Below are 115,343 nucleotides of genomic sequence, written 5' to 3'. Positions count from 1 at the left end.
AGTCGGTCCCCAAGGCCTGAGCGACACCGAGCAGCGAACCGGAGTCGTCCCGTTTTCCACCCGGAGACCATGAAGTTCTTCACCCGCTTCCTCGAAGGCATCTGGATTGCCCTTGGCATCGCCCTGGGTCTGTGGCTGCTGCGAGCCCTGCTGCCCGATCTCTTTCCCGTGCGTGGGCCGGGTGCCGGAGATCCCGTGGTGGTCGTGGCTGACAGCCTGTCTCTGGGCAGTTCGCGTGTCACGGGCAGCCTGATCACGGCGGCGGTGGCTCGCGTCGAGCCGGCCGTGGTGGGCATCAACGTGACCCAGGTCCAGCGGCGCGTGGAGCGCAGTCCCTATTCCGATCCCTTTCTCAGACTGTTCTTCCCCGACCGGGTGGTGGAACGTCCGGTGGAGAACATGGGCACGGGGTTCATTCTCACCTCCGACGGCATCGTGGTCACCAACGAACACGTGGTGGAACACGCCACCCAGATACTGGTGACACTGCCCGACGGACGGGCCGAGCAGGCCGAGCTCCTGGTCAGCGATCACCTCTCCGACCTGGCCGTGCTGCGCATGAAGGGCAGCGATTATCCCACGGTGGCGCTCGGCAACTCCGACAGCCTGATCATCGGGGAATGGGTCATCGCCCTGGGCAATCCCTACGGGCTGTTCGCCGACAGCCGGCCCAGCGTGACGGTGGGTGTGGTCAGCGCCAAGGGGCGCAACTTCGGTCTGAATGACAACAACCGGATCTACAAGGACATGATCCAGACCGATGCGGCGATCAACCCGGGCAACTCGGGAGGGCCGCTGGTCAATGTGCGCGGCGAAGTGATCGCCGTGAACACGATGATCTACTCCGAGAACGGAGGCAGTGTCGGACTGGGATTCGCGATTCCCGTGAACCGGATCGTCTCGATCGTGAACGACCTGCTCACTCAGGGTTTCGTCAACCGCGATGTCTGGACCGGGATCAACATCATGGACCTCACGCCCGCCGACCTGCGGCGCCTGGGATTCCCGGGAAGTGCCGGAGTGCGGGTCGTTTCGCTGATTCAGGAGAGCCCCGCGGCCCAGGCCGGACTGCGCAAGGACGATGTGATCCTGCGGATCAACGGCAAGCTGGTGGACAACGTCAGCCGCGCCCGCCAGATCCTGGTGGAGGAGGACATCAAGGTGGGCGATCGGATCGTGCTGGAGGTCTTCCGGGGCGGACAGGTGCTCACGATCGCGCTCTCGGCTGAAGCCGGAAGTCAGGGGCGCGACGGCTGAAGCCAGCCATCGGGCCAGCGCTCGGGCGGCCAATCTGCGATCTTGCTCCGCAATGACGACAAGAAATGAAGTTTGATTAATGGGCGTGGGTTCTGGTTTTCCAGCCACGTTGACTTTGCTTCGGTCGATTCATACTTTCTGCGGCCCCGGACCGGGGGCTGCCGTTCCGCACCGCGCGCCGGCCCACGGCCCGGATTCCACTGGAGTTGAAGGAGGGGCCGTGGCCAAGCCACAGATCATCGCCGAGGGAGCCACCAAGAAGCTCTCCACCGTCGCGGACGAGAAATTCTGCTCCATGGAATTCACCGACACGGTGCAGACTCCCACCGGCCGACGCAAGGCCTCCTTCGAGGGCAAGGGCGAGATCTGCGCCTCGATCTGCCTCAAGCTGTTCAGCTATCTCAGTGGCTACAACATTCCCACTCACTTCGAAGAGGCCAAGGGGCCCAACAGCCTGCTGGTGCGCCGGCTGGAGATGGTGCCGCTGGTGGTGCACGTGCGCAATGTGGCGGCCGCCGATCTCTGCGAGCGTTTCGAAGTCGCCGAGGGAACCGTGCTGGACTATCCGGTGATCGAATTCTATCGCAAGCACGCCCAGGGCCAGATGGTGATGGTCAACGACAGCCACTGCCTGGCCTTCAAACTGGCCACCGTCGAAGAAATGCGCACCATGCACCGCATCGCCAGCAAAGCCAATGCGATCCTGCGCAGTTTCTTCGACCGACGTGGTCTGCTGCTGGTCGAGCTGAGGCTCGAATTCGGCAAGAGCGGCAGCAGTCTGATCATCGGCGACGAGATCAGCCCCGACACCTGCCGCATCTGGGATCGCAAGACCCGCAAGAAGCTGGACTTCGACAGCCAGAAACAGGGCACCGCGATCTTCGAGGAGACCTATCGCAGTCTCCAGGAACGCGTGATTGCCTGAGCGCATGGCGCGGGCATGCAACGGTCATGGTCTTCCGGCCCCGGGCGGAATCAGCATGAACCAGACGACAGGACACGGAGTGACCAAGACCACAGCGCCTGCCACCGAACGCCGGGGTTCCGGACCCGTTGCGGGGGTGCCAGCGTGACACTGCATCCCCAAGGCCGGACTCCCGTGGCCACATTCCTGCTGCTGGCGCTCGTCAGTGGTTGGGGAGTGGTCTCGGTGGGCAACTGGTTCTGGCTGCCGACCCTGCTGTTCGCGTTCCTTGGGCTGTTTCTCGCCTGGTTCTTCCGTGATCCCGAACGCCACAGCGATGCGGCTCCGGGGGCGGTTCTCTCGGGAGCGGACGGACGGGTGATCCAGATCCGCCAGCTCGAGAGCTGTGCCTGGTTCGAGGGTCCCGCGGTGCAGGTGAGTGTGTTCATGAGCCCGTTGAACGTGCATGTGAACCGGGCCTCGCTGGCCGGCACGGTGGTGCGGGTGGAGTACCGCCCCGGTGCCTACCTGATGGCATTCAACGAGAAGTCCTCGGAACTGAACGAGGCTTCCACCCTGGTGCTGGATGTCCTGGACTCCCGCGGCATGCCCCGCCGGATCGCCCAGACCCAGATTGCAGGATTTCTGGCCCGCCGCATCGTCGGTTGGGTCCAGCCGGGCCAGAGCCTGGCACGCGGCGAACGCTACGGCATGATCAAGCTGGGTTCGCGCATGGATCACTTCCTGCCCGCCGACGCCCGCATCCAGGTCAACCTGGGTGACCGCGTCCTGGCCGGCAACACCCAGATCGGAGAACTTCCATGAGCGTTCCTCTCAGCCTTCCCAACCTGATCACCTTCTGCAACATCTTCTTCGGCTTCGCCTCCGTGGTGGCCGTCGTGCGCAGCAGTGGCGGCGAGTCCTTCGGGCTGACCCAGGCCGCCTGGTTCATCATCATCGCGGCGATCTTCGATGCCCTCGACGGCAAACTGGCGCGCAAGATGAACCGCCAGAGCCACTTCGGCATGGAACTGGACAGCCTGGCCGACGTGGTCTCGTTCGGGCTCGCACCCAGCATCCTGATCTACCACGCCTACTTCCAGGGCTGGTTCGAGCAGGGGCGCTTCTGGGGGCTGCTGGGCATTCTGGTGGCCAGCCTGCCGCTGATCTTCGGCTCCTTCCGCCTGGCGCGCTTCAACATGGAAAGCACCGAGAGCAGCAGCAAGCCCATGTTCAGTGGCATGCCCATTCCGGTGGGCGCCGGTCTCATCGCCACCTTCATTCTCTTCAACCAGGCCCATTGGGGCGAGCTGGTGCTGCGTCCCTTCGTGCTGCCGCTGGTCCTGCTCTGCAGCCTGCTGATGGTCAGCCGGGTTCCCGTGGATCCCATGCCCCGCCTCACCTTCAGGGAGAGTGGACGCAACAAGGTGCTGCTGCTGATGCTGCTGGGCACTCTGGCCAGTATCCTGCTGTTCCAGGCCAAGGTGCTCTTCCCGATCGTGCTCAGCTACGTGCTCTATTGTGTCGGTCGCCACTTTCTCAACCTGCTGCGTCACAGTGCGCCCGACGAGGAAGACATGCCCGACAATTCCTCCTTCTGACCCTCAAAGGAATACTCTCATGCTGCAGGCCCGTATCCGTGTCACACTGAAGAGCGGCATCCTTGATCCCCAGGGCGTCACGGTGGCCCATGCCATGGACAGTCTGGGGTTCCGCCATCCCGACAATTGCCGGATGGGCAAGTACATCGAACTGAGCTACCCCGAAGACTCCGAACCGGCCAGTCTCCATGAGGAACTGCGCAAGGTCTGCGAGCGCCTGCTGGTGAATCCCAATACCGAAACATACTCGCTGAGCCTGGTCCGCGTCGCGGCCGACGGCACAGAAACCGTGCTCGAGGGCAATGGCCGATGAAAGTGGGCATTGTCGTCTTTCCGGGCTCCAACTGCGACGCCGATACCCAGTGGGTCTTCCGCGAGGTGCTGGGCCAGCCCTGCCGATTGCTGTGGCACAAGGAAACCAGCATCGGCGACTGTGAGCTGGTGGTGGTGCCCGGTGGGTTCTCCTACGGTGACTATCTGCGTACCGGGGCCATCGCGCGTTTCAGCCCGATCATGCAGGACGTGATCCGACACGCCCATGCGGGTGGACTGGTGCTGGGCATCTGCAATGGTTTCCAGATTCTGACCGAGGCAGGTCTGCTGCCCGGCGCATTGCTCACCAACGACGGACTGCGTTTCCTCTGCCGCGACGTGCACCTGCGCGTGGAACGCACCGACAGTCCCTTCACGCGCGCCTGTCATCCGGCCCAGCGCCTGCGCATGCCCATCGCGCATCACGGTGGCCGCTATCATGCCGATGACGCCACTCTGGCCGAGCTCGAACGCAACGGCCAGGTCCTGTTCCGCTACTGCGACGAGCAGGGGCAGGTGAGTCCGGAAGCCAATCCCAACGGCAGCCGCAACAACATTGCCGGAGTCTGCAACCGCGAAGGCAACGTGGCGGGCCTGATGCCCCATCCCGAGCGCAACGCGGAAACCGTGCTGGGCAACGGAGACGGTCGCCTGCTGCTCGAAAGCCTCGTTGGAACATCGGTCACGGCATGAGCGCCGACCCGGAGGGCCCGGCCCTGACCTTCTGGGATCACCTGGACGAGCTGCGCACCACCCTGTTCCACATTTCCATCACCACCGTCGTGGCCATGGTGGCCTGTTACGCACTGTCCGACAGCCTGCGTGATCTCCTGCTCTCGCCCTTCGTCAAGGCGGCCGCCACCATCGGCAGCGGGGCAGGATCGCTGGTGCTGCTGCGCCCCACCGAAGGCTTCGTGGTGCAGCTCAAGCTGGCCCTCTTCGCGGGCTTGATCGTCAGCAGCCCGCTCAACTTCTGGCATCTCTGGCGCTTCATCTCCCCGGGCCTTCACGAGAATGAGCGCCGAGCCGCCCTGCCCTTCATCAGCGTGGCAACCCTGCTGTTCCTCACGGGCGTGCTCTTCGGCTTCCAGATTCTGGCCTACACCACGGGCTTCTTTCTGCAGTTCGCGACCGCCGAGGTCAGCAACCAGTGGTCGCTCTCGGCCTACATCGGCTTTGTCACCCAGATGCTGCTGGCCTTTGGAATCATCTTCGAACTGCCGCTGGTGATCTGGATTCTGGCGCGCATGGGGCTGGTCACCCAGCATACCCTGCGCCAGTATCGTCGCCATGCCATCGTGGTGATTCTGGTCATCTCCGCGATTCTCACTCCGCCCGATCCGGTCAGCCAGCTGGTGATGGCCGTTCCGCTCTGGCTGCTGTACGAGTTGTCCGTGCTGGTCTGCGTGCTGGTGCTGCGCGAGCCTCGTCCGCAGGAGCCGGTCAGCGACGGAGCGCAGGACGACTCCCTGGGCAAGGCCACCGGGGGGGACGAGGAAGACGGCCGGGAGTCCACGAACGACGCCGCGGCCAGCGAAGATCCTTCCGAGCGCACCGACACCCGCGGCGGAACGCGCGGCTGAGGGAACAGTCACCCGCACGCTGATCGAGGCCCGGATTGAGGGCACCCACAGCTCCGGCGCAGGTTCCCAGCCCTCCAAACACTACTTTTGCCCGGTCCTTCCGCCCAACCCAAGCCCCGGTATCTCCGGGGTTTTCAAACCGGGGTGACGCACTCCTCTGGAAGCCGCGTCCCTGAGGGTGCGATCCGGCCCCGGCCGCCATTGGCGGCACCGGGCAGTCTGGCCTTCGGGCCAGCCGACCTGACGACATTCACGTAGAGGTTCTCATATGTATCTGTCCCGCCTGGAACTGCTGGGATTCAAGAGTTTCGCCCAGAAGACCATCGTCGATTTCAACAACGGCGTCACCTGCGTGGTGGGGCCCAACGGCTGCGGCAAGACCAACATCCTCGATTCGATCCGCTGGGTGCTGGGGGAGCAGAAGAGCAGCACGCTGCGCTCCGACAAGATGGAGAACGTGATCTTCAATGGATCACGCAACCGCAAGGCCATGGGCATGGCCGAGGTCAGCCTGACCATCGAGAACAGCCGCAACATCCTGCCGATGGAGTACAACGAGATCACGCTCACCCGACGGCTCTACCGCTCGGGCGAATCCGAATACCTGATCAACCGTGTGCCCTGCCGGCTCAAGGACATCACCGACCTGTTCATGGACACGGGCATGGGCCCCAACTCCTACAGCGTGATCGAGCTCAAGATGGTGGAGGAGCTGCTCTCGGAAAAACCCGATGAGCGCCGCTACCTCTTCGAGGAAGCCGCGGGCATCACCAAGTACAAGCACCGTCGTCGTGCCGCCCTGCGCAAGCTCGAGGAAACCCGCACCGACATGCTGCGCCTGGAAGACATCGTCAGCGAGGGCGAACGCCAGGTGAGCACGCTCAAGCGTCAGGTGAGGCGCACCGAGCGCTACCGCGAATGGGACACACGGCTGACCGAGCTGGAACTGCGTCAGGCGCTGGCCGAGTTCAACCAGCTGATGCTGCGCCGTGATCCACTGGAGCAGGCGGTGGGCGAATTGCGTCTGGAGCTCCAGCGGATCGAGCTGGGGCTGGCCGAAGCCGGCAGCCGCGACACGGAACTGGACAATCAGGTGCTGGGCGCCGAGACCGAGCGCGACCAGGCCGAAGAGCGGCTCAAGGATACCATGAGCCGTCTGCGCACGGGCGAACGCGAACAACTGGTGTCCAGCGAACGCACACGCGCCCTGGACCAGGCCTGCCTGCGGCTGAGCACCGAGAGCACACGCCTGGAAGAGCGTCTGGGCGAGAGCAGCGCCACTCTGGAGAGCACGCGTGCGCGTCTTCAGGAGACCGAGGCCGCCGGCGGGGACCTGACCGGCATGCAGCGCGAGGCGGAAGACGCGGCACGCGCCAGCAGCACCCGCCTGGGCGAGATCCGTCGCCAGGCCGACACCGCCCGCTCCTCGATCGTGCAGCGCATCGAACGTCTCTCGCGTCACCAGTCGGACCTGGCGCGTGTCTCGGCCAACGTGGACAGCCTGCACCAGCGCATTGCCGACCTGGACGAGGAAGAGCGCCTGGCGCGCCTCGATTCCAGCCTGCGCCGCGAGAAGAGCGCCAGCCTGGGCGAGGAACTGGGGGAGACACAGGCCGCTCGCATCGCCCAGGAAGCCACTCTGGAAGAGTGTCGCGTGGAACTGGCCTCCGCGGAGCGTGTGCTGCGTGACAAGGAAAAGGAATTCGAGAGCCGCCGCAACGAGCTGCGCGGGGCCACCAGCCGCCGCCAGTTCCTCGAGGGCATTCTGCAGCGCTTCGAAGGCGTGCCCGGCGGTGCGCGCGCCGTGTTGCAGCAGAAACTGGAGGGCGTGCTGGACACCCTGGGCAATCTGGTGCACAGCGAGAAGGACCGGATCCGCGCCCTGGAAGCCGGAATGGGCGACGCCGCCTCGTGGATCGTGGTCCGGGACCGCGCGGCCCTCGAACGGGCGGCCGCTTGGCTCGAGGCCAGCGGCAAGGGCGACTGCACCTTCGTGATCCTCGAGGGACTTCCTTCCGTCACGCGCAAGGCGGCCCCGGCCCCGGGTCTTGAGCCACTGGCCGAGGGAGTGCGCTGCACGGATGCGGTGCGTCCCCTGCTGGAGCTGGTATTGGCCAACTGCTGGCTGACGGAGTCGCTCGAGGGGCTGCAGGAGATCAACCTGCCCGCCGGCAGTTTCTGTGTGACGCCCGCGGGCACCTGGTTCAGGCCTCCGGCCACCTGGCATCGCGGCCTGCGCCCCGAGCAGGATCAGAGCCATCTGGGCCTGCGCTATCAGCTGGATTCCCTGGCCAGTGAGATCACGGACCAGGAGGGCGAGCTGCAGATCAGCGCCAACGCCATCGAGCAGCAGCGCACCGTACTCGAGGGCGTGCGTGCCCAGGTGCGGGAGCAGGAGCAGGGGCTGGATGAGTTGCGCAAGACCCTGCGTGACCTGGAAACCCGCAACGCGCAGCTGGACTTTGCCGAGCAGAATTTCAGCAAGGATGTGGAAAGCGCCCGCCGCAACCGAGAAGAACTGGTACGCCGTTGCGGCTCCGAGGAAGAGCGTGAACGCAGCCTGAAGGCCCAGATCGAGGACCTGCAGATCGAGAAGTCCTCGAACGAGGACGAAGCCGCCGGACTGTTCCGTCTGCTGGAGAAACTGGAAGCCGAGAACCGCGAGCTGGTCGAACGGGCGGGGTCGGCACGCCTGCAGGCCACCGAGCACCGGATGCGCATCGAGAACCTGCAGCGCGAAGAGGAAAACCTGGTCCAGTTCCTGCGCGAAGGGCGTGAGACACTGGAGCGCATGGCGGCCGAACGCAGCCAGCACCAGCAGGAACTGGCCCGCCTGAAAGCCGAGAGCGAGACCCGGGAATCGACCCTCGTGATGCTGGAGGAGGCGCGCACTCGCGAGCAGCAGGAGCTGGACCGCCTGCGCGGAGGTCTGCTGGAGCTGAAGGAGCGCCAGAAGGAAAAGCACCGCGAGCAGGACCAGTTGCACCGCAGCAAGGACGAGCTGACCACGCGCCTGCACTCGGCCCAGCTGGAACTGTCGGAAATCCAGATCCGGCTGGAATCACTGGTCGAGCGGGCGAAAAGCGATCACCAGACCGAGCTGGCCGTGGTGACCGACCCCCAGGAACTGGCGGCCCTGCTGGACCTGGACACGGCGGCGATCAAGCGCGAGGTCGAAGAGCTGCGTGAGCAGATCCGTCGGCTGGGGCCGGTGAATCTGCTGGCCATTGAAGAATACGACACGGAAAAGCGACGGCTCGATTTCCTGCAGAAGCAGCTCACCGACCTGCTCGAGGCGGAAGCCATGCTCAAGGAGACCATCACACGCATCAACCGCGTGGCCACAGAGCTGTTCATGGCAGCCTTCAGCAAGATCCAGACGAACTTCGACTACCTGTTCAAGAAGCTGTTCAAGACGGGCATGGCCACCATCGAGATGGACGGCAGCGACCCGCTGGAGGCGAAGATCAACATCAGCGCCACCCCGTCGGGCAAGCGGATCCAGGCCCTGACCCTGATGAGCGGCGGCGAGAAGACGCTGACCGCCATCGCGCTGCTCTTCGCGATCTACATGGTCAAGCCCAGCCCCTTCTGCATCCTCGACGAAGTGGACGCGCCCCTGGACGACATGAACATCGGGCGCTTCAACAACATCATCCAGGAATTCAGCGAGATGACCCAGTTCATCATCATCACGCACAACAAGAAGACCATGGGGTACGGCCAGTCGCTCTATGGTGTGACCATGGCCGAGCCGGGCGTGAGTTCGCTGGTGTCGGTGCAGTTCTCAGAAGCCGAGAAGGTGGCCCTGGCGTGAGCCGTATGTCCGCATCGTGTCTGGTCCTGCTGCTCTGGTTCGGCGCAAGGGCCATGGCCATTGGCAACACGCCCGCGCTGAGCGTGGACGCCAGCCTGTTCCGGGCCGATGCCTCAGCCGAATCCGGTTGGGTGCTGGATGTGATGCTGCTGGTCGATCGCGCGTCCCTCGACTGGAACTCCGATGAGCAGGGCCTGTTCGCGCGCAGCATGTTGCGGGTCTACCTCCAGCGTCAGCTGGACACGGTCGCCGACACGACCATCGTGCTCGATGATGCCTGCGATCCCGGCACGCTGCTGGCGGGCCAGAAGCTGCCACTGCTGGTGCGGCTGCCCGTGAGCGGCGGAGCCTTGCGCATCCGGGTGGAACTGGAGAACCAAGGCGGTGGCAAGGCCACGCGCGACCGGCGGATCACCGTGCCGGAACCGGTGGCCGATGGTGCCGGCCAGGATTCCGCGCGCGTTGCCGGAGTGCCACGTCCGCCGATGTTGTCGGGCATGCGGTTGTCGGTGATCCCGCCCGAACCCGCGGACGACGGGCCATTCCTGCATCGTGGCTGGCGCTGCGTGCCCTACGCCGACCTGCTGTATGACGCACGTCTCTCGGTGGTTCACGGTCTGATCGAATTGTATGATCTGCCCGGGGACGGCACCGTCTACAGCCTGCGCCTGCTGGACGAGAACCAGTTCATGGTGCGCGAGCTGGAACACGAGGCCAACCTGCCCACGGGCAGCCAGTTGCGCCCGATCGCGGTGCCAGTGTCCGATCTGCCCTCGGGAGCCTGGCTGCTGGAGGCCCGCCTGGAATCCCCCGGGGGAGCCGTGCTGGCCGCAACGCGCAAGTCCTTCTGGATGCTCAATCCCGACGCCGCACCTCTGCCCGGACGGATCACGGAGAACGAATTCGAGAACATGCCGGTGGGAGAACTGCTGGAATTCTGGGAGCGCAGCAGCCTGCTGGCCGACGCGCGCGAACAGATCGAATGGGAGAATTCGGACCTGGTGGAACGCCGGACCTTCCTCAAGGAATTCTGGGATCGGCGTGATTCGGACCCGCGCACGCGCCAAAACGAGGCCCTGATCCAGTTCCGCGAGCGTCTGGCGCTGGCCGACACACGCTGGACCAGCAGCCGTGCACCCGGCTGGAAGACCGACCGCGGCCGGGTGCTGGTGCGCCAGGGGGTACCCCGCGAAATCGATACCAATCAGGCGGGCATCCGCTTCGAGCGCCTGCTTTCAATGGGCGTGGACGCTTCGGATCTGCTGCGCAATTTCTCCGCCGATCCCTTCAGCGATCCGGCACCCGGAGAATCGGAAGCGGCCCTGGGGCGGCTGGCACCCTTCGAGATCTGGTACTACCCGGACATGCAGGGGGGGGTGGTCTTCATTTTCGTCGACGACGTCGGTTATGGGGAGTACCAGCTGGTCCATTCGACGCTTGCCGGCGAGTACTTCGATCCCAACTGGACCCGCCGGCTGAAGAACAACAGTTTCCTGGAAAGGGGGCGTTGAGCGATGATCGAGCTGGACGGACTTCAGAAAGCCTTCGGCAGCGGACGCCAGCGCGTGGAAGCGGTCAGCTCGGTGAGCCTGCAGGCCCATCCGGGCCGTGTGTTCGGACTGCTGGGCCCCAACGGCGCGGGCAAGACCACCACCTTGCGTGTGATCGCCACCCTGCTGCGGGCCGACGCCGGCATGGTGCGCGTGGACGGTGTGGACGCCAGTCAGCACCCCGAGCAGGTGCGCGCACGTCTGGGCTTTCTCACCGGCGACACCCAGCTCTACGCCCGCCTGACCGCCCGCGAGACCTTGCGCTTCTTCGGCCGCCTGCAGGGCATGAGTGACACCCGCATCGACGAGCGCATCGGCGAACTGAGCACTCTGCTGGACATGGACTCCTTCCTGGACCGCCGCGTGGGCAAGTTCAGCACGGGGCAGAAGCAGAAGTGCTCGATCGCGCGGGCCGTGATCCACGATCCCCAGGTGGTGGTGCTGGACGAGCCCACCAGCGGGCTGGACGTGCTCAGCAGCCGCTCGGTGGTCGAGTTCATCCGCCACAGCGCCCAGAAGGGCTGCACCGTGCTCTTTTCCACCCACATCCTCTCCGAGGCGGCAGCGCTGTGTGCCGACCTGGCCTTCGTGCACCGCGGGCGCACGGTGGAGCAGGGGCCGTTGGACGAGATCATGGACCGCCACGGCTCCCGTGATCTGAACGGCATCTTCCTCTCGGTGGTGGGGGAAGAATGAAACGCATGGCCGACTGGAAAGTGGACGTGGCTGCCGGCGGCGACCTGCTGCTGGACATTTCCCGCCGGCCCTGGGAAGTGGGCCTGGAAACCATCAAGCTCATCGCGGGCAGCCTGACCAACTTCTTCCGCACGGGCGGGCTGGTGCGCGCCAGCGCGCTGGCCTATGCCACCCTGCTCTCGCTGATTCCGCTGCTGGGGCTGGTGGTGGTGCTGTTCAAACTGGTGGGAGGCTTTGACTGGCTCGAGCAGCAGTTGCTGCCGCTGCTGAACCAGTTCCTCTCGCCCGCAGGCTCCGAAAGTGTCACACGCGTACTGGCCGGCATCTTCGACAATCTGGATCTGGGCACCCTGGGTCTCTTCGGCACGCTGTTCCTGGCCATGGGTGTATACTCACTGGTCACGACCATCGAGAAGGATTTCAACGGCATCTGGCGTGTCTCGCGCAATCGCGGCATCCTGCAGCGGGTCAGCCGCTACTGGTTGTTGATGACCCTGCTGCCGATTCTGGCCGGCCTGGCGATCTTCCTCTCGGGGCAGGCCAGCGTGATCGCCCTGGTGGACGTGCTGCCCGACTGGATGCGGCATTCCAGTGGGCGACTGGTGCCGATCATGGTGCAGAGCCTGGGCTTCTGGTTTCTCTACTGGGGGCTGCCCAACACCACGGTCCGGGCACTGCCCGCCGCGGGCGGAGCGATCTTCGCCGCCATTTCCTGGGAGTTCGCCAAGTACGGCTTCGCATTGTACACGCTGCGCGCCGGCAACTACAACCTGGTCTATGGCTCGCTGGCGGCACTGCCGCTGCTGATGATCTGGATCTATGTCTCCTGGGTGATCACCCTGGTGGGCGCCGAGATGACCTACGTGATCCAGAACCGCCACGCCCTGCTGCGCATGCGCGACTACCATGCCAAGGGGCGCATTCCCTACTACCTGATCGGGCTGGCCTGCATGAACGAGGTGGCCTGCGCCTTCAGGGAGAGCAGGCGCATCGGGACCGAAAGGCTGGCCCAGAGTCTGGCGATACCGCTGAATGAACTGCGCCCCGTGCTGCAGTCGCTTGAGACCAGTGGCCTGCTGGTACGCGGAGACGTGGAAGGCCACGAGAGCCTGCTGCCCGGCCGTCCGCTGACCGACATCAGCATGGAACACGTGGTGGAGCTGTTCGTGCAGGACCCGCGCCAACTGGGCGAGCAGAGCCGGTCGCCGCGCCTGGGGCGCACCCTGGCAGCCTTCGAGGGTGCCCACCTGAGCTGGATGGAACACTTCCGACCCCGCACATTCGACAAGGACCTGAGTGATGCACTTTCCGACAATCCGTCTGGTGGCGGCCAAGGAAATCCTGGAACTGCTGCGTGACCGCCGCACTCTGATTTCCACGATTCTGGTACCCGTGCTCGCCATGCCCCTGCTGATCGGCGGGATGGTGCTGGTGGCCCGCAACCAGATCAACAAGCTGCAGACCGAAACCATTCCCCTCGTGGTGCGCCAGCTCGAGTCCGCCCCCGGTGTGGCCAGCCTGCTGGAACAGACTCCCCGGCTCGAGCAAACGCCCGACCCGGACCCGGCCCTGCCCGCCGACAGCCTGATCGCGCGGGGCCTGGCCACCCTTGTGCTGGAATGCGACAGCAGCCTGGCCACTGCCTTCGTGGAGTTGCGCCAGTCCGGGGCGCAGGACGCGCCCGCTGTGCACCTGTACTACAACAGCACCAAGGATGAAGCCCAGCTCGCCGCCCGCGAACTGGTGGCCGGACTGGAACACCTGCGCAGCGGGCAGCTCAGCGGTTGGCTGGCCGAAGAAGGCATCAGCGAACGGGCGCTGGAGCCCTGGGTGATCCGTCAGTACGATGTGGCCACCGAGGAGCGGCGCAAGTCCGAGATGATCGCGCGTTTCCTGCCCTACCTGATCCTGGTGCTGGTGGTGCAGAGCCTGGCCTATCCGGCCATGGAGCTGACCGCCGGCGAGAAGGAGCGTCACACCATCGAGACCCTGCTGGTCAATCCGGTCTCGAGGGTCGATCTGGTCCTGGGCAAGTTCACCGCGATCTCGGCCCTGGGCATGGGCAGTGCGGTGGTGACCCTGGGCAGCCAGCTGGGTTTTCTGATGTATCTCAATTCGCGCATCGATCTGATCGGGCAGGCCTCGTTCAGCCTCAGCCCCTTCGCGGCGCTGGTGGCCCTGCTTTTCCTGCTGCCCTTCACCCTGTTCTTTGCCGCCCTGATGCTGATGGTCAGCCTCTACGCGCGCAGCATGAAGGAAGCCCAGAGCTATGTGGCGCCCATGATGATGCTGGTGATCTTTCCCTCGATGATGTCGATGATCCCCGGACTTGAACTGAACTGGGCCACGGCTCTGGTGCCCGTGTACAATGTGACCCTGATGCTCAAGCAGGTGCTGGTGCAGAACTGGGCCATGCTGCCCACCATGGGTCTGGTCTTCCTGGCCAACGCAGTGTATGCGGTGATCGCGATTGGCGTGGCCGTGCACCTGTTCTCGCGTGAAAGCATCATTTTCCGCAGCTGAATGGGCTGGCAATCCTACATTGCGCGGTCGTCCACCCAAAGCAGGACTTTGGCATGCAAGGTCAGTTGTTCCAGCAGATCCGGCGCACGAGCGACCGGGTGGGGCTGCGCGAAATCCAGTTCTACGCCTACCACGGGCATCGTCGCGAGGAGAACAGTCTTGGGCAGCGTTTTCTGTTGTCCCTGGATGCCTGGCTGGACCTCTCGACCGCCGGTCACAGCGACCAGCTGGGTGACACGCTCAACTACTTCGAGCTGCACCGGCTGGTGATGGAGTGGGTTACCGCCCATCGTTTCAGCCTGCTGGAACGTCTGGTGGAGGGGCTGGCCGACGCGATCTTCGCCGCGCACCCCGAGGTGGACGCTCTGCGGCTGTGCGTGCAGAAGCCCCAGCCGCCGATTCCCGATTTCTTCGGTTTCGTGGAAGTGGAAATCTGCCGGGTCAGCCCGCGCCTGCTGACCGGGAAGACGGCACCGTGATCGCCTGGCTGGGGCTGGGCGGCAATCTGGGTGATCCGGAACGGGCCTTCATCCGCGCCCTGGAAACCCTGGAGCGGGAAGGCGACCGGATCACGGGCCTGGCCTCGCTCTGGCGCACGGCGGCCATTGGTCCGGGCGAGCAGCCCGACCATCTGAACAGCGTGGCCCGCTTGCAGACGTCCCGAGCGCCGGGAGAGCTGCTTGTCCGACTCAAGGAGCTGGAGCGCGAGGCGGGCCGGGTGTCCGGCGAACGCTGGGGGCCACGCCCCCTGGATCTTGACCTGCTGCTGCTGGCCAACGACGAAGGCCACTTGCTGCAGCTCGAGCAGGCCGGTCTGGAAATCCCTCATCCCAGGATGAGCGAACGGGCCTTCGTGCTGCAGCCCCTGCAGGAACTGGACCCCGGGCTGCCGGACCAGCGCACGGGCGGGCAGCTGGCGCAACACCTGCAGGACGAGCCGGTGCGCTCGCAGGTGGCGAACAAACTGACCAGGAAGGAGCCATGGTACCCAGCACCCTTCGTTCCATCGCCATAGAAGGTGTCATCGGCGCCGGCAAGACCAGCCTCTCCACCTTCCTGGCGGAAGAATGGAAAGGCCAGCTGGTGCTGGAGGAGCCCCACAAGAATCCCTTTCTCGAGGACTTCTACCAGGATCCGCGCCACTGGGCCTTTCAGGTGCAGCTGACCTTTCTGTTCGCGCGCTACAACCAGATGATCCGCGCCACCCAGATGACCCTCTTCGAGAGCGTGCTGGTGAGTGACTATCTCTTCGACAAGGACCGCATCTTCGCCAGCCTCAACCTGGACGACAGGGAACTGGCCCTGTACGACAAGGTGGCCAGCTCCCTCGAGCGCGAAGTGCCCACCCCGGATCTGGTGGTGTACCTGCAGGCGGGCGTGGACCGGCTGATGCAGCACATCCGCGTGCGCAACCGCAGTTACGAGCGCAACATGGACCGCCAGTACATCAAGCAGCTCAACGAAGCCTACAACCAGTATTTCCTCAACTACAAACGCTCGCCGCTGCTGATCGTGAACAGCAACGAGATCGATTTCGTCAACAGCCCCGAGCACCGGCGTGGCCTGATCCGCCGGCTCGAGCAGCCCGTGGTGGGCACCATGTACTACAACCCCGGAGTCTAGGTCCCGTGATTGCCGCCCTCGTTCGCCTGCTGGTTCCCGTGATCCTGGTCCTGTTGGTGATTCGCCTGCTGCAGCAGACCGGCCTGCTCAATACATTCTCGCCGCCCCCGCAGGATTCCCGGCCCGAGCCCGGCGAATTCGAGGATCTGGGCAGGAAGGACCCGACGGCTCCAACGCCGTGACACAGCATGATCGAACGGGAAATCGTCATCAACGCCACCTCGCGGGAGACCCGCGTCGCCATTCTTGAAGAGGGGCGACTGGTCGAACTCTTCGTGGAGCGCCCCGAGAAGGACCGCATTCTGGGCGACATCATCATCGGTCGTGTGGCCAAGACCGTGCCTGCGATGCAGGCGGCCTTCGTCCAGATCGGCCAGGACTCCGACGGCTTCCTGCCCTGGTCGGATGTGCGCGAGAACGCGCTGGCCTGGCGGCGTGGCAAGCCCATCGAGGGCGGTCCGCACACCCGGCGCAGCAGCGAGAACCCGGGTCTGGTCGCCGGCATGCCCCTGGCCGTGCAGCTGATCAAGGAACCCATCGCCAACAAGGGTGCGCGTCTCACCACCCAATTGTCCCTGCCGGGGCGTTTCATGGTTCTCATTCCCAACGACCGGGTCGTGGGTGTGAGCCGCCGCATCGCCAACCGCCGCGAGCGCCAGCGGCTGAAGGAAATCACCCATGCGATCCGGCCCGAACACATCGGGCTGATCATCCGCACCGTGGCCGAGGACCGCAGCCGCGAGGATCTGGAACAGGATCTGGCCGATCTGCTCAAGCGCTGGCAGGAGCTCGAAGACAAGCTGCACTCCACCGAGCCCGTGGCGCTGGTGCACAAGGACGTGGGCATGGTCTCGGGCATCATGCGCGACCTCTTCACGCGCGACGTGAAACGCGTGGTGGTGGACAACAAGGATCTCTACCGCGAGACGCACGCCTACATCAAGGATGTGCAACCGGCCCTGCTGCCCGCGCTGCAGCTCTACAAGGAAAAGCGGCCGATCTTTGACGCCTTCGGGGTGGAGGAGGACATCACCCGCAGCCTGGAGCACCGGGTGCCGGTCAAGGGCGGTGGGTACCTCTTCATCGAGCAGACCGAAGCGATGATCTCGATCGACGTCAATTCGGGGCGCGCCACCCGGCGCCGCAACCTGGAAGACAATGCCCTGAAGGTGAACCTGGCCGCGGTGAAGGAGATCTGTCGTCAGCTGAGGCTGCGCGACATCGGCGGGCTGGTGGTGATCGATTTCATTGACCTGCTGAAGGCCGAGAACCGCGAGGCCCTGAACCAGGAAATGGCCAACGAGCTCAAGAAGGACCGGGCCCAGTGGGACATTGCCCCGCTCTCGCGCTTCGGCCTGCTGGAAATGACCCGCGAACGGGTGCGCCCCGCACTGATCCACACCTTTCACCAGACCTGCCCCAATTGCCGGGGCACCGGTCTGGTGCCCAGCCCCGAGACCCTGCTCTCGGAAATGGAACGCTGGATCCGGCGTTTCCGGGTCAGCAGCGGCGAGCGGCGCCTCAAGCTCTTCCTGTCGCCCGAGGTACACGAGCTGGCGACCCGCGGGCTGCGCAGTTTCGTGCGCGAGATGATGTGGCGCAACCTCATGCACATCAGGACCGAGATCGACCCGCAGCTCAAGGAACACCAGTTCCGCTTCCATTCCCCCAAGCAGGACCGCGACGTCACCGAGCTCTATTCCAGTTCGGAAAGCTGAGGCGCCCCATGGCCACGGTGCATCCCCACCTGATCCTCAAGCTGATCGGCCTGCTGCCCGCGGGACTGGACCGCCAGACCCTGGCCCAGCGTCTGGATCAGTCCTTCGGCCCCTGGGGTTTCGCACTGGAAGACGGCAGCCTGCTGGACGGTGCCCAGGCCATCGCCTGGCTGGAAGCCGATGGGTCGCTGGCCGAAGAGAATGGCCTGCTGGGCGTGACACCCGCCTGGCGCTGCCGCAAGGAATCGGGCCACACGCACGAGTGAGCCGACACCGCATGACACACGAAGGGGACGCCCGCGGCTGCGGGCGTCCCCTTTCTCAATCTGAGTACGTGTTGTTTGGGTAACAGGAACTTCTGGCGGATGTGCAGGCAGCGCTGGAGATCCCGCAGGCTCACGACGGACAGGCCGGAACAGACGGCGCTGGAGTCGAATGCCGGTTCGTGTGTCCGCTGGCCGAACCTTTGTGAGCCAAGGTTCACGGTCAGGGCGCCACGTGCGTCGTACAATGCGAGACGCAGCGGATGAAGGCTTTCAGGCCCAGGAAGAGTGTGCTGACTGGATTGAGTGGGATCCGGCGAGCATCCAGCAGCATGACAATCTGCGGCTGTTGCTGTGGGACAGGATTGTTCCGACGTTGTTCGGGCTGCTCGCGGACCGAATCTCCCGCGAACCCGCTGAGCCTGCAGTGTTCTCGATGGGCGATGCGTGCCGATAGCCGAGCTTCAGCAAGCTTCACACGACTGCAACAGCCAATCCACAATCGCGAGAGGATCCTGTCAAGGCCCGTGGGTACCGAGGCGCAGAAGCAGGGTAGCAGTCAACAGCGCAACAGTGACGTGCCGCTCATCGCGGCCAATGCCATCCAGTGGACACGGGCACTTCGAACCTGAGGTGCAGTGCGCGCTTCCATCGTTTTTGTGCGGATCACCCAAAGTCAACCGGAAGACTGCAGAACCTGGGAGGACGATCATGGCTGCATTCAGGAAATCAACAAAGCTCGTCGTGGTGGCATTCGTGATGCTGGCAGCACTTTCTGCGCTGTTCGTGATTTATGGTGACTGCGAGGAATATGATGACAGTGCACTGTTGTCTGAAGTGGCGGTCATTCCGGATGCCGACAACGCCTGTACCTGGTACACGCAGGCCGTTGACAGCATGATGTTCGACATGGCACAGAATGACAGCATCTACAGGATCTCCATTCGCGAGATCTGGGATGAGGCCTTCGTTGTCCACTGCCTTGAGGCCAACCGCAAGGTGTTTCCACTTGTGGATGCAGGAAACGCCTGCTTGCGGTTTCAGGCTCCAGCAGCTCCTGATGCATCGGTGCCGGAACCTGACTGGATTCAGTATTACAGAGTGTACCGGCTGCTGGAGTTGAAGGTCCTGCTGGATGTTGCCCAACACAATTCCGGGGAGGCACTGCAGGATCTGCTGCGGATGAACGCCTATGTGCGCAGATTCGAAGAAGGGTCTTCGAGTGTCACGCACAATGCCATGGGCCTGATCATGCTCAAACGGTGCGAGGAGACACTGAGATACGCCGTCGACGCGGGTGTGCTTGACTCCGGCCAGCAGCGGGAACTCATCGACTGGAAGGAACAGCATCCACTGACCTCCCTTGGTGAAGTGCGGGCCTGGAAATCGCAGTTCGCGATGCTGAAGACTCTTGTGGATTCGGCCCATGCGACCGCCAGGTTTCCTGATGGTTCCGATCTTGGCCCATTCAACGATTTCTCGACGGCGACCTTCCATCGGCTGTTCAGATTGAACAGAACGAAGAAGCTTCTGGCCCAGAAGTACGAACGAATCCTGAACCAGATCAGTACGCCGTATGCCCAGTTGAGCAACTCACTGCCGGGGCTGGATGATGCACCTTCCGGGCGTGAAGGTTTTTCACTGTTCAGTCTCCATCTGGTACCCAATCGCCTGGGAAAGTATTTCGTCGATGCGCATGTCCCCGTGTTCGGCAAGACCCATCATGGGCGATTGTTTATCCAATGGGAAGAACGCGCGAACCTGATTCTGATGGCGATGAGGGTTCATCATGCCCAGCAGGACGTGCCGGTACGAAGTCTCGAGCAACTCACCCCGGGCATCCTTGCGAAGGTTCCCGATGATCCTTTTGGTCGTGGCGCGATACTGTATGACAGTGATCTGGGCAGCATTCGATCCGTTGGGTTGAACAGGCTGGACGATCATGGTTCAGTGGAACTGCTTGAAGAAAGTCTGCGAGTCAACTTGTTCAAGGGTCAACTGGATCATCTTGACCTTGTACTGGACCTTGGCCGATAGCTCAGGCCGATCCATGACCGCATGACACACGAAGGGGACGCCCGCGGCTGCGGGCGTCCCCTTTTTGATGCTGGGTGCGTGTTACTTGAGCAGCAGGATCTTCTGGCTTTGAGTGCGGTCCGTGCTGCCTGCCTTCAGGGTGACGAAGTACAATCCCGAGGCCAGCCCTTCCGCGTACAGGCGGATTTCCGACTGCCCCGAGGGATGCAGGCCTTCGGCAAGGGTGCGGACCAGCGCCCCCCGCGAATCGTGCAGAGTCAGGCGCACCATGTCGGTCTGATCCAGCTCGAAGCGGATCACGGTCGACGGGTTGAAGGGGTTGGGATAGGCATCCAGCAAGCGGAAGTTGGACGGAATGTCCTGGATGTCGCTGGTCTGCGGGAAGAGCGTTCGTACCACGCGCAGCCCGAATCCGCCGGCGAACCAGGGCGAGCCGGCGGTTGCCGTTGGTTCAAGCGAGCGGCGGTAGCCCGTATTCATCTGCTGCCACTCAATGCTGGCAGCCCAGCCGCCACCGCGAATCTGTTTCAGGGTTCCCGTGGGGGCACCCAGAGGGTCCTGGGCTTGGACACTTGTATTCGGACTGAACCAGTCATTCACCCATTCGTAGACGTTTCCGGCCATGTCGTCAAAGCCAATGTCACTTCGGCCATTCGGGTAGCTTCCCACATCCACTCCCCACCCGACGCAGTAATAACCGGGTCGGATGTTGGCCAGATCGCATGTCGGATAGGCATCGCCCCATGGGTATGAGCGATCGTCCGGGAAACTGGCGGCATACTCCCACTCCGCTTCAGTTGCCAATCTGTATCCCAATGCGGTATATGGGTTGTGGAATTCGTCGCTGTTCCAATTGCCGTTGTAGAAGGCGGGCAGGTCGTTCATCATGCTCAGCCAATCACATGCCGCGGCGGCCCCGAACCAGGTCAGGTAGTGAGTGGGACGATTTTCCGGATTGTAGCCTCCGACCGGGCCCCAGCCGCCATATGTTCCGTACCCTGCGGACAGGTAGAATTGTTCGGTCTGGGCATCGAAGTGGATATCCGTGAATGTGTATGGTGCCACACTCAGACGCATGAGATCCCGACCATATCCTCTGACCCAATCCCCCGAGACAGTCGCATATCCATGGTCATAGGCCCACTGCAGAACTGGCAGGAAATCACCCGCTGTGACCTCGGTTCGGCTCATTTCGAAATCATGTGTCAGGCTCACGAGGTGCATGGGTTCGGTCAGCCCTTCTTCGCCCATCATGAAGCTGCCAGCAGGCACTTGCAGCATCTCGATGGCCGTTGAAGTGAGAACAGTTCCGGTCAGGCACGCGAGTATCAGTGGCAAGCGCATGGTGGCTCTCCTTGGTTTGTATTGAAGCTGAATCAGGTATTTTTGAACCTGACTTGCCATGACAGAATCCTGTAGTGGAATTGCAGTCAAAAGTTTGTCTTGGCGAAGTATCCTGCAGCGAATAGTCCAATGCCTCTATTGCATTTGCAATCCCTCTTCGATAGCTTCGTGGTCTTTGAATTTCAGGATGTGGAGGATTCGATGTACGCAGTCGCAGAGATCGCCGGCATGCAGACCCAGGTTTCCGAAGGGTTGCGCCTGCGCGTTCCCCTGCTCAAGGGAGAAGCCGGTGCCAAGGTCCAATTCGACAAGGTTCTGGCGATCGTTGACGGGGCCGACATCCGTTACGGCACCCCCCTGCTCGAAGGTGTCTCCGTCGAAGCCACCATCGTGCTGCACGGCAAGGGCCGCAAGGTGATCTGCTTCAAGAAGAAGCGCCGCAAGGGCTTCGTGCTCAAGAAGGGCCACCGCCAGAACTACACCGTGCTGAGTGTCGACAAGATCAGCGCCTAGACCCACAGGAAGAGGACCCATAGATGGCACACAAGAAAGGCCAGTCGTCCACCCGCAACGGACGCGACTCCAATCCCCAGTTCCTGGGCGTGAAGAAGTATGGTGGCGAGGCCGTGATCTGCGGCAACATCATCGTCCGCCAGCGCGGGACCCACTTCCATCCCGGCAAGAACGTGCGTCGTGGCAATGACGACACGATCTACGCGATCGCCGATGGCAAGGTGCTGTTCCACAAACTTCGTGGTCGCCGCACCATCTCGGTGGAAACCCCCGCCAGCTGAGCCCGCCGGGCAACCCGTTCATTCAAGACAGCCCGCTTTTCCGAAGCGGGCTGTCTTTTCGTTTTTGTGCCTGCGCGCGTTACTTGAGCAGTGTCACTTTCTGCACCCGGCGCTCCTGGTCCGCACTCAGGACCAGCAGGTAGACTCCGCTGGCCAGAGTCTGGCCCTCCAGCTGCACACTGTGCTCGCCACGGGAGAGCAGGCCATCCAGCAGGGTCATCACACGCCGGCCCTGCAGGTCGAAGAGCTCCAGACGCGCGGGGGCGGTCTGCCGCATCACGATCGTGCAGCGGGTGCTGGGGTTGAAGGGGTTCGGTGCGGGAGCCAGCAGATCGAAGTTTCCCGGCAGGTCGGCCACGTCGGCCACAGCGCCGCAACCGGGTCCGAAAGCACCGATCAGACCGCAGTCCGCGCCCGTGGGATGCTGGCCCGGCAGGGCTGGTGAGGTGCTGTAAAGCGTGTACGCATCCGGGCAGAAACGGGGGTCGGCGATGATGTTGCCCCCCAGGTCGTGCATGTACTGGCTGCTGGGCCAGATGTCGCCGGTCTGATTGTTCCACATCTCGTTGCAGGATGTTTCCACCCAGGCGGAATAGGCGAAGTCCAGCGGATTGCTGTTCAGATTGCCCACGATCAGGTTGGCGTTCAGGGTGGGATGGCAGCCGGGTTCCGAGGCGGCGATCGCGCTGCCGATCCAGTGGGCGAAGTTGCCCACCAGGGTGTTGTTCTGGATCAGCGGCGCACCGTACAGGATGCGAATGCCACCACCCTTGCCACTGGGCTGGGTCGTGTTGCCCGTGATCAGATTGCCCACGACGTCGCTGGTGGAGTTCATCAGAAACAGACCACCGCCGTAGTGGCTGCTGTTGGCCTGAATCCGGTTGTCCTGGATGCGGGGCGCGCAGGACCAGACGAAGATGCCTCCTCCCAGGCCCTGGGGTGCGCTGGCGACATTCTCGACAAGGACATTGCCCCGGATCACCGGATCGGCGCCATCGTGACAGAAGATTCCTCCACCCACTCCTCCCCGGGGAATGCCGCTGACACTGAGCGCAGTGCCCGTGCCGCCCGTGAAGGTGAAGCCCTGGATCACGCAGGCCTCGGTGATCAGGGAACCGTGAATCCGCAGCACGCTGCCGGCAGCCATGCCATCCACGATGGTCAGTTCGGGTCCGGAAACGCTTTCCAGCACCAGGTTCTTGTTGGCCAGCACCAGATTCTCGGGCCAGATGCCTGCGGACACCCTGACCGTATCCAGGTCGTTGGCGGCATTCAAGGCCTGCTGGATGGTGGAATGGTCCCCGGGGACCGTCAAGATCGCGGCGTTCAGGGTGCCGCAGAAGGACGCGAGGACCAGCGAGATCTGACACAGGGATCGGGACATGGGGGGACTCCTTTGCTGGATTTGGCGCAGCCTATCATTTCTGCGCCAAATGGCAAAGCAGGATTGTCAACCCCACCAGTATGTCCATCACTGCCGTGTTTCGCTGTTCGATGTCTCTGCCAATCCGGTTTCTGGTGGAGACAACCGCTTTCCAGCAGCGGACAGAAGGTGGAATCGGCATCAAGGACGGTGGCTTCGATGTCCGGGAGTACTACTTCAGGAATGCCCAGAAAGTGCGTCCGTAATTCTGGCCCTTTTCGAATGGTGCATCGGCATCGATGCCCAGCCTGATCGCCTGCGAGAATCCTCCAGCGCGCAGTACCAGTTTCGAGACGTATTCGGGAGACCACCCTTTCAGCTTGTGACGGAACCATGCTTCGTGTTCCTCTCCCGTATCCAGGAAAAGCACGGTTCTGGTCTTGCGGGCCAGGCCGGCGATGATCTGTTCCACTTCGCCCGGTTCCTTGCCGATGGCGTAGTGATGCAGGAGGCTGAGAAAGAGCACGACCTCGGCTGAAGGCGTGGAGTCGTCGGCCAGATAGTCCTCGGCGCGCGAGACCAGCAATTGGGACGGTTCCAGCCCATAACACAGGCGTCCCACATCCAGGGCGTTGGGATCACGATCCACGGCCTTGACATCGGGAATGCCCCAGTTCTTCAATCCAGCAGAGAAGTATCCGTAGCTGCTGCCCAGATCGATGGCTGTGTGGGGGTGCAGCCCGCGTGCGTCAAGGAACTCGGTGATCATCTTCAACCGGTCGTGGCACACGCGAACCACGGGCCAACCTTTCACTTCGGGCAGCTCGATCGGCTGGTACAGTTCGCTGCGACGGGTCATGTTCACCCGGTGCAGTTTCCGCACCCACCAGGAAGGCACGGCGCCCTGAAGCAGCACCTCGCCGCGGGTTTCACCTGCGGCCAGTGCCATGGCGACGCGGTGGTGTCCATCGATGATCTCGTACAGGTCCTTGCAACCAATCAGACGAGCCACGCGCACGGATTCGATGAGAGAAGTTCCGGTGTCCGGCGTGGACTGCGCGAATCGTCTGGCCAGCTCCACGACCTCCTGTTCACTGCGCGCGTCGTGGTAGTGTCCCACACGTTCCAGCACTCGCAGCGCATGTGCCAGATACTCGCTGCCCCGCGGGTCGCTGTGTCCCGTGTCGCGCGCCTGTCGCAACAGGGCCAGATGCGGAGAGTCCTGCATGGAGCGCGACACAAGTGAGTCATCCCCGCTGAGCCGGGCCCAGGCCTCCATGGGCAGGCCAGCCTGCTGGCCGACACGCAAGCTCCCCAGCTCCACGGTGATCCGGCGTGTCGGCATTGCCAGACGGCGCATTTTCCACAGACCGGCTTCAATGCGCATGCGATTCGAAATCATTCCCACTCCTGATTCACCCGATTCCCGCGCCCGGGGCAATACTTGGCCCCGGAATCACTCCAATGGGGCCACTGAAGATAGAAACCAGACGCTGACCTTTCAGGGAATCCGTTGTGAAGATCCTTGCCCGGGCATGCGACCGGCTGACGTGCATCATCGGACCACTCCTGTGCCCATCCGGGTTGCGCTTCATTACCTTTGGGGCCACCAATCAGTCAGCCAGGTGCGGACAGATCGCCATGCCCGGGTTTCCCGGGCCGGCTGCAGCTTGCACTCCCTACTTGAACAAAGGATCAGGAATGACTCCGGAAGACACTTCCAGGACCCGGAACCGGGTACTCATGATTGCGGTGCTGGTGCTGCTGGCCGTGCTGCCCTTCCTGCCCTTCTTCACGGGCGAAACACTGTCCGCCTCGGACACGATCAAGTCCATTCCATTCATGCAGTGGGGCCTGGATCACCTGGCGCAAGGCAGTCTTGGGCAGTGGATACCCGGTCTCTTCGGCGGCATGCCGGCCTTTGCCGCTCTCGTGACCGCCCCGGTCAATCCGGTGGAAGTCTCATTGCTGGTCTTTGGTCAGAAACTGCTGTTCAATGGATACGCCGATCCCGTGCTGCCTCACATCGTGTACCTGATGGTTCTCGGGCTGGGAGTCTGGCTGTTTCTGCGTCACGAAGGACTTTCGGCTGCAGGAGCCCTGCTTCTGGCGGGTTTGGCGATGTCCATGACCACACTGGTGGGACTTGCGGGCGCCGGACATACGGTCAAGCTCTGGACGCTGTGCCAGATGCCGCTGTCCTTGTTCCTGCTGGCCCGTGTCTACCGGAATCCCGGCTGGATCCGGGTGTTGCCGGCCGGATTCTCACTGGGCCTGCTGCTGCTGTCCAAGCATGTCCAGGTGGCGTACTACTTCCTTCTGGGGGCCGGGATCTACTTCCTGGTGCGTGCAATTCTGGACCATGGCCCCGGGGCCTGGAAACTCATTGTGTCACGCCTGGCCTTTCTTCTGGCTGCTGTGGTCAGTGCTGTGCTGCTGGCCTCCATACTGTTCCTGCCGGTTCTCAACTACAGCGACCAGTCCATTCGTTCTTCCGCGTCGGAAACCGTGACGGATGGCGGGTACGCGGCGGCCTACTCCTATCCACCGGAAGACCTGCTGACCTGGGCGATTCCCGCGGCCAAGGGATATGGTGGCGGAGACTACTGGGGAGGTCTGGAGTACACGGCCTTCCCTCTGACCATGGGCCTCGTGCCACTGGTCCTGCTGGCTCTGGGACTGTTTTCGCCCGGACGACGCAGGATCTATCCGCTGCTGCTGGCGGCCGGTTTCCTGTTCCTGATGGGCATCGGACGCAACGGGGGCCCGCTGTTCTCGGTCTTCGTGGACTTGTTTCCCTTCTACGCGAAGTTCAGGGCGCACATGTGGGCCATTGCCGTGAGCCAGATTCTGCTGTTGCTGGCGGCCGCCGAAGGATGGCGCATGCTGGTGCCCGCTCAAGGAACACCAGCGAACCCGGGGCGCACATTCCGCGCGGGTCTCGTGTGTGCTGCGGGGGCCGTGCTGCTGGCCATCTGGGGCATGGTCGTCTCACCGGGTGACGGTGCCGTGGCCGATGGCGATTCCCGCTTCGGCATGCGTGACCGGATGCAGATCGAGGCCTATTTCGCCGGCAGGGGACAGACACTGAGCCCGGCGGAGTTCAATCAGGTCAAGAATTCCATCCGGGCCCAGCGCGGCAAGGTGCTGGCCGGAAGCCTCTGGAAGGAGGCCGTGGTGCTCCTGCTGCTGGGTGGTGTGCTTGTGATGTACAGCCGGGGCAGCGTCAAGGAGGGAGGACTTGCGGTCCTGTTGCTCGTACTTGGAGTGGCCGATGCGAAACCCGAATACGGCAAGGCGCTGCATTTTTCGCCACGTCAATCCATTCTGCAGGAACTGCGGCCTGACCCGATGATCCAGCACCTCCAGGGGCTTGCCAGTCAGGATCTGTTCAGGGTCTGGCCCAAGGGCGTGTATCCATACAATCAGCTGATCGCCTGGAATCTTCAGTCCGTCCTGGGATACCAGGGCGCGCGCCTCAACATCACGGACCAGTTTCTGGATGCCGGTGCCGCACAGGGTTATGGCATGGATCGCGAGATCCATCCGCACGTGCTTGATGTGCTGAATGTGAAGTACACCATCGCACGGGAGATGCTGGAAGGCCAGGTGGTCGTGGGCAAGCAACAGGACCAGCTGCTGCTCTCCCGTGAGTCGGCTGCCGAACGGGTCAGTCTGCCCGGGCGCATCACCACGGTGGCCAGTCCCAAGGATGCTCTGGAGAGGATCCTGGCTCCGGATTTCGATGCACGCTCCGAAGTGGTGCTGCTGGAGAGTCCCGGATTCACCAGCAATGCGACCGGGTCGGCTCGTGTGACGGACTATCAGGATGAGGAAATGACCATTGAGGTCACTTGTGATGGTCCGGGAGTGTTGCAGATCAGCGAAATCTTCTATCCCAACGGGTGGACGGCGTCAGTGAACGGACAGGATGCCGCGATTCTCAACTCGAACTTCGCGACCCGTGCCATCCTGTTGCCCGCAGCAGGGGACCACCGGATCGTGCTGCGCTTTGCTCCCACGGATTTCCGGTTGGGTGCGGGCATCAGCGGTCTGACCCTGCTGGCCATGCTGGGTGCCTGGGGAGTGCTGTGGTTCCGGGGCAGACGCAAGGACTGAAACTCCCAGCCGGTGCTCGTCGGTGCATCAATTGGGGCGCTGCGAGACATAGTCCGCACGGCTGCAGTGGATAAGCGAAAAGCCGGATCTGACGGGAATCGTCAGATGCCCCGCCTCCCCTGACGGTTCCTGCACAGCTTTGGAAGAATCTGGACACTTGCGGCGGAACAGAATTTTGAGACCTGAAGGCAAGTGATGGATAAACAAGAAGATGGCCCGGGCGTGGAAAGTGGCATCCATCTTGCTCTGTCTTGTGCACCGGTGACGAGTCACTGGGACTGCTTCCGATCCGCAAGGGGGAAACTGCGGAAAGAAGAAGCGGAAAATGGGGGTCTCGAATGAGTCAACTGAAGAAGTTCCTGAACATGGCCAAGCGCAGTCGTCTTGATATGGCCGTCGCCTCGCCGCTGTTCCTTGTCGTGATGATCGTCGGCATCATCATCATCTGATTTCGCAGCGATTCTCACAGGAACGCTCAAGGCCCACCGTCAGGTGGGCTTTTTTCGTGCCCATGATTCCAGGGTGGCTCCCGCGGCCCCACCTTGCCCGCCCAGCGGGCACATCCTAACTTGACAGCCCTTGACCGGCCCCTCGGTGGTGCCCCGGAGTGAAACCGATTCCCCCCGATTCCGTCGAAGCCGTCACGTGTCCGGTGGGCAGCCGTTCCACCGCTCTCCGCTTCGTCCGCCTTCATCAACTGGAAAGTGAATGACAATGGTACGATCCGTTCTCCTGATCGCTGTCTTGCCTGTTCTGGCAACAGCACAGGCTTTGCCCACTCTGGACAGCGACCTGGTGGGCAGCCTTTCCGGCGCGGAGGGTGCGTCCGGTGCCTACAGCAATGCGGCGTCCGCGTGGTACGACGAGGAAACCAGCGAATTCGAGTACTTCGGTTCACTCGAGGATACCGACAACAGCCGACACGGCGACTGGTCCTTCTACAGCAAGCTGGGCAGCCTCGGCTTTGGCGTGCGCCACACCGACCAGCCCGGCGATCGCTACATCAATCGCTTCCGCCTGGGCCTGGGCATGGGCGAGCGTGACAACATGATCGGCCTGGCCTACGCCTGGAACAAGGGCAATGCCGTCGGCGGTGATGGCCCCGACGAGTTCCTCTTCAGTTCTCTTGGCCGCTACGCCCCCTTCGGCCTTCAGATGCCGCAATTCTCGCTGGGCACGGTACATCACTTCCTGCTGGGCAACGACCTGGCCAACCAGAACTTCCACCGCAATCGCTACTGGGGCGAGGGCGGCTTCTCCATGCGCCCGGCACCGGCGGTCACGGGCATCCAGACCTTCAGCCTGTTCTGTGACGCGGCGTGGGACCGCAACCTGGAATTCCACGGCGACCGTGTCTGGTACGGTGCCCAGTGGTCGCCCTTCAATGTGGTGGACCTCTCCTTCCGCAAGAATGTCAACCGGGACGACATGGCCCTGGGAGTCGACCTGCACATGGGTGGCCTGGGTCTGGGGTATGTGGGAGCCGAGCAGGAGAATCCGGCTGGCGGCAGCAATCTCAGCGCCAATCGCAGTCACGTGCGCCTGAACAGCAGCATGTTCCACAACATGCGCGTGATGACTCCCCCGCGGCGCAGTTATGCCCATCTCAAGCTGGAAGGCATGGCCAGTGAATACACCTGGCTGATTTCCGGTGTCAAGTTCCGCCTGCCCGATTTCCTGGAGCAGATGGAAGCCATCGGCAAGGATCCCACGGTCAAGGGTGTGCTGGTGGAAATGCGCCCCGGCTTCCAGGCCGATCCCGTGATTCTCTGGGAAGTCCATCGTGCCCTGAAGGAATTCAAGGACCAGGGGCGCGAAGTGGTCTTCTACAGCCACAGCCTGAGCCTGGGGTCGCTGTATCTGGCCTCGCTGGCCGATCGTGTGGCCCTGTTGCCCATCGGCGAGGCCGAAATCAATCCCTTCGGCAGCGAGCGGCTGTACTTCAAGGACGCTCTGGCCAAGGCGGGAGTCGAATTCACCCGCTGGAACGTGGGTGCCTGGAAAGGTGCCGGCGAGGAGTTCAGCAACTCGGCGATGTCCCCCGAAGTGCGCGAGAACGTGGGGCGGGCCCTGACCGAAGTCCACGACCATTTCGTGGCCGAGATCAAGTCCGGATTCGGTCTGGGCGACGAGGAACTGGGCCAGTTGCTGGATCACTATTTCCACGATGCCGACCAGCTGGTGGAGATGGGCATCGTGGACACGCTGCTCTACGACGACAAGGTCGAGGACTGGGTCTGCCATCGTGATTCCGACAAGAAGGACGATGAAGACGGCAAGTCCGGCATCAGTTTCAGTCTGGGCTTTGGCAAGGACAAGGGCGAGAGCGGTGGCAAGGAATCCCTGCGCCCGATCCGCAGTTTCATCACCCCGATGGCTCGCACCCAGTGGATGGACGATCGCCAGGTGGCGGTGATCTACGCCTCGGGCCCCATCCGCGAAGGCACCAGCATCGGCCCCTTCGTGATCGGTTCCGAAACCGTGATCCAGCAGCTCAAGGCCTGCCGCAAGAATGACCGCATCAAGGCCGTGGTGCTCTACGTGGATTCACCGGGTGGCAGTGGCTATGCCTCCGATCTGGTCTGGCACGAGATGCAGCGCCTGCAGGAAGACAAGCCTCTGGTGGTTGTCCAGGGCTTCCTGGCCGCCAGCGGGGGGTACTATTTCTCCATGTCCGGTGACCAGATCATCACCACCCCCGTCACGATCACCGGCAGCATCGGCGTGGCCGCGGGTGCCTTCTTCGACAAGGGCCTGATGGCAGCGTCCGGTTTCAGGCAGGACGGTGTCTGGGCCGGCCAGGCTCCCCTTGGGGGAGCCGTGATGCCCTTCGGGCTGAACCTGGAAGCCGGCAATGTCAGCATGCGTCTGCCCACCCTGCCGGTGGCGGGACGCCCGCTGAGCGACCAGCAGGACCGCGAAATCCGCGGACTGATCCGCAGCTTCTACGACGATTTCGTGGACAAGGTGGCCGAAGGCCGCGAGATGGAGTGGGACGCGGTGCATGCCATCGCCGAAGGCCGTGTCTGGTCCGGACCCACTGCCATCGAGCTGGGCCTGGCCGATTCGGTGGGCGGACTGAAGGAAGGCATCGACGAGGCCATCCGCCGCGCCGAACTCAAAGGTCCGGTGGACGTCGAGGAAATCTACCCCCGCTTCAGCCTGAGCCAGATCTTCGAATTGGCCGGTGGCATGGCCACGCTGTCCCTGGATGAAAAAATGAGCGAGATGAGCGCCGAGGCCCGCCAGACCGCCCAGGATGAGCAACTGCTGCAACTGGGCAGCAGCCGCCCCGAACTGCTCTTCGACTTCTTCATGTTCCAGGACCTGCGCCTGCTGAACTAGACCCAGGTCCACACACCACGCACCAACTCTCCGGGTTGAGGCCCCGTCACCACGACGGCCCTCAACCCGGATTTCCTTTGCAGGAATCCCGGTGTGCCGCGCCAGCGTGGGGGAAGCGATGTGGCGGTGACCCCCGTGCAACATGTCAAGATCCCCGCTTCCGCAAAGATGACCGGCCCGGTGAAGCGTCGCACACGGAAGAATCCCAGTGTGCCCGGGGGCAACGTGGGGTACCAGCCTGCCTGCCGCCCAGAGGTGAGCATGCGACGGCGGGCGCGCGCAGCGCAGGCCCGTCCGGCGGAGTGAGAGAACAAGATTTCTTTTGGCTCCACTCTTTTCTTTCTCGGAAAGAAAAGGTGGAATGCGCGGCGCGACCCGCCCGCCCCGGATTCCGCAGAAAGTGTGCAGCAAGCACGAGACGAAAGCTTCATTGGGCCCGGCTGGAAGCTACGTCGCGAAAGGAAAGCGTTCGGGGAAGCAAAGCGGTGGGAACCCCGTGCAACATGTCGAGATCCCCGCTTCCGCAGGGATGACCGGCCTGGGGAAGTGTCGCACACGGAAGAATCCCAGTGTGCCCGGGGGCAATGTGGGGTACCAGCCTGCCTGACGCCCGGAGGTGAGCATGCGACGGCGGGCGCGCGCAGCGCAGGCCCGTCCGGCGGAGTGAGAGAACAGGATTTCTTTTGGCTCCACTCTTTTCTTTCTCGGAAAGAAAAGGTGGAAAGCGTGGCAGGCCCCGGCCGCCCATTGCATGGCGCCCCGATTCCACGGAAAGTGTACCGACAACACAAAAATTCATCGGCATCATCCAGCCCAGCAGGACGCTACATCAGGGGTCAGCTTGCTTATTGGGGAATGACAGGGTATCTTGGCCCTCCTTCTGGCGCGTTCGTCTAGTGGCCTAGGACGCTGGCCTCTCACGCCGGTAACACGGGTTCGAGTCCCGTACGCGCTATGACCTCAAGCCCCCGCATGCGGGGGCTGTTTCTTTTTTCCCCCCGGCGCTGCACCCGTTCGGAATCTGGCGCGCTTGAACTGCCCATTTCCCCCGTTTCGGTTCATCACGACCAGCAGTCTGTGCGGCGGGTACACAGGTTTTTCCTGCCAACTCCTTGCAAATCAATCGGATCGAACTGGCTGTCAGAAATGGCATCCAATTTGTGAAGTGGGTCACAGGACAGCTGCTCGGCGCCTCCAGGTCCCGGGAGTGTCGAGCGCGGCCAATGCCCCCCGGATTGCCGCCTGTCCCCCGGGAATTCCTGGCTGCGCGCGCGTGGCAAGGATTCCAGCGAACGACTCCTCTGTGCGCTGCCGGCGGTGTCTCCCCATGGGGAGCACCGCCGGTTGGTTTTCAGGCAAGGATCATGCATCGTTCAAGCCGATATTGCAGGCCGGGACGGGGACAGTCCCCCTCTCGCCATGGGCCCGCGACCTGCGGGCGGAAAGGCATCCGATGCGCATCCTGCTGGCTGAAGACAACCCGGTGACACTGACCATGGTGCGGCAGGAACTGGAACGCCTCGGGCATGAGGTCACACCCGTGTCCAATGGAGAACAGGCCTTCCAGCGGGCGTCCAGCCATCCGGTGGACCTGCTGGTCACCGACATCCAGATGCCCGGCTGGAACGGTTTCAAGTGCATCGAGGCACTCGCGGTCACCTCGCCGCTGCTGCCGGTGGTGGTCCTGTCCAGCCTCGAGCCGGAGGACGTCCGCCGTCAGCTTCCCGAGGGCCATCGGGTGATCGCGATCCTTTCCAAGGAAGAGGGCCTGGATGCCCTGGGCAAGGCGGTGGCCAATGCGGAAATCCAGGATCGTCAGGCACGACGGCGCCATGCGCGCATCGTCTGCACCATCGGCCCGGCCTCGCACAACCGCGATGTGATCGGCCGGATGCTGCTGGCCGGGATGGATGTGGCCCGGCTCAATTTCTCCCACGGCACACACGAAGACCACAGCCGCGTACTGGCGGAACTGCGCGCGGCCGAGGAAACCTGGGACAAACCCCTGGCCGTGCTGCAGGATCTGTGTGGACCCAAGATCCGGGTGGGCAGCATGCAGGATGGGATCGTGCTGGAACGCGGGAGTGACCTGGTGATCCAGGCGGAGCCGATCGTGGGAAACGCCCGGCGCTTCAGCACGATCGCCCCCGAAATCCTGCCGGACCTGCGGCTGCACGATCCGGTGATGCTTGACGATGGACTGCTCGAGCTGGAAGTGATCCGCGAAGGCAGCCAGGAAGTGCATTGCCGTGTGATCCATGGCGGGCCGCTGCGCTCGGGCAAGGGCATGAATCTGCCCGCCTCGCGTCTGGGGCTTCCCGGGGTGACCGACAAGGATCTCAAGGATCTGGCCTGGGGCGTGGCCAACCAGGTGGACTTCGTGGCGATTTCCTTCGTGCGCCAGGCCGAGGACGTACTGCGCGTGAAACGCTACCTGGCCGAGCACGGCAGCACGGCCCAGGTGATCGCCAAGATCGAGAAGCCCGAAGCCGTGGAAGCCATCGACAGCATCATCGAGGCGGCCGACGGCATCATGATCGCCCGCGGTGACATGGGCGTGGAACTGAGTGCATCGCGCGTGCCCTGGATCCAGCGCGACATTCTCAAGCGCTGCGAGCGGGCCGACAAGCCGGTGATCACGGCCACCCAGATGCTCGAGAGCATGACCGTGAATTCCCGGCCCACCCGCGCCGAGGTCACCGATGTGACGGTGGCGATCCGCGAAGGCAGCGATGCGGTGATGCTTTCAGGCGAAACCGCCACCGGCATCGATCCGGTGCTGGTGGTGAGCACCATGGCCGGCATCATCCGCGAGAGCGAAAGCCATTCGGGTCTCATCGAAGGCCTGGAAGCCGACGCCCCGGAATCCTGGCAACGGGGCCTGCTGGCCGCCGTGAATCAGGCCGGCACGACGGTGACCATCGCCCTGGATCGTTACGGACGCCACCTGCCCAGCCTGTCCAAGAAGATCCGGACCCATCCACTGGTGCTGGTGACCGACCGGATCGAGGTGGCCCGTCGCAGCACGCTGTATCACGGCGTGATTCCGGTGATTCTCACCGAGGGCGGCGGCTATGTGAGCATCCTTGGACGGACCCTGGATGAGCTGCGCCGACGGTCCGTGGTGGCCACGGGAGATCTGGTGGCCGTGCTGGAACTGCAACCCGAGCATCCCTTCCCCTACCGTCAGGAAGGGTCGGTGGTCTTCATCCGGGCCTGAGCGGAGGAGGGCCGGCGCCCGGAATCCGGCACCGCTGTGCATGAGTCGTTCACGATTCCCGGCGATCTGCGGGGAATCGTGAATTTCTTTTCGTACCCATTGCTTCGGTGAAAGACCTTGAACCGAACTGTTGAGGTACGATTTTTGCCGGTGCTGACTCGCCGATCCGGATCGGCACCCCTGCCGGACCCCAATGCACCCAGATTGATCGCCCGCCTTCTCGAGGGGGCTTCGCATTCCCTGAAGGATCGCGCGACATGGCCTCTCACCGCCTGCCCAGTGCCCTTTGGCTGTCGCTTCCCGGCGGTTCGGGCCTGCTTTGTGCACTGTTGCTGTCCGCCAGCACCCTGGGGGCCTACTCGCTCAAGCTGCCTGACAATCCCCCTTGCCAGCATGACGGACACGAGCACTGGGCCGACCCCCCCGGCAATGACCTCTGCCAGGATGCCGAGTACCTGAGCGATCAGGATCTCGAATTCAGTACCCGGGGCGCGAGCACCGATGGTCCGCCCCACGCGGTCTGCCAGTTCGACGGCCAGGTCTACAATGACATCTGGTACCGCTGGAACGCGCCTCTGACCGGCATGCTCTGGATATCACTGTGCGACAGCGAGTACGATACCGACCTGGCGGTCTACGATGGCTGGCAGTGTCCGGTGGACGATTCCCGTCTGCTGGGGTGCAACGACGACGCCTGCCCCGGCAGTGGGTCCGAACGCTACCGCTCTCGCTTGGCTGTACCGGTGGAGCAGGGGCAGGACCTGCTCCTGCGGTTGGGGGGCTATGGCCAGTGGGACCGCGGCGATGGCAGGCTCGAACTGTCGTGCCAGGCGCTGCCCGATGGCTGCGTGATCGAGGAAGAGCTCCAGGGCCCCGACACGATCGTGGGCAACACCTCCGCCGCCTGGCAACTGGGTCACGCCCAGTGCGGCTGGTCCGACTGGAGCCCCGCGCTGATCTATCGTTTCCAGCCCGCTTGTCCCGGCCCCTGGCAGGCCAGCCTCTGCGGCAGCGGCTTCGATACCGTGCTCTCGGTGCACACGGCCTGTCCTCCCGATGCCAGCAACCAGCTGGCCTGCAACGACGATGCCTGTGGATTGGCGTCACAACTGGAGTTCACAGCTCTGGCCGACAACGTGTACTGGCTGCGTGTGTCCGGTTACAATGGCGCGTCGGGGGCCTTCGTGCTGGATCTGGACTCGCCCGTCTGTGGCGAGCTGCCCCCGTTGAACGATGAGTGTGCCCAGGCACAGTCCGTCGGCGACGGCAACTGGCCGCTCAGCACTCTGTTTGCCAGCCCGGACGGCCCCGATCAACCGGGCGCCTGTGGACTGGAGGCGGACTCGTCCCTGCATGAGGACGTCTGGTTCCTGTATACGGCGTCCTGCACGGGCACCGCACGGTTTGACCTTTGCGACGGAAACTGGGACAGCCTGCTGGCCGTGTATCCGGCGGGGCAGTGCCCACCTGCGGCGGACTCGCTTCTGGCCTGCAACGACGATTCCTGTGGCATGCAGTCGTGCCTGGAACTGCCGGTGTCTGCCGGGCAGCAGCTGCTGGTGAGGGTCGGGGGGCATTCGGGAGAACGTGGCACGGGCACGCTGGGCATCCAGTGTCTGCCGGACTGCCAGGTTCCGTCCCTGCCGGCAGCGGAGCTGACCATTCGGAGGGCGGAGGACCAGATCCTGCTGGAGTGGCCCGCGGTGGTGGAATCGCTGGAGGGCTGCCCGCTGGCCGGGGTGGAGTACCGTGTCTGGGGGCGCACCCCCGAGGCACTGGAGTGGCAGTTGCTCGACTGCGTCACGACTCCGTCATGGACCGAGCCTCTGGATTCCGGGCTGCCTCGCGTGCAATGTTACCGGGTGAGCTGCCATCTGCCCTGAGCGGCGCCCGCGCGCATCACGCGGCGATCAGGTACTGGCGAGAGTCTGCTGGACCCAACCCACCGCTTCCTTGTAGATTCCGGGCAGGCTCTCCGCATCCAGTCCCAGTTCGTCACTCAGGCTGGCGACCCGATCCACATTGCCCGACTCATAACACTGCACCAGCTCCAGACGGGCATGCAACGATCCGGTATGCTCGAGCAAGGCCCGGTTCAGCGTGGGACTCAGGTGCAGTTCGGGCAGGATCTTGTGCATGGCCATGTCCAGCATGGCATCAAGTCCGCTCAACAGACCTGTCAGAAATGCTTCGGCCATTTCGGCAGGATTGCAGTTCAGGTGGCCCGAAATGGACTCGCAGAAGCGGGCCCGGATCAGACACAGCTTCAGCAATTCTATGCTGTGGCCCTTGTTCAGTTCTCCCACGGCCACCACACTGGCCCAGCGCCGGATCTGGGATTCCCCCAGCATCAGCAGGGCCTGGCGAATGCTGCCGATCTCCTGTCGACGCGCCATGGCTGCCGAGTTGATGTAGCGCAGCAGTTTCCATGACAGGGAAATGTCCGCTGAGATGATGCGTTCCAGCTCGCCCACATCCAGCTCGGGACTCGATATCTGGTTCAGCAACTGGGTATAGTGGAGGGCGCTGCCCTTGATGTTGCGAGCCTTGAGCATCTGGGGGCGGCTGAAGAAGAAACCCTGAAACCGTGTGTAGCCCAGCTCGCGGGCCTGCTGGAACTCCTCATGGGTCTCGACCTTTTCGGCCAGCATCTGTTTGCCCCGGCCAAGCAGTGCCTCCACGGCCCGCGGATTCTTCCAGTGCTCCGTTTCGCGCAGGTCCACCTTGATCACATCGGCCAGCTGGACCAGAGCCAGGTAGTCGGAGCGGAAGGTGAAGTCATCCAGGGCCAGGGTATAGCCATCCTTCTTCAGTTGCCGGCTGGCCTGCAGCACTCCGGAACTGGGCTCCACGCTTTCCAGCAACTCCAGCACCACCCGGTCCTGGGGCAGCATGTGGTAGCTGCCCTGGAGCAGCGCATCTTCAATGAGATTGATGAACACCCGGTGGTCGGCCGACAACTCGTCCAGTCCGAACTGGATCAACGCACTCTGGAGCACGCGGCAGGTTGCCACATCCTCTTCCCCCACGGGAAACAGATTCCGTTCGGAGGAACGGTAAAGCAATTCGTAGGCGGCCAGATTCTGGTGTTCATCCAGGATGGGTTGACGGGCTAGGTACGAGTGCATGGGGCTGCCTGGATTCCGGTCGTGGACTGGTGGATCGTCGCTCTTCCTTATCTGCAGCCCACAAAGGTGACTTGACCCTCCAGAAGCCCATTTTCGGGCAGTCTTGCCGGATTGTTGACAGGTGTTCCCCATGCCCGGATTGGGCGTTCATTCCGGGCGACCGGATTCCAGAACTGTGTTATGGAAAAATCCTTGGTGCGACAAAGCTTGTTGCGCCAAGGATTCATACGGAATACTGCCTGCCCCATCCCGGACTCCAGACATGCTCGTCATGACAATTTTCTGGAATGGTCTTTGCCAGAGGTGGATCACCCAATCAACTTCTGGAGACAGCCATGACCTTTCCAACCGCAATCCTGCTGATCCTGCCCGTACTCGCTCAGGCCTATTCCGCCGGTCCGATCGATGGAGTCAGCGGAGCACCGGGCGAACTCAACTGCACCGAGTGTCACATCTCCCATCCGCTGAACTCGGGTGACGGCAGCCTGAGTCTCAGCGGCCCACTCTCGTGGGTCCCCGGCGAAACCTACCTGCTTACCGTCACACTCCAGGATCCAGGCCAGCAGCGCTGGGGCTTCGAAGCCTCCCAGGTGGGCCTGGGCAGTTTCAGCATCGTCGATCCTGTGCGTACCCAGTGGAGTACATTCGAAGGACGAGAATATGTGAAGCACACCATTGACGGCACCTCACCGCGCCTGTTTGACGGGCCATCCGAATGGTCCTTCAACTGGACGGCGCCCGAGGATCCCGAGCTGGGCACGATCACGCTCTACGCCGCGGGCAACGCGTCCGATTACAGCGAGGATCCCTTCGGCGACTACATCTACACCACCTCCCTGGCGATTCCCGTCCAGCTGCCGCCTCCCGCCGCCGTGGCCGATCTCAGCATTCAGTACTCCGCTGGTCTGGTCACACTTGACTGGAGTCTCGCGGCGGGGGCCACCTCCTACCGGGTGCTGCACGGTTCCAGCCCGGACGCCCTGCTGCCCGTGGACGAGGTGGCTGCGCCCCCCGTGTCGTACACGGTGTCCGTGCACACCGGGATCTACAGGATCGTGGCCATCAACTGAGTTCCGATGCCAGCCAGAAACGCCCCGTGGTCCTGTATGGACAACGGGGCGTTTCTGGCTGGGCCGGTGGCCTTGGTCCTCAGTCGGCCAGCGACTCGGGGCCCGTGTATTCGGTGAAGATCGTCGGTGTTTCCTGCAGACGCAGACGCACCAGCCGGCAGCCCTGGAGGCGCGGGGCGATTTCCTGCCAGATCCAGACCAGCAGATTCTCCGTGGACGGTTGACGCTCGGCGAACCAGGGAATGTCCGTATCGATGCGGCTGTGGTCCAGAACCTCCACGACCCGCTCGTTGACCAGGCGCTGCAGGGGGTCCAGGTCGGCCAGGAATCCGGTGCGCGGGTCCACGGTGCCGGTGACGCCCACGGTCAGCTCGTAGTTGTGTCCGTGCAGGCGCACATCCTTGCCGAAGGCTTCCAGATTGCCCTGCTCGCCCAGTTCCGGATTGTAGTACCGGTGGGCGGCGCAGAAGGTGAAGATCTTGTTCAGAGTCAGCATGTCGCTCCCCGTGTCTGTGTGGCGCCTTTGTCGGTGCGGGCGGGCCGAACATAACAAAACGGTCACGGGGGAACGGAAGCCGGGAATCGCCGGTTGGCAGCCATATCTTGAGGCGCGCTGCCTGCCGGAGCGCCCGCCTGCACGCACACCGAGCAAGGCCCTGACAATCCGCCTGAAATCCACTTCCGCGGGGGGAGGGCAAGCGAGAGGATCCCCATGAACAAGCGCAGCCTGTTGCGTGTGCTGGCCGCCATTGCCGTGGGCCTGCTGCTCTGGCGGTTGCCGGTCACGCCCGCGCTGGCGGCGGCCGTGGGCTGGATCCAGAGCCTGGGGGCGCTGGGTTGGCTGCTCTTCATCCTGCTGTACCTGCTGGCCACGGTGCTGTTGGTTCCCGGAGTGGTGCTGACACTTGCGGCCGGTTTCACCTGGGGTCTGCTGGGCGGTACCCTGCTGGTCTCCGCTGGCAGCGTGCTGGGGGCCGGGGCCGCCTTCCTGCTGGGCCGGCATCTGGTGCGCGAGTGGGTATTGACCCAACTGGCCAGTCGTCCGGTCTTCGCGCGAATCGACCGGGCTCTGGGCGAGAAAGGCTTCCGCATCGTGCTGCTGACCCGGCTCTCGCCGCTGTTTCCCTTCTCCCTGCTCAACTATGCCTGCGGACTGAGCGCCGTCAGCTTTCGAGACTACATCAGTGCCTCCTGGATCGGGATGCTGCCGGGCACCGTGCTCTATGTCTATGCCGGTACCCTGCTGGGCGGGCTGGGCGAGCTGGCCGGAGGGCCGGCACCCGACAAGTCCCTGCCCTTCCGGTTGCTGGGCTGGGCCGGGCTGGCGGTGACTCTGCTGATCACCGTCTGGATCACGCGCATCGCCCAGCGGGCCCTGAGCCAGGAAGGAGTGGCCGCCGATGCCCACTGACCCCACCCGCAGTCTGGCGCCGCTGGACCGTCACAATCTGACCCTGCTGGAGAATGTGCGGCCGGCACAGCATGCCACTCGACCCAGCAGGGACGAGTATCACGCAATCGTGCTGGGAGCGGGGGCGGCCGGCCTGGTGAGTGCCTCGATCGTGGCCGGACTGGGCGGCAAGGTGCTGCTGGTCGAACGCGCCCTGCTGGGGGGCGATTGCCTGAATGTGGGCTGTGTGCCGTCCAAGGCTCTGATCCGTTCGGCGCGCGCCGCCGCGGCGGTCCGGGCGGCTCCCGGTTTCGGGATCGGCCCGCAGGAGGCCCTGGTCGATGGTGCTGCCGTGCTCGAAAGACTGCGCGAGCGCCGTGCGCGCATTTCCCCCGCGGATTCCCTTGCGGGCCTTGAAGGCAAGGGCGTGGAAGTGGTCTTTGGCCAGGCCCGCTTCACGGGAGCGGATCGGGTGGAGGTCAATGGGCATACGGCCCGGTTCAGGCGAGCCTTCATCGCCACGGGCGGGCGCCCGGCGATTCCGCCGATCCCCGGGCTGGACTCGGTGCGCTTTTTCACCAACGAGAATCTCTTCAACCGCGAAAGCCTGCCCGGACACCTGCTGGTGGCCGGGGGCGGTCCGATCGGCTGCGAGCTGGCCCAGAGCCTGGCCCTGCTGGGTTGCCGTGTGACACTCGTGGAGCAGGCGGAGCGGCTGCTGATCCGGGATGATCCCGAGGGAGCCCTGGCCGTACAACAAGCCCTGGAGGCGGCGGGTGTGGACGTGCGGCTGGCCACTCGTCTGGTGCGCCTTGAAGGTCGGGGAGAATGCGGACAGGCCTGGCTTGAACACACAGCGGGAGGCGAGGAACTGGGATTCGATGCGCTGCTGCTGGCCACGGGACGCCAGCCCAACACGGAAGAGCTGGATCTGGAACACGCGGGCATTCTGACCGGCAGTCGCGGGCAGGTACTGGTGAACGATTTCCTGCGTACGGCCAATCGCCGCGTGCTGGCCCTGGGCGATGTGATCGGCGGGCCCCAGTTCACCCATGCCGCCGATGCCATGGCGCGCGCGGCCGTGCGCAATGCGTTCTTCTTCGGGCGTGCGCGTCGCAATCAACTGCTGATTCCCTGGTGCACTTACACCACACCCGAGCTGGCCGGTGTGGGCCCCGACCTGACCACGGCTCTTGCCGCGGGTGAGCGGGCCGCCGAGCTGGTCGTACACTTCCGTGATCTGGACCGAGCCGTGCTGGACAGCGAGGAGAACGGTTTTCTCAAGGTGGTGCACGACGCGCGTGGGCGCCTGCTGGGAGCGCGCATCCTCGGACCGCATGCCGGGGAGCTGCTGGCGCCCGTGATCGCCTGCATCTCCGGCGGTGTGAGACTGGGCCAGCTCTCCGGAATGGTCTTTCCCTATCCCACGGTGGGCGAGGCCCTGCGCAAGCTGGGCGACCAGTACCAGCGCACACGCCTGAGCCCGGGCCTGGCGGGTTTGCTGGGTCGAGTACTGCGGAGTCGGCGATGAGCGTGTCGCTGCTGCTGCCCCTACGCAACGAATGTGCCCGGGGCGAGGCGGACCTGCAGGCACGCCTGGAGTGGCTGCGGGCCCTGCCCGGAGTGGAGGAATGGATCGCCGTGGACGGCGCCAGCCAGGATGCCAGCGCCGATGTCGCCCAGCGTGCCGGATTCCAGCTGCTGCGGACCGAAGCCGGCCGCGGGATCCAGCTCGAAGCGGCGCGCCGGGCAGCCAGGGGCGATCTGCTCTGGATGGTGCACGCCGACACGCGCCCGCCACGCAATGGCGCGGAGCTGATCGAAGAGGCCTTCCGTGATCCACGCGTGCAGGTGAGTGCATTTCCACTGTCCTTTCAGCCAGAGGGCTGGGATCTGCGGCTGGTCGCCTGGGGCGGCAACCTGCGCTGTCGTCTGCGGGGCACTCCCTACGGCGACCAGGCCCTGGCCTTTCGCGCCTCCAGTCTGGCCGCCCTCGGTGGACTGCCGGCCTGGCCCTATCTGGAAGATCTCTGGTGTGTCACGCGGCTCAAGGCGCCCGGTTTTCTGCGACTGCTGCCCGGCCACTGCCCCACCAGCGGGCGGCGCTACCGCGAGCGGGGAGTCTGGCGCACCCTCTGGCAGCACCAGCGCATACTGGCTCACTTCAGGCGGCATGGCTGCCCTTTGCCGGAGGATCGCTGAGATGATGCGTCACACCACAGTTCACCGATTGCTGATCCTGCTTGTGATCGGTCTGCTGGCCGGGTCGGCTGTCGCAAAGCAGGCGCTCGAGAGTGCCGCGGGAGCCTGGGGCCGGCAACTGGCACAGGTCGTCAGCGATGGCCGTGTGAGCTACCGGACTCTGGCGCGCGAACCGGGGCCACTGGACGCCTGGCTGGACCAGGTGGCCCTGCTGGATCCGGACTCGCTTGCCGCCTGGCCCCGTCCTCGCCAGCTGGCCCTGTTGCTGAACCTGTACAACGGGACCACCCTGCGGCTTGTGCGTGACAACCTGCCGGTTGGCTCGATCAAGGAGATCGGTGGCTGGTTCCGCAGCCCCTGGAGCCTTCCGGTGGTCCGGCTGGCCGGCGAGACCTTCAGTCTGGACGAGTTGGAACACCGGCGCATTCGCCCGGTGTACAATGATCCTCGCATCCACGTGGCTCTGGTCTGCGCCGCGCGTGGCTGTCCGCCCCTGCGGGAGGAGCTGTACACCGCCTCCGGGCTGGAAGAGCAACTGGACGACCAGGCCCGGCGCTTTCTTCAGCGGAGCCCCACCAAGAACCGGCTGGAGGGCGGCACGCTCTGGCTCTCGCCGATCTTCAAATGGTATGCTGAGGACTTTGGTGCCGACGAGGCCGCCCTCAAGGCCTGGCTGGAGCCCTGGCTGCCGGGGGCGTGCCAGGCACGCATCCGCTGGACCGACTACGACTGGAGCCTGAATGCACGCTGAGCGCGTGCCCGCGCAATGGATGGTGTGTCAGGGAGGATCTGGATGGAGTCATGGGTGACGATCTGCCTGCTCAGCCGTCGCCCGCGCCTGGGTCAGGGAAAGTCCCGGCTGGCGCGCGAACTGGGGCCGGAAGCCGCCTTGGCGATCCAATGGCAGTTGCTGGAACGCTGCTGTCACACACTGGACCAACTGCCGCCACCCTTCCGGGTGAGCGTGCACTGGACGGGCGAGGCGAGCGGGTTCGAGGCGCGGACCCTGCCCCCCTGGGCGCTGCCCGGCGCGGAGCAGCCCGCTGGTGAGCTGGGGGCACGGATGGCCGCGATCGTTGAGGAAAGTCTGGCACACGGTTCCCGCGCGGTGATTCTGCTGGGCAGCGATTGCCCCTGGCTGGAGGCGCAGGACCTGCACGACGCCGCGCGAGCACTGGAGCGGACCGACTGTGTGCTGGGGCCCGCCGAGGACGGAGGCTACTGGCTGATCGGCGCCCGACGCTGGCATCCCGGACTCTTTCCGGACACGGTCTGGGGTGGACCCACCGTGCTCCAGGATACCCGGGATTCACTTGCGGCCACCGGACTGGACTGGAGCGAATTGCGCACCCTGCCGGACGTGGACCGGCCGGACGACTGGACACGCTGGCAAGAGGAAAGGAACACGCACCATGGATAGCTACTACCGCCCCGAGGATCTGCCCCGTTTCGAGGAAGTGGGCCAGAACGCCAGCGAAGCCTGGAAGGCCTTCATGGCCTGGTACGGCCCCCTGATGAAGGCAGGCCATCTCAGCAAGCGCGAGAAGGCCCTGATCGCGCTGGCTGTCTCACACAGCGAGAAGTGTCCCTACTGCATCGACGCCTACACCCAGACCTGCCTTGAGAACGGCATCACCCTGGACGAGATGACCGAGGCCGTGCATGTGGCTGCCGCCATGCGGGCCGGGGTGACTCTGGCCCACGGGGTGCAGATGCGCAATGTGGCGCAGAATCTCAGTTTTTGAGTGGGTGTGTACGAGGATTGCAGTGTGTGTGCCCATTGCATGGCGCCCCGATGTCGCTGCGCTTCAGCGGGCCCGGCTGGACGCTGCGTCGTGGGGCCGGGGGATTGGATGAAATGGTGAAGGATTGAACTGTTGACTCACGAAAAACCACAGGTCAGCCGGGAAGAGCAGTTGCAGCAGGAGCGTCTCGAGGCGATCCAGCCGGGGCTGGCGCGTTTTGACGAGCATCTTGAGCAGGCGGGCCAGTTTCCGCTGCAGGCCACCGGCATCGAGATCCTGCAGCTGAATGTGGGGCGGGTCTGCAACCAGACCTGCCGCCATTGTCATGTGAGCGCCGGGCCGCGCCGTCGGGAAAGCATGGCGGGCGAGATCTTCGAGCTGGCGCTGGATGTGCTGCGCACGCAGCGGATTCCCGTGGTGGACATCACGGGCGGGGCTCCGGAACTGAATCCCCATTTCCGCGGATTCGTGACAGGGGCGCGCGCGCTGGGCTGCACGGTCATCGACCGGTGCAACCTGACCGTGACCCAGGAGGCCGGCCAGCAGGATCTGGTGGACTTTCTGCACCACCACGAGGTCCAGGTGGTGGCCTCGCTGCCCGCTCCCACCCAGGCCGAAACGGACGCCCAGCGCGGAGAAGCGGTCTTCGAGCGCTCGATCCTGGCACTGCGCCAGTTCAATGCGGCCGGCTACGGCACGGGCGACCCGCGCTGGCCCCTGCATCTGGTCACCAACCCGACGGGCGCCTTCCTGCCCGGCGATCAGACGGAGCTGGAGCGGCACTGGAAGCAGCAGCTGCTCGAGCAGCAGGGGGTACGTTTCGACAGCCTCTTCACCATGGCCAACATGCCCATCGGGCGCTTCCTGCACTGGCTGGACGGCAAGGGCCAGCTGGTGCCCTACCTGCGTCGCCTGCAGGCCGCCTGGAATCCCCGGGCCGCCAGCAGCGTGATGTGCCGCAACACCCTGTCCGTGGACTGGCGTGGCTTCCTTTACGACTGCGACTTCAACCAGATGCTGGGGCTTTGCGTGGACCACGGCGCCCCCGTGCATCTGCGCGATTTCCGGCCCGATCTGCACCACCGCCGCCGGATCGTGACCGGGCTGCACTGCTATGGCTGCACAGCCGGTGGTGGCAGCTCCTGCGGCGGGGCTCTGGATTCCCCCGAGGCCTGAGCGGGGCAGGCCGCCCCGGACCGGACGGGCGCAGCGCCAAATCCCGCTTCTTGCTTCTCCCGCCCCTTTCATTTATCCTCTCTGCCTTTGTTCGGACCGAACTCTTCCCCCTGGAAGCCCTTCGGTCCGGGCTGATTTTCTGTGCCCATTGGCCAATCCGTCGGCCCGGTCGCGCGCGGTTCCGCATTGCCGAATGCACGGACCGGATCCGGGCCCCCTGCGCAGCTCGTTCCATCCGTCCGTCGGGCCTTCTGCGTCCCGCGGGCTGGATCGTCAAACGACCGGGCCACTGCCCGTCGTCATTTCTGGAGGACCCGTGTTCGACGCCTTCGATCCCCTCAAGGGCAAGATGCTTCGCATCCTGGACGAGCAGGGCCGCCTGCTCAAGGCAGGGCAGAAGTACCTGCCCGACCTCAGTCCCGCGGAACTGTGCGACGGGTACGCCGCCATGGTGCGGGCCCGGGTGGCCGACGAACGGGCCGTGAGTTACCAGCGCCAGGGCCGGATCTACACCCTGCCCACCAATCTGGGGCAGGAAGCGGCGGCCGTGGGTTCCATTCTGGCCCTGCGCCCCGAAGACTGGATGGTGCAGTCCTACCGCGAGCTGGGCGGAGTGCTGGCCAAGGGCGGCACCGTGAAGAACCATCTGGCCTACTTCTCGGGATCGGAAACGGGCAGCGTGCACCCCGGGCGTCCGCGCCTGCTGCCGCTCTCGGTGCCCATCACCAGCCAGGTGACCCATGCGGCGGGCATTGGCCACAGCATCGTCTATCGCGGCGGCAGCGAAGTGGTCATCACCTTCTTCGGCGATGGCGGCACCAGCCAGGGCGACTTCAACGAGGGCCTCAACTGGGCGGCTGTGTTCAAGTGCCCCGTGATCTTCGTCTGCAACAACAACCAGTACGCGATCTCGCTGGGGCGCAAGAGCCAGACCGGTTCGGAAACCCTGGCCCAGAAAGCCATCGCCTTCGGCATGCCGGGCATGATCGTGGACGGCAACGACTATCTGGCCGTGGTGGCCGCCACCCGGGCCGCCGCCGAACACGCGCGCGCCGGCCGTGGCCCCGTGCTGCTGGAAATGTATACCTACCGCATGGGCGCGCACACCACCTCCGACGATCCGTCGATCTACCGCAGCAAGGAGGAGGAGGAGTCCTGGAAGCACAAGGATCCGCTGCTGCGCATGCGGGCTTACCTAGACTCGCTGAAACTCTGGGATGATGCCAAGGAAGCCGAGCTGCGCGAGCAGGTGGGGCACGAGTGCGATCAGGCCATGGCGGAAGTCGAAGCCATGGAGCGCACGCCCATCGAGGACATCTTCGGCTACCAGTATGAAACCATGCCCCCCGAGCTTGTGCGCCAGATGGCCGAATACAAGCAGTTCCTTGCCTGGAAGGAGGCCCGTTAGATGCCCGCGATGAACCTGGTACAGGCCATCAACAACGCCCTGGACCTGAAACTGGCCCAGGATCCGGACATCCTGCTCTTCGGCGAGGACGCCGGACTGGAAGGCGGCGTGTTCCGCGTGACCCAGGGACTGCAGGCCAAGTACGGCGAACGCCGCGTGTTCGATACGCCGCTCTCCGAATCGGTGCTGCTGGGTGCCGGGCTTGGCATGGCGGTCACGGGGCTGCGCCCGATCGTCGAGATCCAGTTCTCGGGGTTCATGTATCCGGCCATGAATCAGCTGGTGACCCACGTGGCCCGCATGCGCAACCGCAGCCGGGGCGTGTTCACCGTGCCCATGACCATCCGCATGCCCTACGGCGGCGGCATCCGGGCCCTCGAGCTGCACAGCGAGAGCATGGAGGCGATCTACGGACACATCCCCGGCCTGCAGGTGGTGATTCCGTCCTGTCCCTACGACGCCAAGGGCATGCTGATCAGCGCCATCGAATCCAACGATCCCGTGCTCTTCATGGAGCCCAAGAAGGTCTACCGCAGCTTCCGCCAGGACGTGCCCGAGGAGATCTACCGTGTGCCGCTGGGCAAGGCCACCATCGCCCGTCCCGGCAAGGACCTGACTCTGGTGGCCTACGGCGCGATGATGCGGGTGGCCAGCAAGGCCTGCGAACTGGCGGCCGCCGAGGGCTTTGACGTGGAACTGATCGACCTGCGCTCGATCTACCCTCTCGACCGTGAGACGGTCTACGAGTCGGTACGGCGCACGGGGCGTTTCCTTGTGCTGCACGAAGGTGCCCGCACCTTCGGCGTGGCCGCCGAGCTGCTGGCCCAGGTCAGCGAGAATCTGATCGATTGCCTGGAAGCCCCGCCCGCGCGCGTCTGCGGCTTTGACACGATCATGCCGCTGCCCATGGGCGAAGACCATTATCTGCCCAGCCCCGAGCGTGTGCTGTACGCCATCACGCATCTCCGGGACTTCGCCGCCTGAACACGGCGCTCCCCGGGGAGTGCCCAGCAAGGATGAGATCCATGCCCTACATCTTCCACTTTCCCGACATCGGCGAAGGCATTGCCGAAGGCAAGATTCTGGAGTGGTACGTCAAGGTTGGCCAGACCGTCAAGGAGGGCGATCTGGTGGTCAAGGTCGAGACCGACAAGGTGGTGGCCGACATTCCCATTCCGCGCAATGGCACCGTGCTGAAACTGATCGGCGAGGTGGACCAGGTTATCAACGTGGAAGACGAACTGGTCGTGCTTCAGCTCGAGGGCGAGAGTGCGGCTCCCGTGGCTGAACAGCCAGCGGCGGCTCCTGCCCCCGCGGCCAAGGAATCGGCGGGCGAGGAGAGCTTTGGCGTGGTGGGCACCATTGAGGTGGACAACACGGGTGACGTGATGCCCGCGGGCACCGAGGGCCGCGCCGCGACCGGCAGCCCCGAGCCGACTCGCGTGCGCGCCACCCCCGCGGCCCGCGTGCTGGCCCGCGAACTCGGCGTGACCTTGCCCGGTCTGGCGGGCAGTGGCCCCGACGGCCGCATTCTCAAGACCGACATCCAGCGTGCCGCGGACTCGCCTTCGGGCAGGACCGTGCCGGCAGCGGCTCCCGTTGCCGCCGCCAGTCCGGGTGCCTTGCGTGCGGCGGACAGCGGTCCGGCGGTCACCGAACATCCCCTGAGCCAGATCCGCAAGACCATTGCCGCCCGCATGAGCCAGTCCAAGTTCACCGCGCCCCACGCCACCACCTTCGAGGAAGTGGAGATCTCGCGCCTGGTGGCCCTGCGTGCCGAGCAGAAGGAGGGGCTGGCCGCCGAGGGCATCAAGCTCTCGTACATGCCCTTCATCTTTCGCGCCACGGCCCTGGCCCTGATGGCCAATCCCACCCTCAACGCGCGCCTGGACCTGGCGGGCAACCGGGTGATCCATCACCACTTCGTCAATCTGGGACTGGCCGTGGACACGGCCGATGGGCTGGTGGTGCCCGTGATCCGCAACGCGCACCAGCTCTCGATCCGCGAGCTGGCCCTGCAGATCGACAGCTTCGCCCAGCGTTCGCGCGAGCGCAAGCTGACCCTGGACGAACTGCGCGACGGCACCTTCACCGTCACCAACTATGGCGCGATCGCCGGGATCCACGGCTGCCCGATCATCAACTACCCCGAGGTGGCCATTCTGGGCATCGGCCGTATTCTGGACACGCCCGTGGTGCGCGACGGAGCCTGTGTGCCGGGCAAGGTACTGCCGCTCTCGCTGAGCGTGGATCACCGCATCGTCGATGGCGGCGACGCCGCCCGCTTCCTGCGGGACTTGATGGCCCTGCTGGCCAATCCCGTCTCGATGCTGCTCTGAGCGTCGGCCCCTTCGCTGCGTCAACCAAGTCTGGAGCCCGAATGCAGAAGTACCAGTGCCTGATCATCGGAGCCGGCCCCGGCGGGTACGTGGCGGCCATCCGTGCCGGACAGCTTGGCCTGAAGACCGCGATCGTCGAACGCGAACACATGGGCGGGATGTGTCTCAACTGGGGCTGCATTCCCTCCAAGAGCATGATCGAAAGCGCACGGCTCTACGAGCGCCTGCACAAGGCGGCCGCCTGGGGCATCGACGGGGTCGATCCGGCGGCGCTGAGCTTCAACTGGAGCAAGGCGCTGGCCCGCAAGGATGGCATCGTCACCAAGCTGGTCAAGGGCGTCAGCTTCCTGATGAAGAAGAACGGCGTGGATGTGCTCAAGGGCGATGCCGAACTGCTCGACGCCCACCGCGTGCGCGTGGGGGAACTGGAGGTCCAGTGTGATCACCTGCTGCTGGCCACCGGATCACGCCCGGACCCCGCGCCCTTCGGCGAAATCTCGTCCTCGATCGTCCAGGACATGAAGCAGTTCTTCGGCGAAGGCGACCGTCCGGCGTCGGCCCTGGTCTACGGCGGCAACATCGTGGCCCTGGAAATCACCCTCCTGCTGAAATCCCTGGGCAGCCACGTGGAAGTGGCCCTGCCCGGTGACACCCTGCTGCCCGGCCTCGATGGCGCGCTGCGTGCCTGGCTCATGCAAAGGCTTAAACGCCTGAAAGTGCCTGTGCACACGGGTGTCACCCGACTGCTGCCCTGCGCCACCGGAGTCCGGGTGGGCGAGAAGGAGCTGGCCGTCGAACGGGTTCTGAACTGTGCCGACCGACTTCCCGTGATCCCCGCGGGGCTGAATCCGGCCACCACGGGCAAGGCCCTGAAGGTGGACGAGCATTGCCGCACCTCGATACCCTCGGTCTACGCCGCGGGCGACGTGACGGGCCAGGAACTGGCCCAGGCCGCCATGACCATGGGCATTGCCGCCGTGGAACACATGGCCGGCAAGGGCCAGCCGGTTGACTTCTCGCGAATCCCGCTGAACATCTACACCGACCCGGAAATCGCCAGCGTGGGCCTGAGCGAAGAGCAGCTCCAGGAGCGCAACGTGCCCTACCGCAAGGGCGAGTTCCCGCTCTCGGCCAATGGCCGTGCCCTGGCCGGGGGAGCCGCCGAAGGATTCATCAAGGTGCTGGCCGACGAACGGCTGGGTGAAATCGTGGGCGTGCACATCGTGGCCCCCAATGCCACCGACATGATCGCGCAGGCGGTCAGTCTGCTGAATCTGGAAACCACCCTCGAAGAAGTGGCGCGCATGGTGCACGCTCATCCCAGCTTGTCGGAAGTGCTCTGGGAAGCCCACCTTGATGCGCTGGGGCGGCCGCTACACAAATAGCCCTGCAACTTCCTCGGTTCGTGAGCCGGGGTCTGGATTGTCTCTATATGATCGCCGGGGTCTCCGATGTGGGGGCTCCGGCTTTTTTGTGCCACCACTTGGGTGGGCGGGGCAATTCCCACCTTTTCTTTGGACTGGGGCCCAAAGAAAAGGTGGGGCCAAAAGAAAGGCCCTCCGGGGCGGGGTATGTGGCGCGCGATGCGCGCTTGGGCGTGGGTGATCGGGGGCTTGTGTCGCGTTGATCACGGGGGTGGGGGTGCGGCCTGCGGCGCACCACTTTTTGTGGTGTGTTTCGAAACCGTGGCTGGTTGGTGGATTGGGAAAGATTGAATTCTGGCCATGGGGGAGATCAGGGCTGGAGGAAATGGATCCGTCAACATCTTCACACCTGGATTTCGACGCACACTCTCGCCCGACAAGCCCCGGATGGGGCATTGTACATATGTAGCCCGTGGGGAATGCACGGTCAGGGCAATTCCCACCTTTTCTTTGGACTGGGGCCCACTAGTGTCCCACATCATGCCAGCTTTAGCTCAAGTTGGAGATCGGAAGATGCTTGCGGCGGGATAGTGGCATGGATCACAACACCCCACAGGTCACGGTGATCGAAAAGCGTTGCCCGGATGAGACGGAAAATCTGGGTCAATGAATGGTCCAGATGCCGACTCAACTTTACGAATGCAGTAATCAGGTAGGCAATCAGAGCTATCCAGATCTGTGTCATGACCGCATTCATGCTGTTGCCGACAAATCGCTTGATTTTGGCGCGCTGCTTGATCCACTTGAAAAACAACTCGATCTGCCAGCGCTCTTTGTAGATGGCTGCGATTGTGGCAGCAGACCACTTGAGGTTGTTTGTAATGAATACAAGATCCTTTTGCGTTCCCGGATCGAAGTAGTGGATCCTTCGGAGCTGTCGTGTGTGTTTTTTGCCTTGAACACCGGTCAAGTGGATGTTCTGATCGGCCAGCACACCGGACCCAGGAACCAGTGGGCGATCCTTCACAGCTTCGTACCGCATGTTGAACTTTGCACGAGTGACAAACGGGCAGTTGGCTTTCGTCAATCGGTCGAACCAGGCATAGTCACAGTACCCTCTGTCAAAAATGTACACCGTTCCAGGTATGAGTTTGACCTGCGGGAGAACCTGGTGATCATGCCGGCGACCTTCCGTGATGCAGACGATTTCCGGGAGCCAACTGGCATGATCAAGACCGACGTGGACTTTGACCCCTGCTTTGTAGGCACTGCAATCAGCCCACGGAAACAGCTTCAGACAAAGGTGGATGAGGGTGGAGTCCAACGAGATCAGCTTCCGGTTCACTGGCAGTTTTCGTTGTCCGGCGAATTCCTGACAACGGGACAGAAGCCGCTGGAACAGATCACGATACAGGTCTGGCGACTGCCGAGAATTCAGCCTCCCAAGTGTAGACCTGTTCAGAGGCTTGCATCCCAATCGCAGGAGATGCGGCTGCAATGCTTTGCCGCTATGATCGATTTCCCGCAAGCTGGAATGCCCGGCAAGTTGAGCTGTAAGTAAGACCACGAATTGATTCCAGCGCGTCGTCTTGCGAAAAGGCTGGCCAACATGATGTTGTTCTGCAAGAATTTCGAATTCCCGACGTGGAGTCAGCTTGAGGAGTTGTCCGAGTACGCTACTTTGGCGCATGGGTCTTCCTGTGTTGTTAGTCTTTGTTTTTAGGCGACATAAGATAACACAACACACGCGGGAAGACCCTCTTTTTATCAGCAATTATCTATGAGACACTAGTGGACTGGGGCCCAAAGAAAAGGTGGGGCCAAAAGAAAGGCCCTCCGGGGCGGGGTGTGTGGCGCGCGATGCGCGCTTGGGCGTGGGTGATCGGGGGCTTGTGTCGCGTTGATCACGGGGGTGGGGGTGCGGCCTGCGGCGCACCACTTTTTGTGGTGTGTTTCGAAACCGTGGCTGGTTGTGGATTCGGACGGATGGAATTCTGGCCATGGACAAGACCCGGGTTGGAGGATATGGATCCGTGCCCATCCTCATGCTTGGATTCCGACTCACACTCTCGCCCGGCAAGCCCCGAAAGGGGCATCGAACATATGTAGCCCGTGGGGAATCCACGGGCGGGCGTGGATGTCCGACATGATGGAATCCTGACCATGGATACGACCCGGGCTGGAGCTGATCCAACTGTGCCCATCGCCACACTTGGATTCCGACTCACACTCTCGCCCGGCAAGCCCCGAAAGGGGCATCGAACATATGTAGCCCGTGGGGAATCCACGGGCGGGCGTGGATGTCCGACATGATGGAATCCTGACCATGGATACGACCCGGGCTGGAGCTGATCCAACTGTGCCCATCGCCACACTTGGATTCCGACTCACACTCTCGCCCGGCAAGCCCCGAAAGGGGCATCGAACATATGTAGCCCGTGGGGAATCCACGGGCGGGCGTGGATGTCCGACATGATGGAATCCTGACCATGGATACGACCCGAGCTGGAGCTGATCCTACCGTGCCCATCCTCACGCTTGGATTCCTACGCAAACTCTTGCCCGGCAAGCCCCGAAAGGGGCATCGAACATATGTAGCTCGTGGGGAATGCACGGTCAGGGCAAATCCCACCTTTTCTTTGGACTGGGGCCCAAAGAAAAGGTGGGGCCAAAAGAAAGGCCCTCCGGGGCGTGATGTGTGGCGCGCGATGCGCGCTCGGGCGTGGGCGATCGGGGGGCTTGTGTCGCGTTGATCACGGGGGTGGGGGTGCGGCCTGCGGCGCACCACTTTTTGTGGTGTGTTTCGAAACCGTGGCTGGTTGGTGGATTCGGAAGGATGGAATTCTGGCCATGGGGGAGACCCGGGCTGGAGCTGTTCCATCCGTGCCCATCGCCACACCTGGATTCCGACGCACACTCTCGCTTGTCAAGCTCCGAATGGGGCATTGAACATTTGTGGCCCGTGGGGAATTCATGGGCGGGGGTATTGACGCGGCTGCTGGCTCCCTTTCGCTGCCGGGTCGGCCAGTGAATCCGGCCCCGGGTCCTGCCGATTCTGCCTGCGACAGCAGCCGAGCAGCGTCCAGGAAGTCACAAGCGATGAGCATAACCCATCTGAAGCTCAGTCAGTACCGCCTGCTCAGGCGCGCGGATGAGCTCAACCCCGACCATCTCGAGCAGCTGAACGCCGGGGCGATGGCCCACATCGCCAAACGCGCGAAGTCGGGCCTGCTGTTCTATCCGCTGATCTATGCGGCGATCCAGCTCATGGTCCCGCTCTATTCCCCGCCGATCTTCCAGCTGGGCCTGCTGCTGCTGCTGGGCTTGCTTGCCCTGATGCGGATCGTGCAGCTGCGCCGGCTTGGGCGTGGCCAACTTGAACCTCGCAGATGGAACCATTTCGTGATCGCCTCGCAGGTCACGGCGGCCGCCTGGTCGCTGGGCATGTGCACCGAGGCCATCCAGGGCGGTTTCCAGCCCGGCATGATCCTGTTCCTCACCGCCAATGTGGGTGTCGTGCTGGGCATGCTGTTCTCCTACACGCCCAACCTGATGCTGATGTTCAGCCTGATCTCCCTGCTGGTGCTGCCCATCACCTTCTCATCGATCTGGCTGGGAGTGCAAGGGGACGCGGGAGCTTTGCTGGCCGCCGTGCTCAATGGCCTTCTGATGGCCTACCTGGCGCACCAGACCCTGCTGCTCCACCGGGATTACTGGAATGCCCGGATGGACAACCTGCAGTTGCAGCTGCGCGGAGAAGAACTGGAACGCGCGCGCAAGGAGGCCGAGGAAGCCAGCGTGACCAAGTCCCAGTTTCTGGCCACCATGAGCCACGAGATCCGCACCCCGATGAACGGCATCATGGGCATGACCGACCTGGCCCTCGAGACCGAGCTGAAGCCCGACCAGCGCGAATTCCTGATGACCGTGCATCAGTCGGCCGAGTCCCTGTTGCGCATCATCAATGACATCCTCGACTTCTCGAAGATGGAAGCCGGCAAGCTGGAACTGGATGCCTCTCCCTTCTCGCTGCGTGTTCAGTTGAAGGACATCCTCGGGCCACTGGAATTCAGGGCCACCAGCAAGGGGCTTGGCCTGCACAGTCATGTGGGAGCCACGGTGCCTGAAGAGCTCATCGGCGACTCGCTGCGCATCGGTCAGATCCTGATCAACCTCTGTGGCAACGCGATCAAGTTCACCGAGCGGGGCGAGATCCGACTTCAGGTCAACGGAGCTCCCGAGCGGGAACGCCTGCCCCAGCCGATCCGCGACTCACGTCATCCCTTGCCCGACACCCTGCCGGAACACGATTACTGGCTTTATGTGTCCGTGCGTGACAACGGGATCGGGATGACACCGGAACAGACCGATCGGATTTTCCGCAGCTTCACCCAGGCCGATGGCTCCACCACCCGGCGTTTTGGTGGCACGGGTCTGGGGTTGAGCATTTCCAGTCAGCTCGCGGCCCAGATGGGAGGCGAGATCTGGGTGGACAGCGAGCCCGGGCAGGGCAGTGTGTTCCATGTGGCGATTCAGCTGCAGACCACGCGCAAGCTCGAAGCCGAGCGCGCCAATCGGCTGGCGGGCAAGCACACCCTGCTGCTGTATCGCAACCAGACCAGTCGCCTGCATCTGGAAGAGCTGTTGCAGGAATGGAAGATGGAGCTGACCGTCACCTCGCGCCCGGAGGACACGGTCGACCTGCTGGCCAGGGCCAACCCGCCCTTCGACTACCTGCTGGTGGATGGTCTGCTGATCAAGGACCGGGCAGAGGATCTGGAACACGCACTGCGCGATCTGGCCAATCCCCCAGCCATGGTCTGCCTGCATGTGCCCGGTTCCTCCACGGGAATGGGCCTGCGTGGCGGAATCACCCGGGTGACCCAACCCGTGGAACGGCGCTCACTGCTGGCTGCCCTGCTGGACGCACGCCCCCCACTGCCCCTGACACTGCAGGCGCCTCTGGTGGAAGAACGGAACACACAGCGCCAGCGCATCCTGGTGGCCGAAGACAACGAAGTCAACCAGGTCGTGGCGCGTTGGCTGCTGGAAAAGCTGGGCTATGTGGTCCAGATGGCCGGGAATGGCCAGGTGGCGCTGGACATGCTGGAAGAGGGCGAGTTCGACCTGGTGCTGATGGATCTGCTGATGCCCGAAATGGACGGGCTGGAGGCCACCCGCAGGATCCGCAGTGGGCGCTGGGGAGCCGATCTGCCCATCATCGCGCTGACCGCCAATGCCATGAGTGGCGACCGGGAACGCTGTCTTCAGGCCGGCATGGACGGTTATCTGAGCAAACCGATCCGGCGTTCCGAACTGGTGGGCGAACTGGAGCGCATGCTGGGAACCTGAGTCCCCTGGAGCCCGGTCCCGCCTGTGGGCATGCGCTGACCGGTACCTGACCGGCGGCACTCCCATCCTGAATTTCCTACCTTGGGCGCGCGCGTGATCCAGCCAATCGTGACACGCCGCTCCGTGGCTGCGCCCCGCCGGACAGAACCTGCCGGCTCCGGGGTGTCATCCTGCTTCCGGTTCAGTTGCCCCCTCCCGGGGTCCTTGCCCCCGAAGGGTGTCGTTGATGTCCGGTTGCGAGCGCAGGGCACAAGGACTCTGTGCGTGTGCTGGCCACCCCCGCCAGTCCTGTCCCAAGGAGAGACCGTGATCCACTTCGAGGAAGCCCGCCTGCCGGGTTATGAGCTGCTGGACAGCGGGGCCGGTTTCCGGCTGGAACGCTTTGGCGCACGCGTGCTCGAACGTCCCGACCCCAACGCCCTCTGGAGCAGGCGTCTCAAGCCAGGGCGCTGGCAGGCCGCGCACTGCCGCTTCGACCCCACCCAGCGCTTCGGCAGCAGTCACTGGGATCGACGGGGCCAGACTCCCGAGTGGGAGATCCAGTTGCACGACCTGCGCCTGCGACTGCGCCTGACCCCATTCAAGCACACGGGCCTGTTTCCCGAGCAGGAACCCAACTGGCGCTTTCTCGATGCCTGCCTGCGCGCACGCATCGCCCGCGATGGCTCGCCACCCGAGGTGCTGAACCTCTTCGGCTATACCGGTGTGGCCAGCCTGGTGGCGGCCGCGGCCGGTGCCCGGGTGTGCCACGTGGATGCTTCCCCCGATGCGGTGGAATGGGCCCGGCACAACCAGACGCTTTCCGGGCTTGAGCAGGCACCCATCCGCTGGATCACGGACGATTGCATCCGTTTCCTCGAGCGCGAACAGCGGCGGGGACGTCGCTACGATGCGGTGATCCTCGATCCCCCGGCCTTCGGGCGTGACAAGGCCGGCAAGGTCTTCCGCTTCGAGGAGGATGTGCCGCTGCTGCTCCAGCGTGTACGGGCCGTGCTGAGCGACAACCCGCTGGCCCTGGTCTTCAATGCGTACTCCATGGGCTATTCCGCCACGGTCATCCGCAATCTGGTGGAGGAGATCCTGCCCGCCGATGCGCTCAGCTGCCACGAACTGCAGCTGCGCGAGACGGGCGGTCCCGCTGGGCGCGTGCTGCCCTGTGGTGTCTGTGTGCGCTACCGAGGACGCGATGCGCTCTGAGGCGGATCAGCCGGTCCTGTTGTACGAAGACAACCATTGCCTGGTGGTGCTCAAGCCCTTCAATCGGTTGAGCCAGTCCGACGACACGGGAGACAGCAACCTGCTTGACGAGCTGCGGGCCTTCATCGGTGTGCGTCACGCCAAACCCGGGGGAGTCTATCTGGGGCTGGTCCATCGTCTGGACCGACCCGCCGGAGGCGTGATGGTGGTGGCGCGCACCTCCAAGGGCGCCAGCCGGCTCAGCGCCCAGTTCCGCGAGCGCAGCGTGCGCAAGGTCTACCGGGTGGGCGTGCAGGGTGTACTTGAACCGGGCCTGGAGCTCAGACTGGAACACTGGTTGCGCAAGGACACGGCCAGGAATCGCAGCCAGGTTCGTGAGACGGCCGGCGCCGCCGGGGAAGGCTGGCTTCCGGCCCGCCTGAGCCTGCGAGTATTGGCCAACGACCCGGAGCGCAGCGAGCTGGACGTGGAACTGGAAACCGGTCGGCCCCACCAGATCCGGGCCCAGCTGGCCGCGATCGGGCATCCTGTGCTGGGTGATCTGCGCTACGGTGCGCGCGAGGCCCTGCCCGGACGCAACATCGCCCTCTGGTGCCGCCTGCTGGGGTTCAGACAGGTGGTCACGGGGCAGTGGATCGAGTCCCTGGCACTGCCACGTGCCCAGGACATGGGCCTCACCCGGTTGACACCACTCCCATGAGTGGGCAGGCCCGCGCAAACGAGACGCCCCATTGACAATCCGATAACCACAGGTATTCCCGGACTGCCCGGGTTGTGAGTCATTCGCAGACCAATTCGAGGTTCCCGCATGCACGGTTCCGTTCCACCCAGCCTCGATCATGATGACAGCCAGCACCGACAGCCCTGCGACGGCATCACCTGGCGCCTCGATCCGGGTCTCCAGCGCGACCAGAACGAAGACTGGTGCGGCTGGTTTCTGGACCGGGAGTGCTCGGCCTTCGTGGTCTGCGATGGCATGGGTGGTTTCGAGCATGGCGAGCTGGCGTCGCGCGCGGCCGGACGGGAGTTCCTGGCCAGCATCGCCGAAGAGAACGGCGCATGGCCCGATCCTGTGCGCCTGGCCAGCCGGCTGGAGACCTGCCTGGCGGCCCTGCAGACCAGCACGGGCACCACACGGGTGGGCACCACGCTGACCGGGTTGATCCTGCACGGAACGTCGGCCCTGCTGCTGCACGTGGGAGACTCGCGCGCCTATCTGCTGCGCGACGGGCGCATCATCCAGCTCAGCCGGGATCACACCGTCGTCGATGAGCTGGGCCTGCCCGAAAAGGAAGCGGTCTCCCATCCCCACAAGCACATGCTGACCCGTGCGGTGGGCATTCCCGGACTGGAACTGGATCGCCGTCGGTTTCATCTGCAGCCCGGTGACCGCCTGCTGATGTGCAGTGACGGGTTCTGGAACGCAGGAATCCTGCGCCGTGATCTGATGGGCATGGTGCTTTCCACCGCGGGCAGTGATCTGCTGGCCGATGCCCTGCTGGCCGAAGCCCATCGTCGCGATGCCCCCGACAACCTCTCGATCCTGATTCTCGATGTGGATGGCCTCAACTGAACGTGTTTGATGACATGGGCCGGATCGATCCGGAAGGCCGCTTCGAACAGCTCCAGCCGCTGGGTGAAGGCACCACGGCGCGTGTTCTGGCCGCCGTGGACCGTTACAGCGGGCGCCCCGTGGTGCTCAAGCTGGCGCGCGACCCGGAGATGGCCCAGCTCTTCCGCGGGGAAGTGAATCTGCTGCGCCGCCTGAGTGCTCCCGTGTTTCCCGAGCTGCTCGATTTCCACCTGGATTCCAGCGGCGGTGTCGAGCTGATCGTGATGGAGCGTCGTCAGGGGGCGACCCTGGAAACCCTGACCAGCTCGCTGGATCCGCTGGCGTTGGCGCGCCTGCTGGCCCAGCTGGCCCAGGGGCTGGTCGAGCTGGCCAGTCTGGCCCATCTTCACGGCGACATCAGCCCGGGCAACGTGCTGCTGGATCACGACCGTGCCTCGCTGCTGGATCTGGGACTGGCCCGTGCGATCGACGATGGCGGCGCGGACCGCGCCGGTACCATCGCCACCATGGCCCCCGAACGCCTCTCGGAAGGCCGCCTGCATCCCGGGGGCGACGTCTGGTCGCTGGGCGTGCTGGGCTGGAGCCTGATCTGCGGCCACGCTCCCTTCCCCGACGATCCCGATGCCTGCATCCGGGCCATTCTGCAGGGCCAGCGACTGGATCCCGGCGCCGGGCGCGAGCATCCGCTGATGCCCCTCTGCGAGTCCTGTCTGCAGCTTGATCCCGAACGGCGCCCTTCGGCACTCCAGGTGCTGCACGCTCTTCTGGAACAGCAGCCGGACTGTCTGGGTCCCGAACTGGTTCCTCGCCGCCCCGCTCCCAGCCAGGTTCCCGCCTGGTGTCTGGAACTGCAGTCCTGCATCGAGCAGGGGCGCAGCGGTGCCATCCACGGGCCCAGCACGGGCGATCATTCGATCTGGCTGGAGTGGCTCCTGCATGGCCAGGCGCTGGCCGGCCACCGGCAGCTGCACATGAACCTGGGGCAGGAGACGCCGCTGGACTGGGCGCGTCGGCACCTGTTGCGGCACCCCGGGCTGGCCGGACACCCCTGGTTGCACTCACGCCTGCAGTCGGGCCGCAAACTGCCCACAGCCAGTGCCGACCTGCGCTTGCTGCTGAACGCACTGCTCGACTTCCTGCCCGTGTATCTGGGCCACCCACTCAACGGACTGGTGCTGGAAACCGGAGCGCTGGCCCCCGACGCGCTGGTGCCTGCCTGGGATCTGCAGATGCTGCGGCTGTGCCAGGAACGCGGCCTGCCCCTTGTGCGGGTGCGGGTCGGGCTGGCACCCGAACTGCCTGTTGAAGACCATGGATTCCGGCTGCTGATGCCGCTGCCCGCTCCCGGGAGTTTCCGCCAGCAGCTGGCCGTGATCCTGCCCGGACTTGAACTGGACACGCACCTGCTGACCCAGCTGGATGACCGGGCCGCGGGCATCCTGCTGCCCGCACTGGACCTGCTGCGTCTCAATCTGGCGCGCCAGCGGATCCACTGGCAGGACGGACGACTGATCCTGGGCGAGTCGCTGCTCCAGCCAGAAGGGGAGCTGTTCAGGGACCCCGAAAGCCTTGGACCTTCACGTCTGCAGCTGCTGACCGAACTGGGCGTCTGGAGTTCGCTGGCGGGACAGGCGCTCTGGTTCCAGCGGCAGGCCGCACTGGACGCCTCGCCCGACCTGGCCCGGTTGGAAGCGGAGGCTCTGGTGCGCGACCGTGGCGACGGTGTGCTGGCCCCGGTTCCGGCACTCTGGGCCCGGATCGACTCCCCGGACCGGGAAGCCGCCCACCGCCGGATCTTCGGTTGGCTGATTGCCCGCACCGATGCGCCCACGGAACTGCTGCTGGAACATCTTGCGGCCTGCGGCAATCAGGCCGTGGAGCGGGACGTGTTGCTGAAACTGGCCGAAAGCTCCTCGGGCCAGGGATACCCCGAAGCCCGGATCCGGGTCCTCGAGCGTGCGCTTGAGATGGCGCCCGCAGACCGCCAGTTGGCCCTTTACAGTCTGTTGGTGCAGGCCCTTCAGGAGCAGGGCAAAGGCGAACGCGCCCACCAGGTGCTGCGGCTCTGTTTTGGCCTGCCGGATCTGAGCCGCAGCGATCGACTGCAGGCCTTGTCCCAGCTTGGGCACCTGTATCTGAGTCAGGGCCGCAGCCGTCTGGCGCGCCGTGCCTTCGCCCTTGCCCTCGACCTGAGCCGCCCGGATCAACCGGGTGAGCGATTGAAGGCCGTGTCACAACTGGCGCTTGCGCTCTGGCAGCTGGGACGCATCGAGCAGGCTCGCGGGCTGCTGGAGGAGGGGAGCCGACTGCTGACCCATTTCGATCCGCCCTGGGGGCGCCAGCTCAGTTATCAGGCCAATCTGTTGGCGGCGCTGGCTTTCGGTCTGGGCGACGAGGAGCGAGCCGCCGGACTCTGGCAGGAATTGCTGGGCAACGCCAGCCGCGACACCGACCCCGGCGAACGGGTCCGCGTGCGCATGAACCTGGCCCTGTTGCACGCCCGCCGGGAGGGCCTGGACGAAGCGGAGCACGAACTGGCGATCGCGGCCAGCGAGGCCCGCTCCCTGCACCTGGAAACCGTACTGACCCAGGTCCTGGTCAACCAGGCCCACATCGCCTTCCTGGGTGAGCGGCTCGAGGAAGCTCAGGACCACCTCCGGGACGCCGAGTCACTCTGTTTGCTGACCGACGATCGGCCTTCGCTTCTTCCCGTACTCTATGCGGCTGCGGACGTGAATTATCGGCTGGCCCACCTCGACCCGGCCCTGGATCAGCTCGAACGGCTGGAGGAGCAGAGCCGCCTCCAGGATCGTCCGTCCGCGCGCAACGAGGCCCAGCTGCAGCGTCTGCTGATGGATGCGGATCTGGGCCTGTTGCCCGATCCCGGCACCGAGGAGGAGTTTCTGCTGCGCTGCCGCCAGTACGGGCAGCACGATGTCCTGCGCGAATGGGGACTGGTTGCGGCCAGCATGGGGCGTGTGCCCGAGCCCGAGGTCTGCGCGGACTGTCGCGAAGGCGCGGGTGCCGCCGAGTTGCGCCTGCTTGACTGCCTCGAGCAGGGATTGGAAAATGACTCCAGCCGGAACGCATTTCTCGACCGGGCCCGGGAACTTCCGGCCACCAACTGGGCACTGCGCGATCGGCTGCTGCTCAATCTGTGCTTTGGACTGGAGGAGCAGAGCCGCCCTCCCTGGCTGGAAGAAGAATTTGAGCAGGTCCAGGAATCGGGGCGATTCAGCCCTTTCCAACGGGTGATGCTGGGTGTGCTGATCGGGCAGGCGAAATTGCGATCCAGCAGGCTGGCACAGGCCGGAGAAGCACTTGGCAAGGCCGTGAAAGTCCTCAGGAAATTGACCGATAGCAAGTTGATGAAAGGGCAGGAGCGCTACCGTTCCTCGCCCGTCATGGAGTCGCTGGCGCGGTCCGCACAGACATGCCAACATTTGATCCGGGGAAGCCACCGCTGATGGAAGACTTCTTTGACGCCTTTGAAAGCCTTGAAAATCTTGAAGAAGAATCCCGGCGCATGGAAAACCGTGAGCGCCGGGTGGGCGAAGGCAACCTGCAACGCATTCTCGAGCTGACGCACCAGATCAATCAGGCCGATGATCCCGATCTGGTGTTCTCGCGCCTGCTCAGCTCGGCCATCGAACTGGTGGACGCGGAGTTCGGCGCGCTGGTGCTCGAGGACGAGGATGGACACTGGACCTATCCCCACGCTCTCGACCGCGAGGGCAAATCCTGCGAGCATGCGGAAAAGCTGGTGAGTACCTCGATCGTACGCCAGGTGCTGCAGACCGGCATTTCCGCGCGCAACGAAGACATCCAGAACAACGAGGCGCTCTCCACGCGCAGCTCGGTGATCAAGCTCAACCTCAAAAGCAGTCTCTGTGTGCCCCTGCGCCTGCAGGACCGGATCGTGGGTGTGATCTACGTACACAACCAGAGCCGGATTTCCGTGTTCACCGACACGATGCTGGTGCTGCTGGAAGTGTTCTGCGAGCTGGGCTCGATCATTCTGACCCACATTTCCCTGCGCCGTGAAGAGCGCCGTCGCTATCAGGAAGTCCGTGATCTGCAGGCCTATCACCAGAGCATCGTCGATTCGGTGCCCGTGATGCTGCTGGTGGTGGATGACAGTGGCCGTGTGCATTTCAGCAATCGTCTCACCGACGAACTGCTGCAACAGAATCCCTACCTCGAGTGGACAGGCAGTGCCTTCCAGGTGGAACGGCGCGTGATGGACCGGATCGGTTTTCACGAGGAGGCCGGCGGCGGGGGCTTCGATTTCGAACGCCAGGGCCGCACCTTCCGCCTTTTCCCCTTTCCCCTGCCGTCTTCGGAACGTCGCAAGGGCCGCCAGGGTCTGGTGATCTCCGAAGTGACCCTGCAGAAGCGCATGGAACAGCAACTGCTGGAGAAGGAAAAGAGCGACATGCTCTCGCGCATGGCCGGCTCGATCGCCCATGAGATCAAGAACGCGCTGACTCCGGTGAAAGGTCGGCTGGGGCTGCTGGAGGCCCGGATCATCGCCAACGAGGAACTGTACTCGCAGATCACGCCGGACCTGCGCATCATCAACGAGATGGCCGACCGCATCTCGCGCATCGCGAGCAACCTGACCACACTTTCGCGGCCCCTGAGCATGAACCGCCAGCTGCTGGACATGAATCACGAAGTCGAGCAGGTGCTGCAGCTGCTGAAGGAGACCGGCGGGCGCATCAAGAACTTCTACTGCGGCCTCTTTGACGAGCAGGGCGGCAGTCTGCCGCCCGGATCACGTTTCCAGATCGATCTGGATCTGGACGAGAACCTGCCGCAGCAGCTGGGCGACCGCGATTACATCCAGCAACTGCTGATGAACCTGCTGATCAATGCCGCACACGCGGTGGAAGACAAGGGCGAAGGCAGCATCCGGATCCAGACTCGTCACTCGGGCCAGACCGTGGTGCTGACCGTGTCCGATACGGGCTGCGGCATTGCGGCCGACCAGCTCAAGCGTATCTGGGACCCATATTTCACCACCAAGGTCAGCGGCCGTGGCAGCGGTCTGGGGCTGACGCTGGTGCGCATGGTGGTCGAGAAACACGAAGCGGAGATGAAACTGGACAGCATCCAGGGGCAGGGAACCAGTTTCACGATCCGGTTCCCGCTGGGTTTCGGACGTGAGCCGGAATTCAATGATTGATGATGGCGCCCGCCTGCCGGACCGCACACCATGAAATCAAAACGGGGCGCCACTGGCGCCCCGTTCCGTTTGCATTCGGTCATGCATGATCAGTCGTCGGTGCCGCCTCCGGGCGGGGGGCCGATGCCGATCACATACTTGGTGAAGTGGTGAATGGTGGCCTTCAGTTCAGCCTTGCCGTTCTCGATCACCAGTTCGGACGGAATTTCGACGAAACTTCCGTTTTCAAGATCCCAGTAGAGGACCAGGGTTTCGCCCTCGTTCAGCAGGCCACTGGCAAGAATGCCGCCCACCTCGTAGCCCAGCTCCACGCCATTGTCGAACTGCAAGCCATCGGGACCGAAGTCATAGCCGTAGAACCCACCGGAGCCCATCCACTGAGCCTCGATGGCCACGTCATTGCTGACCGCGTCGCCATTGGCGCTGAAGTCCAGGAATCCGTCTTCGAATCCGACGCCCTGGCCATCATCAACGACGAAATTGTGGCTGAATTCGTCGGTATATCCCTGACCATCGTCGGTGCGGGCCGCCTTCACGGTGAGCAGGCTGGTGTCGACCAGACGGATCGCGGAGGCACTGATCGGGTTGGATTCGTCTCCGGGGGCCGAGGTCTTTTCCTGGGAGCATCCGCTCAGCAAGGCAAGGCCCATTCCCAGCGCAAGGAGTTGTGCAAAGTGTTTCATGGTTGCCTTTCCGTTCTGCTTTGATGACTGAATTGGGGGGAGGAAGCCTGGCTTCCGTTTGGACAGCGACCCGAAAGCTCAAAGAATTCGGTGGCACTTGCAAGTCATTTGGTGCCAATTGGCACTTTCAGGACCCGGGCGACAAGGTGTGGTTCCAGGGGTCACATTCAGTTGACGAATGTCAGTTGGTGGGTGACAATGGGGTCAGTTCACAAAGCTGAACGATGTAAAAAATGAAACAGGCCGCCCCCGGGGAGGGGCGGCCTGTCGGCGTGCGCGAAAGACTGCGGGGCGTCTAGTGGTCTCCGGACCCTCCCGGTGGGGGGCCGATGCCGATGCAGTACTTGGAGAAATGCTGCAGAGTCGCGCGCAACATGATTCTGGTGCTCTGGTCCTCGCGGGGATCCTCTTCCGGCTGACTGGCGATGACCGTCCAGGTCCCGTTTTCATTGTCCAGCAGCACGATCAGCCGCTCCAGCGGAAAATGGCACTCGATCAGTGGCGTCACGTCGATCAGCAGATCCACCGGTTGCTCGAAGTTCAGCCCATGGGGCTGCATCTCGAAGCCGTAGTACCCACTGGGCCCCAACCAACGGGAGAGCAGATCTCTGTCCCGTGAGACAGCACCCGCGGGTGCCCGGAAACCGAAGTAATTGTGCCGCACGCTGGTGGGCTGATCCGCAGCCAGCGTGAAGCTGAAATTGTCGGGATGCAGCAGGTCGAAATGGTCGGGATCGTCGACCTGGATGCCGTCGGTTTCCGGGGCATCGTCTTCCTCGCCCGAGTGCCCGCCATGCCCATTGCGGCGTCCACCATCGATCGCATGTCCCTTTGTCGTGAGCCCTTCGAGTTGCACCAGAGTGATCTGGGCGTCATCGAGGGTGACGGCGGATTCTTCGCTGAAATTCGTCTGTTCGCTGCTGCAGCCAATCAGCAGAAGCGCCAGAACGCTGATCGCTGCCAGCTTCGGGGGGAGTTTGAGCATCTTGACCTCCTTGGGATCCGTGGGCCGGAATGCCCGGCACCGAGAAGGATCACGCAGTTATCGTGCCAATCATGGCACAAGTGGTTTTCATTTGTTTTTCAAGCACTTGCCTGATTCCACTCATGTAACCTGTGGGCAAATCCACCACCGGCAGTGGGGCAGATGCCCCGGTGAGCAAAAAAGGCCGCCCGTTGCCAGGCAGCCTTTCTCCCCTTGGTCCGGCCCATGCGTTGGCCGGCACTCATCGGATCAGTTGTCCCCACTTCCCCCCGGAGGAGGGCCAATGCCGATGACATACTTGGAAAAGTGCCAGACCGTGCCTTTCAGCTGGTAGCGCAGTGTTCCAAGTGCTTCCAGGCCCATGGTCTCGACCGTGGCCGGAATTTCCGTGTAGGTGCCATCCTCGTTGTCCAGCAGCATCACCAGGTTGTCAACGTCCGCCAGGCCCAGGATCACCACGGGAGTCACATCGATGCCCAAGTCCACCGCCTGGCCAAAATTCAGGCCGTGGGGCGACATGTCATACCCGTAGAAACCGCGCGGCCCCATCCAGGTACCGGCAATGTTGGTGCGCGACGCCACCGTGCCCGGTTGGGAGTACCAGCTGAAGTAGCCGTGATCGTAGTCCGTGATCCGATCGGGCCTGACGGTGAAGTCGAAGTAATCCGGGCTGAGCAGATTGCTCAGGCTGCTGCCGCCATCGGTCAATGCCGCTTTCTGCACCAGCAGGTCCGGCTGAACCAGCTGCACCTCGCCGGTCTGGAAGACCCGCCCTTCCTCGTGGCCCGCGGGTGCGCCATCGTTGCACCCGGTGAATCCCGCCAGAAGCCCCAACCAGAGCAGGGCTTCACCTATTCTGAACATCTTTTGCATCGAGTTCCCTTTCGTCTGATGCCTGAGGAATGGCCAGAACCGTGCCATTCCCGGGAGGCTTCGCAAGATGTTTCAGAACATGCAATTGGGTGCGATCCGGGAGGATTCGCTCGTACTGGGAGCTGGTGCAAGGCCTGGTTGAATTGCCCTCAATCGGTGGAAATTGGCGTGAGCGGTCAAAGTTCGCGGTTGCCTACTTCCCGTGGTGGCTCACCCAGCCGGTTTCCCACCTTGGGGCTTCAAGCGAAAGGACGCACCGTGCCCTCATCATTGAATGGCTTCCTGCCTGCAGAAGCCCTGGCCCACCTGAAGCGCGTGGACCCGGCGCTGGCTCCCTGGTTCGGGCGCATCGGGCCACTGGAACTCAGGCCCGCTCGCCCCGCATTCCGCAGTCTCTGCCGTGCGATCATCGCCCAGCAGGTTTCCAACCGGGCAGCCGCCACCATGATCGCGCGCTGTTTCGCACTCTGCGCGCGCCCCGGCCATCCCCGGCCCGGTGATTTTCTGCGTCTCGACGACGCCAGCCTCCAGTCCGCCGGAATCAGCCGCCAGAAACGAGGCTACCTGCGCAGCCTGGCCCAGGCCTTCGACAGCGGGCACCTGCGCAACTACCGCTTTGTCCACAGACCCGAGGAAGAGATCATCGAGGCGCTGACACGTGTCACGGGCATCGGGCGCTGGAGTGCCGAGATGTTTCTGCTGTTCTCGCTGGGGCGGCCCGATGTGTTCAGTGGAGGCGACCTGGCGCTGCGGGCCGGAATCTGCCGCGTGGACGGGCTGGAAAGCATCACGCCCGCCCAGGCCATCGAGCGGGCGCTTGTCTGGAGTCCCTGGCGCAGCGTGGCCAGCCTGTACCTGTGGAGGATCAGTCACTGGCAGGGTGAGCTGTAGTCGGGGATGTGGGACAGCGGTCGGATTGTGTGTCAGTCCGCCGTATCTCGCGGGCGGTGCGGGGGAAGGTCAGGACGGGCTGCCCCGAGTGCCGCTCTGGCGCGCCGCCTGGGCCGCCAGTCGCAGTTCTTCGAGTTCGCCCCAGCGCAGAAAAGTCTCGTCGTAGCGATCCTGCTCGTCCTGCAGCGTCTGGCAATGTGCACGCAGCCGCTCCGGGTCCTGCTGCAGTTCGGGCAGATCCAGTTCCTGCGTGAGACCTTCCAGGCTGTGTTCCAGCTCTTCCAGTTTTTCTTCCAGCGCCTTCAGTTCCTGTTCCTGCTTCCAGCTCAGTCTGGGGGCTGCCGGTACCGGGTTGGCGGGAGCCGGCTTGCGGGGCTGGCGCACGGTCCGTGCGGCCTCTTCCTCGGCCAGCAGGCGGCGCTGGGTGCGCTGCCACTGGGCCAGGTCGGCCAGTTGGTGAGCCGCACCACGCCCATCCAGCACCAGCAGTGAGGTACACACGGAGTCCAGCAGGGCGCGGTCGTGGCTGACCAGGATCACCGCACCGGGGAATTCGGCAAGGCTGTCCTCGAGCAGATTGCGCGTATCCAGGTCCAGGTCGTTGGTGGGTTCGTCCAGGATCAGCAGGTCGGCTTCCTCGAGCATCAGCCGGGTCAGCAGCACGCGGGCCTGTTCGCCACCCGAGAGCTGTGAGACGGGCATGGCCAGCTGTTCCTTGCGGAAGAGGAAACGCTCGGCCCAGGCGTTGACATGCACGGGCACTCCCCTGAAGGTGACCTGATCACCCGTGGGACAGAGCGCCTCCTTGAGCGTGGCCGTCTTGTCCAGCCGGCTGCGGTCCTGTTCGAAGAGCACGATTCGCAGTTTGTCGGCCCGACGCAGTGTGCCCGTATCCGGTGTTTCGGTATCACAGATGATGCGCAGCAGGGTGGTCTTGCCCGAGCCGTTGTCGCCCAGCAGGCCCAGCCGGTCTCCGGGCCCAAGACGCAGCGACAGATCCTGGAACAGCAGCCGGCCGCCCAGTGACTTTCCCAATCCTTCCAGTACCAGCAACTGACGGCTCTGGCGGCCGCTGGCCGTGAATGCCAGACCTGCGGCACTGTTGTCCGCCGTGCGCTGCCGTCCGCTGCGCACATCCTCTTCCAGCTTGTTGGCGGCGTCAATCCGGTACTGGGCCTTGGTGGCGCGGGCCTTGGGGCCACGGGCCAACCAGTCCAGCTCGCGGCGCAGGCGGGTTTCCATGCCAGCCTGACGGCTGAGCTGGGCTTCCAGAAAGCGTGCTTTCTGCTGCTGGAAGGCCGCCCAGCCCCCCGCACAGGAGAAGAAGCCATCGGGGTAGCGCACACTCAATTCGCCCACCCGGGTGCAGACCCGTTCCATGAACCAGCGATCGTGGCAGACCAGCACCAGAGTGATGCCCAGGGTGGGCAGCAGTTCCTCGAGCCACTGGATGCCGCCCAGATCGAGATGGTTGGTGGGCTCGTCCAGCAGCAGCAGGCGCGGTTCGCCCAGCAGGGCCCGGGCGATGGCCAGGCGCTTGCGCCAGCCGCCCGAGAGTTGGCCCACCGGCTGCTCCGGGTCGCTGAATCCGGCCCGCCCCAGCATGATCTCCACCCGGACCTGGGCTTCGTGAGGGTCCAGAGCCTCACCCGCAAGCGCCTGCAGCAGCCAGGCCGAGACGCTGGGCTCGGCGGGCAGTTCCTCTTCCTGGGGCAACCAGCCGGTGCGCAGGCCCTTCATCCGCTGGATCTCGCCCGCGTTGGCGGTCTCCTGGCCGGCCAGAATCTTCAGCAAGGTGGACTTTCCGCTGCCATTGGCACCCAGAATGCCCAGCCGCTCCCCGTCCTGCACGGAAAATCCCAGTTCGCTGAACAGAGTCTGGCTGCCGAAGGACTTTTGCAGTCCGCGAACCGTGATCAGAGGAGGCACGGGAAGACCTTTCCTGTTCCGTCGTGCCAGGTGCGGTCACGCGGAGGATACCATGGGACTGAAAGAGAATCCCCTGTCCGCTCGAAGCTTGCGAACAGGGGACGGAAGATCGGACACGCAAGGGAAGGAAGCCACCTGCGCCCCATTCCGGGGGAGTGCCATTGGAATCACCGCCAACCGCTGCCCCGGACTTGGGCGCCCTGGTCAATGATCCAGCAGCTTCTGGACCTTCTTGACTTTGGGTGCGATCACCATGCGGCAGTACCCTGCATCCGGGTTGTTGAGGAAATAGTCCTGATGATCGGCCTCCGCAGGATGGAAAACCGGCGCGCGCAGGATCTCGGTCACGATCGGATCCGCCAGTTCCTGCTGCTTGCGCTCGCGCGAAGCCTTGGCCGCGCTGAGCTGCTCGTCCGTGGAACAGAAGATCACCGAGCGGTACTGGGTGCCCACATCGGCGCCCTGGCGGTTGAGGGTGGTGGGATCGTGCACCGTCCAGAACACGTCGAACAGCTGGTCCAGGTTGGTCCCGGAGGGGTCGTAGTCAACGCGCGCGACCTCGGCATGCCCCGAGCTGCCTGAGCAGACCTGATGGTAGCTGGGGTCCGGAGTGCTGCCGCCCTGGTACCCCACGGTGACCGCGCTCACGCCCGGCACCAGCGCGAAGGCCGCTTCGGTGCACCAGAAACAACCGGCTCCGAAGAAAATGCTTTCCGTTCCTGGCGTGCTCATTGTGTGTTCCTTCTCGCTGCGGCTGCCTGCTGCCTGCCCGGGGGCCGCCCAGAGCATCAGAGCCAGGCAACCCAGCAGGGTCGTGTGTGTGCGCATGTCGGTCTCCTTGCTGGCGATTCGGGCCCCGGCTCGCCCCGACGCTTCCGGTCCGGGAAGCGGCTTGCGGGTGCCGGACCTTTTCTCCAGACTGTCCTGGTCGTCCTGCGGTTCCCGATGAACTGGCCCGGGATGTCACGATTCCATCACATTGCTCAGGAGAGTTCCCATGTCGGTCCGATTCCACCATGCGCGCCCCGTCCAGACCTGTTCCGGACCTGCGGCGTGCACCGCCGGCATTGCCTCGTGGTGTCTGGTCATGGCGGGCCTGCTCTGCGGCCCCTGGCCGGTGCTGGCCCAGGAAGGGGTTCCCCTCGAGCGTGCTCCGCTGCCCGAACTGTCCATGGAGCGCGTATTGCAGGTGCAACCCGCGCAGGTCTGGGCCGTTCCCAGCGTGCGCCTGTTGAAGGGTGACATGCTGGGGGAGAATCTGCTGCCCGCCGATACCCGGTTGTTGTATACGCCCACTGGCTGGGTACGCGACTGCCTGCTGCCCGCCCCGATGGAACTCCAGGGCTTGCCCCTGCGTGGTGGTGGGCACGACTGGATGACCGGGTTCCACCCCGATGGCAGCCTGCGGACGGCCTGGCTTTCCCGGTCCACCGAGATCGATGGGATACCCTGTGCGCGCGCCACCGTCTGGGCCGAGCTGTTCGGAAAGGGCGGAATGACCACCCTGCACCCCGACGGCTCACTGGAATCCTGCCGGCTGGCCAAACGCTGCACCATTGACGGCCAGACCTTCCGCAAGGGTCAGCGGATCCGCCTGGACCCCGAAGGTCACTTGGTTCCCTGAGTCTGCTGGCGCGTCCGGCGCGCAGGCTCCGCCACTCCGGTGCGAGGCTGGCGCAGAGGCGCTGTGTCACGCTCGAGGGAGTGCAGCAGGGCGTCGGGCACCACACTGCGCACCTGGAACCAGCGCGCGGACTGTGCCGCCTGCAGGGCAAGGGTGAAACGGGTTTCTTCCGTTTCGCCCAGCAGAGTCCACGACGGGGCATCCACCGTATCGGCCGCGTAGATCCGGTAGGATGTGGCCACGTATACCGGCACCCAGTCCAGCTGCAACATGTTCCCCGGTATCTGGTGAATCACCAGATCGGTGACCAGTTCGGGGTTCTCGGGAATCACCACGCCCACGCGCAGATCGTCCACGTACCAGCCTTCACGCACGACGCTGCCGTCGCTGACGAATCCCATGCGCAGCCGGAATGTGCGTGTGTCCGCAGGCAACAGCAGCGTGTAACTGCGCCAGTCCTCGTTGCCACTGAACATTCGACGTGGCCAGGCCAGAGGCACCTGGCTGCTTCCCTTGAGAGCCTTGCTGAGCACGGGGCTCAGCAGTGCGGGCTGCCACTCGCCGTCCGCCAGGCTCACATCCACGACGCCACCGTCGTAGCACGAGTCGGGCTGCGAGCCCGAGGTTTCGGCCTCGACCCAGCTGGAAAACTGCACGCGCACCTGGCTGGCCCCGATGGGCACCAGGTACTCGGGGCTGGTGAGCCAGCCCGCGGCGTTGTTGGCATAGTCCGCGGCGCCCGTGCTGCCGAACTTCCAGGCGTGGGTGCCTTCGCTGTGGCGCGTGGTGCTGAGGTGCCACTGGTCCACGTTCCCGCCGAAGGCGGCGTGTGTCCAATCGCTGGTTCCGTTGAATCCGTCCGCATACAGGTCATGCATCACGGACAGAATGCCCGGGCTGCTGGTGGCCGTGTTGTCATGCCCGCTTGCATCCACGGCGATCACCTGAAGCTGTGCCACGGTGCCGGGAGCCAGCGGTGCCAGGCTGCCGACCCAGATGTTGCCGGAGAGATTCTCCATGACCACGTTCTGCCAGCCTGATCCTGTGTCCCATTGCAGGGTGGCCTGCTGGACACCCGTCTCGTCCACGATCTCGGCCGAAACCGGTATCACGCCGCCGGAAAAGCCCGTGGTCTCGGGGGGCAGGGTCACCAGAGGAGCGTCCAGGTCATCGGGCATTCCCTGCACGATGTTCGAGAGTTCCGACACGCGACCCTGGGCGTCCCGGGCCCGAATTCCAATGCTGTAGACGGTCAGCAGATCCAGCCCGTGGATCACCACCTGGCGGGTGCCCGGCCAGCAGAGCTCGTCCTCTTCGGAATTGTTCACCAGGCGCGCCGTGGGTCCGATGGTGGCCGCTGTGTCCACCAGCACTTCGTAGGTATCGAAGCGGTCGGAAAGGGTGGGTCTCCAGCCGATGCGCAGGCTGCTGGCGGTGAACCCACTGACCCGCAGGTTGGTGGGCGTGGTGGGTGCCGTGTCATCCACGAACGCCCGCAGGCTGTCGCGGGCCACCAGCAGATTGTCGAACACGGGCCGCGCGAAGGCCCAGGCGGTGGTGAAGTTGTGCCAGGACGCCACGGCGGGCGGCGTGATGTGGTAGTACTCGGTTTCACCCAGATCGTGAGCCGGGGTGGGCAGTTCGTCGATCTCGATGTGGATCGCCCGCTCGCCCGCGTCGCACTCGGGATAGCCATCGCCGTGATCGGGATAGGTATAGTTCCATTGGCAGCTTTCGCCGTAGCCCCAGAGCTCGGGTGCGATCGACAGGGTCAGCGAGGAATCGGGAATGCCGCCCGACACGATCACCGGGTAGAGTTGATTCGAGGACATGTAATCCTGGATGCGCCACTCGTCATGGCTGAAGCCCAGCTCATCCTCGGCGAACACGGGCTGCAGCAAGTTGGTGAACAGACCCTTGGAGCCACCGCCCGTGTCCACGAGCACGGGATTGTGGATCCGGTTGTAACGCCCGCCCACCACCACACAACTCTTCAGGTCGCGGTGCGCCAGGTCGTCGTAGCTGTGCACCTGCACCACCAGCTCTTCCTGACCCAGCTCCTGCCAGTGGTCCACCAGCTGCTCGTGGATCACGGCAAAGGGGTGCTCGCAGTTGCGGGTCGGGTCCGAGAGACTGGTGTCGTTGGAGAAGGTCTCGTTGCGGTGGGCCACTTCGCGGCCCGCGCCGTTGAGCATCATCAGCCCGGCATCGGCTTCCAGGAAGAACTCCAGCGCGATGTAGGGACTCAGGTAGTCGTCGCAGGGGTGCGGCACCTGTACCACGATTTCCGGTCGGCTGGCCTGTGGGCAGAAGATGAACAGCCCCCAGCCGTGCACGAAGGAACCGACCACATCATCAAGGATGCCCGGGTCCAGACCAGGATCGGTGAAACTCGCGTCCAGTTGCTCGCGCAGCATCCAGTATTCGCGTCCCAGTCCCGTGTCCGTGAATCGCACCAGGTCGTAGTCGATCGCGGGGCCATTCTGCAACAGCAGGTCCGCAGCCGCGGAGTCGCCGTTCAGCAGGGCGTCGGCCAGATCGCGGAACAGCTGGAGAATCGCCGTATCGGGGGCATTGTCCTCCAGAACCTGGAATCCGCCGAAGCCGTTCAGCTGAGTATCCAGCGCGGGTGGTGCGTACATGTTGTAGCCCGGGCGCGAAATCGCTTCGGCCACATGACTGACCCAGTTGTCGTAAGCCGCTCCCGGTTCGCTGCCCGCAAGGAATTCGCGCAGCGAGCCGCTCTCGTTCACGATCTCGGCGCGCAGCGTTCCGGTCAGGGGCAGCATCCAGAGCACGCTCAGGGCGACACGGATCGTACCGGCAGTGGGGGAGAGCCTCATGGTCGGATGTCCTGATTTGGGGTACGGATTCCAGCAGTGGCGACGCCGGGCAAACCTGAACCTGAAGAACGCGATCCCCGGTGGATTTCGGGAGTCCTATCCTGCATCCTGCCACTTTGGACAGAAGCCGGATCGACACCTGGCTCCGGATCCCGAAGAAAGTGTGGCTGGTGCAATTCCCGGTTCCATTCCCGGCCCGCCAGCGCAAGATTGAAACCTCAGGCCAGCGTCCCGGTCCATGGGGGCGGTCGTTTTCAATCCACAGACAGGACTCCATGAAACCCATCCCGGCCTCTTTATGCCTGGCCCTGCTGCTCTCAGTCCCGGCAAATGGCGAAGACTTTGTCCGCCGCCACTACGACACAGCGCGGGTACCCGCTGGCGCCCTGCACATCGACGGTCATCTCAGCGAGCCCGCCTGGGAGACCGTGCCCTGGAGCGGGGGATTCCTTGGGCATTCGCCCACCCGGGGAGCCGCGCCCGCGCGCGAGACCCAGGTGCGGATCCTTTATGATGATGAAGCGATCTACTTCGCCTTCAGGGCCTGGGATGACCCGGAACTGATCGAGAATCGTCTGGGTCGCCAGGACCAGTTTCCCGGGGACTGGGTCGAAGTCAACATCGACTCACGCCAGGATCTGCGCACGGCCTACAGTTTCACCCTGAGCGTCTCGGGCGTGAAGGGCGACGAAGCGATTTCCGAAGACGGCGACAACTGGGACGGCAACTGGAACCCGGTGTGGTTCGCGGGCACCGCCATCGACAGCCTGGGCTGGACCGCCGAGATCAAGATTCCCTTCAGCCAGTTGCGATTCCCCGAGAAGGAGGAGCACGTCTGGGGGCTGCAGATGACCCGGCGGATCCAGCGCGAGGAGGAACGCAGCACCTGGCAGCCCATGCCCCTGAACGCGCCCGGCTGGGTCAGTTACTTCGGCGAGATCCATGGCATCCACGGCATTCGCCCTGGAGGCCAGCTGGAGCTTGCACCCTATGTTCTGGCCCGCAACAACTACACGGGCGTGCAGGGCACACGCTTCGGTCCCGCCGACCCCACCCGGGCCATCGGGCTGGATGGCAAGTGGGCTCCCGGCAACAATCTGGCGCTCAACTTCACCCTCAACCCGGATTTCGGCCAGGTGGAGGCGGATCCCTCCGAGATCAACCTCTCGGGTTTCGAGAGCTTCTTCTCGGAGAAGCGTCCCTTTTTCGTGGCCGGGCGCGAGAACTTCGACTGGCGCCTCTCGCGCGCCACGGCCGGAGGAGGGTTCAATTCCGACAACCTGTTCTATTCGCGCCGCATCGGGCGTGCGCCACACTCGGCCTGGTGGCTGGCCACCGGTGATACCGAAGAGCTGGTGGACGCGCCGGGCGCCAGCACCATCCTGGGTGCGCTCAAACTGACCGCCAAGAGCGCCGAGGGCTGGACCCTGGGCCTGATCGAGAGCGTCACCGACGAGGAGCACGGCACTCTCCGGGATTCCGACACGGGCGCGGAGCGCCAGCTGGTGCTGGAACCCCGCAGCCATTACGGTGTGTTGCGCGTGGAACGCGAGCTGGACCGCGGGCGCACCGTGGTGGGCGGCATCCTCACCGCCACCAATCGCCGCCTGAGCGAGGACCATCTGCGTGCCAGCCTGCACCAGAGCGCCTGGAGCGGCGGTCTGAACCTGCAACACTACCTCGGCGAAGACCGTTTGTATTACGTGGAAACCCGGCTTGCGGGCAGTCTGGTCACCGGGGACCCCAGAGCGATCACCGCGACCCAGACCGCGCCGGCCCATCTATTCCAGCGTCCGGACGCGGATCATCTTGAGCTGGACACCACGCGCACCTCGCTGGCGGGACTTTCCATCTATGGGCACGTGGGCCGCACGCGCAGCCGCGATCCGCTGGCCTGGCAGACCGGCCTGAGCCTGCGGACTCCCGGATTCGAGACCAACGACATCGGCTACCTGCGCGCCGCCGACCAGGCGGTGCAGTTCGGTTGGGTGGGCTGGGCCGAGCGCACTCCCGGCCCCTGGTGGCTCGACTGGCAACTGAATGGCAACGAATGGCTCACCTTCGACAGCCAGGGCGAATTGCTGCGCGAACAGCTGAACCTCAACGGCAACCTGCGCTTCAACAGTCGCCGGCAGATCGGTGGCAGCGTGGATCTGGAGAGCGAGTACAAGGACCCGACTCTGCTGCGCGGAGGACCCCGCTTCACCGTGCCGGGAGCGATCACCGTGGATCTTTGGCACAATTCGCCCGACCAGGGCCGGGTGGGCTACAGTTTTGGCGGCAACTGGGCCCAGGGCAATGACAATTATGCGGTGGTACGCGATCTCTGGGCGGATGTCTGGTGGAAACCCTGGAATCAGCTGGGGCTGAGTCTCAATCCCTCCTGGAACATGGAACGCAACACGCTGCAGTACATCCGCGTGCAGGACGTGGACGACCTCCCCGATCGCCCCTGGTTGCTGGGCTCGCTGGTCAGGCGCACCTTCGTGGTCACCGGGCGGGCCGAGTACTATCCACACCCGGGCCTGACCCTGCAGCTCTACAACGAAGTCTTCATGACGCAGGGCCACTACGGCAGTTTCCGCAAGGTGACGGATTCCGGAGCGTCCGCCCTGGATGACCGCACACGCCCGCTGGGTGCGGGCGAGATCAGCCAGGATCCGGACACGGGAGACTATGACGTGCGGGAAATCCTGGGGCCCAGCTATGGCTTTTCCGATCCGGACTTCGACGCGCTGGGCTTCAATTCCAATCTGGTCTTCCGCTGGGACTGGTCGCCCGGATCCCAGCTCTATCTGGTCTGGACCCGCTCCGCCTGGGACGGACTGGGGCGACACGGATTCGTGCCGTTGCGCAACCTCAGTGATCCGGGCGTGATCGCCTCGGACCAGGTCTTTCTGATCAAGATCAGCCGCTGGCTGGATATTTGATCCTGGTGGACATGCGCGGACACGCCACGCCCCCCTTTGCCCTTCCGGCTGCAGGGGGCGTGGCGTGTGTCCACCTGGGTCAGCCCTGTCAGTGACCCGGACCGGGCTGTCATTCCGTGCCCGCAGTCTCCGCCGACATTGACTGATCACAAAGCCGGATGGACGGCTGGACTCTCTGGCATGCCCCTTGCAATTCCTGCCTCCGGGAGCACGTTCCCCGTTCCGGTTCCCACACCACACACCGGTGCTTTCCGGCTGCGGATTCCTCGGACTCCGCGGCGCCGGAAGCACTTCCATCCCGAATACGAGGCATGCCATGAGATCCCTGATTCGACTCAGCCCCTGGCTGAGCCTGCTGCTGCTGTGCCTGATCGGCTGTGGTCCCGATGGGCCCACGCCCGCGCTGCCACTGACTCCAGGCGAGATGCGCACGGTCATCGAGGTCCCCCCGCTGAATCCCTTCGATTCCAAACTGGCGAACAGCCATCATCGGTGGATGCGCGAGCACTGGGCGGACATCGAACGGGACGCCGGCCGTGATCACGTTGGTGAGTCGGTGCCGCGGGCCCTGGACCGGATCGCCGGCTGGTGTCCCCTGTCGCCGGAGCTGCGCGCGCTGGTGGAGTCCGTGCTCAACGACCATCGGCCCCCGGGTTACGAGTCCGTGTTCCAGGCCGCCGAGGCTCTTCAAGGCTGGATTGCCCGTGGTGTGACACCGGAAGTCGCCCGGCAGCGCCTGTCACGTATGACTGTGGCCAGGGAATGGCCCGAACACTGGGAGATCCTGCTGTCCACATGGCAGGTGAGTCTGGAGCAGGGCAGTTCGCTGACAGGTGCGCTCACCAGCGATGCCTACACGGTGGACTTCATCGGCACCGTGGTCGCCGGACCCGAGGGCGGTGCCGCCGCGTCGGCAGGTTACCTGATCGGTCGTCTGATTCGTGAATTGCTCTGAACAACATCGGCACACAGCAAGGAGATCACAATTGTCCCATCTGACACACAACCCGCGTCTGGCCCTCGTCCTGCTGGGAGCGCTGCTGATGCTGCTGCTGGGCGCACTGCCCAGCGCCCGGGCCCAGCAGGTGGCTTCCCCGGCGGGAGAGGTCACAGTCATTGATATGCCATCCCCGGTCATGCTGGACCTGGCCCGGAAGCTCTTGCGTGTGGCACAGTCCGAGCACCCGCGGCTGACAGAACAGGACCTGCTGGCACATCTGCGCACGGACCTGCGTTCGGGGGGGCCACTGGCCCTGCTGGCCGCCCGCGAACTGGGCAGCCTGGACGGTCTCAGCCGCCGCGAAGTGCTGCTGCTCTGTTTTGCCGCCGGACTGATCGCCGGCCTGATGATCACCTGACACAGGCGCCCCGCCCTTTCGGGGGCGGGGCGAAGGAGGTTTCATGGAACGAATCGTCTGGCGAGTGCTCGCCGTGCTCGCCGCCTGCGGCTGGCTGCTCACCCGCATCCTGCTGCCCACCCCCGTGCCCGTCTGGCTGTCCGAATCGATCAACGGCATCCTCTGCTGCCTGATCCTGGCCCAGAGCTGGCGCAGCTGGCCCCGCACCCCGTGAGACGCCGAGACATCGAGACGTAGAGACGTAGAGACGTGGAAAAGTGGAAACGCACGAGGGGCAAAGGCCACAGGCCGTGCCTATCATCATGGCACACGGCCCGCAAGCTTTCCAAGGTTTCACAGCACCAAACGTTTCACTCCGGGGTCTTGCCCCGGCCCGTCCTGGAGCGCGCCGTTGGCGCTTCTTCTCCTCGCGCCCCAGCGCAAACTGGCAACACCAGGATTGGTCGCACAACGTCGCATCCGGAAGAATCCCGATGTGCCGCGTCAGTGTGGAGGATGATGCTGTGTTGACGCCGTGCGAATTGGCGGGTTCATCGAGCTCGGCTGGAAGCTGCGATCTCCGGCTTCTGATCCATCAAATTCCACAGCGGTGACGCCGGTGGCGGAACCATCGAGACGGAACGGTTGGGCATGGAACGTGGGCCGCCGCGCTTGGCCCGACGGACCGCGCAGCGGGCCAAGTTTGCGCGGCGCGAGGCCTGCGAAGAGGGTCTTTCTTTGGCTCCACCTTGCTTTGGACCCGTCCAAAGAAAGGTGGAAAATCATGCATCACGGGAGACAGTCCCGAGCCGAGGAAGGCATCACAGATCGGGTCAGCGACAGGATGCCAGTGGAATAGGATGGAAGATTGAGGTTTCGAGGACTCCGGTGCGAGCGGCGAGTCATGGCCCCCGGATTTCGCCAGAACGTCAGATGACGAGATCACGTGTGTTGAGCTTCATCCGGGCCCGGCTGGAAGCTACGGCTCTGTCTCTGATCAATTTTCTTCCAAAGCGGTGACGCCGGTGGCGGAACCATCGAGACGGAACGGTTGAGCAGGGAACGTGGGCCACCGCGCTTGGCCCGACGGACCGCATCGCGGGCCAAGTTTGCGCGGCGCGAGGCCTGCGAAGAGGGTCTTTCTTTGGCTCCACCTTTCTTTGGACCCGTCCAAAGAAAGGTGGAAGACCATCCATCACGGGAGACAGTCCCGAGCCGAGGAAGGCATCACAGATCGGGTCAGCGACAGGATGCCAGTGGAATAGGATGGAAGATTGAGGTTTCGAGGACTCCGGTGCGAGCGGCGAGTCATGGCCCCCGGATTTCGCCAGAAGGTCAGATGACGAGATCACGTGTGTTGAGCTTCATCGGGCCCGGCTGGAAGCTACGGCTCTGTCTCTGATCAATTTTCTTCCAAAGCGGTGACGCCGGTGGCGGAACCATCGAGACGGAACGGTTGGGCAGGGAACGTGGGCCGCCGCGCATGATCGCCGGACCGCGCAGCGGGCCAAGTTTGCGCGGCGCGAGGCCTGCGGAGCCTTCTTTTGGTCACCCTTTTCTTCGCGAAGAAAAGGTAGAGAGCGCCGCCCGCGCAGGGCATGGCCCCATCCGGGCAGATCACGTGAAGGACCTCCGTTCCCATTGCATGGCGCCCCGATTGCGCGCATCGCGCATTGTGAAGTCGAGATTGTGTCGGCTTCATCGGGCCCGGCTGGAAGCTACGTCGTGTAGGAAAGCGCGAGGGGAAAGCGCCGCAAGGCCTAGCGCGTAAGCCTCCGATACTTGATGCGATGCGGCTGGTCGGCCGCCGTGCCCAGGCGTTCGTGGCGGTTCTTCTCGTACTCGCTGTAATTGCCGTCGAACCAGATCACCTGACTGTCACCCTCGAAGGCCAGGATGTGGGTCGCGATGCGGTCCAGGAACCAGCGGTCGTGGCTCACGACCACGGCGCAGCCGGCGAAATTGGAAATGCCCTCTTCCAGGGCGCGCAGCGTGTTCACATCCAGGTCGTTGGTGGGCTCGTCAAGGATCAGCAGGTTGGCGCCCTCGCGCAGGGTACGGGCAAGGTGCACACGGCCGCGCTCGCCGCCGGAGAGCACCCCCACGGGCTTCTGCTGGTCGGTGCCGCCGAAGTTGAAGCGCCCGACCCAGGCGCGGCTGTTGACCTGGCGGCCGCCCACGTCAATGGTATCCTGGCCGCCGGAAATCACCTGCCAGACCGTGGCGTCCGGATCCATCGGGCGATTCTGGTCCACGAAACCGATCACGACCGTCTCGCCCACACGGAAACTGCCGGCGTCCGGCGCTTCCTGCGAGGTGATCAGCCGCAAGAGGGTGGACTTGCCCGCACCATTGGGACCGATCACGCCCACGATGCCACCGGGCGGCAGGCTGAAACTCAGGTTCTCGAAGAGCAGGGTGTCCCCATAGCCCTTGGTGAGCCTGTCGGCCTCGATGACCACGCTGCCCAGCCGGGGACCTGGCGGAATGAAGATCTCGATCTCGTCACGGTACTTCTCGCTGTCCTCTTCGAGCAGTTTCTCGTAGGCCGTGATGCGCGCCTTGCCCTTGGCATGGCGGGCCTTGGGCGACATGCGCACCCAGTCCAGCTCGCGGGCCAGCATGCGTTGGCGCTTGCTCTCCTGCTTCTCTTCCACTTTCAGGCGCGAATGTTTCTGCTCAAGCCAACTGCTGTAGTTGCCTTCGAAGGGAATGCCCTCGCCGCGGTCCAGTTCCAGAATCCAGCCGGCCACGTTGTCCAGGAAGTAGCGATCGTGTGTCACGGCCAGCACGGTGCCCGGATAGCGCGCCAGGAACTGCTCGAGCCAGGCCACGCTTTCCGCGTCCAGATGGTTGGTGGGCTCGTCCAGCAGCAGCACGTCCGGGGATGACAGCAGCAAGCGGCAGAGGGCCACCCGGCGTTTCTCACCACCGGAAAGCGTGTCGACCAGAGCGTCACCGGGAGGGCAGCGCAGCGAATCCATCGCCTGTTCCAGCTTGCTGTCGATGTCCCAGGCGTCCAGCAGGTCGATCTTTTCCTGGAGGGCGCCCTGGCGTTCCATCAGGGCGTCGTAGTCGGCATCGGGCTCGGCGAACAGTTCGGAGATCTCGTTGTACTCCTTGAGCAGGGCCACGGGCACGGCCATGCCTTCCTGTACATTGGCGAGCACGGTGGTCCCGGGAGTCAGCTGAGGCTCCTGATGCAGGTAGCCGAAGCGCAGGCCCTTCTGGGCCGTGATCTCACCCTCGTAGTCCTTGTCTTCGCCCGCGATGATCTTGAGCAGGCTGCTCTTGCCGGCCCCGTTCAGTCCGAGCACGCCGATCTTGGCGCCGTAGTAGAACGAGAGCCAGATGTTCTTGAGCACACGCTTGTCGGGCTTGTGGATCTTGCCCACGCCCATCATCGAGAAGATGATCTTGTTCTCTGCCATTCCGGGATCTTTCTGTAAGATGAAGGCCGCCAGAAGGCGGCCCTTCGTCATGATGGGACGCGGATCGCAGGCCACTTGCTGTGGGCTGCGGACTGCGGTCGCCGGAGGGATGAATGCAAGTCCAACGCCCCCAGCGGGCTGCCAATATAGAATTCCGCTCCAGCCACGGGCCGGCCCTCCCTTGCGGGCCTCGCCGTCGGCATGACAGTCAACCCATTCAGGAAGACCCTGCCCATGTCCAGTGATGTCTATGCCTATCGCGGTGCCCGGGCTCTGGTGCTGCTGCACGAGAAGGAACTGCGTGCCTTTCTTGCCTGCTGGCAGCACTTCGTGGCCTCCGGTTGCAGCCTGCCCGAGACCGAGGACCCGGACTATCGCGACCCCCATTTCCTGCTGACCCACGTGCTGGGTGCCGCGGGCAGTTACCTGCGCTGGTGCTGCGAGAAACTGGGCGAGGCACTTCCCGCCATGCCGACTCTGCCCGACACGCACCGGCCGGAGGAAGTGCAGCACTACGTGGACCAGTTGCTGCTGGCCTGGAGGCAGCCGCTGCACACCATTGAAGAACGTCACTTCGACGAGCCCGCCCACATTTCTCGCTGGGGAGTGCCGTACACCATTGACGCGATGCTCGAGCACGCCGTGATGCACCCGATCCGTCATCGTTTCCAGCTTGAGGAACTGCTGGCCGCCCGCCCGGACTGAGCCCTGGACATTGCCTGGAGAATCCCCCCATGCCCGCCCTGCTGATCCTGCTGTTCACCCTGTGTCTGGCACCCGCCCGGGCCTTTGCCGACACCTTGCCCACGGACACGACCTGGGTGCAGACCTTCACCTTCGATTCCATCGCCACCCGACGCGCCGTGTTTCCCTTTCCGCCTGCCGGTCAGGAGTGGCGCCGGATCCTGATGTACTACAAGCTCAAGTGCGACGAGGCCACGCCCGGCGACCCCTACCCCTGCGGCGAATGGGATGTGAACACCTATGTGCGCGTGCACCGGCACACGGGCCTGCAGGATTCCACCGTGCACCGCCAGGCCCGCTGGGAGGTCCGCGGGGAGGCCCCGGACAGTCTGGCGTTGCGCCGCCAGCCGGTGTACGAGCAACGCGTGCGCTGGAGCGCGTCACGCCCGGCGGCCGAGCTGGCCAAGGATCGTTACCTGGCCTTCGATCAGGGCGACTATCTGGTGGTGCCGCCCGAGGCTTTGGCCAACTGCGGGACGGAGTTGACCATCGCGTTCTGGCTGCGCGGCGACAGCCAGCTGCAACCCCGCAACGACAACCTGATCGAAGCCTGCCGTGACACGGGGCGCGCGCTCAACATCCACCTGCCCTGGGGCACGGGCGAGGTCTACTGGGACGCGGGAGGCTATCTCAGCGGTGCCAACAACCGCCTGCAGAAGGAAGCCCGTCCCGAGGACTGGAAAGGGCGCTGGAATCACTGGACCTTCACCAAGAACCTGACCACTGGCCGAATGGCGATCTGGCTCAATGGCCAGCTGTGGCACGAGGCGGGCAACATGAGCAAGCCGCTGGAACCGGTGAACCAGTTCGTGATCGGCGGCAACTGCAACGGAAACGGAGGCTGGTTCGCCGGCGGGATCGACGATTTCTGCATCTACAGCCAGGAACTTGGGCTCACGGACATTCAGGCCCTGATGGCGGGCAGAATGCCCGACAGGGCGGCAAGCACGCTCGAGCTGTATTACGACTTCAACGCACCTGATGTGCAGCGCGTCATCGACGGGGGCCCCCGGGGCCTGGATGCCCGGCGTGTCGGCCAGCCGCGCAGCATGGCCTGGGGCAGCGCCGGCGCCATCGATCTGAAACCGGCCGCGGGAGCCCGCGTGGTGCGTGACAGTCTGGCCGTGGATCCGTTGGCGATTCTGGTGTACGACAACCCCGAGGACCCTAACCAGCCCTCGGACACGCTGCGCCTCTGGAGCGCCGAACAGCGTGTGCTGGATGCCAACGGCAACCTCCTGGAGACCATTGCCCTGCCCGCGGACACGCTGTTGATGCAGGACCATCGCAGCTGGACGGATGAGTATCGCGAACGGGTGAGCCCGCTCGAGCTCGAGCGATTCATCACGCCCTACGGCAAGGGACTGGACCTGGGTGGCGACGGCTTCACCTGGCTGCGCGACGTGAGCGCCTACGCGCCCCTGCTGCAGGGCGAGGTGGACCTGGAGGCGCACAACGGCTACGAACTGCTGGACCTGCGCTTCGCCTTTCTGCCCGGCCCCAGTCCGCGCCCCGTGCTGCAGGTGGAGGACATCTGGGCCGAGGGCGATTATGGGTATGCCGACCTGGCTGCGGACAGGCAGCTGCCACTGGAAGTGATGGCGCTCCGCCCGGACACACGCGGTGCGGCCGTGCGTTCGCGGATCAGCGGACACGGCCACTACGGTCCGCGCAATTGCTGCGAATGGGACGCCAAGCGCCATTTCCTGGCGATCAACGGCATTCCGCGTTTCGACTGGACCATCTGGACCAACTGCGGCAACAATCCCGTCTTTCCGCAGGGCGGCACATGGCAGTTCGACCGTGCCGGCTGGTGCCCGGGCACCTTCGTGATCACGCGGGATCACGAGATCACACCCTGGGTCCTGGGCGACAGCCTCTGCGCCATCGATTACAGCATCGAAGCGCCGGATCCGAGCAACGGCGAAGGCGACGGCCGCTATGTCCAGGTGCACCAATTGCTGCAATACGGCGAGCTGCACGCGCGCACGGACCTTCGCCTGGAGGAGATCATCGCCCCCAGCCAGCGTGACGAGTTCCGTCGGCTCAACCCGATCAGCGTGAGCCCGCGGGTGCGCGTGCGCAATCTGGGCGAAGCCGGAACCCAGACTCTGCGGATCCACTACGGACTGCAGGACCGGCTGCCCTCACAGTTCGAATGGCAGGGCTGGCTGGCCCGGAATGAGGCTGTGGAGCTGGACCTGCCCGCTCCCGACTGGAGCGGCATGCAGGCCGGCAGCCGATTCGAGGCCCGCCTCGAGACTCTGAACGGCACGGACGGCTGGCCCGCGGACAATCTGCTGGCCAGTCTGTGTGCCGAGCCGCTGGTGCTGCCGGAGACCGTCGTGCTGCAGATCCAGTGCCCGCCCTTCGGCCGTGCCGCCGACAACCGCTGGGTGCTGCTGGACGAGCAGGGCACGCAGCAGGCCGGTCGCGCCTTGCTGGCCGAGGAGGAACTGGCGCGTGACACACTGCGCCTGGCCCCGGGCGCCTGGGAACTGCACCTGCTGGACGATCAGGAAGACGGGATGATCCGCCACTGGTGGCTGCGCGGCAGCGACCCCGAGCACATGGGCAGCAACGGCCGCGTGCTGCTGCTGAGTCTGGAAGGCGACACCCTCAAGGACCTGGGCTACGACTTCGCCGAGGGCGTGAGCGCGCGCTTCTTCGTCCGGGACTGAAGGGCAGCGCTTCGGACTGATCGAACTCTGGAGGATTTGCACCATGTCACGACCGGAAGACGGCCTCTTCGAGACCATCTTCAATCAGCACAGCGCCGTGATGCTGCTGGTAGAACCCCATTCGGGGCGGATTCTCAAGGCCAACCGGGCAGCCGCCCTCTTCTATGGCCACTCGCAGGCCGAACTGGGTACTCTTGCGATCCAGGACCTGAACATGCTGTCGCCCGAGGAGGTGATGCATGAACGGAACAGGGCGCTGGACGCACACTGCAACCACTTCATCTTTCCCCACCGGCTGGCCTCCGGAGAGACCCGCACGGTGGAAGTGCATTCCTCACCCATCGAATGGGGCGGAAGCACGGTGCTGTTCTCGATCGTGCACGATGTCTCCGCGCGGGTGGCCGCCGAACAGAATCTGCTGCAGAGCGAGAGCCGCTTCCGGACCTTCTTCGATGACGCGCCGGACGCGATCTTCGTGGCCGGCGTGGAGGACGGTGTGATCCAGGATGCCAATCTCGCGGCCACGCGCCTGCTGGGCAAGGACCTGCGGCGGATCCGGGGCATGCATTTCACCGAGCTGCATCCTCCGGAACAGAGCGCCCAGTCGCGGCAGAACTTTCACGAGCACTCCGCGCTGTCGGCGACCAGCCCCGGACGCTCGATCGAACACGAGGTGCTGCGCGACGACGGCACCCGGGTGCCGGTGGAAGTCTCGGCCCATGCCCTGGAATTCAAGGGACAGTCGCTGCTCTACGGCATCTTCCGGGACATCAGCGAGCGTCGCCAGCTGGAGCAGGCCCTGGTCCAGAGCGAAGAACGCATGCGACTGGCCTTCGACGGCACCAACGACGGGCTGTGGGACTGGGATCTGCGGAGCGATTCGGTGTTCTATTCGGCGGGCTGGAAGCGCATGCTGGGCCACGAAGCGCACGAGATTCCTGACCGCCCCGAGGAATGGGCGAAGCGCGTGCATCCCGAGGATCTCGAGCGGGTGAACGCGGAACTGCAGCGCCACCTGCGTGGCGAGACCGAGGTCTACGGCTGCCAGTACCGGCTGCAGCACAAGGATGGCAGCTGGCGCTGGGTGCACGGCCGGGGCAAGGTCATGGAACGGGATCCGGCTGGCCGGCCCTTGCGCGTGGTGGGCACACACAAGGACATCACCACCCGCAAGCAGGCCGAGTTCGAGGAGCAGCGTCTGGTGGCGGACCTGGAAGCGGCCCTGTCCAGGGTCAAGCAGCTCAGCGGCCTGATTCCGATCTGCGCCAGCTGCAAGAAGATCCGCGATGACCGAGGCTACTGGAACCAGCTGGAGAGTTTCATTCGTGAGCACTCGGAAGCGGAGTTCAGCCATGACATCTGTCCCGACTGCGCGCGGCGCCTGTATCCCGATCTGTACGAGGACTCCGGGTCCTGAGCGCCCGACCGGTCCGGCGCACCAGGACGCCATCCTGGGGATCACAGCGGAAGGGTCCTGATCCATGCCTGCACTGAAGAGTTCCGCCGGGCTTGTCGCCCTCTGCGGCTGCCTGCTCTGGCCACTGGCCGGCGTGATCCAGCATGCGCTGAACTCCACCGGCGCGGCGGAGTCCACTCCGAGCCTGCTGGCGGCAGACGCTGCACAGACTCAGTCGGGCTATCCGACCCTGCCCCCGGAACCCAGCCTGGACGCGCAGATCAGCATGTTCGTGCGCCGGATCTTCCAGGACAGCCGAGGTGACTTCTGGTTCGGCACCAACGGCGACGGTGTCTGCCGTCACGATGGCAAGCAGCTGGAGTATTTCTCGCGCGAGCAGGGCTTTCCCGGGGATGCCGTGCGCGCCATTCTGGAAGACCGAGCGGGAGTTCTCTGGTTCGGCACCTCGATGGGCGTCACCCGTTACGACGGGAGCAGCTTCATGACCTACGGTGAGGCTGAGGGCCTGGACTCGCGCGATGTCTGGAGCCTGATCCTGGACCGCCAGGGCACGCTCTGGGCGGGCACCTTCGGTGGCGTCTACCGCATGGAGCAGGGCAGCCAGCGCTTCGAGCACTTTCCGCTGCCTCCGGCACCGCACCTCGATCCGAATCGGGGCGTGACCAGCCTGAACATCGTCTTCAGCCTGATGGAAGATCATCAGGGTGACATCTGGTTCGCGGTGGGCTGTGGCGGTGTGTACCGCTGGGATGGCCAGACCCTGAGCCATCTGGACAGCGAGGACGGGCTGTGTGACGACTCGGTGAACTGCATGCTGGCAGCGCGCAACGGGGAGATCTGGTTCGCCACACCCTACAACGGCGTCTGCCGCTGGAATGGCCGCAGCTTCACCCATGTCACCGAAGCGGACGGAGTGCAGGGCTGGGAAGTCTGGAACCTCTTCGAGGATTCGGCGGGCCAGATCTGGTTTCCCGTGGAGAATGCCGGTGTCTACCGCTGGGACGGCACCTCCTTCACCAATTACGGCAGGGCCGATGGGCTGGCCAGCAATGGCGTGCAGTGCACCTTCGAGGACCACGCTGGGCGGCTCTGGTTCGGAGGCTATCTGGGGGCCTACCGCTTTGATGGCAGGACCTTCGTCAATGTCACCAGGGAAGGCCCCTGGCGCTGAGTCCCATTGCACGGGCCATCGGGGATCACGCGAGCGAGCGGCCCCGATGAGCGCGTGACACACAGGAGATGCCACCATGCCCTTGTCGATGCGCCCGTTCTGGTCCTTGCTGCTGAGTCTGCCCCTGCTGGCCCGCGCAGCCGGCACCGACCCCGTGCCGCGCCTGCAGGTCGAACTGGAAGGCGGCACGGTCTGGCAGGGCCGGAATGTGGTCCAGATTCCCAACGAGGCCAGCGCCACGCGCTTTTCGCTGAATGATGTGATCGGAGGCGGGCCCTGGCCGGTGGCCCGACTGCAGACCACCTGGAACATCAACGACAGGCACGGGCTGCGTCTGCTGCTGGCTCCCTTGAGTGTCACCGAAACCGCCGAGCTGCAGACTCCGGTGACCTTTGCCGGCAGCAGCTTCGCCGCGGGCGTGCCCACCGACGCCAACTACAAGTTCAATTCCTGGCGTGTCAGCTATCGCTATCGCTTCCATGACAGCGAGCGCTGGACCTGGTGGGTCGGTTTCACCGCCAAGATCCGAGACGCCCGGATCCGGTTGGACCAGGGTGCCGTGGTGGCCGAAAAGACCGATCTCGGTTTCGTGCCGCTGCTGCACATCGCGGGCAACTGGGCTTTCGCTCCCGACTGGACGGCCGAACTGGACGCCGATGCGCTGGCCGGAGGTCCGGGGCGCGCCGAGGACCTTTCGCTCAAGTGCCGCTATCGGCTCGACGAGCGCTGGAGCCTGGCGGGCGGATACCGCATGGTCGAGGGCGGTGCCGACGTGGATGCCGTCTACAACTTCGCCTGGTTGCACTATTCCGTCCTCTCGGTGCGACTGGCGCTCTGAGTCACGGTCGTTTGGCCGGCGAGGGACCTGGCGGTGCCGCCGGTCGGGTCGTCGGATGGAGTTCGAACACACACAGCACCAGGCCGGGTCCCGGATCATGGCGGCCCGTGCCAGAAAGGGAGTTCAGTCATGAGAATCACGGTGGAAACCCGGGTGGCCGCTCCCATCGGGCGGGTCTGGAAGGCGTACACGACTCCCGCGGACATCGTCCAGTGGAATGCCGCGTCCGATGACTGGCACACGACCGCCGCCGAGGTGGATCTGCGAGTGGGCGGAGCCTTTTCCTCGCGCATGGAAGCCAAGGACGGCAGCTTCGGCTTCGACTTTGCCGGCACCTACACGGCCATCGAGCCCGAGCGCCTGATCGAGTACCGCTTCGGCGAGCGCAGTGCACGGGTCGAGTTCATCCAGGGAAGCGGCGAGGTCACGGTGCGTGTCGGCTTTGATGGCGAGGATACCCACACCGAAGAGCAACAGCGCGGAGGCTGGCAGGCCATTCTGGACAACTTCAGGCGCCACGTGCTGTCACTGGGCTGAAGGACTCCGGCTTCGCAACCGTGACACGTCCCTGTGCCATTCCCGAAGAGAGAGCGCAGTCATCCGAGGCGCCCATGCCGGTTCCCCCGCAACACCGCCCATTCTGGGAGGCATTTCTTGCCACGCGACCCGATGCGGAGGAGGCACGTTTCTACGAGTCCTTCGCCTTCGGCGACAGCGAGCGCATGGCAGAGGAACTGGCCCAGCTGGTACTCGCGGGCATCAAACGCGCCACCGCCGGCGCGGTCTGGGCCTGTGAAGCCAACGGCCAGCGCCCGCCCGCTCCGGGCGACCTGAGCATCGTCACCGACTGGGCGGGCCACCCGCTTTGCGTGATCGAAACGCTGCACACGGAGACGGTGCCCTTCCGTGAGGTCAGCGCCGAGTTCGCCGCCGTGGAAGGCGAAGGCGATGGCTCGCTCGAGTATTGGCGTGAGGGACATCGGGCTTTCTTCAGCTGGGAATGCGCACGGGCCGGGCGCACATTCAGTGAGGAGATGCTGGTGGTCTGCGAGCGCTTCCGGGTGGTGTTCGGACCGGAGTCGACAAGCTTCGCCACCCGGGACCCGGGAGACAGATGACCAGCCAGTCCAGCGAGAGTCGGCTGCGAGCCATCAAACTGGCGCACACGGTCGTCTGGGCTTTCTTCGCCTCATGCGTGCTGGGCATTCCTCTGGCCGCGTACCAGCAGAACTTCGCGCTGGCGTTCTCGCTGATCGGAATCGTCGCCCTGGAAAGTCTGGTGCTGCTGCTCAACTCCTGGCGCTGCCCGTTGACCGATCTGGCGGCCCAGCACACGGAGCGCCGCGAGGCCAACTTCGACATCCATCTGCCGTTGTGGCTGGCGAGATACAACAAGCAGATTTTCGGCACCCTGTACCTGGGCGGCAGCATCTACACACTGCTGGCCTGGCTGAGGATCCAGGCCAGCTGAGGACGCAGGCGCCATTCCGGGCCTGGCCGCGCCGAATTGCAGGACGAATGACTGGAGGACCGATGGTGATGCGATGTCTGCAGGCGGCGCTGGTCGGCAGCCTTCTGCTGGGGAATGCCCTCCCGGCTGTCGGTGCGGAGTCTGACGCCCCGGGACTGTTCCTGGGCGCGGGTCTGGCGCGAGTGCCCGATGCCTTTGATCTGCGGATCGGCATCGAAGCGCCCGTGACTCCCGGCCTGAGCGTGAACGGCTGCCTGCTGGCGCTGTTTCACCAGCGCGCGTCATGGGCGCTCAGCGGATTCGGCATGGGAGCACGCTGGGCCGTGCCCGCGCGTGTGTCGCCATTCATCGGACTGGGGGGCCAGTACGGCTTCGCCAAGGTCTTCGAGGATGCTGCCGGGGATGGCATCGACAACGACCACGACGGGCGCGTGGACGAAGCAGGGGAAGTCGACGATGTCAGCGACGACGACATGCTGACTCTCGCCCCTGAACTGGGCCTGCACCTCTGGGTCACTCCCGCTGCGCGTTTCAGCCTGAGCTGGGCGCATCACATCAGCAGTTACGGACGTCGCAGTGATTTTGATCTGATCAGCCTGCGATTCGGGCTGTTCCTCAAGGATGCCGTGCCGCGCTGAGCCCTGCGCTCGTGCGAAGCGCACCCGCCGGTGGAGGGCTCCGACCACGGCAAGCTTGAACCCTGAACCGTCGGGCGCTGGTGGCTCAGCCCGACCGAGCGGACCATGCACAGGAGGCAGAATGTCCCGACCCGAACACGACCGCCGCATTGACTACATCGAACTGCCCGTGAAGGACATCGCCGACAGCAAGCGCTTCTACTCAAGCGTGTTCGGTTGGGAATTCACGGACTACGGGCCCGAGTACACCAGCTTCAGCGATGGCCGACTGGCGGGAGGCTTCTTCAGGGCCGACACGGTCCAGCCCGGCGGAGCCCTGCTCGTGATCTACGCACGGGATCTTGAGAGCCTGCTGGCCACCGTCCGGGGCAACGGAGCTGAGATCACGCGCGAGATCTTCGCCTTTCCCGGTGGGCGGCGCTTCCATTTCCGTGATCCATCGGGTCACGAGCTGGCGGTCTGGTCCCAGTGAAGGCCGCCCGGGAGCGCGATGGCCGGTTGCCTGGCAACGCCCCGCGAATCGTGCGGCTCGATGTGGCCGATCTGGAGCGCGTTGCCCGGATCCCGATGGCCTTCGTGGCTCACACGTTGCTGGACCTGGTCGGCGACGACACGCAAGGCCGACTGGTCGAACGGTCGCTCCCGCAGCCCTTCCGCAAGGACTATGATGCCCACCCCGATGAGGGCCCACTGTCCTGGCCGCGCCAGTGGTCACTGGAGCGCTGGGGATTCCTGGGAGTGCAGCTGGACACGGAGCTGATCGCCGCGTGTGCCATCGCCTTCGACACACCCGGAGTGGAGATGCTCGAGTGCCGCGATGATCTGGCCGTGCTCTGGGACATCAGGGTGGCCCCGGACCGGCAGGGGACGGGCGTGGGGCGTCTGCTCTTTCACGCGGCCAGCGACTGGGCGCGCGAGCACGGATGCCGCGAGCTGAAGGTGGAAACCCAGAACACCAATCCCGCGGCCTGCGCGTTCTACCGGGCCATGGGCTGTCGGCTCAGGGCCGCGCACCGGGGAGTCTACGCGGACCATCCGGAAGAGATCCAGCTGATCTGGAATCTGGAATTGTGAGCACGGCGCAGCGCAGCGGCCAGGGCGCGGACGCCGGCCAGAAAGGAGTTCCCGTGGGAGACGCCAACATGACGGAGCGGTCCGTGATCGCGGCCACTCTCCGTATCCTGGGCCTGGCCATGCTGCTCCTGCCGGGCTGGGCCCGGGCCCAGTGCATGCTGGCCAACCCCAGTTTCGAAATCCCGGGAGCCGACCCGGAGGTCTTTGCCGGCTGGAACCAGTTCGGTGTGGTCCTCGCGTCGGACAGGTCAAGCCACGGGGCCCTGGCGCTGGAAGTTCGCGGCCCGGACAGCGGCAACTGGGATGTGTCCGGAGCCTGGCAGCGTCTGGACAGCCAGCCGGGCGAGCAGTGGCAAACCAGCGGCACCGTGCGCCAGTCGGCGCTGATGCCCCTGACGGGACCGTGCGCGGCGCTGGTCAACATCGAATGGCGGGATGCCGCCGAGGGTCTGATCGCCTACGACACATTTTCGGTGGCCGTGGCGGGGTCGCCCGTGGAGCAGGAGCTGGAGTTCTCGGTGCTCAGCACGGCCGCTCCCGCGGGCACCACCTCGATCCGCCTCCTGCTGGGTGTGTTGCAGGGGCCGAGCGAGCCCAGCCCCGCGGTGACCTTCGACAGGATCAGCTGCAGCAGCACCAGCGCGCCCACCGTTGACGACGTCCAGTGGCTGGACTTTCCCGGCGGTCGCACGCTGTCTTTCGCGGATCACAGCTGGCGGGTCAAGGGACCGGGCTGGTATGGCCCGGGCCCCAACAACTTCAGCGATTCGGCTGAAAGCGTCTGGGTGGATGCCCAGGATCGCCTGCATCTCACGATCCGCCATCGGGACGCGGCCTGGCAGAGCACGGAGGTCGTGCTGGAAGACGCGCTCGGGTATGGCGATTACATCTTCACCACCCAGGGGGCCGTGGATCTGCTGGATCCCACGGCCGTGCTCGGTCTGTTTCTCTGGCAGTATGGCGAGTGTTACGAGGGCTCGAGCCTCTGGTGGAATGCCTACAACGAAATCGATGTGGAACTGAGCCGCTGGGGCAATCCGGCCAATGACCTGATCCAATATGTGGCCCAGCCCTGGGACTGGGCGGGCAATATCCACCGCTTCGACGCAGGTTTTGGAAACGAGGAACTGGCCAGCCATGCCTTCCGCTGGCTGCCCGACCGGGTCGAGTTCCGCAGCTGGCGCGGCGGCCCCGATGACGAATCCGGCGTGACGCTGTATCAGTCCTTTACCTACACGGGCCCTCACATTCCGCGCCCCGAGCAGCCCCGCGTGCATCTCAATCTCTGGCAGGCCAGCGGTCCACCCGCCGCGGAGCAGGAGGTGATCCTCGCGGATTTCCGCTTCGTGTCGCTCACGGCGCCCGGGGCGGCCATCGAGGACCTGGCGATCTCCTTGCTGGGGTCCAGCATTCTCCTGACATGGGGCACGCTGCCCCAGGCCAGCGTATACCACATTCTCGAGAGCGTCAGTCTCGATGGCCCATGGACGCGCATCGGCAGCACGGCGATTCCGGGCCTGACCGTGCCCTTGGCAGGTCCCCGCAAGTTCTATCGGGCAACCTGGGAATGAGCCCATGCCCCGAACGGTGATGTCAAACAAGGATTCCAGGAAATGAAACTGCGTGTTCAGTGCTTTTCGATCTCGCTCGACGGCTTCGGGGCGGGACCGGATCAGAGTCTTGAGAATCCGCTGGGAGTGGGGGGCACACGGTTGCATGAGTGGCTCTTTCCCACTCGCTTCTTCAAGCGGATGATCGGCCAGGAAGGCGGCACCACGGGCCCGGACAATGAACTGGCCGAGCGCGGGTTCCACAACGTGGGGGCCTGGATTCTGGGTCGCAACATGTTCGGACCGGTCCGTGGCCCCTGGCTGGACGACAGCTGGAAAGGCTGGTGGGGCGACAATCCGACGTACCACACGCCGGTCTTCGTGCTGACCCACCATCCACGGGAAAGCCTTGTGATGCAGGGCGGCACCGTGTTCCATTTCGTGACCACGGGCATTCGGGACGCACTGGACATGGCCCGTGAGGCGGCCGGCGGCAAGGATGTGCGGCTGGGGGGAGGTGTGGCCACCATCCGCGAGTACCTGCGCGCAGGTCTGGTGGACGAATTGCATCTGGCCCAGGCCCCCGTGCTGCTGGGCAAGGGTGAATCACTGTTCGACGGGCTGGACCTGCCCGCGCTGGGTTACAGCTGCCGGGCCAGCCAGGCCACGGAAGGGGCCACTCACATCTTTCTTGACCGGACGCAACCGGGAGCGGAATGAGAGCCGACGGTCCAGCGACGGCCCGTGTCACGGATCCTGGCCGCGGGCGAATGTGCCGGGCCGTCAGACGACCCGGAATGGCCTGCACGGAGTGGCGGTCCGGATCCTTAACCAGAGGAGATGCATGCATGACTCACTCATCAGCCTACCGGAGATTTCTGTGGTTCCTGGCGCTCCTGCTGCTTGTGTCCTGTGGTGGACATGGCTCAGGCACTGGCTCCCAGCCCGATGATGCGGTCAGTCTGATCGGCCAGGTTCTGAGTGTCGAGGACATGAGCCCCGTGGATGGAGGAATCACGATCACCGTGCGCAGTGATGCGGGAGCGGAGGAGATCCTGCTCTTTCCTTCGCTCTTCACCTACCCGCCTCCCGATGACGAGACGCTCCGGCTTCATGAAGTGGTACGCCAGCTGGAGCCCGGGGACCGGGTCCGGGCCGGGGGGCATGCCGTGGATGAGGGGATTCAGCTGGAAAGCCTGGTGATCCTGCCTCCTTTCTGAGGTCTGGTCCAGCCAGGCATTGGGTTGGGCGGATGATGCCCAGGCGGAGGTGGAGGAGAGTCCATCCTGAGGGCACCTCCTCGCCTACTGCTATCATGGTGCCCGCAGATCCAGACAATTGCCCATCCATGGGAAGACATGGATCCATGCCCAGTACAATTCGTCCGCACCGCGTATACAAGGCACTCGCGGAACGAGTCTGGCGAGCCTTTCTCGACCCGGACGCAGTGGCCAGGTTCATGCTGCTTCACGGCTTCACCTGTACCGTGCATGAACAGGATGACATGGTCGGAGGAGTGTTCCGGATGTCCTTCACCAAAGGCGAGCATTGCACAAGGCACCTTCGACCGGTCACCAGCGTCAGACAGGATCTGGATCCACCAAGCGCTGCGCGCCACACAATCCATGGAGGAGAACATGTTCGATTCCAGCAGCCACGCCGGGTCATTTCCGGAACAGTTCAGAGTCAAACCCGGCAGTTCATTCAGAATGGACCGGATCGACCCGAGTGCGACACCAGGGATTGACGACAAGGACCGAGCACGGGAAGAACTGGCGGGATTGACCAAGCGCCTGATCCACCGTCAGCAGCTCCTCTATGCGGACAACCGTCAGGCTTTGTTGGTGGTGCTGCAGGCCATGGATACCGGGGGCAAGGATGGCACCATCCGCAAGGTGTTCGGACCGCTCAACCCCCAGGGCGTGCGGGTCTGCAGTTTCAAGTCACCGTCTTCGGAAGAACTGGCACACGATTTTCTCTGGCGGATCCACGCCAATGTGCCTCGCAAGGGCATGATCCGCATCTTCAATCGTTCGCACTACGAAGATGTGCTGGTGGTGCGCGTGCACAATCTTGTGCCCACCGAGGAAGTGGAGCTGCGCTATTCACAGATCAACGAATTCGAGCACTATCTGAGCCAGAACGGAATCACGATTCTCAAATTCTGCCTGCACATCGGCAAGGACGAACAGAAACGTCGGCTGGAATCCCGGCTGGAGCGACCCGAAAAGAACTGGAAGTTCAGTTCCGCCGATCTGGCTGAACGTCAACACTGGGGAGAATACCAGTTGGCCTACCAGAAGGCACTCGGTGCCTGCAGCACGCCCTGGGCTCCCTGGCATGTGATTCCTTCGGATCACAAGTGGCATCGTGATTACTGCGTGGCCCGGATCGTTCTCGAGAAACTGGAGTCCATGGACCTGAAGTTTCCCGATCCCCAGCCGGGGCTGGATCAGATCATCATCGGCGATTGAGTCCTGCGGAGACGCACCGGCACGATTCGTGGATTCACCGTACACGGGGAGGACACACTGACCACACTGGACCTTTTCGGTTACCTGGGCAGCGCCGTGGTGGCGCTGTCGCTGAGCATGACCAACATCCGTCGCCTGCGCTGGATCAACTTCGCGGGCGCCCTCTTGTTCTCGAGCTATGGCCTGCTGCTGGGTGCCTGGCCCGTGGTGGCCCTCAACGGCTACATCGCCTTGATCGACCTGTGGCATCTGGCCCGCATGCGCCGCCCGCGCGAATACTTCTCGCTGCTGGATCTGCCGTCCAGCCCCAGCCCCTTCCTGCTGCAGTTCCTGGCCCACCACCGCGCGGACATCGACGCGCACTTTCCCGGTTTCGATCCCGGTTCCATCCGGGTCTGGAATGGGCTCTGGGTTCTGCGGGATGCTCTGCCGGTGGGCCTGTTCGTGCACGAGGAGGGCGCTCGGGGCGAATGGCGTGTGCTGCTGGATTATGTGGTACCCGCCTACCAGGACCTGCGCAATGCGCGCTGGCTGTTTCACGAAGGTGCCGAGGAACTGTGGGCTCGCGGGGCTCGCAAACTGGTGGCCGAGGGCCGTTCGCCCGCCCACCGGAACTACCTGGAGAAACTGGGTTTCCATCCCTGTGGGGATCCGCCGGACCGCCTGTGTCTGGAGCTGCGCCAGAGCTGACGCACACATCCGACTGATCCACGCCTGCCCGATCGTGATCTCCCATTCCGCAGGATTGCTGTGCGACACGCCCTGCTGGATGCATTGCCCGGATCCGCTTCGGGTGCGGCTTTCTTGACATCCTGTCCGGGGAAAACTAGAGTTCTGTTCGCGTTGCGGTGTATCACGGTACTGTTGGTCATCCGGCACTGTTCCGGGGTATGCCCGCACTGTCACACCCGATCGGGCCGGGAGTGGCGCTCACACGCGTGGATCATACGGTCCTCATTGCCCCGCGCTCCGCCCGCAAACAGGAAGGTCCCATGGAACAACTCATGCTCAAGCTTCAGGAATGGAGCGCACTCTTTGGATTGAAGCTGGTCGCGGCCCTCGCGATCCTGATTCTGGGCCGCCTCGCGGCCCGTGGTCTGCGCAGCGTGGTGCAGCGCATGATGCGCAAGAGCGGTCAGATGGATGAAACCCTGGTCACCTTCACGTCCAGTCTGGTCTATTTCGGCGCGATGGCCTTCGTCATCATCGCCTCTCTGGGGCAGCTTGGAGTGCAGACCGCCTCCTTCGTTGCCCTGCTGGGTGCCGCCGGCCTTGCGGTTGGTCTGGCCCTCCAGGGCTCGCTGTCGAATTTCGCCGCGGGAGTGCTGCTGATTCTGTTCAAGCCCTTCAAGGTGGGGGACTACATCGAAGGCGGGGGCATGGCGGGCAGCGTCGATGAAATCGGCATCTTCACCACCACGCTCAATTCTCCCGACAACAAGCGGATCATCGTGCCCAACGCGGCCATGACCTCCAGCAGCATCGTCAACTACAGCGCGCGTGACACACGCCGCGTGGATCTGGTGGCCGGTGTGAGTTACTCGGACGACCTGGATCTGGTCAAGAAGGTGCTGGCGGAGATTCTGGCCAACGACCCACGCGTGCTGGCGGATCCGCCGCCCACCATCGGCGTGCTCGAACTGGCCGACAGCAGCGTCAATCTGGCAGTGCGTCCCTGGGTGCGAACGGAAGACTACTGGAATGTCTACTTCGCCACTCAGGAAGCCATCAAGAAGACCTTTGATGCCCGGGGCATTTCCATTCCCTTTCCCCAGCAGGATGTGCACCTGCACCGGATGGACGCCTGAGTTCCTGTCCGGGCAGTGACACGGAATCCCGGCCCGGGGGCTGTCGTGCGAGGAGGCATCATGGAGCGCCCTGTTCTGGTCGTGCTGGATGATCACGAAGGCGAAATCGCGGCTGCGCCTGCCATGCAGCGTCTGCGATCCCTGGCGCATGTGATACTTCTGGATCACTCGCCGCGCCCGGAAGACATGTGCTTGCTGGCCCGCGCGCAGGTGATTCTGGCTGTCCGCGAGCGCACGCGCATCGATGCGGCTTTCCTGGCGGCCTGTCCGCGCTTGGAACTGCTGCTGCAGACCGGCGGCCACGCCTATCACATCGATCTGGATGCCGCCGGTGCCCGCGGGATTCCGGTTGCGCTGGGGCGCCGCGTGAGCACACCGGCACGCGTGATCCCGGAATTGGTCTTCACCCTGCTGCTGGCGCTGGTGCGCCGACTGGAACCCACGCTGCAGGCCATGCGTGCCGGGCAGTGGCCGTCCGTCCTCGGCGGATCGTTGCATGGTCGCCGGCTCGGCATCCTCGGGCACGGTCGGCTGGGCCGGCCGGTGGCTCGACTGGCCCAGGCCTTCGGAATGGAGGTCTTCGCCTGGGATCGGCTGGGCAGCCAGCCCGTTCCGGACGAATACGGTGTGCGCTTCCTGCCCCTTGACGAGCTGCTCTCACACTGCGACGTGATCACGATACACCTGCGGCTCTCGCCGGAGTCCCGTGCGCTGATCGGAGCCGAGCAGCTGGCGCTGATGAAGCCCGGTGCCCTGCTGATCAACATCTCGCGCGGGGCGATCGTGGACCAGGATGCCCTGGTCGACGCGCTCAGCTCGGGCCGGCTGGGCGGGGCCGGGCTGGATGTGTTCGACACGGAACCGCTGTCGCCGACCAGTCCCCTGCGCTCCATGGAACAGGTGCTGCTGACACCCCATTGTGGGTGGATGGCCCGTGACCTGTTCCACGAATTCGTCCACATCGCCGCCGATCAGCTGCATGCCTGGCTGGGGGCCGGGTTGCCCGCCGAGGAACTGGCCAATCCTTCGCTGCCGGGTGCAAGCCCTGTGTATCGCCGTGCGACGAATCCAGACCCGCATACGGGGGCGGACTCGTGAGCGACATCAAAATGCGTGAGTCGGTTCCGGCGGACTGGTCCTCCCTGTTGCGTGTCCACGACCGTGCGCGTCCCCTGGAACTGCTCGGTTCCTTTCCCGCTGAAGCCTTTGTCCCCCTTGCCGAGGATCCCGAGCACGAGCAGCTGGCACAGTGCACCATCCTGGTCGCCGAGCAGGATGGGCAGGTGATCGGATTCGCCGCATTCGAAGACTCCAGCCTGGACTGGCTGTACGTGGATCCGGATCACCATCGATGCGGAGTGGCGCGTCTGCTGTTGCGTGCCTGTCTGGAGCGCATGCAGGGAGCCGTGGGGGCCATCGCCTGCGCCAACAATGCCCCCGCTCTGGCCCTGTATGCCCGCGAGGGCTTCCGGATCGTGGACCGATTCTAGGGGGAGAACGCCGGCCATCGTGGCCCCTTGCTTCGATTGCGCAGAGAAAACCCGGCCGGGGAGTGAGCCTTTGGATGGGGCCAGCCAAACCGTGGGCGCCGGTCCAGTCCAGCTTGCGGGCAGTCCGTGGAGGCCCGGAGCTCGCTGAGCTCCCTTGATGCACCAGGAACGGTCACACAGAGGATTCCTGCCATGTGAGCGTCGGGGCCGGGCATTCCACTACGCTACACAGTTGACACACGCATGCACCACCGCCGCAATCTGGAGGACTTTCCGATGGCATCCTTGTTTCCGCTGGGTCCGATCCTGTCGCTTTTCTTCCTCTTGCCAATCGGAGCGGGCAGCAGCGATCTGCCGCTGCCCACGGAGTGGTCCACGCACTACCTCTGCCTGCTCGAGGTGAATCCAGAGTACCAGGCCGGCACGCGGGCAAGCGAATCCGAGCTGACGGCCCGCCACATCCAGTACCAGCTGTTGCTGAACGAGCAGGGGCGGGCGATCGCTGCCGGTGGGCTGGCACCACTGGCCGGTGATCCACTGGTCGGTCTCACGATCCTGCGCGCCGATTCGCTGGCACAGGCCCGCAGCTGGGCCGAGAATGATCCAGCGGTCAAGGCCGGTCGCCTGCTGGCCAGGCTTCGAGAATGGTGGGTGCCAAGCTCCCAGCTGCCCTGAGTGCGCCTCGGCCATGTCCTGAAGCACGCTCTCCGACGTGAGATGCATATCCCGCTTCTGGATTCGCACTCAGCTCATCAGCCTGATGATCCAGTCGAAGACTCGCTCGCCGAAGCGGTGATGACCACATTCATCACTGGACCTCCCGCGTTGGTGATTTCCCCACAGGAATGTGAAGTTCCTCGCACGCCGATCGGGCTCGCCCCTGCACAGTCAACAAAGGGATGTTGCCCAGAGTATTGTCCTGATTCCATGGCCGGTATACTCACTTGCCATATGCAGCACCTTGCCTGGTTCATGCGTGACCCACGAGTCATGCATGGTGCGCCATACACAACACGGAAGCACAAGACACACTTTCAACTGCAGGAGGCGATCATGCGGCAATACGGTGCGGAGTTCCTTGGAACATTCTGGCTGGTACTTGGGGGTTGCGGCAGCGCGGTCCTGGCCGCCGCATTCCCGGAGGTGGGCATCGGCCTGATGGGGGTGTCGCTGGCCTTCGGCCTGACCGTGCTCACCATGGCCTTCGCCATCGGCCACATCAGTGGCTGCCACCTGAATCCGGCCGTGTCCATCGGCCTCTGGGCCGGCGGGCGTTTTCCGGCGAACAAACTGGCGCCTTACATCGTGGCCCAGGTTCTGGGCGGCCTGGTTGCGGGTGGAGTGCTGTACCTGATCGCCAGCGGCAAGGCTGGCTTCGATGTCTCAGCGGGCTTCGCATCCAATGGCTACGGTGACCATTCGCCGGGCGGGTACTCCATGCTGGCTGCGCTGGTCACCGAAGTGGTGATGACCATGTTCTTCCTGATCGTGATTCTGGGGGCCACCGACCGCAGGGCCCCGGCCGGTTTTGCGCCCATCGCCATCGGGCTGTGCCTGACCCTGATCCACCTGATCAGCATTCCCGTGACCAACACCTCCGTGAACCCTGCTCGCAGCACGGGCGTTGCGCTCTACGTGGGCGGGTGGGCCACGGGCCAGCTGTGGCTGTTCTGGCTGGCGCCCATCGTCGGAGCGATTCTGGGCGCGCTGGCGTATCGTTCGATCGCTGGCGAGAAGGACTGAGCTCCCGATCCGGGGGAGCCTGATCCGGTTGGAATGCCAACCGTCCTGCCCGACGGACAGAAACGCATTAGGGGACGTCCTGACTTTCAGGGCGTCCCCTTTCTCACAGGGACGGTATTGAATTCGGTTCTGCGGGAGCTGAAGAAAATGTGTCAGGGATCCGGTATCTGGTTGCATCCTGGACTGAGTCATACCAAAGTTTGATCGCTCGGGAATATTCTGAACGGCTCGCGGAATCCTGCCCCGGAACCGGGCGCGTGATTGCGCTTGCACGAGCTGGAAATCCCGAACCAGATCTCGTCAAGATCACTGGCGTGGCAAACGGATCTGTCTCGCCCCACCCTTCAACGCTGAGAGGAACGGGAAAACATGAACCGATTCGCTGCCACTGTCCTTGCCATGCTGGGCTTCGCGCTTTCCGCGCATGCCGTCTATCTGGTGGGCGACAGGCCTGCCGACTTCAGCGCCACCGATTGGAACGGCAATCCCTGGAGCCTCTACGAGCATCGGGGCAAGGTCGTGCTGCTCAACTTCAGCGCCAGCTGGTGTGGCCCCTGCCACCTGGAGTTCCCCGATCTGCAGTCCGATTTCGAAGCGGTGTACGACCCCAGAGCCTTCGAACTGGTCAGCATTGATACCGAAAACGATTCGTCCGCCTTTCTGCATGCCACCTGGGATGTCTACAACCCGACCTTCCCGATCCTGGTGGATATGGAGCCCCTTTACTGGGCCTATGGCAACGGGGGCATTCCCTACAACGTCGTCATCAATCCCGACGGTGTCATCGTCCATTCACAATCCGGGTATACATCGCACAACCCCATCCTCGCCGAGGCGGTCGCGAACATTGTACCGTACTTCACGCCGGTCATCTCGATTGCGAGCCTTGAGGTCGTCGGCGACGACAATCTGGACGGGCGCCCGGATGGCGGCGAGACCCTGGGTTTCCAGCTGACCCTGAGCAATGCGCCCAACAGTCAGGAAGCGCGCAACATGTCCGTGACACTGGAAAGCGACAATCCCGCACTCACGATCACTCAGCCAACCGTCTCCTTCCCTGACCTGCCCTCCAACTCGAGCGTCGCGGGCAATGCCCTCTTCGAGGCGCAGGTGTCGGAAGGCATCGAGCCCCAGTGGGCGACCCTGACCTTCACGGTGAGCGCCGACTCGGACAGCGGCGCGGTCAGTGTGGTGTTCACACGCAGCCAGCGTCTGGGCCGGGCGAACATGCTCGTCGTGGACAGTGCGCCCGGGAGTGGTGGCGACAATCTTGTGCCCAACGCCCTCACCGCGCTTGGCTACACACACGACTTCTGGTTCCATCAGGACTCGTCTCCCCTCACCTCCACGGAGCTGCTGCGCTACGAGACCATCATCTGGCTGGGAGGGCAGAGTGCCCAGAACGTCACGGGAGACCTGCGCAATGGCCTGACGACCTTCGTCAACCAGGGCGGCTTCCTGCTGTTTTCCGGCATGGGAATGCACTACAATCCTGCCAACGCCCAGTTCCTCGCGGACATCTTCGATATCTCCATCTTGAGTCCCGATACCTGGACCGACGCCTTTCCGGTCCTGCGCTGTACGGAGGACGACCCCTTCTTCGGCGGCACCCAGCTGATCACAGCGTACAGCTTGAGCGTGGATGTGATCGCCGCCGGACCGACGGCGAACGAGCTTGGCATCATGTGGGGATACTATGATCAGGTGGATGTCGGACAGGCGGCCGCCTGGACCTCGCACGCCGGCAAGCGGGCCTTGTTCTTCGGTTTTCCGGTCGAGGGAATTGTGCCCTATCCCAACCTGGTCCCCGGCTCGATCTCGCTGACGGAGTTTCTGGAGCGCGCCTTTGTGTTCGCCGCGACATTCGGGCCACTGGAACCCGTCACGACCCAGATCGAACTGCTTGGCGGCGATCTGCACCTGAGCTGGACAGCCAGTCCGGGCTCGACAGGCTACCGCGTCTACAGCCTTGACGGTTTCGGCGGCGCCGAGACCCTGCTGCTGGAAACAGTGGATACCCAAGCCACTTTCCCGGTGACGGAAGGAATCGGGCTGTTCATGGTGCGCGCCGTGCGCTGAGCAGGACAGCCTGTGCGCTGACGATGCACACGTGGGACGGATGACACAGAAAGCGGAACGCTCCACATCGGAGCGTTCCGCTTTTGCTTGTGTGCCAGGCGCGCCGTTTCCTGCGGGGCATCCGGTTCTCAGGGTGCGACAGCGATCACCCGGTAGAGCCGATCGGAAGGATCGGCAGGCAGGGCTTGCAGGCTCTCGCCAGCTCCTGTGATCTCCAGCAGGCTCCAGGCGATGGGGCCGGAGGAGGGGATCGCCGCCGATTCCACCCGGTAGTGACTCGCGCAGAGCAGTGTGTTCCATTGCAGGTGGACCATCCCGCCAGCGATCGAGATCTCCAGAACCGGTGTGGGCAGGTCGATCTGACCGGGATAGAAGGCGATCACGGCGTCGATATCGGAACCCGGAACCTGGCTCGCCGAATTGCAGGTTTCGGTGCTCTGGTCCACCAGGCGGACGTAGCGTGCGCTGCAGATGCCGGTACCCGCCAGATCGAAGAAGCTGTCGCCATCCCCCAGGCCGATATATGTCCAGGGGCCGGTGGCCTGATTCGACAGGTACACCTCGAAGGGCTCCGCGACTCCGCCGTTGAACTGGCCGATCTCCAGCACTTCAAAATCCATGCCCGGCCCGTCGGTGATCGATTCCGCGTCCGGACCCATGTCCAGCACCACGATGCTGCTGTCGGGATTCGCGGCGCAGGCTCCGCCAAGAGAGGTGAACTCGCCGTCGGGTGCTCCCAGAGTCTGGCCTGGATCCATGTGGGCATTGCCCACGTTGCCGGGCTGTACTCCATTGAAGACCACCGCATCGGCAAAGGGGTCGCCATCCAGAAGCAGATCGTCCGTGATGTACAGATTGTCAAAGGTGATGCCCTGCATCCCCCGGACCCAGTAACCGATCTGCCCCTGTGTATACATAGCGTCCTCGACGTCCGCCAGCAGCGTGCCGGCGAATGTCACACGAATGGTGGGCGAATCGAACTCGATCTCGAGCAGCTGGTCCGTGTCTTCCAGAAAGGAGTTTCCGGGCACGTTGGCAATGGTGGTCCAGGAACCGGCGATGCCACGTTGCAGATGAAATCCGGCCTCCAGCTCATTGGAGAAGGCGATCCGGTAGCCATCGATGGCCTCACCCGGATTGTCGGCGGCAAAGAACAGCCCCCACTGGTCATTGTCCGACGGGGAAACGGTCACACGCAGGCGAAAGGCCTGCCAGCATTCAGCATCCAGCCAGGCCATGCTGCCAGCCCAGTCCGGATAGCTGCCCGTATAGATGTTGGAACTCTGGGACAACCGCCCTCCACTGGTGATCGTCCAGTTCGAGGGGGCGCTGATCGACCCGGGCGCGTCGTGGATCGCGTACTGGCCGAGCTGGCCGGGAATCTGGTAGGAATGGAACAGCAAACCGGAATCGCACTGGGCGCCGGCTGCCACAGGCAGGCCCAGGGCCAGCAGGAGCAAGAATCTTGGGAGCATGTGTAGCCTCATGTTTGACGCAGGAAGAGTACGGCTCATTCAAGACACTTTCGTCAGGAAAAGTGGACTCAGACGATTTGCATCGCTTGCGCCAACGGATCCGACGCAAGCCGCGCGCCCCATCCTTCCCTTGTACCCAGCATGGCCCGCATCCGGCACAGCGCTGAAAAAGCAAAAGGGAACGCCTTGAAAATCAAGACGTTCCCAGCTGGAACGGAGAGGGTGGGATTCGAACCCACGGTACACATAGTGTACAACAGATTTCGAGTCTGTCCCGATCGGCCACTCTGGCACCTCTCCGGCAACAGGGCGCGAAGATAGGAAATCCGGCCAGTTTCCGCTTTGGGCGCTGCAAAATGGCAGGGTCCGGAGTGATTTTCGGCACAGTTCCAGACAACCGGGCGCCGTCGATTCTCGAGACGGAGCAGACGTTCAGTGCTCGAGAGTCTTGGCAGTCCGATCGGTGATCGACACTCCGCCTTTTCCGTGTGGATGCTGAAACAGTGTTCGGGGCATGCGTATGTTGGGGCTGGAAATCGACCGCTGTCACCTGATCGCCTTGCGGAACGACGAGGAGAAGGGCTTGAGGCTCAGTTATCACAACCTGGTGTCCCTGCTGGCCAACCGGCACTGGGCCATCGTCCGTGCGCACCTCACGGCGCGCAAGCTGTTGAATGCCGGCCTTTGCCTGCTCGAGTTCAGGCTGCACCGAGTCGTTCTGCGCTCACGGCCACTCTATCTCAAGGTGGAAACCACCGATTGCTGCAACCTCAGGTGCCAGCATTGTCACGATGGGTCCGTGCCCCGTCACAATGGCTTCCTCGATTTCGATGTCTACACCCGCCTGCTGGACCAATTGTCTCCCACCTTGCTGGAGGTGTCACTCTACGACCAGGGGGAACCTCTGCTGGACCCGCGCATCGTGGAGTACATCCAGTACGCCTCGCAACGCAATGTGGGCACCGTGATCTCCAGCAATTTCTCGATGCCCCTGTCCGACGAGATGCTCGCCCGCCTTGTGTGCTCGGGTCTGGATTACCTGCAGGTGGCCATCGACGGCCTCAGCCAGGAGAGTTATGGCCAGTACCGGCGCGGCGGCCAGCTGGAGCGTGTGCTGGACAACCTGAAGCGCCTGCTCCGGATTCGCCGCGAACTGGGCTCCGCCGCGCCCCGCATCGAATGGCAGATGATCGATTTCCCGTTCAACCGGCACGAGCAGCAGGCCGCACGTGCCCTTGCGGCAGAGCTGGGCGTGGACCGCTTTCTGCTGAAACCCGATTGTTACTCCACCTATCCCGCGCCCGACTATCGCCGGCGTTCGCGTTGCTCGCTGCCCTGGTTTTCCTGTGCGGTGGAGTGTGACAGCAAGCTGAGCGCCTGTTTCATCAAGGACGACGAGACCCTGGACATCGGCCAGTTGGACGACTCTTCATTCGATCGTCTCTGGAATTCCGCAACCTGCCGTGCACTGCGCAGTCGCCGATTTCCGGCTGCGGATGACGACGACGGGTACTGTGCGCGGTGCAACCGCTTCGATGGACGGGCCGGGAGTGCCTATACCAACCGGTGATGGGCGGAACGGCATGAGTGGGGTGGTGCGTCCGGAGGACCGGCGTGCCCCGCATGATGGGGCGCAGTCGTCCAGGAAGTGCGATCCCGCGGGTCAGCCAATGCCAAGTCGACAGGGACCGGCGAGGGAGTACCCCCGTCCGGCAAAGGGAAAGCTGTTGTATCAATTGGCAAATTATCGCACATACAGCCCATGCAGAACACTTCTCGCCACTCAACACCAGGACGGTGTCCGAAATCGGTCCGCGGCTTCCTCCTGATCTGGCTGGGCATTGTCGTGTTGCTCGCCACGGCGGCTCCCTCCCCGGCAGCGACCGAGAAATTCTTCAACTATTACGAAAAGGGTCAGACTCTGGCCAGTTCGGGTGATTGGCCCCGGGCGCTGGAAGAGTTCCGCTCGGCGGCCTCGCTCGAGTTCGAAGACGTCAAGCGCAAGCGGACCTATGGCACGCGGTTCATCAGCTACCATCCGCACCTGCAGCTGGGGATCTGCCTCTATCAGCTGGGTGACCTGGAGGAGGCCCGCAAGGAACTGCTGCTCCACAAGGCCTACCTGCCCAAGAGCGACGAAGCGGACGCACTGCTGCGCAAGATCGACAGAGGTGAAAGCCCGGAAGTCAGGACACAGGCCGCGCCTGCGGTTGAGCCGGAGATCGAGGACGCCGCCGTGCCCCCCGTCGACATCGTCACCACGATTCCCGAAGCCAGCCTGGCCAACAGCGGAATGCTCGACACGGGAAGTGCCAGCGTGCCTTCCACGGGTGTGCTCGAGCCTCCTGCGTCCCTGACCATTCCCGAGCTGCCGGCCAACCCGGACGTCAGTTATTCTCCGAACGCCATTCTGCAGGTTGGCTCACGCCTCTCGATTGCCGTGCTGCCTTTCGAGGTTACCGGGGTGTCCGGATTCTCCGGCGAGCACCTGGCCGAAGCCCTGACCAGCGAACTGGTCAACCTGCGCCGCTTCCGGGTGATCGAGCGCACGGCGCTGGACAAGATCATGCAGGAGCAGGCCCTGGGCATGAGCGGCATGGTCGATCAGGCCGAAGCCGTGGAGCTGGCCAAACTGGTGGGCGCCGATGCCCTGGTCATGGGCAGCGTGGTGCGCGGCGAGGGGGGATCCAGCCTCAACGTGCGTGTCATCGACACCGAGACGGGAGTCGCCCTGGCGGCCCACAAGCTGGGCCTGCGCAAGGAATCGCTGCGGACCATCGACAAGGAACTCAACCGGCTGGCGATCGCGGTCTACAACGATCTGCCCCTGCTGAGCGGCAACGTGGTGAGCGCCGAGGGTGATGAAGTCTATCTGGACATCGGCGGTGTCGCGGGAGTTCGCAAGGGCTTCAAACTGGTGGCCTATCGCCAGGGACAGCCGATTCTGCACCCCACGACGGGCGAGGAACTGGGAGTCCGGGTGACCCAGCTGGGCGAACTGATCGTGATCCAGGTGCAGGACCAGATGGTCATCACCAAACCGATCGGCGATCCTGAGCTGGAAATCCAGACCGGTGACAAGGTGATCACGAAATGAGCGTTCCGGCCAGATCCGGAAACGAGACACACCCCCAACACGCGAGGACCAGATGACTTTCAGCAATCGAGAACTTTTGTGCGCGGCGAGTCTGCTGCTCTGTCAGACCGCCATGGCCGGAATCGACTGGAACATCACCGGCGCGGGCGCTCGTGCCGAAGGCATGGCGGGGGCGTTCACCGGCATCGCCGACGATGCCACCTCGGTGGTCTGGAATCCTGCGGGACTGGCCACCCTGGTGCGCCCGGAAGCCTCGATCGTGATGCGCAGCATCGGCAACACGGTGGCCTACGACTGGAGCAGCGACCTGAATTCGCTTGGACTTGACGACAGCGAAACCAGCGACAGCCATGCGCTGATCAACTTTCTGAGCTACGTCCACCCCTTTGAAATGGGCGGGCGCAAGCTCGTGGCCGGCGTGGCCCTGCAGAGCCAGCTGGACGGCTTCGGCGATGAGCAGACCCAGAGTGGCTACACGGACGTCAACGGCAATCCGATTCTCGACAGCGACAAGAGCACCGGCGGCGTGAACACCATCACCCCGGGCATCGGGTTCCATCTCAATCCCGTCCTCTCCCTGGGCCTCGCGGCCAATGTCTGGACCGGCAGCATCGAGGGAGACGTGGTCGGTCATTACGACGATGGGTTCAATGTCTACGAATCGGGGTACTCCTACACCTACGATGCGTCGGGAATGAACTTCAATCTGGGTGCCCTGATGGACTTCTCGCTGGCCAGCAGCCCCATGCCCCTCAAGATCGGGCTGAATCTGCGCACGCCCTTCCAGCTGGATCTGGATTACAGCGACTCCGATCAGAGCAGTGGCACGATTTCCGTGGACATGCCCCTGATGGTCAGCGTGGGCGCATCCTGGGGCTTTGGCGAATTCCTCACCGTGGCCGCGGACCTGGAAGCCCGTCAATACGGTGACAGCAAGATCAAGACCGACGGTGCCGAAGCACCGCTGGCGGATCACAAGCAGGACCTGATCCAGTTCAGGCTGGGCGGCGAGTACCTGTTCCTCGCCGACTTCGCCGTGATTCCCTTGCGGGCCGGCTTCCGCACCGTGCCCACCCTGACCTCCGACAGCGACGAGGTCGGGTCGCAGACCACCTACACCCAGGTCAACGGCGTCGGTTTTGCTCTCGGCACGGGACTGATCTTCGAGAAGATGGCCTTCGACCTGGCCTTCTCGAGTTCCAACTACGAGAACTCCTTCAAATCCTCTGGCAGCGAATGGCTGGTCACGAAGGACACGATCAATCGCCTTACCCTGAGCAGCATCTTCTACTTCTAGAGGTCCTGCGGGAAGCCGGCACACGGCCGATGCCCGCTCAAGCGGCTTTGACCATTGGTCTCCACGAAAGGGAGCGAGCATGATACGACCAGCCCTCCGCCTGTTGCTGATCTGCCTGCTGTGTTGCGGGTCGCTCTTTGCCCAGGCCAGCCAGAAAGTTCAGGTCACCGGTTACGGCAAGACCCACGAACTGGCTCTCAAGGATGCCATGCGCAATGCCGTCGAGCAGACGGTGGGCATCGTGATCGGTTCCGAAACCCTGGTACAGAACTTCGCGATGGTTTCCGACAGGATCCTCACCAAGTCGCTGGGCTACGTCAGTGGGTATGAGGTGCTGGAGGAGAAGCAGGTGGGCGGCGAGTGGGAGCTCACGATCCGGGCCCAGGTCAACGAGATCGTGGACGCCCTGATCGCCGACGAAATGGCCATCCGGATCCTGCTGGATGCGATGCACAAACCGCGCGTGATGGTGCTGCTGGCCGAGAAGAACCTGGACGACAGCGAATCCACGGTGGCCGAAACCGCCGTGACCAGCAAGCTGCTGGATCTGGGTTTTGATGTGGTCGACCGCAATGCGGTGGACTGGACGGCCGCGCGCTCGATCATCGAAACCTTCGGCCAGATCGACCGCGACCGGATGGCTTCCATCGTCAGCAGCGCTCAGGTGGACCTGGTCTTCGCCGGTCGCGCCACCGCCAGCCCCGGGCAGACGCCCGCCGCTCTGGCCAGTGCGGGAATCCAGAGTGTCCAGGCCGTGCTCAGCGGACGCCTCTATCGCACCGAAACCGGCCAGGTGCTGGCGGTGCACCAGACCGACGCCTCGAAAGCCCACATCAACGCCTCGGTCGCGGGTGCCAATGCGCTCAAGGATGCAGCCGAGGTCGTCTCCACCGAAGTGCTCGGCGATGTGCTTGAGCAATGGGCGGCCCTGCAGACCCAGGCGCTGCGGGTGGAACTGGAAGTCCAGGGCATGGGATTCAAGCACCAGGAAGCCTTTCTGACCTTCCTGCGAGGCCTTGACTCGGTAAAGCATGTCACCGACCGCGGTTTCAGCCAGGGCGCTTTCCGGCTGGATGTGGAACTGGAAGGGGAAGCCCGCGAGCTGGCAGGCAAGCTGGACGGCTACCGCTCCGGTGATCAGACCTGGTCGGTGGGCAGCCTCGGCCCCGCCCGGCTGGTGCTGGTGGCGGAATGAGCATTCGCTGACCCAAGATCGACTCGACGTCTCGGCGATCCCTGCCCGCGGGCCGGGATCGCCGTTTTCATTCGGCCCAGCGCAGCGCGGCAGGTGGCACGGGGAGGGCTGGGGGAGGAATTCTTCACTCTTCGTTGATTGTCACTAAAGCGTATGAACATGAATCATTATTGAATAATTTCCGCAGGTATCGAAACTAATAGCAGGAATGATTTGCGGTACGCGAACAATAATTGAACAGAATCCGAGTTTGACTTTGTGATTCGCTTTGACAAGTTGCGCGTCGTTCCGGGCACGCTCGCCGGAAGTCATCCGCGCGCGGTGGTTTGACACGCACGCGCGCCCATTGAGACCATCATCAAGGAAAAACCATGATCAATCCCGAGGATCCAGAGCGCCAGCGGATCAATGAGCTGGAAGAGCGCGAGTGGTGTGATTCCCTGGACTATGTCATCCAGAGCGGGGGCACCCAGCGTGCGGCTGACCTGCTGCAGCGCCTGCAGACCCATGCCCGCCGTCAGCGGGTGAAGATGCGGTTCACGGCGGGCACACCGCTGGCGAACACGATTCCCGCGCGTGACCAGCCGCCCTATCCGGGAAACCGTGAGACGGAACGGCGCATCAAGAGCATCATCCGCTGGAATGCGATGGCCATGGTGGTGCGCGCCAACCGGGAAGAATCCGGCATCGGCGGACACATCAGCACCTACGCCAGTGCCGCCACCCTCTATGAAGTGGGCTTCAATCACTTCTTCAAGGGCAAAGGCAAGGAACGGGAAGGGGACATCATCTTCTTCCAGGGCCACGCCTCTCCGGGCATCTACGCGCGTGCCTTCCTGGAAGGGCGGATCAGCGAGGAGCATCTGCACAACTTCCGCCACGACCTGCGTCCGGGCGGCGGCCTCACCTCCTATCCCCATCCCTGGCTGATGCCGGACTTCTGGGAGTTTCCCACGGTCTCGATGGGGCTGGGGCCGATCATGGCGATCTACCAGGCGCGTTTCAATCGCTATCTGGAAGACCGTGGGCTGAAGAAGAACACCTCGCGGGTCTGGGCCTTCCTGGGCGACGGCGAGACCGACGAACCCGAGGCGCTGGGCGCGATCACACTGGCGTCACGCGAGAAGCTGGACAACCTGACCTTCGTGATCAACTGCAACCTGCAGCGTCTGGACGGCCCGGTGCGCGGCAACGGGCAGATCATCCAGGAGCTGGAAGCCGCCTTCCGCGGAGCCGGCTGGAACGTGATCAAGGTGGTCTGGAGTTCCGATTGGGATCCCATCTTCGCCCAGGATCACGATGGACTGCTGGTGCGGCGTCTGTCCTCGATCGTCGACGGGGAGTACCAGAAACTGTCCACCGAAGGCGGGGCCTATGTGCGCCAGCAGGTCTTCGGCGGCGACCCACGCCTGCTGAAGATGGTGGAACACCTCAGCGACGAGCAGCTTGGCCGGATGAAACGCGGTGGCCATGACCCCGAGAAGGTCTACGCGGCCTACCACGCCGCCGTGAATCACAAGGGTGCGCCCACCGTGGTGCTGGCCATGACCGTCAAGGGCTACGGCCTGGGCGAGGCCGGCGAGGGCAAGAACATCACCCACCAGCAGAAGAAGCTCAACGAGAACGAGCTGATGGAATTCCGCACGCGCTTCGGGATTCCGCTCTCCGACGAACACGTGGCCAAGATGCCGTTCTACAGTCCGCCCGCCGACAGTCCGATGATCAAGTATGTCAAGGAGCGTCGTGAGCGTCTGGGTGGTTTCGTGCCGTCGCGCGTGTCCGCCAGTCCGCGGCTCAAGCCGCCCGGCGACAAGGACTTTTCCGAATTCCACCGCGGGACCGAAGGGCGCGAGATCTCGACCACGATGGCTTTCGTGCGCATTCTCACCACCCTGCTCAAGGACAAGGACGTGGGACGCCGGGTGGTGCCCATCGTGCCCGACGAGGCGCGCACCTTCGGCATGGAATCGCTGTTCCGCCAGTGCGGCATCTACTCTCACGTGGGCCAGCTCTACGAGCCGGTCGACGCCCAGAGCCTGCTGTATTACAAGGAAGCCACCGACGGACAGATTCTCGAGGAAGGCATCACCGAAGCCGGCGCCATGAGCAGTTTCATCGCCTCGGCCACCTCCTATGCCACCCACAACGAGACCACGATTCCGTTCTACATCTACTACAGCATGTTCGGCTTCCAGCGCATCGGCGACCTGGCCTGGGCCGCCGCGGACATGCGCGCCCGGGGCTTCATGCTGGGTGGCACCTCCGGCCGCACGACCCTGGCCGGGGAAGGGTTGCAGCATCAGGACGGCAACAGCCACATCCAGGCCCTGCCGATTCCCAACCTGATGTGTTACGACCCGGCCTTCGCCTACGAGCTGGCCGTGATCATCCAGGACGGCCTCAAACGGATGTACGAGAACCAGGAAGACATCTTCTACTACATCACGGTGCTCAACGAGAACTATGTGCATCCGGCCATGCCCGAAGGCGCCCGTGATGGCATCCTGCGCGGCATGTATCTCTTCCGGGCCGCCGAGAATCCCGGTGCCAAGGCACGTGTACAGCTCTTCGGCAGCGGGGCGATTCTCAACGAAGCGATCGCCGCCGCCGACCTGCTGCGCAGCTATGATGTCGAAGCGGACATCTGGAGCGTGACCAGTTACAAGGAACTGCGTCGCGAAGCCCTGGAGGTGGAGCGTCACAACCGCTTCCACCCCGGCGAGAAGGACCGCGAAGCCTGGATCACGCGCTGCCTCAAGGATCAGCCGGGTCCCGTGATCGCCGCCAGCGATTACATCAGTGCCCTGCCCGATCTGGTGGCGCGCTGGGTGCCCGGAGGCATGGTCTCGCTGGGGACCGACGGTTTCGGCCGCAGCGAGGGCCGCGCGGCCCTGCGGGACTTCTTCGAGGTGGACCGGCGCTGGATCGCCTTCGCGGCCATCAGTGAACTCTTCCGCCAGAAGAAGGTGCGGGTGAGCGTGGTGAACAAGCTGGTCAAGGACCTGGAGCTGGACCTCGAACGTCCCGCGCCGGTCACACGATAAGGACTCTGCCCCATGGCGACCGAGATCCCTCTGCCCGAACTGGGCGAGAACATCACGGCGGGTGAGCTGGTGAACGTGCTGGTTGCCGTTGGCGACCGTGTCACGGCCGACGACCCCATCGTGGAAATCGAAACCGACAAGGCGGTCATCGAGGTGCCGGCCGGCAAGGCCGGTACCGTGACCGAGATCCTGGTCAAGGCGGGCGAGCGTGTGCCCGTCGGTCAGACTCTGCTCAGACTGGATACCGGTGATGCACTGGCGGCCAAGGACAAGGCCGCTGAGGCACCGCCGGAAAAACCGGCCGAGACTCCGGCGGTCGAAGCGGCTGCCGAAAAGCCCGCGACGCCCAGGTCCACGGAGACTGAGGTGCCTGCCTCGCAGAAGGAATCGGCCGAGACTGCCGAAGAATTCGTGCCCGACCCGGAGGCGACCCCTGCCCGTGCCCTTGCGGCGCCTGCGGCGCCCTCGGTGCGACGCGAGGCCCGCGAACTGGGCGTGGACATCCACGCGGTCCAGGGCAGCGGAGTGGGTGGCCGCATTTCCATTGACGATGTGCGCAGGCATGTGAAGTCGCTCAACGAAGGCCGCACACACAGACCCGCTTCGAGCGGAGTGGTGGGGGATCTGCCCTGGCATGCGGACCTTCCCGATCTGTCGCGTTTCGGCAACGTGACACCCCAGCCCATGAGCAATGTGCGCCGGGCCACGGCCCAGCACATGGCCGCCACCTGGAACACGGTACCCCAGGTGACCCAGTACGACAAGGCGGACATCACCGAGCTGGAAACCCTGCGCGTCAAGCTGGCGCCGCGGGTGGAGAAGGCCGGGGGCAAGCTGACCATGACCGGAATCCTGCTCAAGGTGGCCGCGGCCGCCCTGCGCCGTCATCCGCAGTTCAACGTGGCGGTGGACATGGCCGGCGAGCGCATCCTCGAGCGCGAGAACGTGCACATCGGCGTGGCCGTGGATACTCCCCGTGGCCTGCTGGTGCCCGTGATCCGCGATGCCGACACCAAGAACATCACGCGGCTCAGCGTGGAACTGGGCGAATTGTCGGCCAAAGCGCGCGAGCGCAAGGCGGGACCCGAAGAACTCACGGGCGGCAGTTTCACCATTTCCAATCTGGGTGGCATTGGCGGAGTGGGATTCTCGCCCATCGTCAACTGGCCCGAAGTGGCGATCCTGGGTGTCTCACGCGGCGAGATCGAGCCCCGCTGGGATGGTACCGGGTTCGTGCCCCGGCGCATGCTGCCGCTGTCGCTGTCCTACGATCACCGGGTGATCGACGGAGCCGATGCGGCGCGCTTCCTGCGCTGGATCTGCGAAGCCCTGGAGCAGCCGCTGCTGCTGGCACTGGAAGGTTGAGCCAAACGAGGAATTCTGCGGCATGAGCGCAACACATCTGACCGTGATCGGCGGCGGGCCCGGTGGCTACGCGGCCGCTTTTCTGGCCGCCAGCCATGGGCTGAAGGTCACCCTGATCGACCGGATGGCCACGCCCGGCGGAGTCTGCCTGCACCGCGGCTGCATTCCCTCCAAGGCGCTGCTGCATGTGGCTGCCCTGCTGGGCGAAACGCGCGAGGCCGAGAAGATGGGCCTGCTCTTCGCCGAACCCCGGGTCAACCTGGACCGGATGCGCGACTGGAAACAGGGCGTGGTCGACAAACTTACCGGAGGACTGGCGACCCAGTGCCAGCGCCGGGGAGTCGAGTTCATCCAGGCCGAGGCGCGTTTCGTGGCGTCCGCTCGGCTTGAGTTGACCGCCCCCGACGGCAGCGTGAGCCAGCGTGACTGCGAGCATGTGATCCTGGCCAGTGGCTCCCGTCCGGCCAGCATTCCCGCGCTCAGTCTGGAGTCCCCCAAGGTCTGGGATTCCACGGCCGCGCTGGCGCTGGAAAGTGTGCCACGCCGCCTGCTGGTGATCGGCGGTGGATACATCGGACTGGAACTGGGCAGCGTCTATGCGGCCCTGGGCTCCAAAGTCACCGTGGTCGAGATGACCGACGGCCTGCTTCCCGGCGCCGACCGCGACCTGGTGCGCGTGCTCTCGAAGCGCATCAAGGAAAGCATGCACGAACTGCGCTTCAAGACCCGAGTCGCCGGGCTCAAGGAAACCCGCGCGGGTATCGAAGCCCTGCTGCAGGCCGAGGACGGCACAGAAGAGAAACTGGTGTTCGACCGGGTGCTGGTCTCCGTGGGCCGCAAGCCCAACTCGCAGGGACTGGGGCTGGAGCACACGGGCGTCACGGTCAATGCGCGTGGTTTCGTGGAAGTGGACACGCAGTTGCGCACCGCCGATGCGCGGATCTTCGCCATCGGCGATCTGGTGGGCGACCCCATGCTGGCCCACAAGGCGGCACACGAAGCCCGGGTGGCCGTGGAAGTGATCTGCGGCGGCAAGGCGCGCTTCGAACCGCTGGCGATTCCCGCCGTGGTCTTCACCGATCCGGAACTGGCCTGGGTGGGTCTCACCGAAGACCAGGCCGCCAGCACGGGCCAGCAGGTCACGGTGGCGCGCTTCCCCTGGGGCGCCTCCGGTCGTGCCCTGACCCTCGAGCGCACCGACGGCCTGAGCAAACTGATCATCGATCCGGCCAGCGAGCGTGTGCTGGGCGTGGGCCTGGTGGGCGTGAATGCCGGCGAGATGATCGCCGAGGCAACCCTGGCCATCGAGATGGGCGCCACCGTGCGTGATATCGCCGAGACGATCCACGCCCATCCCACCCTTTCCGAAACCACCATGGAAGCTGCCGAAGTCTTCTTCGGACACAGCGCGCACTATTACACGCCGCGCAAGAGCTGAGACCGGAAACGGTTTCGCGACGGCACGACATCACACGCCCTCGAGTCCGCCTCGAGGGCGTGTCGTCATTCTGGGGAAGGGAGGCGACAGGGCGAGGGAAGGACGAGTCGAAGATCAGCGACTGGCGGCGTCACCGGTGGCGCTGTCGTCCTCGGGCTTGCTGATCCAGCGGTAGACGCTGCGTTCGCTCATGTTCAGGCGGCGGGCGGTGTCCTTGACCTTGCCGCCCAGACGGTCGTGCACATCGCGCACCAGACGGCTGGCGTAGCGCGCGGTCAGCTCGTCGAAGTCCAGCTGCTCCCGCTCGAGATCCGGGGCCCACTCATCGGAGGCCGTGTGCCTGAGCGTCACCGGCTCCAGCAGTTCCAGATGCTCGGGACGGATTTCGTGACCCGCGTTGTACCAGGCCCGGGTGATCACATTGAACAGTTCGCGCACATTGCCCGGGAAGGCGTGCTTGTACAGTTCGAGGATGGCCGCCTCGCAGATCACCTTGCTCTTGCCGTGCAGTGAGTTCAGCTCGGTGA

The 115,343-nt window shown here is 64.1% G+C and carries 95 protein-coding genes and 2 tRNA genes (2 of these 97 cut by a window edge); 81 read left to right on the top strand and 16 right to left on the bottom strand.

The genetic code is table 11. The features are described from left to right. The 20 genes from fsa to H6678_01135 all read left to right on the top strand — a co-directional run. On the top strand, positions 1-20 hold the end of the coding sequence (gene fsa, locus H6678_01230; GenBank protein MCB9472414.1) for a fructose-6-phosphate aldolase. The gene continues 628 nt to the left of window position 1, outside the view; 20 of the gene's 648 nt are visible here — the last part of the coding sequence; the start codon falls outside the window, past its left edge; the stop codon is at positions 18-20. Between the two features lie 49 nt (positions 21-69). Continuing rightward, entirely contained in the window at positions 70-1,257 is a 1,188-nt protein-coding gene (locus H6678_01225) for a trypsin-like peptidase domain-containing protein (protein ID MCB9472413.1), read from the top strand. A gap of 220 nt (positions 1,258-1,477) precedes the next feature. After that, entirely contained in the window at positions 1,478-2,182 is a 705-nt protein-coding gene (locus H6678_01220; GenBank protein MCB9472412.1) for a phosphoribosylaminoimidazolesuccinocarboxamide synthase, read from the top strand. 15 nt (positions 2,183-2,197) lie between these two features. Then, positions 2,198-2,986, top strand: coding sequence for a phosphatidylserine decarboxylase family protein (locus H6678_01215; GenBank protein MCB9472411.1), 789 nt, complete (start codon positions 2,198-2,200; stop codon positions 2,984-2,986). Beyond that, the gene (gene pssA, locus H6678_01210) at positions 2,983-3,762 is read left to right on the top strand and encodes a CDP-diacylglycerol--serine O-phosphatidyltransferase (GenBank protein ID MCB9472410.1); all 780 of its coding nucleotides are present in this window, start codon (positions 2,983-2,985) and stop codon (positions 3,760-3,762) included. The genes H6678_01215 and pssA overlap by 4 nt, the downstream gene beginning before the upstream one ends. 19 nt (positions 3,763-3,781) lie before the next feature. Continuing rightward, on the top strand, positions 3,782-4,075 hold the full coding sequence (gene purS, locus H6678_01205) for a phosphoribosylformylglycinamidine synthase subunit PurS (GenBank protein ID MCB9472409.1): 294 nt from the start codon (positions 3,782-3,784) through the stop codon (positions 4,073-4,075). Then, positions 4,072-4,767: a phosphoribosylformylglycinamidine synthase subunit PurQ gene (gene purQ / locus H6678_01200; GenBank protein ID MCB9472408.1), complete on the top strand. Its 696-nt coding sequence runs from the start codon at positions 4,072-4,074 to the stop codon at positions 4,765-4,767. Before purS ends, purQ begins: the two co-directional genes overlap by 4 nt. Continuing rightward, complete coding sequence (gene tatC, locus H6678_01195; protein MCB9472407.1) at positions 4,764-5,657, top strand: twin-arginine translocase subunit TatC; 894 nt, start codon at positions 4,764-4,766, stop codon at positions 5,655-5,657. The genes purQ and tatC overlap by 4 nt, the downstream gene beginning before the upstream one ends. A 268-nt stretch (positions 5,658-5,925) precedes the next feature. Further along, on the top strand, positions 5,926-9,474 hold the full coding sequence (gene smc / locus H6678_01190; protein MCB9472406.1) for a chromosome segregation protein SMC: 3,549 nt from the start codon (positions 5,926-5,928) through the stop codon (positions 9,472-9,474). Beyond that, positions 9,471-10,985 (top strand): GWxTD domain-containing protein, encoded by a 1,515-nt coding sequence (locus tag H6678_01185; protein ID MCB9472405.1) that lies wholly within the window; start codon positions 9,471-9,473, stop codon positions 10,983-10,985. Before smc ends, H6678_01185 begins: the two co-directional genes overlap by 4 nt. Positions 10,986-10,988: 3 nt before the next feature. Then, positions 10,989-11,720, top strand: coding sequence for an ATP-binding cassette domain-containing protein (locus H6678_01180; protein MCB9472404.1), 732 nt, complete (start codon positions 10,989-10,991; stop codon positions 11,718-11,720). Further along, the gene (locus H6678_01175) at positions 11,717-13,078 is read left to right on the top strand and encodes a YihY/virulence factor BrkB family protein (GenBank protein ID MCB9472403.1); all 1,362 of its coding nucleotides are present in this window, start codon (positions 11,717-11,719) and stop codon (positions 13,076-13,078) included. Before H6678_01180 ends, H6678_01175 begins: the two co-directional genes overlap by 4 nt. Next, entirely contained in the window at positions 13,020-14,243 is a 1,224-nt protein-coding gene (locus H6678_01170; GenBank protein ID MCB9472402.1) for an ABC transporter permease, read from the top strand. The genes H6678_01175 and H6678_01170 overlap by 59 nt, the downstream gene beginning before the upstream one ends. A gap of 53 nt (positions 14,244-14,296) precedes the next feature. Continuing rightward, positions 14,297-14,722, top strand: coding sequence for a dihydroneopterin aldolase (gene folB, locus H6678_01165; protein ID MCB9472401.1), 426 nt, complete (start codon positions 14,297-14,299; stop codon positions 14,720-14,722). Beyond that, a complete protein-coding gene (folK, locus tag H6678_01160) occupies positions 14,719-15,258 on the top strand; it encodes a 2-amino-4-hydroxy-6-hydroxymethyldihydropteridine diphosphokinase (protein ID MCB9472400.1) in 540 nt (179 codons plus the stop codon). The genes folB and folK overlap by 4 nt, the downstream gene beginning before the upstream one ends. Then, a complete protein-coding gene (locus tag H6678_01155) occupies positions 15,225-15,866 on the top strand; it encodes a deoxynucleoside kinase (GenBank protein MCB9472399.1) in 642 nt (213 codons plus the stop codon). The genes folK and H6678_01155 overlap by 34 nt, the downstream gene beginning before the upstream one ends. Before the next feature lie 5 nt (positions 15,867-15,871). Further along, a complete protein-coding gene (locus tag H6678_01150; GenBank protein ID MCB9472398.1) occupies positions 15,872-16,048 on the top strand; it encodes a hypothetical protein in 177 nt (58 codons plus the stop codon). Between the two features lie 6 nt (positions 16,049-16,054). Continuing rightward, the gene (locus H6678_01145) at positions 16,055-17,584 is read left to right on the top strand and encodes an Rne/Rng family ribonuclease (protein ID MCB9472397.1); all 1,530 of its coding nucleotides are present in this window, start codon (positions 16,055-16,057) and stop codon (positions 17,582-17,584) included. An 8-nt stretch (positions 17,585-17,592) separates the two neighbouring features. Then, a complete protein-coding gene (locus tag H6678_01140; GenBank protein MCB9472396.1) occupies positions 17,593-17,850 on the top strand; it encodes a hypothetical protein in 258 nt (85 codons plus the stop codon). 708 nt (positions 17,851-18,558) lie between these two features. After that, positions 18,559-19,884 carry a hypothetical protein gene (locus H6678_01135; protein MCB9472395.1) on the top strand — a complete coding sequence of 442 codons (1,326 nt, stop codon included), beginning with the start codon at positions 18,559-18,561 and terminating at the stop codon, positions 19,882-19,884. A gap of 81 nt (positions 19,885-19,965) precedes the next feature. On the opposite strand, the gene H6678_01130 is transcribed toward H6678_01135, so the two are convergent. Further along, positions 19,966-21,228, bottom strand: a complete 1,263-nt coding sequence (locus tag H6678_01130) for an SUMF1/EgtB/PvdO family nonheme iron enzyme (GenBank protein ID MCB9472394.1) — start codon at positions 21,226-21,228, stop codon at positions 19,966-19,968. Positions 21,229-21,429: 201 nt separating this feature from the next. Here H6678_01130 and rplU point away from each other — a divergent pair, with 201 nt between their 5' ends. Beyond that, positions 21,430-21,741: a 50S ribosomal protein L21 gene (rplU, locus tag H6678_01125; GenBank protein MCB9472393.1), complete on the top strand. Its 312-nt coding sequence runs from the start codon at positions 21,430-21,432 to the stop codon at positions 21,739-21,741. Positions 21,742-21,764: 23 nt separating this feature from the next. Continuing rightward, positions 21,765-22,022 (top strand): 50S ribosomal protein L27, encoded by a 258-nt coding sequence (gene rpmA / locus H6678_01120; GenBank protein MCB9472392.1) that lies wholly within the window; start codon positions 21,765-21,767, stop codon positions 22,020-22,022. Between the two features lie 79 nt (positions 22,023-22,101). Here the strand turns inward: rpmA and H6678_01115 are convergent, their stop codons facing one another. Further along, positions 22,102-23,406: a right-handed parallel beta-helix repeat-containing protein gene (locus H6678_01115; protein MCB9472391.1), complete on the bottom strand. Its 1,305-nt coding sequence runs from the start codon at positions 23,404-23,406 to the stop codon at positions 22,102-22,104. 211 nt (positions 23,407-23,617) lie between these two features. Beyond that, positions 23,618-24,787 (bottom strand): hypothetical protein, encoded by a 1,170-nt coding sequence (locus tag H6678_01110; GenBank protein ID MCB9472390.1) that lies wholly within the window; start codon positions 24,785-24,787, stop codon positions 23,618-23,620. 341 nt (positions 24,788-25,128) lie between these two features. Between H6678_01110 and H6678_01105 the strand changes: the two genes are divergently transcribed. The 5 genes from H6678_01105 to H6678_01085 all read left to right on the top strand — a co-directional run bounded on the left by H6678_01105 (position 25,129) and on the right by H6678_01085 (position 35,952). Next, on the top strand, positions 25,129-27,504 hold the full coding sequence (locus H6678_01105) for a hypothetical protein (GenBank protein ID MCB9472389.1): 2,376 nt from the start codon (positions 25,129-25,131) through the stop codon (positions 27,502-27,504). 708 nt (positions 27,505-28,212) lie between these two features. Further along, positions 28,213-30,849, top strand: coding sequence for a S49 family peptidase (locus H6678_01100; GenBank protein MCB9472388.1), 2,637 nt, complete (start codon positions 28,213-28,215; stop codon positions 30,847-30,849). An 882-nt stretch (positions 30,850-31,731) separates the two neighbouring features. Continuing rightward, a tRNA-Glu gene (locus H6678_01095) sits at positions 31,732-31,804 on the top strand. A 498-nt stretch (positions 31,805-32,302) separates the two neighbouring features. Continuing rightward, complete coding sequence (gene pyk / locus H6678_01090) at positions 32,303-34,069, top strand: pyruvate kinase (protein ID MCB9472387.1); 1,767 nt, start codon at positions 32,303-32,305, stop codon at positions 34,067-34,069. A 257-nt stretch (positions 34,070-34,326) separates the two neighbouring features. Further along, positions 34,327-35,952 (top strand): hypothetical protein, encoded by a 1,626-nt coding sequence (locus H6678_01085; protein ID MCB9472386.1) that lies wholly within the window; start codon positions 34,327-34,329, stop codon positions 35,950-35,952. 27 nt (positions 35,953-35,979) lie between these two features. Here H6678_01085 and H6678_01080 read toward each other — a convergent pair whose 3' ends face one another. Then, positions 35,980-37,197 (bottom strand): EAL domain-containing protein, encoded by a 1,218-nt coding sequence (locus H6678_01080; protein ID MCB9472385.1) that lies wholly within the window; start codon positions 37,195-37,197, stop codon positions 35,980-35,982. A 335-nt stretch (positions 37,198-37,532) separates the two neighbouring features. On the opposite strand from H6678_01080, the gene H6678_01075 reads away from it, so the two are divergent. Continuing rightward, positions 37,533-38,267: a hypothetical protein gene (locus tag H6678_01075; protein ID MCB9472384.1), complete on the top strand. Its 735-nt coding sequence runs from the start codon at positions 37,533-37,535 to the stop codon at positions 38,265-38,267. A gap of 79 nt (positions 38,268-38,346) precedes the next feature. Here the strand turns inward: H6678_01075 and H6678_01070 are convergent, their stop codons facing one another. Beyond that, positions 38,347-38,763 (bottom strand): 6-carboxytetrahydropterin synthase, encoded by a 417-nt coding sequence (locus H6678_01070; protein MCB9472383.1) that lies wholly within the window; start codon positions 38,761-38,763, stop codon positions 38,347-38,349. A 216-nt stretch (positions 38,764-38,979) separates the two neighbouring features. Here H6678_01070 and H6678_01065 point away from each other — a divergent pair, with 216 nt between their 5' ends. The 11 genes from H6678_01065 to lpdA (H6678_01015) all read left to right on the top strand — a co-directional run bounded on the left by H6678_01065 (position 38,980) and on the right by lpdA (H6678_01015) (position 49,912). Then, entirely contained in the window at positions 38,980-39,678 is a 699-nt protein-coding gene (locus H6678_01065; protein ID MCB9472382.1) for a TVP38/TMEM64 family protein, read from the top strand. Further along, positions 39,668-41,188 (top strand): FAD-dependent oxidoreductase, encoded by a 1,521-nt coding sequence (locus H6678_01060; protein ID MCB9472381.1) that lies wholly within the window; start codon positions 39,668-39,670, stop codon positions 41,186-41,188. The genes H6678_01065 and H6678_01060 overlap by 11 nt, the downstream gene beginning before the upstream one ends. Continuing rightward, on the top strand, positions 41,185-41,859 hold the full coding sequence (locus tag H6678_01055; GenBank protein ID MCB9472380.1) for a glycosyltransferase family 2 protein: 675 nt from the start codon (positions 41,185-41,187) through the stop codon (positions 41,857-41,859). Before H6678_01060 ends, H6678_01055 begins: the two co-directional genes overlap by 4 nt. Before the next feature lies 1 nt (position 41,860). Further along, positions 41,861-42,610: a DUF547 domain-containing protein gene (locus tag H6678_01050; GenBank protein MCB9472379.1), complete on the top strand. Its 750-nt coding sequence runs from the start codon at positions 41,861-41,863 to the stop codon at positions 42,608-42,610. Between the two features lie 42 nt (positions 42,611-42,652). Then, positions 42,653-43,279: a TIGR04282 family arsenosugar biosynthesis glycosyltransferase gene (locus H6678_01045; GenBank protein MCB9472378.1), complete on the top strand. Its 627-nt coding sequence runs from the start codon at positions 42,653-42,655 to the stop codon at positions 43,277-43,279. Continuing rightward, positions 43,272-43,604, top strand: coding sequence for a carboxymuconolactone decarboxylase family protein (locus H6678_01040; GenBank protein MCB9472377.1), 333 nt, complete (start codon positions 43,272-43,274; stop codon positions 43,602-43,604). The genes H6678_01045 and H6678_01040 overlap by 8 nt, the downstream gene beginning before the upstream one ends. Before the next feature lie 129 nt (positions 43,605-43,733). After that, the gene (gene arsS / locus H6678_01035; GenBank protein ID MCB9472376.1) at positions 43,734-44,780 is read left to right on the top strand and encodes an arsenosugar biosynthesis radical SAM protein ArsS; all 1,047 of its coding nucleotides are present in this window, start codon (positions 43,734-43,736) and stop codon (positions 44,778-44,780) included. Positions 44,781-44,973: 193 nt separating this feature from the next. Further along, a complete protein-coding gene (pdhA, locus tag H6678_01030) occupies positions 44,974-46,188 on the top strand; it encodes a pyruvate dehydrogenase (acetyl-transferring) E1 component subunit alpha (GenBank protein MCB9472375.1) in 1,215 nt (404 codons plus the stop codon). After that, positions 46,189-47,172, top strand: a complete 984-nt coding sequence (locus H6678_01025) for an alpha-ketoacid dehydrogenase subunit beta (GenBank protein ID MCB9472374.1) — start codon at positions 46,189-46,191, stop codon at positions 47,170-47,172. Between the two features lie 41 nt (positions 47,173-47,213). Then, positions 47,214-48,527: a 2-oxo acid dehydrogenase subunit E2 gene (locus H6678_01020; protein MCB9472373.1), complete on the top strand. Its 1,314-nt coding sequence runs from the start codon at positions 47,214-47,216 to the stop codon at positions 48,525-48,527. A gap of 41 nt (positions 48,528-48,568) precedes the next feature. Next, complete coding sequence (gene lpdA, locus H6678_01015) at positions 48,569-49,912, top strand: dihydrolipoyl dehydrogenase (protein ID MCB9472372.1); 1,344 nt, start codon at positions 48,569-48,571, stop codon at positions 49,910-49,912. Positions 49,913-50,429: 517 nt separating this feature from the next. Here the strand turns inward: lpdA (H6678_01015) and H6678_01010 are convergent. Continuing rightward, positions 50,430-51,581 carry an IS4 family transposase gene (locus tag H6678_01010; protein ID MCB9472371.1) on the bottom strand — a complete coding sequence of 384 codons (1,152 nt, stop codon included), beginning with the start codon at positions 51,579-51,581 and terminating at the stop codon, positions 50,430-50,432. 1,409 nt (positions 51,582-52,990) lie between these two features. Here H6678_01010 and H6678_01005 point away from each other — a divergent pair. The 6 genes from H6678_01005 to H6678_00980 all read left to right on the top strand — a co-directional run bounded on the left by H6678_01005 (position 52,991) and on the right by H6678_00980 (position 63,201). Then, positions 52,991-55,243 (top strand): response regulator, encoded by a 2,253-nt coding sequence (locus tag H6678_01005; protein MCB9472370.1) that lies wholly within the window; start codon positions 52,991-52,993, stop codon positions 55,241-55,243. 306 nt (positions 55,244-55,549) lie between these two features. Beyond that, entirely contained in the window at positions 55,550-56,440 is an 891-nt protein-coding gene (locus tag H6678_01000) for a class I SAM-dependent methyltransferase (protein MCB9472369.1), read from the top strand. Continuing rightward, the gene (locus H6678_00995) at positions 56,430-57,140 is read left to right on the top strand and encodes an RNA pseudouridine synthase (GenBank protein ID MCB9472368.1); all 711 of its coding nucleotides are present in this window, start codon (positions 56,430-56,432) and stop codon (positions 57,138-57,140) included. The genes H6678_01000 and H6678_00995 overlap by 11 nt, the downstream gene beginning before the upstream one ends. A 108-nt stretch (positions 57,141-57,248) precedes the next feature. After that, the gene (locus tag H6678_00990) at positions 57,249-58,013 is read left to right on the top strand and encodes a serine/threonine-protein phosphatase (protein MCB9472367.1); all 765 of its coding nucleotides are present in this window, start codon (positions 57,249-57,251) and stop codon (positions 58,011-58,013) included. 2 nt (positions 58,014-58,015) lie between these two features. Then, positions 58,016-61,480 (top strand): protein kinase, encoded by a 3,465-nt coding sequence (locus H6678_00985; GenBank protein MCB9472366.1) that lies wholly within the window; start codon positions 58,016-58,018, stop codon positions 61,478-61,480. Next, entirely contained in the window at positions 61,480-63,201 is a 1,722-nt protein-coding gene (locus H6678_00980) for a GAF domain-containing protein (protein MCB9472365.1), read from the top strand. The genes H6678_00985 and H6678_00980 overlap by 1 nt, the downstream gene beginning before the upstream one ends. Positions 63,202-63,290: 89 nt before the next feature. On the opposite strand, the gene H6678_00975 is transcribed toward H6678_00980, so the two are convergent. The 3 genes from H6678_00975 to H6678_00965 all read right to left on the bottom strand — a co-directional run bounded on the left by H6678_00975 (position 63,291) and on the right by H6678_00965 (position 65,733). Further along, positions 63,291-63,884 (bottom strand): hypothetical protein, encoded by a 594-nt coding sequence (locus H6678_00975; GenBank protein ID MCB9472364.1) that lies wholly within the window; start codon positions 63,882-63,884, stop codon positions 63,291-63,293. Positions 63,885-64,179: 295 nt separating this feature from the next. Further along, a complete protein-coding gene (locus H6678_00970) occupies positions 64,180-64,869 on the bottom strand; it encodes a hypothetical protein (GenBank protein ID MCB9472363.1) in 690 nt (229 codons plus the stop codon). Positions 64,870-65,118: 249 nt separating this feature from the next. Further along, positions 65,119-65,733, bottom strand: coding sequence for a hypothetical protein (locus H6678_00965; protein ID MCB9472362.1), 615 nt, complete (start codon positions 65,731-65,733; stop codon positions 65,119-65,121). A 267-nt stretch (positions 65,734-66,000) separates the two neighbouring features. Between H6678_00965 and H6678_00960 the strand changes: the two genes are divergently transcribed. After that, positions 66,001-66,633 (top strand): DNA-3-methyladenine glycosylase 2 family protein, encoded by a 633-nt coding sequence (locus H6678_00960; protein MCB9472361.1) that lies wholly within the window; start codon positions 66,001-66,003, stop codon positions 66,631-66,633. Between the two features lie 69 nt (positions 66,634-66,702). Here H6678_00960 and H6678_00955 read toward each other — a convergent pair whose 3' ends face one another. Together H6678_00955 and msrA are read right to left on the bottom strand one after the other, a co-directional pair. Then, positions 66,703-68,562: an ABC-F family ATP-binding cassette domain-containing protein gene (locus H6678_00955; protein MCB9472360.1), complete on the bottom strand. Its 1,860-nt coding sequence runs from the start codon at positions 68,560-68,562 to the stop codon at positions 66,703-66,705. A gap of 204 nt (positions 68,563-68,766) precedes the next feature. Continuing rightward, entirely contained in the window at positions 68,767-69,294 is a 528-nt protein-coding gene (gene msrA / locus H6678_00950) for a peptide-methionine (S)-S-oxide reductase MsrA (protein ID MCB9472359.1), read from the bottom strand. Positions 69,295-69,559: 265 nt separating this feature from the next. On the opposite strand from msrA, the gene H6678_00945 reads away from it, so the two are divergent. Continuing rightward, positions 69,560-70,186: a hypothetical protein gene (locus H6678_00945; GenBank protein MCB9472358.1), complete on the top strand. Its 627-nt coding sequence runs from the start codon at positions 69,560-69,562 to the stop codon at positions 70,184-70,186. Here H6678_00945 and H6678_00940 read toward each other — a convergent pair. Further along, on the bottom strand, positions 70,171-73,029 hold the full coding sequence (locus H6678_00940) for a fibronectin type III domain-containing protein (GenBank protein ID MCB9472357.1): 2,859 nt from the start codon (positions 73,027-73,029) through the stop codon (positions 70,171-70,173). The genes H6678_00945 and H6678_00940 overlap by 16 nt on opposite strands. A 275-nt stretch (positions 73,030-73,304) precedes the next feature. Between H6678_00940 and H6678_00935 the strand changes: the two genes are divergently transcribed. The 4 genes from H6678_00935 to H6678_00920 all read left to right on the top strand — a co-directional run bounded on the left by H6678_00935 (position 73,305) and on the right by H6678_00920 (position 77,531). Further along, a complete protein-coding gene (locus H6678_00935; GenBank protein ID MCB9472356.1) occupies positions 73,305-75,959 on the top strand; it encodes a carbohydrate binding family 9 domain-containing protein in 2,655 nt (884 codons plus the stop codon). A 316-nt stretch (positions 75,960-76,275) separates the two neighbouring features. Next, positions 76,276-76,914, top strand: coding sequence for a hypothetical protein (locus H6678_00930; protein MCB9472355.1), 639 nt, complete (start codon positions 76,276-76,278; stop codon positions 76,912-76,914). A 31-nt stretch (positions 76,915-76,945) separates the two neighbouring features. After that, positions 76,946-77,317 carry a hypothetical protein gene (locus H6678_00925; protein MCB9472354.1) on the top strand — a complete coding sequence of 124 codons (372 nt, stop codon included), beginning with the start codon at positions 76,946-76,948 and terminating at the stop codon, positions 77,315-77,317. 43 nt (positions 77,318-77,360) lie between these two features. Further along, complete coding sequence (locus H6678_00920; GenBank protein ID MCB9472353.1) at positions 77,361-77,531, top strand: hypothetical protein; 171 nt, start codon at positions 77,361-77,363, stop codon at positions 77,529-77,531. A gap of 1,525 nt (positions 77,532-79,056) precedes the next feature. Here the strand turns inward: H6678_00920 and ettA are convergent. After that, positions 79,057-80,727 carry an energy-dependent translational throttle protein EttA gene (gene ettA, locus H6678_00915; protein MCB9472352.1) on the bottom strand — a complete coding sequence of 557 codons (1,671 nt, stop codon included), beginning with the start codon at positions 80,725-80,727 and terminating at the stop codon, positions 79,057-79,059. Between the two features lie 234 nt (positions 80,728-80,961). Between ettA and H6678_00910 the strand changes: the two genes are divergently transcribed. The 23 genes from H6678_00910 (at position 80,962) to H6678_00800 (ending at position 101,905) form a co-directional block, all read left to right on the top strand. Next, a complete protein-coding gene (locus tag H6678_00910) occupies positions 80,962-81,432 on the top strand; it encodes a hypothetical protein (GenBank protein ID MCB9472351.1) in 471 nt (156 codons plus the stop codon). 29 nt (positions 81,433-81,461) lie between these two features. Beyond that, the gene (locus H6678_00905) at positions 81,462-84,152 is read left to right on the top strand and encodes a hypothetical protein (GenBank protein MCB9472350.1); all 2,691 of its coding nucleotides are present in this window, start codon (positions 81,462-81,464) and stop codon (positions 84,150-84,152) included. Positions 84,153-84,195: 43 nt separating this feature from the next. After that, complete coding sequence (locus tag H6678_00900; protein MCB9472349.1) at positions 84,196-85,569, top strand: PAS domain S-box protein; 1,374 nt, start codon at positions 84,196-84,198, stop codon at positions 85,567-85,569. A gap of 64 nt (positions 85,570-85,633) precedes the next feature. Continuing rightward, complete coding sequence (locus H6678_00895) at positions 85,634-86,740, top strand: hypothetical protein (protein MCB9472348.1); 1,107 nt, start codon at positions 85,634-85,636, stop codon at positions 86,738-86,740. Positions 86,741-86,816: 76 nt separating this feature from the next. Beyond that, the gene (locus tag H6678_00890) at positions 86,817-87,578 is read left to right on the top strand and encodes a hypothetical protein (GenBank protein MCB9472347.1); all 762 of its coding nucleotides are present in this window, start codon (positions 86,817-86,819) and stop codon (positions 87,576-87,578) included. Between the two features lie 129 nt (positions 87,579-87,707). Next, positions 87,708-88,115, top strand: coding sequence for an SRPBCC domain-containing protein (locus H6678_00885; GenBank protein ID MCB9472346.1), 408 nt, complete (start codon positions 87,708-87,710; stop codon positions 88,113-88,115). A 74-nt stretch (positions 88,116-88,189) separates the two neighbouring features. Beyond that, the gene (locus H6678_00880; protein MCB9472345.1) at positions 88,190-88,696 is read left to right on the top strand and encodes an ASCH domain-containing protein; all 507 of its coding nucleotides are present in this window, start codon (positions 88,190-88,192) and stop codon (positions 88,694-88,696) included. Then, on the top strand, positions 88,693-89,049 hold the full coding sequence (locus tag H6678_00875; protein ID MCB9472344.1) for a hypothetical protein: 357 nt from the start codon (positions 88,693-88,695) through the stop codon (positions 89,047-89,049). The genes H6678_00880 and H6678_00875 overlap by 4 nt, the downstream gene beginning before the upstream one ends. Before the next feature lie 62 nt (positions 89,050-89,111). Further along, the gene (locus H6678_00870) at positions 89,112-89,687 is read left to right on the top strand and encodes a hypothetical protein (GenBank protein MCB9472343.1); all 576 of its coding nucleotides are present in this window, start codon (positions 89,112-89,114) and stop codon (positions 89,685-89,687) included. A 121-nt stretch (positions 89,688-89,808) separates the two neighbouring features. Continuing rightward, the gene (locus H6678_00865) at positions 89,809-90,159 is read left to right on the top strand and encodes a VOC family protein (protein MCB9472342.1); all 351 of its coding nucleotides are present in this window, start codon (positions 89,809-89,811) and stop codon (positions 90,157-90,159) included. A 26-nt stretch (positions 90,160-90,185) separates the two neighbouring features. Next, positions 90,186-90,761 (top strand): GNAT family N-acetyltransferase, encoded by a 576-nt coding sequence (locus H6678_00860; protein MCB9472341.1) that lies wholly within the window; start codon positions 90,186-90,188, stop codon positions 90,759-90,761. Positions 90,762-90,829: 68 nt separating this feature from the next. Then, positions 90,830-92,332 carry a hypothetical protein gene (locus tag H6678_00855; GenBank protein ID MCB9472340.1) on the top strand — a complete coding sequence of 501 codons (1,503 nt, stop codon included), beginning with the start codon at positions 90,830-90,832 and terminating at the stop codon, positions 92,330-92,332. Positions 92,333-92,374: 42 nt separating this feature from the next. Then, the gene (locus H6678_00850) at positions 92,375-93,031 is read left to right on the top strand and encodes a dihydrofolate reductase family protein (protein ID MCB9472339.1); all 657 of its coding nucleotides are present in this window, start codon (positions 92,375-92,377) and stop codon (positions 93,029-93,031) included. Positions 93,032-93,159: 128 nt separating this feature from the next. Beyond that, positions 93,160-93,531, top strand: a complete 372-nt coding sequence (locus tag H6678_00845; GenBank protein ID MCB9472338.1) for a hypothetical protein — start codon at positions 93,160-93,162, stop codon at positions 93,529-93,531. A gap of 146 nt (positions 93,532-93,677) precedes the next feature. Further along, a complete protein-coding gene (locus H6678_00840; GenBank protein MCB9472337.1) occupies positions 93,678-94,058 on the top strand; it encodes an SRPBCC domain-containing protein in 381 nt (126 codons plus the stop codon). Beyond that, a complete protein-coding gene (locus H6678_00835; protein MCB9472336.1) occupies positions 94,021-94,785 on the top strand; it encodes a polyphosphate kinase 2 family protein in 765 nt (254 codons plus the stop codon). Before H6678_00840 ends, H6678_00835 begins: the two co-directional genes overlap by 38 nt. Before the next feature lie 99 nt (positions 94,786-94,884). Then, positions 94,885-95,475, top strand: coding sequence for a hypothetical protein (locus H6678_00830; protein ID MCB9472335.1), 591 nt, complete (start codon positions 94,885-94,887; stop codon positions 95,473-95,475). Positions 95,476-95,777: 302 nt separating this feature from the next. Beyond that, positions 95,778-96,593 (top strand): mechanosensitive ion channel, encoded by an 816-nt coding sequence (locus H6678_00825; protein ID MCB9472334.1) that lies wholly within the window; start codon positions 95,778-95,780, stop codon positions 96,591-96,593. 60 nt (positions 96,594-96,653) lie between these two features. Beyond that, a complete protein-coding gene (locus H6678_00820) occupies positions 96,654-97,691 on the top strand; it encodes a D-2-hydroxyacid dehydrogenase family protein (protein MCB9472333.1) in 1,038 nt (345 codons plus the stop codon). Then, entirely contained in the window at positions 97,688-98,083 is a 396-nt protein-coding gene (locus H6678_00815; protein MCB9472332.1) for a GNAT family N-acetyltransferase, read from the top strand. Before H6678_00820 ends, H6678_00815 begins: the two co-directional genes overlap by 4 nt. A gap of 276 nt (positions 98,084-98,359) precedes the next feature. Next, entirely contained in the window at positions 98,360-98,758 is a 399-nt protein-coding gene (locus H6678_00810; GenBank protein ID MCB9472331.1) for a hypothetical protein, read from the top strand. Between the two features lie 378 nt (positions 98,759-99,136). Continuing rightward, complete coding sequence (gene aqpZ / locus H6678_00805; GenBank protein ID MCB9472330.1) at positions 99,137-99,826, top strand: aquaporin Z; 690 nt, start codon at positions 99,137-99,139, stop codon at positions 99,824-99,826. 369 nt (positions 99,827-100,195) lie between these two features. Then, complete coding sequence (locus H6678_00800; protein ID MCB9472329.1) at positions 100,196-101,905, top strand: TlpA family protein disulfide reductase; 1,710 nt, start codon at positions 100,196-100,198, stop codon at positions 101,903-101,905. Positions 101,906-102,033: 128 nt separating this feature from the next. Here the strand turns inward: H6678_00800 and H6678_00795 are convergent, their stop codons facing one another. Together H6678_00795 and H6678_00790 are read right to left on the bottom strand one after the other, a co-directional pair. Beyond that, entirely contained in the window at positions 102,034-103,380 is a 1,347-nt protein-coding gene (locus H6678_00795; GenBank protein ID MCB9472328.1) for a hypothetical protein, read from the bottom strand. Between the two features lie 214 nt (positions 103,381-103,594). Further along, positions 103,595-103,680, bottom strand: a tRNA-Ser gene (locus H6678_00790). A 220-nt stretch (positions 103,681-103,900) separates the two neighbouring features. Between H6678_00790 and H6678_00785 the strand changes: the two genes are divergently transcribed. From H6678_00785 to lpdA (H6678_00755), 7 genes are all read left to right on the top strand, one after another. Beyond that, positions 103,901-104,950 (top strand): radical SAM protein, encoded by a 1,050-nt coding sequence (locus tag H6678_00785; GenBank protein ID MCB9472327.1) that lies wholly within the window; start codon positions 103,901-103,903, stop codon positions 104,948-104,950. A 276-nt stretch (positions 104,951-105,226) separates the two neighbouring features. Next, on the top strand, positions 105,227-106,477 hold the full coding sequence (locus H6678_00780) for a hypothetical protein (protein ID MCB9472326.1): 1,251 nt from the start codon (positions 105,227-105,229) through the stop codon (positions 106,475-106,477). Positions 106,478-106,529: 52 nt separating this feature from the next. Beyond that, a complete protein-coding gene (locus H6678_00775) occupies positions 106,530-107,774 on the top strand; it encodes a hypothetical protein (GenBank protein MCB9472325.1) in 1,245 nt (414 codons plus the stop codon). A gap of 79 nt (positions 107,775-107,853) precedes the next feature. Beyond that, the gene (locus tag H6678_00770) at positions 107,854-108,969 is read left to right on the top strand and encodes a hypothetical protein (protein ID MCB9472324.1); all 1,116 of its coding nucleotides are present in this window, start codon (positions 107,854-107,856) and stop codon (positions 108,967-108,969) included. Between the two features lie 371 nt (positions 108,970-109,340). Beyond that, positions 109,341-112,013 carry a pyruvate dehydrogenase (acetyl-transferring), homodimeric type gene (aceE, locus tag H6678_00765; protein ID MCB9472323.1) on the top strand — a complete coding sequence of 891 codons (2,673 nt, stop codon included), beginning with the start codon at positions 109,341-109,343 and terminating at the stop codon, positions 112,011-112,013. Positions 112,014-112,025: 12 nt separating this feature from the next. Then, the gene (locus H6678_00760; GenBank protein ID MCB9472322.1) at positions 112,026-113,378 is read left to right on the top strand and encodes a 2-oxo acid dehydrogenase subunit E2; all 1,353 of its coding nucleotides are present in this window, start codon (positions 112,026-112,028) and stop codon (positions 113,376-113,378) included. A gap of 22 nt (positions 113,379-113,400) precedes the next feature. Further along, entirely contained in the window at positions 113,401-114,816 is a 1,416-nt protein-coding gene (gene lpdA / locus H6678_00755) for a dihydrolipoyl dehydrogenase (GenBank protein MCB9472321.1), read from the top strand. 114 nt (positions 114,817-114,930) lie between these two features. On the opposite strand, the gene H6678_00750 is transcribed toward lpdA (H6678_00755), so the two are convergent. Next, positions 114,931-115,343 carry the final stretch of a sigma-54-dependent Fis family transcriptional regulator gene (locus H6678_00750; GenBank protein MCB9472320.1) on the bottom strand. It continues 1,396 nt past the right edge of the window, so 413 of the gene's 1,809 nt are visible here — the last part of the coding sequence; its start codon lies off the right edge, out of view; the stop codon is at positions 114,931-114,933.

It is taken from the genome of Candidatus Delongbacteria bacterium, from assembly GCA_020634015.1.
Classification (GTDB): Bacteria; CAIWAD01; CAIWAD01; order CAIWAD01; family CAIWAD01; genus JACKCN01.
Note: the sequence above shows the minus strand (reverse complement) of the source record. Positions and strands in the feature narration are given on the sequence as shown.

Coding starts and splice junctions, on each gene's coding strand:
- H6678_01225 (MCB9472413.1), top strand. CDS start 70: ATGAAGTTCTTCACCCGCTTCCTCGAAGGCATCTGGATTGCCCTTGGC.
- H6678_01215 (MCB9472411.1), top strand. CDS start 2,198: ATGCAACGGTCATGGTCTTCCGGCCCCGGGCGGAATCAGCATGAACCA.
- pssA (MCB9472410.1), top strand. CDS start 2,983: ATGAGCGTTCCTCTCAGCCTTCCCAACCTGATCACCTTCTGCAACATC.
- purS (MCB9472409.1), top strand. CDS start 3,782: ATGCTGCAGGCCCGTATCCGTGTCACACTGAAGAGCGGCATCCTTGAT.
- purQ (MCB9472408.1), top strand. CDS start 4,072: ATGAAAGTGGGCATTGTCGTCTTTCCGGGCTCCAACTGCGACGCCGAT.
- tatC (MCB9472407.1), top strand. CDS start 4,764: ATGAGCGCCGACCCGGAGGGCCCGGCCCTGACCTTCTGGGATCACCTG.
- smc (MCB9472406.1), top strand. CDS start 5,926: ATGTATCTGTCCCGCCTGGAACTGCTGGGATTCAAGAGTTTCGCCCAG.
- H6678_01180 (MCB9472404.1), top strand. CDS start 10,989: ATGATCGAGCTGGACGGACTTCAGAAAGCCTTCGGCAGCGGACGCCAG.
- H6678_01175 (MCB9472403.1), top strand. CDS start 11,717: ATGAAACGCATGGCCGACTGGAAAGTGGACGTGGCTGCCGGCGGCGAC.
- H6678_01170 (MCB9472402.1), top strand. CDS start 13,020: ATGCACTTTCCGACAATCCGTCTGGTGGCGGCCAAGGAAATCCTGGAA.
- folB (MCB9472401.1), top strand. CDS start 14,297: ATGCAAGGTCAGTTGTTCCAGCAGATCCGGCGCACGAGCGACCGGGTG.
- H6678_01155 (MCB9472399.1), top strand. CDS start 15,225: ATGGTACCCAGCACCCTTCGTTCCATCGCCATAGAAGGTGTCATCGGC.
- H6678_01145 (MCB9472397.1), top strand. CDS start 16,055: ATGATCGAACGGGAAATCGTCATCAACGCCACCTCGCGGGAGACCCGC.
- H6678_01140 (MCB9472396.1), top strand. CDS start 17,593: ATGGCCACGGTGCATCCCCACCTGATCCTCAAGCTGATCGGCCTGCTG.
- H6678_01135 (MCB9472395.1), top strand. CDS start 18,559: ATGGCTGCATTCAGGAAATCAACAAAGCTCGTCGTGGTGGCATTCGTG.
- H6678_01130 (MCB9472394.1), bottom strand. CDS start 21,228: ATGCGCTTGCCACTGATACTCGCGTGCCTGACCGGAACTGTTCTCACT.
- rplU (MCB9472393.1), top strand. CDS start 21,430: ATGTACGCAGTCGCAGAGATCGCCGGCATGCAGACCCAGGTTTCCGAA.
- rpmA (MCB9472392.1), top strand. CDS start 21,765: ATGGCACACAAGAAAGGCCAGTCGTCCACCCGCAACGGACGCGACTCC.
- H6678_01115 (MCB9472391.1), bottom strand. CDS start 23,406: ATGTCCCGATCCCTGTGTCAGATCTCGCTGGTCCTCGCGTCCTTCTGC.
- H6678_01110 (MCB9472390.1), bottom strand. CDS start 24,787: ATGATTTCGAATCGCATGCGCATTGAAGCCGGTCTGTGGAAAATGCGC.
- H6678_01105 (MCB9472389.1), top strand. CDS start 25,129: ATGATTGCGGTGCTGGTGCTGCTGGCCGTGCTGCCCTTCCTGCCCTTC.
- H6678_01100 (MCB9472388.1), top strand. CDS start 28,213: ATGACAATGGTACGATCCGTTCTCCTGATCGCTGTCTTGCCTGTTCTG.
- pyk (MCB9472387.1), top strand. CDS start 32,303: ATGCGCATCCTGCTGGCTGAAGACAACCCGGTGACACTGACCATGGTG.
- H6678_01085 (MCB9472386.1), top strand. CDS start 34,327: ATGGCCTCTCACCGCCTGCCCAGTGCCCTTTGGCTGTCGCTTCCCGGC.
- H6678_01080 (MCB9472385.1), bottom strand. CDS start 37,197: ATGCACTCGTACCTAGCCCGTCAACCCATCCTGGATGAACACCAGAAT.
- H6678_01075 (MCB9472384.1), top strand. CDS start 37,533: ATGACCTTTCCAACCGCAATCCTGCTGATCCTGCCCGTACTCGCTCAG.
- H6678_01070 (MCB9472383.1), bottom strand. CDS start 38,763: ATGCTGACTCTGAACAAGATCTTCACCTTCTGCGCCGCCCACCGGTAC.
- H6678_01065 (MCB9472382.1), top strand. CDS start 38,980: ATGAACAAGCGCAGCCTGTTGCGTGTGCTGGCCGCCATTGCCGTGGGC.
- H6678_01060 (MCB9472381.1), top strand. CDS start 39,668: ATGCCCACTGACCCCACCCGCAGTCTGGCGCCGCTGGACCGTCACAAT.
- H6678_01055 (MCB9472380.1), top strand. CDS start 41,185: ATGAGCGTGTCGCTGCTGCTGCCCCTACGCAACGAATGTGCCCGGGGC.
- H6678_01050 (MCB9472379.1), top strand. CDS start 41,861: ATGATGCGTCACACCACAGTTCACCGATTGCTGATCCTGCTTGTGATC.
- H6678_01045 (MCB9472378.1), top strand. CDS start 42,653: ATGGAGTCATGGGTGACGATCTGCCTGCTCAGCCGTCGCCCGCGCCTG.
- H6678_01040 (MCB9472377.1), top strand. CDS start 43,272: ATGGATAGCTACTACCGCCCCGAGGATCTGCCCCGTTTCGAGGAAGTG.
- pdhA (MCB9472375.1), top strand. CDS start 44,974: ATGCACGGACCGGATCCGGGCCCCCTGCGCAGCTCGTTCCATCCGTCC.
- H6678_01025 (MCB9472374.1), top strand. CDS start 46,189: ATGCCCGCGATGAACCTGGTACAGGCCATCAACAACGCCCTGGACCTG.
- H6678_01020 (MCB9472373.1), top strand. CDS start 47,214: ATGCCCTACATCTTCCACTTTCCCGACATCGGCGAAGGCATTGCCGAA.
- lpdA (MCB9472372.1), top strand. CDS start 48,569: ATGCAGAAGTACCAGTGCCTGATCATCGGAGCCGGCCCCGGCGGGTAC.
- H6678_01010 (MCB9472371.1), bottom strand. CDS start 51,581: ATGCGCCAAAGTAGCGTACTCGGACAACTCCTCAAGCTGACTCCACGT.
- H6678_01005 (MCB9472370.1), top strand. CDS start 52,991: ATGAGCATAACCCATCTGAAGCTCAGTCAGTACCGCCTGCTCAGGCGC.
- H6678_00995 (MCB9472368.1), top strand. CDS start 56,430: ATGCGCTCTGAGGCGGATCAGCCGGTCCTGTTGTACGAAGACAACCAT.
- H6678_00990 (MCB9472367.1), top strand. CDS start 57,249: ATGCACGGTTCCGTTCCACCCAGCCTCGATCATGATGACAGCCAGCAC.
- H6678_00980 (MCB9472365.1), top strand. CDS start 61,480: ATGGAAGACTTCTTTGACGCCTTTGAAAGCCTTGAAAATCTTGAAGAA.
- H6678_00975 (MCB9472364.1), bottom strand. CDS start 63,884: ATGAAACACTTTGCACAACTCCTTGCGCTGGGAATGGGCCTTGCCTTG.
- H6678_00970 (MCB9472363.1), bottom strand. CDS start 64,869: ATGCTCAAACTCCCCCCGAAGCTGGCAGCGATCAGCGTTCTGGCGCTT.
- H6678_00965 (MCB9472362.1), bottom strand. CDS start 65,733: ATGTTCAGAATAGGTGAAGCCCTGCTCTGGTTGGGGCTTCTGGCGGGA.
- msrA (MCB9472359.1), bottom strand. CDS start 69,294: ATGAGCACGCCAGGAACGGAAAGCATTTTCTTCGGAGCCGGTTGTTTC.
- H6678_00945 (MCB9472358.1), top strand. CDS start 69,560: ATGTCGGTCCGATTCCACCATGCGCGCCCCGTCCAGACCTGTTCCGGA.
- H6678_00940 (MCB9472357.1), bottom strand. CDS start 73,029: ATGAGGCTCTCCCCCACTGCCGGTACGATCCGTGTCGCCCTGAGCGTG.
- H6678_00935 (MCB9472356.1), top strand. CDS start 73,305: ATGAAACCCATCCCGGCCTCTTTATGCCTGGCCCTGCTGCTCTCAGTC.
- H6678_00930 (MCB9472355.1), top strand. CDS start 76,276: ATGAGATCCCTGATTCGACTCAGCCCCTGGCTGAGCCTGCTGCTGCTG.
- H6678_00920 (MCB9472353.1), top strand. CDS start 77,361: ATGGAACGAATCGTCTGGCGAGTGCTCGCCGTGCTCGCCGCCTGCGGC.
- ettA (MCB9472352.1), bottom strand. CDS start 80,727: ATGGCAGAGAACAAGATCATCTTCTCGATGATGGGCGTGGGCAAGATC.
- H6678_00910 (MCB9472351.1), top strand. CDS start 80,962: ATGTCCAGTGATGTCTATGCCTATCGCGGTGCCCGGGCTCTGGTGCTG.
- H6678_00905 (MCB9472350.1), top strand. CDS start 81,462: ATGCCCGCCCTGCTGATCCTGCTGTTCACCCTGTGTCTGGCACCCGCC.
- H6678_00900 (MCB9472349.1), top strand. CDS start 84,196: ATGTCACGACCGGAAGACGGCCTCTTCGAGACCATCTTCAATCAGCAC.
- H6678_00895 (MCB9472348.1), top strand. CDS start 85,634: ATGCCTGCACTGAAGAGTTCCGCCGGGCTTGTCGCCCTCTGCGGCTGC.
- H6678_00890 (MCB9472347.1), top strand. CDS start 86,817: ATGCCCTTGTCGATGCGCCCGTTCTGGTCCTTGCTGCTGAGTCTGCCC.
- H6678_00885 (MCB9472346.1), top strand. CDS start 87,708: ATGAGAATCACGGTGGAAACCCGGGTGGCCGCTCCCATCGGGCGGGTC.
- H6678_00880 (MCB9472345.1), top strand. CDS start 88,190: ATGCCGGTTCCCCCGCAACACCGCCCATTCTGGGAGGCATTTCTTGCC.
- H6678_00875 (MCB9472344.1), top strand. CDS start 88,693: ATGACCAGCCAGTCCAGCGAGAGTCGGCTGCGAGCCATCAAACTGGCG.
- H6678_00870 (MCB9472343.1), top strand. CDS start 89,112: ATGGTGATGCGATGTCTGCAGGCGGCGCTGGTCGGCAGCCTTCTGCTG.
- H6678_00865 (MCB9472342.1), top strand. CDS start 89,809: ATGTCCCGACCCGAACACGACCGCCGCATTGACTACATCGAACTGCCC.
- H6678_00855 (MCB9472340.1), top strand. CDS start 90,830: ATGACGGAGCGGTCCGTGATCGCGGCCACTCTCCGTATCCTGGGCCTG.
- H6678_00850 (MCB9472339.1), top strand. CDS start 92,375: ATGAAACTGCGTGTTCAGTGCTTTTCGATCTCGCTCGACGGCTTCGGG.
- H6678_00845 (MCB9472338.1), top strand. CDS start 93,160: ATGACTCACTCATCAGCCTACCGGAGATTTCTGTGGTTCCTGGCGCTC.
- H6678_00840 (MCB9472337.1), top strand. CDS start 93,678: ATGCCCAGTACAATTCGTCCGCACCGCGTATACAAGGCACTCGCGGAA.
- H6678_00835 (MCB9472336.1), top strand. CDS start 94,021: ATGGACCGGATCGACCCGAGTGCGACACCAGGGATTGACGACAAGGAC.
- H6678_00825 (MCB9472334.1), top strand. CDS start 95,778: ATGGAACAACTCATGCTCAAGCTTCAGGAATGGAGCGCACTCTTTGGA.
- H6678_00820 (MCB9472333.1), top strand. CDS start 96,654: ATGGAGCGCCCTGTTCTGGTCGTGCTGGATGATCACGAAGGCGAAATC.
- H6678_00810 (MCB9472331.1), top strand. CDS start 98,360: ATGGCATCCTTGTTTCCGCTGGGTCCGATCCTGTCGCTTTTCTTCCTC.
- aqpZ (MCB9472330.1), top strand. CDS start 99,137: ATGCGGCAATACGGTGCGGAGTTCCTTGGAACATTCTGGCTGGTACTT.
- H6678_00800 (MCB9472329.1), top strand. CDS start 100,196: ATGAACCGATTCGCTGCCACTGTCCTTGCCATGCTGGGCTTCGCGCTT.
- H6678_00795 (MCB9472328.1), bottom strand. CDS start 103,380: ATGCTCCCAAGATTCTTGCTCCTGCTGGCCCTGGGCCTGCCTGTGGCA.
- H6678_00785 (MCB9472327.1), top strand. CDS start 103,901: ATGTTGGGGCTGGAAATCGACCGCTGTCACCTGATCGCCTTGCGGAAC.
- H6678_00775 (MCB9472325.1), top strand. CDS start 106,530: ATGACTTTCAGCAATCGAGAACTTTTGTGCGCGGCGAGTCTGCTGCTC.
- H6678_00770 (MCB9472324.1), top strand. CDS start 107,854: ATGATACGACCAGCCCTCCGCCTGTTGCTGATCTGCCTGCTGTGTTGC.
- aceE (MCB9472323.1), top strand. CDS start 109,341: ATGATCAATCCCGAGGATCCAGAGCGCCAGCGGATCAATGAGCTGGAA.
- H6678_00760 (MCB9472322.1), top strand. CDS start 112,026: ATGGCGACCGAGATCCCTCTGCCCGAACTGGGCGAGAACATCACGGCG.
- lpdA (MCB9472321.1), top strand. CDS start 113,401: ATGAGCGCAACACATCTGACCGTGATCGGCGGCGGGCCCGGTGGCTAC.